This is a genomic window from Paenarthrobacter sp. NPDC089307 (genome assembly GCF_040685055.1).
In the GTDB taxonomy this organism is placed as follows: Bacteria; Actinomycetota; Actinomycetes; order Actinomycetales; family Micrococcaceae; genus Arthrobacter.
The window spans coordinates 165,631-277,745 of the sequence record NZ_JBFBHE010000003.1; the positions used below are offsets into that span (position 1 = coordinate 165,631).

The following is a 112,115-nucleotide window of genomic DNA, read 5'->3' on the forward strand; positions in this document are numbered from 1 at the left end:
AACCTGGTATAGGCCTCCTCCTCGAAGGACCCCACGTTGTTCACGTAAGCGCCTACCCCATCGATGGCCACGAGGATCCGGACGCACGCCGCAAAGGAGTCCTGGGCAGTAAACTCGCCGGCCGCCACGCCGTCATCTATCAGGGCAACCAGGCGGGATCTGTCCAAATATTCCTGGGCTTGGAGCGCCTCCGCCAAGGCCGGCGTAAACCTGCACAGGTGCCGCGCATTCAGCCACAACCTGGACAGCTGCGCGGCACCATCGCCCTCTATGCGGGAAATGAGGTGGGCCATGCGCTCCAGTGGCGTGCCGTCGTCGGGAAACAACTCCTCCCGCTCCTCCGATACTGCCAGCACAAACGCGGCGATCACCAGGTCCTCCGCGGCCGGGTAGTAGTGGCTGATCAAACCGGGACGGACACCCAGGCGGTCAGCGACGGCGCGGAGGGTGATCCGCTCCAGCCCCTCACTGAGGGCGATCGAAGCTGCCTGGGCAAGGATCTCTGCACGGCGCTCATCGGGCAATTTTCGGATCCGCGTTGATTCGGGGCTTGACACCATGCCAAACAGTCTATTGGATTAGTGACCAATAGTACGTTGGTCATCTGACCAATAGCATCAACGGGCCGGCCTCCCAGCGTTGCGAGCCGGTCCTTGCCGAGAGGAACAGCGTTGTCCCAGCCCCCTGCGACCGACCAGGTCACCTACCCCGAGCCACTTGCCCACCCGGAAACGCGAGGCATCGAGCTCATCGACACCTCCGAAAGGCACGGCCGTGCCCGCGACCTCTTTCCTGTGTGGGCAGCACCTAATGTCAGCGTCCTGAACTTCACCGTTGGGGCGTCCCTGATCCTGCTCGGCCTGGAGATCTGGCAAGCCATCCTCGTCATCATCGCCGGCAGCCTCCCTTGGATTCTGACGGGCATCGTCGCCACCAGCGGGCCGGCGGCAGGCACGTCCGGCTCAGTGATTACCCGGGCTATTTACGGAATCCGAGGCAACCGGGTTGTTGTGGCCTTCTTCGGATGGTTCATCTCCGCGGTCTTCCTGGCCCTCAACTGGCTCGCGTCCTCCTTCATGGGCGCTGAGCTCCTGGCGCAGCTTGGCTTCACGGATCCCGTGGTCGGTCCGGTACTCGTCACGATCGTCGTCGCGGCGGTTACCGTGCTGGTGGCGGTGTTTGGCCACAGCCTGATCCTGCGAAGCTACCCCGTGGTCGCCTCGGTGCTGCTGGCCGTCTTCCTGCTCGTCACCGCATTCGTCCTGCCTCACGTGCAATGGGGTTATGCGGCCCCGGCGCCTCTGGAGGGCGGTGCGTTGTGGTCTGCCATGAGCATCGGATTCGCCATTCTGGCTTCCACTCCCCTGTCCTACACCAACAGCCCGGACCTTGCCCGCTATCTCCCCGCGACCACAAAAAGGTCATCCATCATCGCGGCCACGGCTTTCGGCGGTGCGCTGCCCTGCATCTTCTTCACGACCGTGGGTGCCTTGCTGGCCACCGGCATCAGCGCAGCGGCCATGGACCTTGGCATCGAATCGGCAATCCTGTCCCTGTTGCCGGCCTGGCTCGGACCCATCTTCGTGGTGGGCGTCATCATCAACACCATCGCCCTCAACGGCATGACCACCTACACCGCGAGCATGGCGTTCCAGTCCATTGGCGTGCCGATCCGCCGCATCCCGTCCGCAGTGGTAGTCGGCGCGATCGGCACGGCACTGACCATCTACCTCGTCATGTCCACCAGCCTCCTGGACGCAGTCAACCTGATGCTGCAGTTGCTGGTCCTCATTTCCGGACCCACCATGGCCGTCTTCGCTACCGATGTGATACTTCGCAAGAACGACTACGACGGCGAGGACCTCTTCGACGAGAAACCCGGCAGCCGGTTCTGGTACAGCGGCGGCTGGCACATCCCCGGCTTGCTCGCAGTTGTCCTGGGGGCGGCCGTGGCATCGCTCTTCCTCACCAACCCGGCGTGGACCGGCCCCGTCTCAGCAGCCATGGGCTTCCTGGATCTTTCCGTGCCCGTGTCCATCATCATCGCCGCCGGGGCCTACATTGCGCTGAGCCCGGCTTTGCGCCGCAGCCCCGGCAAAACACCCGCCACACAAGGAGTCCCCGCGTGACCAGCCCCACCGGCCCACATCCCGCCCGATATCCCGGCGCCCCCAGCCAACCAAGCCTGGACACATGGCAGGTGGGACCACACAACCGTTGGACGTTCGCGCACTTGGGCGAAATAGTCCCGACGGCGGCCATCACCCGGCGCTTTCCCGCCGCCCCTGCCGGGCCCACCGTGCGGCTGGACACCCTGGGCCTGCCGGAGCTGGCACAGCGCCTCGAGGAGACGTACACCGATGCCTTCCTTGTCCTGCACCGAAACGAGGTGATCGCCGAGTACTACCGTTCCGGCTTCGCCCCGGATGACCTCCACCTGGTCATGAGCATTTCGAAGTCGATGTGCGGCCTGGTGATCGGGGCTTTGATTGATTCCGGAGAAATCGTCCCTTCCGCGGGGGTGGTTGACTACGTTCCAGAGCTCGCCGGCTCCGCCTATGACGGGCCAACCATCCAGCACGTGCTGGACATGGCGATCCACCTCAATTACAGCGAAGACTATGGGGACCCGACCTCCGAGGTTCAAACCCACGACCGCTCCGCCGGCTGGCGGACCCGGCGGGACGGCGACCCTGAGTACACTTACGCCTTCCTGGGCACCCTCACGGGCAACGGCACAGTGGGTATGTTCCAGTACTGCTCGGCCAACACCGACGTCCTCGCCTGGGTCATCGAGCGAGTTACCGGTCTCCGCTACGCAGAGGCACTCTCCAAGTACCTCTGGTCCAAGCTCGATGCCGACCGGAACGCCACCATCACGGTAGATTCAGCGGGCTTCGGGTTCGCGAATGGCGGGGTCTCATGCACCGCCCGCGACCTCGCCCGGGTGGGCCGGTTAATGCTCGACGGCGGCATGGGGCCAGGCGGGAGGGTGGTGTCCGGGGAGTGGGTCGACAGCATCCTGGCCGGCGGCGACCAGAAGGCCATGAAGGATTCCTCCTTCACCGCCCTCCACCCCAGCGGCTCTTACACCAAGCAGTGGTGGTGTACGGGAAACGAGCGTGGCAACGTCACCGGTATCGGCATCCACGGCCAGTACCTCTGGCTCGATCCCGTCACCGATACCGTGATTGTGAAGTTGTCCACCTGGCCGGAACCGGAAAGTGTTCACCTGCACACGCTTCAGAACCAGTTGCTCCTCGATGTCAGCAGAGCCCTGGACCACGATGCCCTGAACGACGCAAGCACCACAGGAACAGAAAGCAAGGAAAACGCCGCGTGACCACCCAGCTCTACATCAACGCCCGCATCTTCACCTCCGATACCCGCCGCTGGGCAGAAGCCCTCCTGGTCCAGGATGAACGTGTCCTCTACGTTGGGGACGTCGCCACAGCGGAACGTCTCAGCCCCGGCGCAGAGCGGATCGACTTGGACGGCAGGCTGGTCCTGCCCGGATTCGTCGACGGCCACGCCCACGTGATCGGCACGGGAGAGGCCCTGGGCCAGGTAAGCCTTTGGGGAGCCAAGTCCGTGGAGGAGATCCAACACCGGATCAAGGAACGGCACGCCACGCGCCCGGACGATGACCGGCTCCTGGCCACCGGCTGGCTCCACGGCGCAATTCCGGGCGGCGTGCCGGACGCCGGAATGCTGGACGCCGTCCTCCCGGACAAGCCCGTGTACGCCTTCGCCTACGATTTCCACTCCGTGTGGGTCAACACGGCGGCCCTGGCTGAGCTCGGAGTCACGGACACCACGAAGAACCCGCTCGGAGGCACCATCAAGCGCGATTCCCGAGGCCACGCCACCGGCTATATCGACGAAAACGCCTTCTACGACATCGTGCTGCCCTTCCTTGACGCGCAGGTCAGCGGGAGCCAACACGGAGAGAGCATCGAAGCTGTCCAGCAGGCGTACCGTGAAACCGGGGTGACCACGGCCTGCGACATGGGCTTCAACGAAACCGACCTTGAAGCCTTCAGCCGGGCAGACAAGGACGGCACATTGACCAGCCGGCTGATCGCATACTGGCGGGTCAACAACACTGGGTCCGCCGGGGAGAACATCGCCCAGGTGCAGCGGGCGGCTGCGCTCGCCGTCGGGAATCAAACGCCTTTCCTGCGCGTGGTGGGGATCAAGGTGATTGTGGACGGAACCATCGACGGCTGCACCGCCGCGCTAGGACTGCCCTACGCCGATGGTTCCAACGCCGAGCCCATCTGGAGCCTTGAGGAACTGGCCCCTGTAGTTGCTGCGGCTGATGCTGCGGGCTTGAAGGTTGCCATGCACGCCATTGGGGATGAGGCCGTGCGGATTGCCATCGCAGCCGTTGAACACGCCGTTGCCGTGAATGGCCCCCGCGAGCGTCGTCACCGGATAGAACACCTCGAGTTGGTGGACAAGGCCGACGTCCACCGTCTCGCGTCGCTGGGAATCACGGCCAGCATGCAACCGGTGCACGCCGATCCCGCAATCAGCGGAAACTGGTGCGCAAAGCTGGGAGACGAACGCACGGAGCGCGGATTCGCGTGGCCATGGATGACGGATGCGGGTGCACGGCTGGCGTTCGGCACGGACTCCCCCACCTCGCCGCACGCCCCGCTGCCCAACATGTATGTGGCAAGCACGCGTGCTTCAGCGCTGGATTCCTCGGCGGGGACGAACGTTCCAGACTTTGCCCTTCCCCTTGCGGAGTCCATTGAACACGCCACCAGGGATTCGGCGTGGACGTGCGGCATGGAGCACGACATCGGACGGTTGGCTGCCGGGTTGTACGCGGACTTCGTAGTCCTGGATACGGACGTCCTGGCTGCGGAGGATCCTGCAATGCTCCTGCATGCGAAGGTCGTCCGAACCGTGGTTGGGGGACGGACCGTCTACCAGGCCCCGCGGCACTGACTGCACATGGCTCCCGACGTCGGGAAAACAACTCCTCCCGCCGTCGGCCGTTTCCGTACGTGACGCAAGGAACAGCGGCCTGGCGGGCCGCAAGGCACAATGGAAGGCATGACCCTCACAACTTTCGCCCTCGTCCGCCACGGCCAGACCGATTGGAACGCGGAGCGCCGGTTGCAGGGGTCCACGGACATTCCCTTGAACGACGTCGGACGCGGCCAAGCGCGCGACGCCGTCGCCTTCCTTGCCGGTCAGCAGTGGGACGCGGTGGTGTCCTCGCCGCTGAGCCGGGCCGCAGAGACTGCCGGGATCATCGCCGACGGCTTGGGCCTCTCCGTGGAACGCCTCGTCCCGGACCTCACTGAGCGCAGCTTCGGGCCGGCCGAGGGCTTGCAGGCCGGTCCGGAACTGGAGGCCCTGCGCATTCCCGGCGGCTTCCGCGGTGGCGAGAGCGACGACGACGCAGCTGCCCGCGGCATGGCCGCGCTGGAGGAACTGGCGCGGGAATTCACGGGCAAGCGGGTTCTGGTGGTGGCGCACGGCACGCTGATCCGGCTAACCCTCAGCCGCGCGATTGGCCGCACACTGGACAGCGTCCAGAACGCGGTGTTGAACCTCGCCCACCATCACCCGACTGACGGCTGGCAGCTTGAGTACTTCAACGGCGAGCGCATCACCGCAGACGTTCAGGCCTGAACACGGCCCACCGGGACGAGCCTCCCGGCTTCCTTAAGCAGGCCCGCCAGCCAATTATCCCTGGTTCCTGGCTTGGAGCCTGGCCTTCAGCTGCTCCGTGTAGTCCGTGTACGCGGCAGCAATTTCCTCCAGGTCCACGGTCTGCGGGAAGTCGATGACTGGTTGGTGTTCAGCGAGATAGCCCGTGGTTTCCTCAACAACCAGCTGCTCCTCGAAGCCGTCAAGTCCGGCCTCCGCCAGGAACTCCGGATTGGTGTGGACCAGGGACTCCCCGGACTGCCCTTCAGAGGCCCACCGCACCAGGTACTCGTTCTGATTTACCAACTCGACCTCGAATGTCTGCTCCATGGCAGCAGCCTACGCCGTTGCGGGTGGGGGCCCGACCGTCACGGCCGTGAGGTAAGAAAGCGCACGACGGCGGAAGGTCGCCGTCGTGCGCTTTTTTCGTTGGCCGCGGCTGCTAGACCTCCGGGCGCCGCTCGACGACAGTGTGCGGGTCGCCCCGCCGTTCCACCACCGTGCGGCGGGTCCTGTTGGACATGGCAATCGAGACGATCAGGCCGATAATGCCCACCGCTATCAGGATGTAGCCAACCAGGACCTGGTCAAGGAAGGGGATGATTCCGGGGGCGAGCGCGAAAGCCAGAATAGCTCCGATGGCGATCAGGGCAATGGAAGAACCGATTCTCATAACGTGCTCCTCATGTTTCTCCGGCTTATAGCCGGATGCGTGTCATCAGGATACTTATGATTAATCACTTCTGCCAGCCATGCGGGGGGTGTCGAAGCTAGTGGCCGTACCGCGCGGCAACCCGGCCGATGGCATCCTCCGGGGTAGGGACGGGTCCGAATACCTCCTCCTGGCGGGCAGTGTCGGCAACATACTTCCCGGTCTCGAACCAGGCAACCATACTGGCCATGTCCCCCACCAAGGGAAGGACCTTGGAAGTGACCTTGCCGAGCCCGGCAATCGCACCTGCAGGCACGGACATCACCTTGACCGGCTTCCCGGCCCGCCTGCCCGCAAGCTCGGCCGCTTCCTGCATGGTCACTGGCCGCGTCCATCCGATGTCAATGCGCTCGCCGTCCACAACGTCGGCATCAACAGCGGCCGCCAGGTATGCGGCGAGGTCGCTCGCCAGGACAAACGTCAGCCGCGCTTCCTTCGAACCCAGCCATACGAACCGGCCCTTCGCGAAAGGATCGCCACCCATCCCCACGGCTTGGTCAAAAAAGGCGCCGGGCCTCAGGGCGACGAACGGGACACCGAGTTCCTCGAATTTGTCCTCAGCCAGCTTCTTGTTCCAAAAATGCGGTATCTGGGGTGTCTGGTCGCATGTGAGGATGCTGATCAGCACGAAACGCGGGACGGCAGCGTACTTGGCGGCAACGGCAAGGTTGCTGTTGCCGTAACTGTCGATCATCTTGGCGTTCTTGTCATTGCGGGTATAGCCGGCCGCCGTCGAGATGGCTGCGGAAACGCCCGTCATGGCCGCGATAAGCGAGGCCGTGTCCAACATGTCCCCTCGGGCGATCTCCACGCCCTTGGCCTCAAGCTTGGCCGCCTTTGAACCCGGCCGGACCAGCGCACGGACTTTCTTGCCACGGCTTATGAGCTCATCAACCACTTGGCCGCCCAGGAAACCGGTAGCGCCAACAACAAGGACAGGCAGGTCTTCGGCCACAACTTCTCCTCAGGGGTTTGTTCCTACGTCAGTGGTAGCACGCTGCGGAGAGCGAGGCCAGACCTGGGCCGTCTTCCCGGGGACGCAGACTAGGATCTGTTCCATGGCCAGGATCGAGGACTACGCAATCATTGGGGACCTGAACACTGCGGCACTGGTCGGGCTGAGCGGGTCCATAGACTGGATGTGCCTGCCGAGGTTCGACTCGCCGGCGTGCTTCGCGGCGTTGCTGCACAAGCCCGATGCAGGGCGGTGGCTCCTGGCACCCGCCGGCACTCCCGACGGCGGCAACTGCACCCGCCGCCAGTACCGCGAAGACACCCTCATCCTGGAAACCGTGTGGGAAGTGGACGGCGGCTCAGTGAAGGTGATCGACTTCATGCCGGTCCGCGACGACGCCGTGGACCTTGTGCGGATCGTCGAGGGCGTGTCCGGTGAAGTGGACATGCACATGGAACTGGTCCTGCGCTTCGACTACGGCAGCGTGGTGCCGTGGGTGCGGCACAGCAAGCATGGCATCAGCGCGGTGGCCGGTCCTGATTCCGCCTACGTCACCACCCATGCCCCGCTCGTGGGACGGGACAACCGGACCTACAGTGACTTCACGGTCCGCGCAGGAGACCGCGTCCCCTTCGTCCTGCGCTGGGCTCCGAGCCATGAGCGGGAACCCCGGCGCATCGACCCCCTGCGGGCACTCAATGCCACTGAGTCGTATTGGCTCGAGTGGATTGGCCGCAGCAAGATTACCGGGAAGTACAAGGAGCCGGTGGAGAGGTCACTAATCACCCTCAAGGCCCTCACGTATGAGCCCACGGGAGGCATCGTGGCCGCCGCCACAACGTCGCTGCCCGAGCAGATCGGCGGCCCCAGGAACTGGGATTACCGGTTCTGCTGGCTGCGGGACGCCACGCTGACCCTGCAATCACTTCTCGCTGCCGGATACACGGAAGAGGCTTCGGCCTGGCGGGACTGGCTGCTCCGGGCCATCGCCGGCGACCCCTCGCAACTTCAGATCGTCTACGGACTCGACGGCGCCCGCAGGCTTCCTGAGGCAAGCATCCCCTGGTTGTCAGGTTACGAAGGGTCCGCGCCCGTCCGCACTGGAAACGCAGCCGCGCCGCAACTGCAGCTGGACGTCTGGGGTGAAGTCCTGGACGGACTTTCGCTGACCCGGGCAGCCGCCCCCGACGGCACCGTGGACAATTCCTGGGACATCCAGGTGGCGTTGATGGAGTACCTCGAGGGGGCCTGGAACCAGCCTGACAACGGACTGTGGGAGATGCGCGGACCGCGCCGGCACTTTACCCATTCCAAGGTCATGGCCTGGGTCGCTGCCGACCGCATGGTCAAGGCCGTGCAGACTTCCGGGCTTCCCGGCCCCCATGACCGCTGGGCGGCACTCCGCGCGGAAATCCACAACGACGTAATGACCAAGGGCTACGACGAAGACCTCAACAGCTTTGTGCAGTCCTACGGCAGCAAGGAACTGGACGCGAGCCTGCTGCTCATTCCCCGCGTCGGCTTCCTGCCGCACCGGCATCCGCGCGTTGCCGGGACAGTAGAGGCCATCCAGAAGGGCCTTACTGACGACGGCCTGGTTCTCAGGTACCGGACCCAGTCCGGCCACGACGGGCTGCCCGGCGACGAAGGCGTCTTCCTGGCCTGTTCCTTCTGGCTGGTAGACGCTTTGCTGGGCCTCGGACGCACCAACGAAGCTACGGAACTCTTCGAGCGGCTGCTCAGCCTGCGCAACGACGTAGGCCTGCTAAGCGAGGAGTGGGATCCACGCATGCAGCGGCAACTGGGGAACACGCCCCAGGCATTCAGCCATTTTCCGCTCATCCACAGTGCTTTACAGCTGCATCATGGGGAAGCCCGCAAGAGCGACACTCCCTTCGGCAGCGCCGGCCCCTCGGGTGGCCCTACCCTTCGGAATGATCCCCGTCTTCAGTAGCTTCGCCCTTGTGGCGCGCTTCCTCCAGATGAATGTCCAGCTTGCGTTCGGCTTCGCGCCTGCGTTGCCCGACGGTCCGCATCTGTTGGGTGGTTGGTGCTCCCGCATCCTCTGACGCAACGCCTGCCGGCTCAGCGGGCTGATGGTTCTCTTGTTCGCCCATATGGAAATCGTCCCATCGTCGCTGACTTTGCGATAGCGGCAATTGCTTGGCGGGCGGCGGGTCAATGGCGGCTTGCGGGGTTTGCCGGGCGGCGGCTTGCTGCCGGGCGGGGGCTTGCTGCCGGGCGGCGGTTCCAGCGCGCGCCGGTGGGTTGGCGTCCGACGGCGACCTGCCGCCGTCGGACGCCAACCGCACCTGATGCGGGTCAGCGACGGGTCTGGTCCGTGCCGGTGCCTTCCGTCTCGATGTGCTCCTTGCGTACCTCGTCCTCTACTCGGACGTCGTCCCTGACCGTCTCCTTTTCGAGGCGTACGCGCTCGACCGGGACGGTCTCCTTCTCCACTACCGGACGTTCCTCGTGAAGGGTGACTTCGTGCTCGCTCTCGGTGAGGTCCGGACCGGACATGGCGTCGCCCGCGTTCGCATCAGTGATGGGTTCGCGCTCCAGGCGGACTTCCTCGCGCTCCACGGGGACAGTGGTCGTGACGTTTTCCGTGGTGATGTATTTGCGCAGGCGTGCCCGGCCGGTGGCCTGCTTCTCCGTGCCCACGTTCAGCCGCTCTTCCGAGCGGGTCATGGCCGCGTCATCCCGGTCAGTGCCCGTGGTGGCTGCCGTGCCGGTGGTGCCGGTGGTGCCGGTGGTGCCACTGGTTCCGGCGGTGCCGCTGTAGTCCGTGCCGCTGTAGTCCGTGCCGCGGGAGTAGCCGTCCTGGCCGCTGTCGCCGTAGCCGCCTTCCAGCCCGTAGTGGTTGTAGAGGCGGCTTTCCTCGCCGGGATCAAGGTGGCCGTCCTCGGCAACGCGCGGGGCATCCTTGATGTGGTCCTTGCTGAAGGGGACAACCACGTCGTCGCCCTCCACAGAGGCTTCCCTCAGCGGAATGAACGATTCCGAGCTGCCGAAAAGCCCTGTCTTGACAGTGACCCAAGTGGGTTCACCAGTCTCGTCATCGGTGTAGAACGTGCCGATGGAACCAACCTTGTCACCTTCTGTGGTGCGGACGTTTCCGTTCAGGTTCATCAAACGGTCGATGTTTTCCCTCGCGAGCATGTCTGTCTCCTTGGAATGCGGTTCTCTTCTGTGGATCGCCAAGCGGGCTGCATCACCAGGCATGGTTTCCGGTCGCTGCAACGGGGAAACTTCAACCCGCCAGCTCTAAGGAACACCAATACCATAAGCATGCTTAGTGTTTATTTGGCAAGCCCTCTTCAGAAAAGATCCCTGCCCTTGCCACGGCCCGTCTTGGCCCATAGGCTCGAATACGGAGAAATTACTTGTGCCAAAAGGTATTCATTCTCCCTTTGACACAGGATCAACCATGACTGTGCACCCAACCCACCCCCGCACGGCGACCGCAACCGACGTCGCACATGTCCTTCCCCGGTCCATAAACCCGCCAGGCCCCGCGCAATCGGGGACACAACATCTCCATTGCGGTGCTCCCATGCACACAGGCGCCGGCAGGCAACACATGCGGCTGGCTGGTTCCAACGGCCGGCCCGTGGACGCCGATCTGGAGGCCTACCTCAACACAAGGGTGCTGCACTGCGATCAATGCGGGTTCCAGATGGAGATTCCGGAGCAGCTTCCGGGCGGGTAGCGTGAGGCGGAGACGAGTTGCCCCACCGCGAGCGAACGAAGCCAAGGAGCTGGCCCATGAGCAGATCCCACCGCACGTCCCACCACGAACCGGACACCGCCGTCGAACTCAATCCCCTGTTCAGCAGGCCCGGAGAATCCACCATTTTTCCGCGGTTCACCCTTCCGGACGGCGAATCCCTCCCGGCCACGGCCTACCAAGTTGTCCACGACGAAGCGATGCTGGACGGCAACTCCAGGCTCAACCTGGCGACCTTCGTTGGGACGTGGATGGAAACGGAAGCATCCACGCTGTACGCCGAGACTTTCGACAAGAACATGATCGACAAGGACGAGTACCCCCAAACAGCACTCATCGAAACACGCTGCTGGCGGATGCTCGCCGACTTGTGGAACTCGCCCGATCCCGCGAAAAGCATCGGCACGTCCACCATCGGATCCTCCGAAGCGTGCATGCTGGGTGGCTTGGCATTGAAGCGTCGATGGCAACACGCCCGCCGCGAGGCCGGCAAGCCAACGGACAAACCCAACCTCGTCCTGAGCTCAGCGGTTCAGGTGTGCTGGGAAAAGTTCTGCAATTACTGGGAAGTTGAGCCCCGCTTCGTTCCGGTTTCTGCCGAACATCCCACACTGGACGGCCACGACCTGGACCAGTACGTCGACGAAAACACGATCGGCGTCGTCGCCATCCTCGGCGTCACCTACACCGGGAGCTACGAGCCTGTACAGCTCATCTCGGAGGCGTTGGATGAGATCCAGGTTCGCCGCGGCCTGGACATCCCCATCCATGTTGACGGCGCTTCGGGCGCGATGGTGGCCCCGTTCCTGCAGCCCGAAACGGTATGGGATTTCAGGCTTCCCCGCGTCGCCTCGATCAACACTTCCGGACACAAATACGGCCTCGTTTACCCCGGCCTGGGCTGGGTGGTGTGGCGTGACGCAGACGCGCTCCCGGAGGACCTGATCTTCCACGTCAGCTACCTGGGTGGAGACATGCCCACGTTCGCCCTGAACTTTTCCCGGCCCGGCGCCCAGGTACTCCTGCAGTACTACCTTTTCCTGCGACTCGGCTTTGCCGGGTACAGGGCCGTTCAGGCAACCTCACGCGATGTGGCGCTGTACCTCTCCAGCGAGATCGGAGCCATGGAGGCTTTCACTCTCTGGAGCGACGGTTCCGACATTCCCGTTTTCGCCTGGCAACTCACGGAGGGTTACACCGACCACTGGAACCTCCACCACCTTTCCGAACGCCTGCGCATGAACGGTTGGCTGGTGCCTGCCTACCCCTTGCCCGATGGACTGGGTGGGGTCACCGTCCAGAGAATCGTTGTCCGGAACGGATTCACCCGCGACCTCGCTTCCAGCTTCCTGGCCGACCTCACCAAGGCGGTGGACTACTTGGACAGCCTCACATCGCCGATGCCCACGGACAAGCAGGCTGAAGGCTTCCACCACTGACAAGCCTGACAAGGAGGCTTTCCCATGTGCCGTCTTTTCGGGCTGCATGCCGGTGCCCAACCCGTGCGGGCAACATTCTGGCTTTTGAACGCTCCGGACAGCCTTTCGGTCCAAAGCCGGCGGGAGCCCGACGGGGCAGGAATCGGGACGTTTGATACAGCGGGCAAGCCACACGTGGCTAAACAGCCTTTGGCAGCATGGGAGGACCATGCCTTCGCCCGCGAAGCCCGCGACCTGAAGAGCACCACCTTCCTGGCGCACGTTCGGTACGCCAGCACGGGCGCCCTCACCATGGTCAATACGCACCCCTTCGAGCAGGACGGCCGGCTCTTTGCCCACAACGGGGTACTCCGCGGCCTGGAGAAACTTGATCGACGCCTCGTTGAGCTGAACGCCATGGACCTGGTGCTTGGGCAGTCGGACAGCGAGCGTCTCTTCGCCCTCATCACAGCTGAGACACGGGCTGCGGACGGGAACGTACATGCGGGCATTGTGGCCGCCGTCAGCTGGATCGCCGAGCACCTGCCGGTGTTCAGCCTCAATTTCATACTGACGACGGCAACCCACATGTGGGCGCTCAGGTACCCGGCGACGCACGATCTGTACATGCTCGAACGGCGTCCGGTCACCGAACCCAGCCCACTGGACGCCCGAAGCGCGCGCATCCGCTCCCGCAGCGCCGAGCTCTCCAGGTCCCCGCACGTACTCTTCGCCACCGAGCCCATGGACCAGAACCCCGACTGGCGGCCCATGGCGTCCGGTGAGCCGGTGCATGTCGGACCGGACCTGGTGGTGACCTCGACGGTTACCTTTCCGGATGGCCCCGCCTACCCGCTCACCCTCGCCGACCTCAAACCGGCAGCAGCGGCCTCGCAGGCGTCGTAACCACCTCTACCCCCATACGCGCCGTACGCAAGCGACGCCCGACGGCGACCTGCCGCCGTCGTGGGTTGGGGCTGCGGTTCCATGGGGCTCAGGCGGGCAGGCAGGCAGGCGGCAGGCGGGCAGGCGGGCAGGCGGGCAGCCGACGGTTCCATGGGGCTTAGGGCGGCGGCGCGGCAGGGGGCGGTTATCCACATTCGTCAGGTTGTCCACATACGGTGATTCCGGGCTTATCGCCTTTTTGCCCCCGTGACAGGGTTGATTCATGGATGGAGCTGGGCAACTCATGGAACCGGGAACGGTGTTTCCTGGAGGAGCGCTGAGGTCGGGCCGGCTTGATGGCCGGGCGCCAAGTAGGGCTCTGCTGGGCGGCTCACGCATACCGCCCGGTCACCCTGACCCAAATGCCTATGTCGTCGCCGAAACGGTTCCCGGCTCCGTCTTTGAGGTGGGTTCCGTCTTTGAGGTGGGTTCTTTTCTTGATGATGCTCTCGAAGCCTTGGCCGGGCTACGGGATTCGGCCGCGGCCGATGCCCGGTTGTTCGGGTTCGCGGAGGCCGCGGAGGCCGCGGACTTCGCCGGCAGGGTCGAGGAGATTTCCCGGTGCGTGGAATACGTCCAGATCGTCGCAGCCCAAGCGGTGGAACGGACCCGGACCGAGGCGCATACCCGGCAAGCAAGGCCCTCGGGCGCGCAGGAGTGGCGAACAGGGTGGACCGAACCTGCTGGAACCCAGGCTGCTGCGGAAGCCGCAGCCTCAACAGACCCCGCCAGGACGGAGCGGGCCCACACGGATGCAGTCCAGACGGAAGACGCCGCTGGCAGTGTCTTGGATGATGGGTACCGGAACGCGGCGGAGTTCCTGCGGGCCCGGTTGCGTATCGGTATCGGTGAAGCCCGGCGCAGGCTCGCCCTCGCCCCCGTCCTGCTCACCAGCACTGGACCCACCGGGCAGGACATCCCCGCACGACGCGAAGAACTCGCCACCGCAGTCCACACCGGGCAGGTCTCGTCCCGCTCCGCCACGATCATCAGCACTGCCCTGGACAAAGCCCAGCACTTCACCGACCAGGACACCCTCACCGGCATGGAACACGCCCTGACCACCACCGCCGCACAGTCCGACCCCGACTTCCTCACCACCATGGCCCGACGCTGGACCGACTACATCGACCACGACGGCCCCGAACCCACCGAAGAAGCCCTCCGCCACGTCCAAGGCGCGTTCCTCCGCCGCCGACGCCGCCACGGACTGCACCACCTGGAAATCTTCGCCACCGCTGAACAATACGAAATCCTCGCCACCGCCATGAACGTCGCCACCAACCCCCGCCTCACCACCACCCCAGGCACCAGCACCCCAGGCACCTTTGGGACCGACGCCCCAGGCACCCAAACCGGTTCCACAGGCGCGGCCGTCACGGTTCAGGGCACTGCAACCGAACCGGCAACGGATGCAGGGAACTCGACCGGTCCGGAGCCGGAGCTGGACCGGCGCTGCCGGGCCCAGAAACTCCTCGACGGACTCGTCGGAGCCTGCACCCTGGCCATGACCACCGGGAAACTACCCACCAACGGCGGACTCCGACCCCAACTCACCATCACCATCGCCCACCACGAACTCTTCCAACAACTCACCGGCACCAGCACCAGCACAGGCGCGGGTACCAGCACCGGGACAGCGACCTTCACCGGGCCCATGCACCCGAACACCATCCGCAAAATAGCCTGCGACGCCGAGATCCTCCCCGTCCTGCTCGGCACCGACTCCCAAATACTCGACATCGGCCGCAGCACCCGGATCTTCCCACCCCACATCCGCAAAGCCCTCACCGCCCGCGACGGCGGCTGCGCCTTCCCCGACTGCACCATGCCCGCACCCTGGTGCGAAGCCCACCACATCACCTACTGGACACACGGCGGCACCACAGGAACCAACAACGGCGTCCTCCTCTGCTCACACCACCACCACCTCATCCACAAAGAACAATGGCGCATCACCATCCAAACCGGCGTCCCCTGGTTCACACCCCCACCCCACATCGACCCCCACCAAACACCACGACGCAACCACCACCACACACCACTCAGAACATAGAAAAGCATCCCGGACCGAAGATGGAACCGGTGATGACAGGGAGGCAAAAGAACGCTCGCGAGGCAGCCGAACGGGCGCGCCAGGCACTACGACGGGGCCGCGCGGCGCGCGGCAGCACAACGTTCGGCGCATGGCGATAAACCATGTCCAACGCGGGGCACAACTCACTGACCGGTGGAGGCCCCCTTTGCTCCAAAGCATCCCCAGCCGGGGGAGCCTAACGCCGCCCCTCCAGAATCAACGCGAGGTTGGCCAGCCCGTGTACGACTCCGCCAGGTACGCCTTCGCATGCTCGGACGTGACCACTGAGTGCAGCTCGCCGAGTTGGCGGGCGCGGTCGAAGTCGTCGGCTCCCGGCACAGTGTGCAGCATGGACGTCATCCAGTAGGAAAAGTGCTGGGCCTTCCAGACGCGGTCCAAAGCACGATCACTGTAGGAGTCCAAGAGCGCCGTGGAGCCGTTGGAATAGAAGGAGTCCAGCCCCTCGAAAAGTACCTTGACGTCGTGGATGGCCAGGTTGAGGCCCTTCGCCCCTGTCGGCGGGACCGTGTGCGCTGCGTCGCCGGCGAGGAAGAGGTTGCCGTGGCGCATAGGTGTGTGAACAAAGCTGCGGAAGGGCAAGACCATCTTTTCCAGGACCGGGCCTTCCTTGAGCTCAAAGCCGTTGCCGTTGACGCGCTTGCGGAACTCGGACCAGATACGTTCGTCATCCCAGTCGGCCACGTTCTCTTTGGGGTCGCACTGGAAGTACATGCGTTGAACCGTCTCGGTGCGCTGGCTGATCAGGGCGAAGCCATCTTTGGAGTTGGCGTAGATCAGCTCATCCGCGCTGCGCGGCGCTTCGGCCAGGATGCCGAACCAAGCGAAGGGGTACTCGTGGAAGTACCACTTGCGGTTGGCTTCCGGGATCTGGAAGCGGCAGTGACTGCGCGACCCGTCGGCCCCCACGAGGAAATCGGCCTGGATCTCGAACTCCTGGCCCTCCGAATCCGTGAACCAGACCTTGGGCTTGCCTTCGAGATCATGGACCGTGGTCTCCGAGACGCTGTACCGGACGTCGCCGCCGTCGGCCTCCCGGCGTGCGGCGAGGTCCGTGAAAACGTCGGTCTGCGGGTACAACCACACAGATTCACCAACGAGTTCCTTGAAGTTGATGCGGTGGCTTTCGCCGTTGAAGCGCAGTTCGATGCCGTCGTGGCGGTCGCCTTCACGCAGCACGCGGTCGGACACACCCGAGTCGACCAACAGATTCACGGTACCGTGCTCCAGAATCCCCGCACGGACCGTCTCCTGGATGTCCTTGCGGCTGCGGATCTCAACCACCACGGAGTCGATTCCCTGTTTGGCCAACAAGTGGGACAGCATGAGGCCTGCGGGGCCCCCGCCCATAATGGCTACTTGGGTGGTGATGGGTGTGCGTGCCATGTTTCCTCGCTTCGTTGCGGATCCCGGGCTTTGAATGGCCGGGATGAGTCTGGACTCAGTGTGGTCCAGACGGAGTGAGTGGCGTTACATGTCTTCCATTGAACGGAATCCTTGCTTCGTGTCCCCCAGCTGGCGTCCGATACCCCGAGCCGCCGTCTGGAGAGCCGGAACCAGGGCCTGGAGCCGCATCTCGGCCAGAGGAACAACCACGCCGAGTGCCGCCACCGTCCGGCGCTTGCTGTCCATCACCGGTACTGCAATCCCCCACGTATCCGGATCCACCACGCCCGCCAGCTGCGCGTACCCTTGCTGGGCGGCTTCGGCAAGGAGGTGACGGACGACGTCGGCGGTTACTTTTCCCGCCGGGTCCCGGAACTGCTTGAGGTACTGCGCCTGCAGCTCGCGGGGCTGGTTCGACATGAGGGCAAGCCCGGCGGAAGAAATATGGACGGGCATCCGCCCTGCGACCCTGGCCCGGTTGGCCACCGAACCGCGCCGGGAAAGACGCTCGACGAACAACGCTTCCCAGCCTTCGAGCACAGCCAAATTCACGTTCTGGTTCAGGACCTGCTGGATGTCCTCCATGAACGGCATCGCGGCTTGGCGCAGGGCCAACGTCGGTGAATTGCGGTTGACCAGTTCCCATAAACGCAGCCCAAGACGCACCGTCCCGCCCGCGCCAAGGTCCAGCAGCCCTTGCTCCGAAAGCTGCCGGACCAGCCGGTGGGCGGAGGACAGGGGAAGGCCGGCCCTCTCAGCGAGCTCGGTCAACTGCAGCGAGCTCACGCCCTCAGGGAACGCGGCGATGACCCGGACTACCCGTTCCACCACGGAGTCGCCGGATGCGGAGTTGGCCACGGGGTTCACCACTTTCGGGAAGACGCGCCATGAGGACGCGTGAGATAGAGATACAGCAACAGGACCGCCTGCGTGATGACCTCAGATTCCATTCAATGGTAGAACGTGTGCCACGTTACAAGGAGCGGTGATACAACTCTCGTAACTGACCGGTCGTTCATGTGACCGGCACCTAGCAACGAGGACGCTATGCCAACGATGTCATCTGCCCGCCGCTCCCAATGGCCCGTGTGGCTTTGTTGGCTGGCCATGGTCCTGGACGGTTTCGACCTGGTGGTCCTCGGGACCGTCATACCAACACTGATCAAGACCGGAGAACTCGGCTTTGACGCCGTAGGCGCCACCTTCGCTGCCACCATCTCGCTGGTAGGTGTCGGACTGGGTGCACTCTTCATTGCGCCGCTTTCGGACAAGTTCGGCCGCCGCAAGCTCCTCATCGCCTGCGTGGCAGGCTTCTCGCTCTTCACCATCGGAGTGGCCTCCGCGCCCAACGTGGCGGTGTTCTCGGTGTTGCGCCTCCTGGCCGGCCTCGGCCTGGGCGCGTGCTTGCCGGCAGCTCTGGCATACATGAACGACTACGCACCGGCAGGCACGGCGGGAAAGTCCACCACCCGGACCATGACCGGATACCACGTTGGCGCAGTTGCCACGGCGCTGCTGGCCATCATCATCGTGCCGAATTGGCGCCTCATGTTCATCATTGGTGGCCTTGCCGGGCTGGTGCTCCTGCCATTCCTGTGGGCGAAGCTGCCGGAGTCGCTGCCCGAAGCAGCCACTTCCCAGCCGGGCGGGGCACCCAAGCCGGCCACCGCCGTCGGGCGTTCCACCAACGTCACCTCCGATACCGCCCGCGGCACCACCGCCAAGACCGGCTTCCGCGACCTGCTCCAAAAGCCGTATCCGGTGGTGGCACTGGGAATCGGCGTGGCGTCATTCATGGGATTGCTCCTGGTTTATGGCCTCAACACGTGGCTCCCCCAGCTGATGGCGGCCGCCGGATACCCGGTCAGCACTGGCCTGACGCTGCTTCTTGTCCTGAACCTTGGGGCTGTTGCTGGGCTGTTCCTGGCTGGAGTCCTGGCCGACAAGCACGGGACCAAGAAGATCGTCCTGATGTGGTTCGGGTTGTCGGCGGTGTTCCTGGCAATCCTGAGCGTCAAGATCCAAAACGAGTTCCTGCTCAATGCCGCCGTGTTCGTGACGGGCATTTTTGTCTTCAGCTCACAGGTCCTTGTGTACGCGTGGGTGAGCCAACTGTTCCCGTCGCGGCTCCGTGGAACTGCCCTTGGATTCGCCGCCGGCGTGGGCCGGTTGGGCGCAATCGTCGGACCTGCGGTGACAGGAACATTGGTCGCAGCCAATATCGCATATCCGGCGGGCTTCTACGTCTTTGCCGCCGCCGGTGTCTTGGCTGTCGCGGCCCTGTTCCTGGTCCCGCAAAAGGTCAGGAACGCCGAAGAATCCGTGATGGCTGACCGCTAGCCAGTCTTTGGGTTGCGGGGACTTTGGCAGAGGGATTCCCTGGCCGTTCCCAGCAGTTGCGGCCCCGCGGCGAAGCAGCGATCAGTGGACTTCCTCAATTCCGGAAGTGCCTCAACCGCAGAGTCGAAGTGGTCTTCCCGGATCATCATCTCGATGGCCCGGCACTGCGATTCCGTTTCCACTGCACCCACCATGGCCGAGGAGATTTTGAGGCTTAGCACAGCGTCCATGCTGGCGTCGAGGTCGTGGCGGCAAAGGCCGTTGGAAATCCTGAGGAACCGTCCGGGCAACATGGTCAGGTAGGTAGAGAGAAAACGCAGCGCCGGCTGGGAGTCTCCCAACTCCTCGGCCAGCGCCTGCAGCTTGCACGGTTCCAGCGGACTTGACTCCGGGTGGGGTGCCGCCCGGTCACTCACCGCTTGCTGCCAGGGTCTGTGCAGCGCCTTCAGGGGCCGACTTGCTGGGGTTTTTGGTCCAGATGGAGGCGAGCATTCCGATCACCAGGATGGCCGGAGCGCCGTACATCAGGGTGTTCAGAACCATCGGTTCGCGGAGTGCCCGGATCGCGTTGCCCATCTGGGGAATGGTCATAACCTGCTTGTCCACCGTTTTGCCTTGAAGAGTGGCGATCCAGGGATCGATGCCGTTGTTCGCGTCGCCCTTGGTCTGCACGGCCACGCCGCCGTCTGCCGTGGTGGTGATTTCGACGATGCGGTGGGTTTCCACCCGCTGGTCCTCCACGGGGATGTGATAGGTGATGATGTCGCCCACTTTGACGTCCTCGATCGGCGTCGGAACGGTCACCACCACGTCACCCGGGTTGATCAGCGGCGACATGGAACCGGTCAGCATGGTGGAGGTCTGGTAGCCCAGGACGCGCGGTCCGACCGCCAGGAACAGGAACACCAAGGCGCCCAGAACCAGCAGGCCCACAGCAATCACTTTTGCGACCACGCCGGCAATTCGATGGAAAGCGCTTTTGGGGGCTGCGGCTTCGCTTCGGGTTTCGACGGCGGTGGTCACCACGGCGTCGTTGTCGACGACGGCGTCGTTCACGACGGCGGTGGCGGCGGTCAGGACAGCGTCGGCGCTGGTGATCGTTGCGTCCACGGACGTGGTGATCCCTTTCGTGGGGATGGTCTCGGAGGCCGCGGTGTTCGCAGCGGAACGCCGGCCATGGAGTGCTGTTCCGTTGAGGGCCTCGATGGTGCTCATGTCCTGGCGTTCCTTTCAATCAGTGGGGAGATCAGTCAGTGGGGAAAACAGTCAGTGGTTGCTGTACCGGCGGACCTGATCGGGCAGGGGGGCGCCCGACCAGGCCCGGCGGGGTTGGGGTGGTCTTACTTGGTGGTTTCGGTGCGTTGGGTGCCGGTGAAGGCGAAGGCGATGGTGGAGGTTGCGCCTTGGAAGGTGTTGTCCGCGGTGGTGGGGAACGCGGTGGTGACTTTGAGGTTGTCGGTCTTGGCGGAGGTCACGGAGGTGAGGTTGTTCAGGACCTTGTTCGCTGCGATGACCGGGGCTGAGGCCAGGACGGTGGTCTTGGTTCCGCCGCAGGTGTAGGGCGCTGCGGCGCCGGTCCAGGCCACGGAGCAGTTTTCGATGGTCAGCTGCAGGCCGTTGGTGGCGTCGGTGGTGAGCAGGGAGGCGGTGGCCCCGGCGGAGGTGGTGAGGGTGACGTTGTTCAGGTCCGAGTTGCCCGTGTTGGCCAGGGTGACGAGCTTTTCAACCTTGTCACCGGGGAGCAGTCCTGCGATGGGGACGTTGAGGGTGTTGGCCGGTCCGGGGGCGCCCAGGGCGATGGTGACGGTGCCTGCGGTGACTGCTTGTGAGGCGGAGGTGGAGGAGGTGAACGCGCCGTAGGTTCCCATGCCGGCGACGGCGGCTGCGGTGCCGACCAGTGCGACGGAGGCGAGGATTTTGCCGGAGGTGGTCTTGAGGCTGATGGCCATGGGGATCAGTGTCCTTTCGTGTGGCCACCGTAAGACCGGCCGGCCTGTTGTTCCAGCCTTCCTGGCTGACAGGAATTACTTTGCCGGGCCTGGATCAAGAACAAATCCTGCAAACCCACAACACTTCCTCAGGAAAACCTCAAGATCACCTCAGCACCACAGGCACCATGTGAAACACTCGTTCCAACATCCTTCTGGCGCGCGCCGGCGCCAAGCATCGCAAGCGCTCCAGCGGACCCCAGCCCTCGGAAAAGGACTCACCCGGCAGCGGCACGGCCATTGCGGTAGGCGCACTCATTGACGGCATCCCCGAATCGGTGGTGCTCGGCGTCGGACTCTTGGCGGACGGAGCCGTCAGCCCGGCCATGCTCGCCGCCGTTTTCATCTCCAACGTTCCGGAAGGTCTTTCCAGCACGGCCGGAATGAAGAAATCAGGTCGCAGCCCGGCCTACGTCTTTGGCACGTGGGTGGGAATTGCGGTTTTCAGCGGTGTTGCGGCATTCGTCGGCTTCACGGCCTTGGAAAACGCGCCGGAATCTATCATCGCCTTCATCACCGCCAGTGCCGCCGGAGGCATCCTGGCCATGCTCGCCGACACCATGATCCCGGAGGCCTTCGAAGAGCACCACAACCTCACCGGCCTGACTGCCGCCGTCGGCTTCCTCAGCGCCTTCACCATCCACCACATCGGAGGTTAGTGGTTCAGTAGCCCAAGCACGGGGAGGGCAATCGCCGTCGAAAGTGCCATGGCGGCGGTATTGCCGATCACGGGGTGGAAGCCGGCCGGCAGCCGCGTGGAGATGGCGCGGGCCAGGGGTGGCGCCAAGACGGCTCCCAGCACTGCCCCGCCGATGATCCCCGTCCAGGAACCTCCCGACGCGAGGACGGCAGCGGGCGCGACCGAAACCACGGATGCGTACGTGGCCGCCCATCCTTCCTCGCGGTACCAACGCCGCCAGAGCACGACTCCAACAGCTGATGTCAGGGCCTGCGCAAACAGGATGTGCGGAAGCAGGGCCGAACCGTACGCCGGCCACCCGGGATTCATCACAAACGCCACCGACACGCCGAGGATCAGGCCCAAGCTGGCCAGTTCGTTGGCGAAGAAGTGCGTTTCTGTGAAGTCCTTGAGCACCCGGCGCGCGGCCCGGACAGCGTCATTGAGGACGGTCTGATGAGCGCCCGACGCCGGGAAGTTGCCTCCCGTGGTCGGGTCCGCCTTCCGCAGGACAAGCCATGGCAGGTGCCGGGCAATCGAGAAAGTGGCAGCAGATCCAAGTGCCATTGCCAGGACACTGCCCACCACCGGCGGCAGGCCCATCGGGGAAGACACCACAGCGATGAAAAGCAATGCCAACGGTGTCACGGTGGCTGCTCCCAGGACGGCCCCTGTGACGCAGGTTCGCCAGCCTGCGCCGTAGAGGAAGACCATTGCGGGGGCGGCACAAACGAAAGGCACGAACGTCGGCTGCCAGCCGTCGTCGAGCATCCATCCGAACGCCAGGTTGGACAGCAGCAGGCTCAGCGACGCGGACGCCAGCACCCACGGCCAAAGACCGGTACCGTAAGCAAGCGATCCTGCCCACCTCTTGCCGCCGCGCCCAAGCTGCCAGGCCGCTGCGGCACCGGTGAGCAATCCCAGCGCGGCCAGATCCGCCTTGTAGAACAAGGGCTCCGTCATGTCGCCGAGGAACCACCGGAGGCCGGACAGTGGAGAGTCATTGGCGTCGCCGGGCCAGTCGTCGAAGGCCGGTCCAAGCCCGGGCCCACGCTGCGCAAGGGCGTGCAGCAGCAAGGACAGCAGGCCCACCGCTGCCGCCATCCCAAATGCCCCCAAGGCCGTACCCGTGGCGCTGTACACCGGTGCACCTTGGGGCGGCGCGGCGGTGGCGGACGTGGTAGCTGAAGAGTGCGTCATTGGTTGCCCTTGGCATACGGTGTGTGGTGGCTTCGAGCAGCGTAGCGGAACCGTCCATCCCGTCCGCAGTCGCCGCTGTACGGGCAAATTGTGACCGCAAAGCCCACCCCTCAACGCAAAAAAGGCCCCGACCCCGTGGCGATATCCACGGGGTCGGGGCCTTCAGGGAGCCTAGGCCTTCTTGCGGGTCAGCAGTCCCCAGATGATGAGGACCAGCAGGGCGCCGCCGATGGCAAGGAGCCACGTGGAAATCGACCAGAACTCGTTGATGCCGACGTTGAACAGCGCGCTGCCGATCCAACCGCCCAGGATGGCGCCTACGATGCCGAGCAGCAGTGTGGCGATCCAGCCGCCACCCTGCCGGCCGGGCTTAATGGCCTTGGCGATGGCTCCTGCGATCAAGCCCAAAACGATCCAACCGATGATGCCCATTTTTCATTCTCTCTTTCGTAAGGAGGTCCCAGTTCGGCATAAGGACGCATGCCGCTATCGACCTGATTGTTGGCTACCAGCTGAGTCGTCGGAACATTCCGACGACTTGGCTGGCAGACGGCCTGCCGGCAGGGTTGGGGTCTGTCATGGCATGGAGCACCATGGACCAGCGCCGCCGGACCGTGCCGGGAATTCGGGGTTCACCCAGAGTCCTTGCAACCATGGACTCGAGGGGAGGGCCAGGGAATGCTTTCGTTCCGGTCAGGCACTCCAAGGCGACCAGACCGAGCGAATAGACATCGCTGGCAGCTGTGGACATTCCGCCCTGCACTTCTTCGGGGCTGAGGTAATGCGGAGTGCCCGAAGACGAGGTCGCCGTGGAAGGACCGCCGGTGAAGGCAATGCCGAAGTCGGTCAACTGCGCGACGCCGGTACCGTCCGGGTCCGCTGCCAGCTTGACCAGGATGTTGCCGGGCTTGATGTCGTTGTGGACAATCCCCTTGCGGTGGATGTACGCCAATGCCCGGGCAATGCCGCCCATCCACTCGGCTGTTTGACGAGGCGAAGCCGGCTGCTGGTGGAGGATGGTTCGCAGGTCCTTTCCTTCCACCAGGTCCATTACCAGGAAATTGCGGTTTGCCATGCCGGCTTCATGTCCCGTGACTCCGGAGCCCAGGACCCGGACAATGTTCTTGTGCCGCAGGCGGCCATGGATGCCAATCTCCCGGCGAAACGGGACATCATTGGCGGGGTCGGGGTTCCTGAAAATCTTGACGGCGACCACCGAACCGGTGTGGAGGTCGACGGCCTCTTTTACATAAGCTTCCGAGCCGCCACCCAACGCTCCCGCCAGGCGGTACCGGCCCGCGATCACCGGGGCCTGGTCCTTGAGGTCCTGACCCGCGTCCTGGTCCGCGGTCTGGTTCACGACCTGGTCCAGGACGTCCGGGCGGGCAACATTCCGGGGAACGACGCTTGTCATAGCAGCTCCGCGATCAGCGCAGACGGCCGCAAGATGGAGCGTTGTCACCCGAGCAGGGTTTCGATCTCGGCTGCAGGCACGCCCGCTACCTCCGCAAGGGCGAGGGCGTTGACTCCGGCGTCAACAGCCTTTTTGAAGGCCAGCGCGAGGGTGTTCTGTGAAATGGCCAGTTCGTGCTGAAGGCTCTGCCTGCGGAGGGCGGCGATCCATACGGCGCTCACAGGATCCAAGGCGTCAATGTCCATCCGGAACCCGCAGCCGCAGGCCCATTCCGGCCAGATCGGCTCCACGGAAACCCACTTCATGGCGTCGAACGCGGGCCCGGCGGAGATGGCCATGTGGGACCCGCAGTGCGTGGGGCCCATGGGAATCACCTGTTCCGTGAGAAGTTCCACGGTATTTTCAGCCACTGGTGTGGAGCTTGGTTCACGCAGTGCGACTGTCATCGTTCTCCCACACATTCCCTAGTAAGTAGCTTGGCTATCTAGTTATATGTGTACTTATGAATTATGTCCAGTCGGAGGGCTGCAGGATTCCGGATTCACGTGGCGGCGATCAGGACGTCGCGATGCCGTCGATGGCCTTTCGCATGCGCCTAAGGAACTCCACCACCACCGCAGAATCCTCGCTGCTCAGCGTTTCGGCGGCCTCCATCATGCGCGAGTGCATGTCCCCGAGCGTGCCGCGCACTTCTTGGTCCGAGCCAGGGGTGGGGCGCAGGATCAGCGCACGACGATCAGTGGGGTGCGGTTCCCTGGTCACATAGCCAGACCGCACCAAACGGTCGACAAGTGACGTCATGGACGCCGACGTCACGCCGAGGCGGACGGCCAGCTCCTTTGGCCCGACGTCGCGGCCCGCGCGTTCGGCTTCAAGCAAATACCGCAATGCCAGCAAATCGGTTTCGCCCATGCCCATGGAGGCGCGGGTCCGGCGTCGCATATCCGCTTCGGCGGTCCGGTAGTCCCTGAGCGCGTTCAACACGTCCACGGCACCCATCTGCTTGCGACTCTCCAGCCCGTACCAATAGCCCTGACGTTCACTTTTGTCGCTCATCACCAGTCCTTTGGTAGACATGTATCTCGCTTGTCTAACCAATTGATACTAGGCGATATCCCGCTTCTTTGCTGACAAGACGGTCAGGACAGCAATCTCAGGCCGTCTGCCGCAGCGCCCGCGCACGGCGCCAGAGAGCCGGAGCGACCACTACCGCGACGCCGACGGCGGCACCAATGACCGTCTCGATGATGCGGTCCCGCAGCAACAACCCAGGATCGACGGGCGCGGCAAGGAGTGTGGCAATCAGCGCCAGCGGCGTCACGAACACCTGCGCAACGAGGTACTGCCGGGCAATGAACATCTCAGCACCAAACTGGCACGCCGCGATCACCAGGACCATGGCCCACGGCGCCGGATTCAGCCACAGGATGCCCGCCAGCAGCACCAGCCCCAGCACCGTTCCCGCGATTCTTTGGATGCCGCGGCTGACCCGGTGGCGAGTTGAGTGCCCAACCAAAGGAACCACCGCGGCCACCATCGCCCAGTATGTGTGCCCGAAGCCAAGCCGCTCCCCCACCAGCGTGGCTATGGTTCCGGCCAGGCCGGCGGCCACCAAATAGCCGCCGCCCTCCAGCCAGATGGCCTGCCGTTCTGCAGGGGTGTGCCGGATGCGCGGAGGACGTTTCCATGGGGTTCGATGGCTCTTGACCACGCGGGCCGACATGCCAATCAAAAGGCAGAAAATCGTGGTGCCCACAGCCACCAGAAGCGCCTCCCACAGCGGCGGCTGGGCTGCGATGGAAGCGATGGCAGCGAAGGCGAAAATGTGAAAGAGAGAGCCGCCCGGACGCAACCGCCACGCAGCAACCACCACCGAGCAAACGCCGGCCACTACGGTGGTGGCACCGGTCAGCAGCCACGAATATGCGGCACCTTCAATGCCCCACGCATGTGCCACACGCGCCACCAGCGTGGCCAGGAGAATGATGAAAAGCATGAAGCCGCCGGCACGCAACTGGCTGAAGAACCTGGCGCCATGGGGTTCATTTCGCCCATAGATACCCGTGAAAGCCCCGAACGAAGCAAACACTGCCAGGTCCAGCCGGCCGATCAGCGTCAATGTGATCAGAGGAACAAACACACCTACTGCGCAGCGGAGGGCGGGATGGTGGTCCTTGTTGCCAGGACCCATCGTGAACATTTCCGCTACAGCCTTCAAGGGGCGGCTCGCCTTTCGTCGCAGGATCAAACGTACGACGGCGGCACTGGCGTCCGCTCCCAAGGTTACGCTCCGGTTGCTGGGCTACTCCGGAATCGGGTGCAGATAGTGCCCCTCATCACCTAGAAGCTGGACGGCGTACCCGAGACCGGGCTGGTACCGAGAGGGTTAGCTGCCACGTCGGTCAGTCCACCGACCGGGGTGTAAGTCGCCGCGAACGGGTTGCGGTTCGCATTGCTCGGAGTTCCCGTCACTGTTGTTCCCAGGGTGATGGTCAGCGTCTTGCTCGTTGAGTTCCACACCAGACTCGAGGTGCCAGAGTATGTCAAGGCCGTGGAGCCGTTGTTATACGAGGCTCCAAGTGCCACGCTGCCGACCGCTGAGGACGGGCACCCCGGAGTTGAGACTGTAAGCACGCTCCCTGTCGAGATGCTGACCGCGACCTGACTATCACCGCTCAGGGTCTGATCGGTGTTGCTGGTCCACGCGCTGCAGATGGTGCTGGCCTTGAGCGGTTCGGAGAACGTGATGGTCACCGTATCGCCCTTGTCAATCTTGCCCACCGTGCCGGTTCCGTTGCCAAGCCGGACATTCGTCACCGTCGGAGCCGTTGCGTCCTTGGAGGACGTCGCCGTTCCAGCAGCACTGACGTTACCGGCTGCGTCCGTGGCCTTGGCGGAGTAGGAGATGGTGCCATCGGCGAAGTTCCTGACATCTACTGGGAGCGCAGTCCAACTTCCCGAACCGTCCACCCCTATCGTCTGGGATATCGGCTGTGCACCCGCCCCTGACACAGTGAGGGATACAGACGAGTTGGCTTCAGCCGTACCGCTTACCGGGACCTTGTCCGCAATGGCGGCGTTGATCAAGGCAAGGGCGCTTATCACCGGCGGGTTGGGTGGCGTAGTATCCGTGACCGGGGTGGTCCCGGTGCTGCGGCTGCTTTCGGCGCCCTGCCAGAGAGACAACTGGGGCGTCACTGTGTAGTACCAGGTCCCGGCCGGAACGTTGGCCTCAGCACACGAAAGAGCGGCAATCGTGCCTTGGCACGTGCCGGTGGCGGCCACACGCGTACCTCCGGTGGCCGAACTGTAGCGGGCTATGCTGTAGCCGCTCACCGACCGGCCCGCCGCCGTCGTACTGGCCGTCCAGTTAAGTGTCACGGTGGTTCCGGCCACGCTGGTGGCAGGCTTCGCCCCTTGGGCGACGGAGTCTGCCTTCGCGGCCCCAAAGCCGCTGCTGACAGAACCCCAGAACGCGTTGGCGGCGGGTCCTGCGCAGGAAATGAGGAAGATACCCAACGCGATGACGATGATTCGGTTCCAACGCCTCATGCTGATGCGCGAAGCCTGACGGTCCTGGCTCACTTCCGTACCTCCAGCGTCACGGGGATGGCGAATTGGGCGCCTTGGCAGGCAGAGACTGAAGAAGCACCCATGCTGGCTGCTCCTTGGAGCGTCACCAGAATGGAGCTGTTTGCCCCGATGACGATCGGCGTGGCAAGTGGTGCGGGAGGGGGCGTAAAGGTCACGCCGGTGGTGGTGCAGGCGGCATGGGAGGCGTCGGCGGTAGCAGCTCCGTTGGCTGTGAATCCGTAGATGGTGACGGCGTGGGGGTTGGGGTTGGTAGCCCGGACCAGGACGTCGGCAGTTCCACCGGGAACCAAACTGGTTTGCAGGGTGTCGCCCGGCACGAGCGCGCCCACCGTAACGGCCTGCATGGTGCCGTTCACGGATGAGCCGCTCCCGAGGCCGGTGGCGCTCCAGTATGCGTACGCCGATCCCACACCGCCCAGCACGCACAGGGCTACTGTGGCTGCCGCGGTTCGCGCGAGCCGCCCCGTTGTCGGGATGCGGGGTGTCCGGGCTGTCGTCTTCATGTCAGTTGCCTTGTCCCGTGCCTGAGTACGTGAGCTGGATGGTGGCGCCCTTGCAACCATCCTGGAGTTGGGGCGTATCCTGCATCGTTATCCGTGGCCAGCGCGACTCCGGTACGCCAAGGGCCGACAATTTTCGGACGCCGGGTTCAACCGTCAACGGATACGCGCCCGAGTACTGGGTGAGCTTGTAGTCAGCGGCGGTGCATGGAAGGTTCGCCGCAATGGCCGCCGGTGTCCGGACCACCTGGCTGATGGAGACGGAAAGATTGGTCACGGCGATGCTCTTGTTTTCCGGGTTGGAGATCTGCAATTCCAGCGACCTCGACACTCCCGGCGCAAGCATGCCATTCACGGACCCGGTTACCCCGAAATTCCGCTTGACTTCCAGGACCTGCAACTGGCCCGGCGCCGTGTTGGAAACTACCGTTCCGCTGCCCGCTTTGACCGTGAAATCGGTCTTTGCCGCCGGCGTCGTGGTGGCGGTTCCTACCGTCAGGGTCGCCTGGACCGTGCCTCCCGACGTCAGGTTTGACGACGACGGCGCGAAGCTCGCGTTCGCGCCGGCCGGCAGTCCGCTGGTCGAGAACGTCACGGGTCCCGTGAAACCACCTGTCGACGTCGCCGACACCGTGAAGGTGGTGGACTGGCCTTGGTCGACCGTCCGGCTCGATGGAGACAACGCCACCGTGATTCCAGAGGGTGCTTTTGCGGCACTGCCTTGGCCGTTGTTGGCTGCAAGTGCTGCGGCTGGCAAAATCGCCACCAACAAGGCCAGCAGCAACGCACGCAGTACTTCACCTCGGCGGGACGGTGCGATGCGCTCTGGGCGGTGGTCCATGGAAGCTCTTTTCGGACGTCGGCTTGATGCGTTGGCGAAACTGCTGGAACGGGCATGCCGGGGTCCGCCGTTAGAGGCGGGCCCCGGCGTCGAGGTTTTACACGCTGCCGACGGTGACCGTGACGGTCGCAGCCTTGCAGGCATCCTGGTTGACGGTGGTGCTGTCGTTGAACTTCAGCGTGCCGGAGCCGACAGACGTGCCGGTGCTGTTGGCGGCAACGGAGCTGTTCGTGGTGACTGCGGTGACCTCGAACCACGCAGGCAGACATCCAGCCACGTCAGTGCTCACGGAAGCGGTGAGTGCGCCCACCACCGTGCCGGACGTGGTGGAGTTGTCCGCCGTGTAGCTCACGGGCACCGAGTTGCCTGGAGCAAGGCCGCCGGCGAAGGTGGCGTGGAGGGTGACCGTACCTCCGCCGGACGAGTTTGCCGCAGATCCGCTGCCTGAACCCGTGGTGGTCCAGTAGGCGTAGGCGGCCCCGCCACCCACTGCTACCAGTGCGACGCCAGCGACTGCGGCGGTGATCCGGCTCTTCTTCGAAAGCTTGCGCATGATGTGACTCCTTGGTTGATCTGGTCCGGGGAGCCGCAGTGCAACCCCCAGCATCCGGCCTTTGCTGGCGGATGGAGCGATGGACCCAATGTTTCAACCACGGCAAGCCCTGTGGCTACGATTCGGAATACCTCACTTTTTATTCGAACAGAGGCCGGGAAATACCCACATGCGGCGTGCAGGTACTCTGCTTCTCCGCTCGAATTACTTGGTCGGCCCGCCGGCAACGCAGCCGTGACGGGAACATAGGTACTCGCGTTCTGGTGCGCTGTCCAAGGAGTGGACACGGCCACAGCGTCGGCAAATGACGGTCTTCCGGCGTTGGTGCGCCAACATTGTGCGCATCTTGAGCAAAAACTGCGCTGGTGTTCGATGCTTTTGGCATCAAGGATTAACGCCCGACGGCGGCCTGGCCGCCTTCATAAGGCGACCAGACCGCCGTCGTACAACTGTTCTTGGCTAGGAAGCCCGGGGCGCCGGGGCAGGGAATTGCTGCTGAAGAGCTGGATGCCGGCGGGACCTTTGGTAGGTTGTTCAGCCGCGAGCTAGTCAGCTGTGGGCTGTTCAGGCGCGGGCTGTTCAGGCGCGGGCTGGTCAGGCGCGGGCGGCGAGGATGGTGGAGGCTTCCTGCCGGGTGGTGCCGGAGGACTCGATGTGGGCAAGGGCTTCGGGGATGTCCCAGCCTTTCTTGCGCATCGCGGTGGCCCAGAGCCGTCCGGCCCGGTAGGAGGAGCGGACCAAGGGCCCGGACATGACGCCGAGGAAGCCGATTTCCTCGGCTTCGTGCTGGAGGTCCACGAATTCCTGCGGCCTGACCCACCGGTCCACGGGCAGGTGCCGTTCGGAGGGGCGCAGGTACTGGGTGATCGTGATCAGGTCACAGCCGGCGGCGTGCAGGTCCCGGAGGGCTTCGGAGATTTCCTCGCGGGTCTCGCCCATGCCCAGGATCAGGTTGGACTTGGTCACCATGCCCAAATCCCGGCCCTGGGTGATGACATCCAGGGAGCGTTCGTACCGGAACGCCGGGCGGATCCGCTTGAAGATCCGGGGCACTGTCTCGACGTTGTGCGCGAACACCTCGGGCTTGGACTCACAGATCGCGGCGATGTGTTCGGGTTTGCCGGAGAAGTCCGGGATCAGCAACTCCACCCCGGTGCCGGGATTCAGTTCATGGATCTTCCGGACCGTTTCGGCGTACAACCAGACACCCTCGTCTTCGAGGTCGTCACGGGCCACCCCGGTCACGGTGGCGTAGCGCAGCTGCATGGCCTGCACGGACCGGGCGACCTTGGTGGGTTCGAACATGTCCACCGGGGAGGGTTTGCCGGTATCGATCTGGCAGAAATCACAGCGGCGCGTGCATTCGGACCCGCCGATCAGGAACGTCGCTTCCTTGTCTTCCCAGCACTCGAAGATGTTCGGGCACCCGGCCTCTTCGCAGACCGTGTGCAGGCCCTCTTTCTTGACCAGGTTCTTGAGCTGGACAAACTCCGGACCCATCTGGACCTTGGCCTTGATCCACTCAGGCTTACGTTCAACCGGGACCGCCGAGTTACGCTGCTCAACGCGCAGCAACTTACGGCCTTCAGGTGCGAGTGTCATGCGGTTTCCTTAGTGTTGATTTTCAGCATTCGACGACGTTGACGGCGAGGCCGCCCATCGCGGTTTCCTTGTACTTGTGGGACATGTCCTTGCCGGTTTCACGCATCGTGACGATCACTTCATCCAACGAGACCCGGTGCGTGCCATCACCCCACAACGCCATCTTCGCGGCGTTGATCGCCTTCGCCGCAGCAATCGCGTTCCGCTCAATACACGGAATCTGCACCAACCCACCAATCGGATCACACGTCAACCCCAGATTGTGCTCCATCGCGATCTCCGCCGCGTTCTCCACCTGACCCGGAGAACCACCCATCACCTCAGCAAGACCGGCAGCAGCCATCGACGACGCCGACCCCACCTCACCCTGGCACCCCACCTCAGCACCGGAAATGGACGCCTGCTCCTTATACAACACACCCACCGCACCGGCAGCGAGCAGGAACCGCACCACCACATCGTCCTTATCCTTTTGGGTGGCCTTGTCCATCCCCGGAGCATAATTCAACGCGTAATACAGCACCGCCGGAATAATCCCCGCCGCACCATTCGTCGGAGCAGTCACCACCCGGCCACCCGAAGCGTTCTCCTCATTCACGGCCAACGCGATCAGGTTCACCCACTCCTGCCAATACTTCGGATCGTTGCGGTCCTTGTCCTCCTTCAACAACCGCTCCAACCAATCAGGAGCCCGACGCTTCACCCGCAACCCACCCGGCAACACACCCTCACGCTTCAAGGACGTCTCAACACACGCCTCCATCACCGACCAGATATGCAGCAAACCCTCACGGATCTCCTCCTCGGACCGGGACGCCCGCTCATTGATGAACATGATGTCGCTGATCCCCAAGCCCTTCGAGGCGCACCGGCCCAACAACTCCGCCGCGGTCCGGAACGGCAACGGCAACTCCGCCTTCGTCTCCTCCAGCTCCTGCTGCGCCGCGTTCTCCTCACCCTCCCGGACAATGAACCCACCACCCACCGAGAAAAACGTCGCCTCCTTCAGCACATTCCCCCCGGCATCGGAAACAGCAAACTTCATCCCGTTCGTGTGCCGCGGCAACACCGTCAACGGATGCAACACCATATCCTCCACCGCATACGGCAACTCCACTCCCCCACCCGAAGCACCCGCCAGGTTCAACACACCCGTCTCCGCGATCGACGCAAGCCGCTCCTCCACCTCATCCGGCAGGATCAACTCAGGTTCATAGCCCTCGAGACCCAGCAGCGTCGCGGTGAACGTGCCGTGGCCCTTGCCCGTCGCAGCCAAGGACCCATACAAATCAACCCGCAACGACGCCACGGCAGGCAGCACGCCGGATTCACGCAGTTCCCGGGCAAACACCGCACCAGCCCGCATCGGCCCCACCGTGTGCGAACTCGACGGGCCAATACCAACGGAAAACAGATCGAAAACACCAACAGCCATAGCCGGGGATCCCTTTCAGGGAGGAGTGAAGAACAAACAAAAAGGTGGGGCCGGACCAAATCCCGAGCCAAGGCGGCCCGGCCCCGGGGGTCCCAGTGCGGACCCCAGCCCGGTGTTGACGTGCGGCATTCGTTCCCAGCAAATGCCGCACCCGGGAGATCAATGTGGGCCACCGCCGCCTGTCGGGGCCCGCGTCCTCTGCGGCCTCGGTCGCAGTTGCACCCGCTGAGCGGATGCGATGCTCCCTTAGACGGCCGCTGCCGGACCCCGCCCCCAAATAGGCCGCTTCGAACCAGCCCCGATTCGGGGGTTCGCTGCGGAGTGTGCCGTGTGCACCGCACACTCCGCAGCTAGCCCACGAATCGGATGTGAGGCCTTAACCCAAGTTGGGAACTCCGGGGTAGAGCGGGTGCGCCTCAGCCAGGGCCTCAACCCGGTGACGCAACCCGGAAAGGTCCGCGTCGGCGTCGGCGATCAATGCTTCGGCGATGATGTCCGCAACCTCGCGGAAGGCTGCTTCGCCAAACCCGCGCGTTGCCAGCGCCGGCGTGCCGATCCGCAGGCCCGAGGTGACCATGGGCGGCCGGGGGTCGAAGGGGACGGCGTTGCGGTTGACGGTGATGTCGATTGCCGCGAGACGGTCTTCGGCTTGCTGGCCGTCGAGCTCACAGTTGCGCAGGTCAACCAGGACCAAGTGGACGTCCGTTCCGCCGGAAACCACGGAGATCCCCTTGGCTGCGACGTCGGGCTGGACCAAGCGCTCGGCGAGAATACGCGAGCCTGCCAGTACGCGCGACTGGCGCTCCCGGAACTCTTCGGAAGCTGCGATCTTGAATGCCACGGCCTTGCCGGCGATCACGTGCTCCAGCGGTCCACCCTGCTGCCCCGGGAACACGGCCGAGTTGATCTTCTTGGCGATGTCGGCGTCGTTGGAGAGGATGATTCCGCCGCGCGGACCGGCGAGGGTCTTGTGCGTCGTTGAGGTGGTGACGTGGGCGTGCGGGACCGGAGAGGGGTGCAATCCTGCAGCCACCAGTCCGGCGAAGTGTGCCATGTCCACCATCAGGTAGGCACCCACGGAGTCGGCGATCCGGCGGAACTCGGCGAAGTCCAACTGCCGCGCGTAAGCGGACCAGCCAGCCACGATGAGTGCCGGCTTGTGCTCCTGCGCAAGGCGCCCAACCTCGACCATGTCCACCGTGTGGGTGTCCTCGCGGACGCCGTAGGGCACCACGTTGTAGAGCTTGCCGGAGAAGTTGATCCGCATGCCGTGCGTGAGGTGACCGCCGTGGGCCAGGTTGAGGCCCATGATGGTGTCGCCGGGCTTGATCAGCGCGTGCATCACGGAGGCGTTTGCCTGCGCACCGGAGTGCGGCTGGACGTTCGCGTACTCGGCCCCGAACAGGGACTTGATCCGGTCGATGGCGAGCTGCTCGATCACGTCCACGTGCTCGCAACCACCGTAGTAGCGCTTGCCGGGGTAGCCTTCGGCGTACTTGTTGGTCAGCACCGAACCCTGTGCCTGCATCACGGCAACGGCGGTGTGGTTCTCGGATGCGATCATTTCCAGGCCGTCGCGCTGGCGGCCGAGTTCGTCGTCGATCTTCGCGGCGATCTCGGGGTCCAGCTCGGAGAGCTGGGCGTCCAACGACGGCGATACGACCTGTTCGAATTCAGTCACGGATACCGGGTTCACAGTTCGCCTCCGTTGGCTGCCGCGTACTCTTCGGCCGACATGAGGGGCCCTTCTTCCGTGGCGGCCACCTTGAACAGCCAGCCTGCGCCGTAGGGGTCGGTGTTGATGAGGGCGGGATCTCCGACTACGGCGTCGTTGATCTCGGTCACCTCACCGGTCACGGGCGAGTAGAGGTCGGAGACGGACTTGGTGGATTCCACCTCGCCGCAGGTCTCCCCGGCGGTCACTGTGGAACCGACCTCGGGCAGGTCCACATACACGATGTCACCCAAGGCGTCGGCGGCCACGGCGGAGATGCCAATCCCCACAGGCCCACCTCCATCGGCAGCCACCCATTCATGCTCGGCCGAGTACTTCAGTTCAGCAACTACTTTGCTCATTCCAATTCCTATCTCTCGTGGAGTTTTCGTACAGCTGATGCCCTTAAGAGGGCCTTTTAAGCGCGTTATGTGTACAAAAACTCGCTACTTTTGGCGCTTGTAGAACGGCAGCGGCACAACTTCGAACGGTTCGGCCTTACCGCGGAGGTCGACGTCAACGATCGTGCCCGGCTCTGAATGCTCGACGTCGACATACGCCAGGGCGACCGGGTAACCGAGCGTCGGGCTCGGCTGCCCCGAGGTCACCTCGCCGATCAGGGAACCGTCCTTGAGGACCGAGTAGTGCCCACGGGCCGCGCGACGTCCGGCGCCTTTGAGTCCCACCAGTTTCTGCCCGATCGTGGAACCAACACCGGCGGCTTTGATCGCGGCGAGTGCTTCCTTGCCAACAAAGTCGCCCTCCTTGGACAACGCCACCACGGGACCGAGCCCGGCTGCGTAGGCGTTCACGTGGCGGGAGAGCTCGTTGCCGTAGAGGGGCATGCCCGCTTCGAGGCGCAGGGAGTCGCGGGCTGCGAGGCCTGCGGGGATGAGGCCGTGGCCCTCGCCTGCTTCGAGTAGCGCTTCCCACAGACCCGGAGCGTCGACGTTCGGGATGTAAATCTCGAAGCCGTCCTCCCCGGTGTACCCGGTGCGGGCCACCAGCAGGTCTTGGGTACCGCCGTCGGAAATCAACGGGATCTCAACCGCGGCGTAGTACTTCAGCTCGGTGACCAGGGAGTGCTGCTCCGCGGGCACCAAGGTCAGCAGGATCGCCTCGGCGTTCGGTCCCTGTACGGCGATCAGGGAGGTCTCGGCGGAGGCGTCCTCAACAACAACGTCGAAACCGGCCGCACGCTCCTTCAAGGCCGCCGCCACAACCGCAGCGTTGCCCGCATTCGGAACCACGAGGAACTTATCCGCTGCGCGGCGGTACGTGATGAGATCGTCGATGATGCCGCCGTCGGCGTTGCAGATCAGCGAGTACTTCGCCTTTCCAACCGCAATCGCGGACAACTTGCCCACCAGTGCGTAGTCCAGGAACGCTGCGGCATGGGGACCGGTGACCCAGACTTCGCCCATGTGGGAGAGGTCGAACAGGCCCGCCGCGTTGCGGACGGCGTGGTGCTCGGCGAGTTCGGACTCGTATTTAAGGGGCATCTGCCAGCCGCCGAAGTCCGTGAAGGACGCGCCGGCCTTTTTGTGTTGCTCGTAAAGAGCTGTGTAGTTCTCAGACATCTCAGGATCCTTTAGTTCTCAAAGTCTTCGAGGGGAGGGCAGGAGCACACAAGGTTCCGGTCGCCTGCCGCGCCGTCAATGCGGCCAACCGGCGGGAAGTACTTGTCCTGCTTGAGGTGGTGGACCGGGAAGGCGGCCTGCTCACGGGGGTAGTCGCGGTCCCAGTCGGAACTGACGACGGCGGCAGCCGTGTGCGGCGCGTTGCGCAGCGGCGACTTCTCAACAGTGAAGTCCCCGCTGGCTACCTGCTCGATCTCGCCACGGATGGTGATCATGGCTTCGATGAAGCGATCGATTTCGGCCAGGTCTTCGGATTCCGTGGGTTCCACCATGAGCGTGCCGGCAACCGGGAACGCCAGCGTGGGGGCGTGGAAGCCGAAATCGATCAGGCGCTTGGCAACGTCTTCAGCCGTGACACCCGTGCGGACCGTGAGCTCGCGGAGGTCCAGGATGCATTCGTGCGCCACGAGTCCGCCTTCGCCCGTGTACAGGACCGGGAAGTGCTCATCCAGGCGGGAGGCTACGTAGTTCGCGGCCAGCAAGGCAGACTTGGTCGCCTCGGTGAGCCCTTCGCCGCCCATGAGCTTCACGTAAGCCCAGGAAATCGGCAGCACACCGGCGGAACCGAAGCGGGAAGCCGAAATGGCAACGCCACCTTCGGAAGAAGCGTTGTTTGCATCCCCCGGCATGAACGGAGCCAGGTGGGCCTTCGCAGCGACCGGGCCAACGCCCGGACCGCCGCCACCGTGCGGAATGCAGAAGGTCTTGTGCAGGTTCAGGTGCGAGACGTCGCCGCCGAACTTGCCCGGCTGGGCCAGGCCAACCAGCGCATTGAGGTTGGCGCCATCCACGTACACCTGGCCGCCGGCCTCGTGCACCGCATCGCACACCTCGCGGACGTCAGCGTCGTACACACCGTGCGTGGACGGGTAGGTGATCATGATGCAGGAGAGCAGGTCCCTGTTGGCCTCGATTTTGGCCTTGAGATCATCGTGGTCGATGGTGCCGTCGGATGCCGTGGCCACAACAACAACCTTCATGCCGGCCAGCACGGCCGAGGCAGCGTTGGTGCCGTGTGCCGAAGCCGGGATCAGGCAGACGGTGCGCTGCTGGTCTCCACGGGAGTGGTGGTAGCCACGGATCGCGAGCAAGCCGGCAAGCTCTCCCTGGGAACCGGCGTTGGGCTGGATGGAAACTTGGTCGTAGCCCGTGATCTCGGTCAGGTCAGCTTCCAAACCGGAAATCAGCTCACGCCAGCCAGCCGTCTGGTGGTCCGGAGCGAACGGGTGGATCGAAGCGAACTCCGGCCAGGAGATGGCCTCCATCTCCGCCGTGGCGTTGAGCTTCATGGTGCACGAACCCAGCGGGATCATGGTGCGGTCCAGTGCGAGGTCCCGGTCGGACAGCTTGCGGATATAGCGCAACAGCTGCGTCTCGGAACGGTGCGTGTTGAACACCGGGTGCTGCAGGAAATCGGAGGTGCGGATTACGTCGGAAGCCAACTCGAACCCGGCCGCCTCCCCTACCGGACCGGCACCAAAGGCGACGGCAACCGCGGAGAGGACCTCCGGCGTCGTGGTTTCATCAACTGAAACGCCAACCGTGTCTGCGTCGACGTAGCGAAGGTTGATGCCGCGTGCTTCGGCCGCGGAGATGACCTTGTCGGCCTTGCCGGGGACGCGGACGGTGAGCGTGTCGAAGAAGGACCCGGACACAAGTTCGCGGCCCGCCTTCTGCAACGCGGTGGCCAGGACACGGGCGTGACCGTGGACGGTTTCGGCGATCGCCTTCAGGCCTTCGGGACCGTGGTAAACGGCGTACATCGACGCCACGATCGCGAGCAAAGCCTGGGCCGTGCAGATGTTGGACGTGGCCTTTTCGCGGCGGATGTGCTGCTCGCGGGTCTGGAGCGCCAAGCGGTACGCCGGAACGCCGGCGTTGTCCTTGGAAACGCCGACGATGCGGCCCGGGAGCGTGCGCTCCATGCCTTCGCGCACGGCCATGTAAGCGGCGTGAGGGCCACCGAAGAACAGCGGAACACCGAAACGCTGCGCGGTTCCGACGGCGATATCCGCGCCTTGCTCGCCCGGGGGCGTGATGAGCGTGAGTGCCAGCAGATCGGCTGCGACTGTGACCAAGGCACCGCGCTCCTTCGCTGCAGCGATCACGGGAGCGTGGTTAAAGACCCGGCCCGAAACGCCGGGTTGCTGCAGGACGATACCGTTGATGTCGCCGTCGGGCAGTCCGGCCGAAAGGTCGGCGACCAGAACCTCGAAGCCGAGTGCCTCGGCGCGGCCCCGCACAATGGCGATGGTCTGCGGGAGGAGGTCCGCGTCCAGGACAGTCTTGCCGTCTTTGGCAGTCTTGTTCTTATTGGCCCTGCGCATCAGGAGCACGGCCTCGGCCACAGCGGTGGCTTCATCCAGCAACGAGGCGTTGGCTACGGGCAGGCCAGTGAGGTCCTGCACCATGGTCTGGAAGTTGAGCAGCGCTTCGAGGCGGCCCTGGGAAATTTCGGGCTGGTACGGCGTGTAGGCCGTGTACCAGGCCGGAGCTTCAAGGATGTTGCGGCGGATGACCGGCGGGGTGACGGTGTCGTAGTAGCCCTGGCCGATCATCTGGACAGCGGTCTTGTTCTTCGAGGCCAGCTTGCGCAGCTCGGTAAGGACCTGGGTCTCGCTCAGCGCCGCCGAAAGGGTCAGCGGCGAGGACTGGCGGATGGAATCGGGGACGGCTACGTCCACCAGGCCGTCGACAGAGTCGTAGCCGATGGCCTTGAGCATGGTGTCAACATCGGCCTGGCGCCGGGCGCCGATGTGCCGGTCCGCGAAAGCGGTGGGGGTTGATTGAACAGTCAAGAGGAACTCCATGATTCAGGCGCCCAGTGAGCGCCACGATGATGTGGTGTTCCTCCCCGCTCTGTATTGGACCTGAGAGATTCCGCAGGAATGGTTGCCTGCTTGCACCGTCGGTGAGCCCGGTTACCCGGGCTGCTTTCCAGAGTTGCCTAACCGCGGCGGTACATGGGCCTGAGAGATTCCTGGGGAGGATTTGCTCCTACGGCGCCTGACTGGATGTACCGGCAGGACTCTCCCGCCGCAGATCAAAAGCGTTGCGCCACCTCAGTGACACGCTTCACACCATAGCGGGTAGTTTCGAAAAAGCGCAAGCAAGGCAGGGCTACTGATGCATCGCCTCATGGATTTGGAGCGCGAACCACAACTGCGCCACCGTGGACGTCTCGCCCATGTCCAGGCCCGTCAATTCACCGATTTTCCGCATCCTGTAGATGATTGTTTGCCGGTGCGCGAACAGGGCAGCGGCTGTCTTTTGCCAGGACCGCTGGGAGTCCAGGTAGGTCCTCAACGTGACCAAGAGATCTCCGTCCTGGCTTTGCTCGTAATCGAAAATCGGACCCAAAAGACGCCGGACCAACGCCGTTCCTTCCTCGAAGCCGGTCAGTCCGAGCCACGATGGGCCTTGGGCGTAACGTGCCAGCCGCAGCTTGTTAGCGCGAGCAGATCCTAGCGCCCAGAGGGACTCCTGGAGGGCCCTTTGGATACTGGCAACAGCACCCACCGCGCTGATTCCGATCACGGCATCCGGACCCGCGCAATGCACCAGGACATCATCAGGCACGTCGGCCGGAACCACCACGTGGAGCCTGTTGTTCCGCTTCAAGGACGCCGACGCAACCCCGTGCCTCCACAGTTCGACGTGGACGTTCGCCAGCCGGTCGCCGTCGGTTGCTGCCTGGGAACCATCCCCGGACATGGTGACCAGCAGGAAATCCTGGGCCGCAATTCCAAAGCCGGACAGCCGGCTCTCCATCTCCGCCACGCCCAAGCGGCCGTCCATCGCCTGCAGCAGGAACTCGCCGGCCAACCTGTGACGGCTTTCGAGCGACAGCACTATCCGTGAAAGCTGCAGTCCCAGCACGGTTGCGGCGTGAAGGAGCACGACGGCGTCCGGGTGCGGTTCGCTGTTGGGCAGCACAACCATGAGCGCGCTGGCGTGGGTGGGTATGTCCATGGTCAGCACGTGCCTGCCCCTGATCCGATGCCATTGGAAATTCTTCCCGGCAGGAGTTGCGTGGCCGGACAACGGAGCCCAGGCATCGGTGAGGAACTGCGGCAGGGCCTCCCCGTCCGGATGCCAAGGATGGAGGCAGCGGCGGTCCACAACGAACAGTTGCGCATCAAGCTCCGTGGCGAGCCGCTGGACCAGGCTCTGCCAGTGGTCCTCCGAGGCGCCGGCCGTCCTCAGCAGGTCATAGACCCGCGCGGTTTGGCGCAATCGTCGTGATTCTTCGAGCAGGGAGGACTCCGCTACCGAGCGCGCAATGGCGATGAACGGCAGCGGATACGGGATGTTGATCAGGGGCAGCGGCAGCTGCTCGCATGCCGCCAGGAACTCCGGCGTGAGGGGCGGCGCGTGCATCTTCTCCCCGATCGCCAGGGCGCTGGCTCCGCTGTCCATGAGGGCCTCGGCGAGCGCCACCTGGCCTTCCGGGTCGGCGGGAACGGACAGGCCATTGGTCATCATGAGCTCCCCGCCGGTCACCCATTCCCAGAGCCGGGGCAGGTCCGAGGTGTGGGCCCAGGTGATGCGATTGTCCAGGCCGGCCTGCCCTGCCAGGAGGGTGAGTCCGAGCTGCGGTTCGGCTACGAGTTCGGCCACCGTGATCGCCATGGGATGCTCCGTTTTCTGCGTGTTTCCGGGCTGGTTAGACATTCGTCTAAATGGCTCGGCCATTTGTAGTCAATGTAGCGCTTTCGGGAGTGATGCGCGTCACCAACAATGGAATTACTTAGTTCCCGCTCAACGGCGAGCACCCCTCACCCCAAGGACTCTTCAATGACAACGCACAAGCCCATCGGCCCTGTGGACGCAACCAAGGTCCCCCGGTATGCAGGCCTGGGCACCTTCGCCCGCCTCCCCCAGATCGACCGCGTTCCGGACTACGACATCGCCATCGTCGGCGTACCGTTCGACGGCGGGACCTCCTTCCGTCCCGGGGCCCGTTTTGGTCCTGCCGCCGTTCGTGAAGCCTCGCGGCTCCTGCGCCCCGGCTACCACCCGGAGCTCGACGTCGAGCCTGTGTACGAAGCCCAGGTTGTGGATGCCGGCGACATCGCCTGCACTCCTTACGACATCACCCGGGCGGTCCGCGAGATCGAGGAGCAGGCGTTGCCCCTCATCAGTGAGGACAAGCGGCTCATTTCCATCGGCGGCGACCATACGATTGCCTTGCCCATGCTCCGGGCGTTGAACAAGGTCCATGGCCCGGTGGCATTGCTCCACTTCGATGCCCACTTGGATACTTGGGATACCTACTTCGACCAGCCCATCACGCACGGAACCATTTTCCGCCGCGCCTTCGAGGAGGGCCTCCTTGTGGAGGACAAGTCGATGCACGTGGGAATCCGGGGCCCGGTCTATGACCGCAACGATTTCCTCCGCGACCACGAGTTCGGGTTCCAGATCATCCGCTGCTCGGACCTGGACGTCATCGGCGTCCCGACGGCCATCCAGCGCGTGAAGGACAGGCTGGGCGACACCCCGGTCTATGTGTCCATCGACATCGATGTCCTGGACCCGGCCTTCGCGCCCGGCACCGGCACCCCGGAGATGGGCGGGCTCCACTCCCGCGAACTCCTGGCGCTGCTCCGCGGACTGGACGGCATCGACATCGTGGGCGCCGACGTCGTGGAAGTCGCTCCCGCCTACGACCATGCCGACATCACCACCGTTGCGGCGGCCACGTTGGTCTTCGATCTCCTGGGGCTGATGGTCAACCGCAGCAAGGCCACTGAAGTCCGTGAACTCGAGACGGCTTCCCGGAGTGCATCATGAGCACGCCGGCAGCATCAACCGAGGTTCCTCGGCTTGAAGACAAGACCATCCAGCCCATCCCGTTGAATGAACGCCACGGCAAGGCCCGCGACCTGTTCACCATTTGGTTCGGCTCCAACATCATGATCATGACAATCGTGACCGGCGGCTTGGCCACCACGGTGTTCGGCCTGGGTTTTGTCCCGGCACTGGTGGGCATCATCATCGGCAACGTGGTGGGCGGCATCTTCATGGCGCTGCACTCGGCCCAAGGCCCCCAACTGGGTGTGGCGCAAATGATCCAGACCCGGGGACAGTTCGGTTCCTTCGGAGCATTGCTGATCGTGGTCATCGTGGTGGTCATGTACGTGGGCTTCTTTGCCGCCAACCTGGTGTTCGGCGGGGAAGCCATGGCCGCAGTGAGCCCGGGGATCAGCGTTGACGCGGGCATCATCATCATTGGCGTGGTCAGCGTTATCGCCACAATTTTCGGTTACCGGCTGATCCACGCCTACGCCCGCGTCTTGAGTGTCGCGGCCGGCCTGGCGCTGCTGCTTGCCTTTGGCTGGATCCTGGTGGTCCACGGTTTGCCCGCCAGCTTCCTTGAACAGGGCAACTTCAACTGGGTCGGCTTCATGGGGACCATCTCCGTCTCCGCCCTGTGGCAGCTGGCCTACGCGCCCTACGTTTCGGATTACTCCCGCTACATGCCGCAAGGCACCGGCTCAGCACCGGCATTCTGGGCTTCCTACTCGGGCTGCGTCCTGGGAACCCTCTTCCCCATGATCCTTGGCGCCCTGGTGGGCACGCTCGCCATGACCATGAGCGCCGACAACGTCGAGATCGTTGGCAGCCTGGGCGCATTGTTGCAGCCATGGACGCTGATCATCGTGGGCATCTTCTGCCTGGGCGTCGCGGCGTCGAACGCCATGAACCTCTACTGCGGCGTCCTCTGCACGCTGACCATCGGGCAGACGTTCAAGCCAAGCTGGTTGCCCCGCGCCAAGACCCGCAGCATCGCCGCCGTCATCCTTTTTGTCCTCGCGGTCTCCATCGCACTTTTTGCCCGCGACAATTTCATCCTCTTCTACACCAACTTCCTGTCCTTCCTGATGTACGTCCTGGTCCCGTGGACAGCCATCAACCTGGTGGACTACTACCTTCTACGGCACGGCGACTACCGGGTTGAAGACTTCTTCAAGCGCGACGGCGGCGTCTACGGGCGGTTCAATTGGGTCGCCATCGGCTCGTACGTAGCAGGCGCACTGATCCAGGTTCCGTTCTCGGCAACCGCCATCTACACAGGCCCGATGGCCGCCGCACTTGGGGGCGTGGATATTTCCTGGATCGTCGGCCTGGTTGTTGTAGCCCCGCTCTACTACGTGGCGGCACGTGTCTTCCGCCCGAAGACGGAAGCCGCCCCCTTTCCCTCCCCTGCACTCAGCGCAGACCTCATCTGAAAGCGAACCATCATGACCACCCAGACTGAACTGTTCACCGTCCGCCGCTCCAACGCCCCGGCCAGTGCCTCGGCCAGTGCTCTGCCTCTGCCTCTGCCTCCGGCGGGCCATTTCATCAACGGCTCCTTCGTCCCGGGCTCCACAGGCCTGCTGATCGACGTCGTGAATCCGGCCACCGAGGTGGTCATCGCTTCAGTGGAGGCCGGCACGGCCGATGACGTCGACGTCGCTGTTGCCGCCGCCGTCGAGGCCCAAAAGAGCTGGGGTAACACCACTCCGAAGGAACGCGCGGACGTCCTGAACCTCATTGCCACCATCATCGAGGAGAACCGGGAAGATTTTGAGGCCATTGAATCCGCCAACACCGGCAAGCCGAAGGCAGTGGCCGAGGATGACGTGTCCAGCACCATCGACACCTTCCGTTTCATGGCTGGAGCTTCCCGCACCCTGACCTCCATGGCCGGCGGCGACTACGCCACCGACCACACCTCCGTGATCCTCCGCGAGCCTGTTGGCGTGGTGGGCGTCATTACTCCGTGGAACTACCCCCTGTTGATGGCCGCCTGGAAGATCGCGCCCATCCTGGCAGCCGGCAACAGCATCGTCATCAAGCCCTCCGAGCAAACGCCGCTTTCCACGCTGAAGTTGGCCGAAGTCCTGGCCGGACGAATTCCGGACGGCGTCCTCAACGTGGTCACGGGACGCGGCCGGACCGTCGGCCAGCGGCTGTCCGAACACCCTTCAATTGCACTGGTAGCCCTGACCGGCAGCGTCGCCAGCGGCCAGGCGGTTGCGGCAACCGCAGCCAAATCCGTCAAACGAGTCCACTTGGAGCTCGGTGGCAAGGCCCCTGTTGTGGTCTTCCCCGACGCCGATCTCCGCGCGGCCGCTGCCGGTGTCCGGAACGCCGGGTTCTGGAACGCCGGCCAGGACTGTGGCGCCGCTTGCCGCGTCCTTGTCCACGAGTCGGTGGCCGAAGAGTTCACCCGGCACCTGGTGCGGGAAGCCGGCACCTTGGTTCTTGGCTCGCCGGACGCAGGGGACGACGTCGAAATCGGCCCCATGATCTCCCTGCCGCACTTCGAACGGGTCAAGGAGGCGCTGGCCGACGCCCGCGCCGCCGGACTGAACATCGCAATTGGCGGATCCGCGCTTGAAGGTCCCGGGTATTTCATCGAGCCCACCGTGATCACCAACGTTCCCGCGGGTGCGCAGATCGCAACCCACGAAATCTTCGGGCCCGTGGTCACCGTGGAAACCTTCACCACCACCGAAGAAGCAGTCACCCGCGCCAATGAGAGCCCGTACGGGTTGTCCGCCTCCGTGTGGACGCGGGACTCCAGCTTGTCCCTCCGGATCCCCAAGCAGTTGGACTTTGGCACGGTCTGGGTCAATGCGCACCTTGTGCTGGCGTGCGAGGTACCGTGGGGCGGATTCAAAGGGTCCGGCTACGGTCGCGACCTCTCGCTCTACGCCCTGGATGACTACTCGCGCACCAAGCACGTCATGATCAACCACGGCGCCTAGCGTTCAAACAAGCAACGGAGCTTCTGTGATGACCACTCATGTTTCCCGCGGACCGGGCGCACCGGCCGCCGCCACCCCCACGGCCCCCTTCGACACCGACGCCACGTGGACCAACTGGGGTGGTAACCAAAGTGCCACCCCCGCCTTCACCGTTCGGCCCAGGAACGAACAGGAAGCGCTCGACGCCGTCCGTTTCGCCATCCGGGAAGGCTTGCCTGTACGGGCGGTCGGCTCGGGGCATTCGTCCTCGCCCCTGGTTCAGACGGGCGGAGTACTGTTGGACATGTCCGGCCTTTCGGCCATCACCGGTACCGATAAGGCTGGGCGTCGCGCCCGGGCACTGGCCGGAACCACCATCAACGCCTTCGGGGACGCCTTGTGGGAGCGGGGCCTGGCCTTGAGCAACCAGGGCGACATCGACAAGCAGCAGATCGCCGGCGCCCTGGCCACCAGCACCCATGGCTCGGGGAAGGACCTGGGGAGCTTCTCCTCCAAACTGCGCTGGGTGAAGCTGATCAACGGCTATGGCGAGATCGTGGAAATCGGTGAGGACCAACTTCGCGAACTCCGGGCTGCACAGGTTGCGCTGGGCACTCTGGGCATCTTCCTGGAAGTGGAACTGGCTGTTGAGGACAAGTACTACCTGCAGGAGCAGATCACCTATCCCACCTGGGCCGAAACTGTTTCGACGTGGCAGGAAGATATTGATTCCAACAGGCACTACTCCTTCCTTTGGTGCCCGGAGGACGACTCCTGCGAGCTCCTGGACCTCCCCGGATCACCGGACCACGCCATGGGCGGCCGCAGTTACACCAAGCGGTACAACATTGTGGATGTCCAGGACGAACGCGAGATCTCCACGGCTGAAGGAGCCCGGCTGGATCGCTCGTACCGGATCTACCCGGGCGGCTTCACCACCCAGTTCCACGAGCTCGAGTATTTTGTCCGCAGCGAGGACGGCCTTGTGGCTGTCGAGGCCATCCAGGACCTGATTCGCAGCAAGTATCCCGAGCAGAAATACCCTGTGGAAGTCCGCTGGGTGAAGTCGGACGACGCCTACATGTCCCAGTTCCAGGGCCGGGATAGCACTGTGATCACCCTGACCACCGAGCCGGGAACCGACTACTGGCAGTTCTTCCGGGATGCCGACGCCGTGCTGCAGGAATTCGAGCCGCGTGCCCACTGGGGGAAGATCCACTTCATGACCCGGAGCCGGCTTGAGCGCCTCTACCCCGGGCTGAACACGTTCATCCAGATCCGCCGCGAGTTCGACCCCCGCGGCATGTTCCTCAACGACCACACCAGGTCCCTGCTGGCGTGATGTGAGCGAGGATCGCTGAAAATGCGCTGGGATGTGAGCGAGGGTCCACCAGAACAAACCCTCACTCACATCCCACGCCCTTCCCCCAAACCCTCGCTCACATCCCTGTGACACCGGCCGGAAACCCCGGAGTGGTAGTTTGAACTCTGCTCGAGCCATACGCCCCATACCGACCAGAGGACACTGCATGTTTAAGGGATTCAAAGACTTCATCCTTCGCGGCAACGTGATCGAACTGGCCATCGCTGTCGTAATCGGCAGTGCCTTCACCGCACTCGTTGCTGCTTTCACCAACAACATCATCAATCCCGTGATCGCTGCGGCCGGTGGCATGAACGCCGACGGGCTGGGATTCCGGATCTGGCATGACAACCCGGCCACGTTTATCAACTTCGGCGCCGTACTTACGGCCTTGGTGACCTTCCTGATCACTGCTGCCGTGGTGTACTTCATCTTCGTTGCGCCCATGAACAAGATCAATTCGCTGGTCAAGAACCGTCTCGCAACCGAAGAGCCTGAAGAAGAGCCGCTCCCCGCAGACACCGCGCTGCTGGCCGAGATCCGCGACCTCCTGAAGGATGCTGCCGCCCACCGTAACGCCGGCCGGGACCTCGATTCCGACCCCCTCCGCTAGGAAGAACGCAGCACTTTAACCGGTCCGACCCCGCGACGTGACGCAGGGGCAACCGGTTCGAAACAGGCGCAGGGCAGCATGAAATCATGAAGCCCAAGGCGAGCACCCCCGGTACCGCGGACCTGCTGTGCGACGTATGCGGCCAGTTGCCCGAACCGCCCAAAGCCAGGCTGACCTTGGCCAACATCGCGGTCATGCTTCCCATTGAACTCCTGGTTCATGCGGCAGTGGTGGAAACGCATCTTCCCTACGTGGCCAAGGTCCTGCTGCTTACCGTCACGGCGACGATCCTGGTCATATGGGTTGCCGAGCCCTCGGCCGCCAAGGTCCTGCGGCGGTGGCTGCACGCGCCCGCCCTTCACCAGCGCAGGCAGTTGCAGCTTGCACCGGCGTTGTGGCGGGCCCGGACCGTGCTTCAGGACCAGCCGGGATCGCTGCAAAGGGTCACGGAGTCCTTGGCCAGGCTCGGCACCAATATCCTCAGTCTTCACGTCCATCCCATGGCGGGAGCCCGGCCGGACAGCGGCCGGGCCCTGGAAACCGTGACCGATGAGTTCGTCCTCTCCGCTCCGGGCCACGTCACCGAACAGCAACTGCTGAAAGCACTTGACGACGGCGGCGGGCATGGATCCCATGTATGGCCCACCACCGCTCTGGCCATGGCCGACGGCCAAACCAAGGCCCTCAGCCTCGCCGCCCGCATCGCAGGGAACCCCCAGGAACTTCCGATGGCCGTGGCCGAGCTTCTGTCGGCCAAAGTAGTCCCCCTCGATCCCGAAGGCCCCACACCCGAGGTGGCTCCCGGCGTCGGGCAATCACCGGACATCCTCAAGATTCCTACCGCATGGCAGGGGCCCCTGGTCTTTTCCCGTCCGGGAGAGCCATTCACGCCTGCGGAATCGGCTCGTGCCCACAGGCTTGCCGAACTCGCCGAAATCCTGGCCCACGGCTGGGTTGTTCCCACCAACCCCAAGCCCTGACGGTATCCCAAGGCGCGCATCCTCCCCCGGAACGGCACCACAGTCACATTCAATTTCTCCTTTGGGTATACCAAAACCCTTGACAGTGCCTTGGGTCACATCTATCTTTGTTTTTGGGATCCCAAAACGGGATCCCAAAGGAATCCATCACCGGCTGCGGCTTCTCCCCACCACCAGGCAGGGGCCGCAACAGTTGCCGCCGGCAAGGAGTCCGGCTGCAGCGGTATCCCGCCCGGCTCATCCCCCCAAAAAGACATCCCACCCCGTTGACTCCTATGAAGGAGAAGCTGTGTCTCTCCAAAACACCCAACAGGCAGCGCAGGAAACCGAGCCCACCTCCGGCAAGGACGGCGTGCAGCGACGCACGAACGTCCGCTGGAAGTTGTTCATCCTGCTTCTGGTCCTCGTCTCGGTCAACTACATCGACCGCGGCTCAATCTCCGTTGCCCTGCCCATCATCCAGAAGGAATTCAACCTGCCGCCGGAGCTTGTTGGGCTCCTGCTGTCGGCATTCTTCTGGACCTATGCCCTCATGCAGATTCCCGTCGGCTGGCTGATCGACAAGTTCGGTCCCCGCAAGATGGTCACTGCCTCCTGTATCGGCTGGGGCGCGGCAACTGCCGCATCCGGTTTCGCAGGAGGATTCGTCAGCATGTTCATCGCACGCCTGGGCATCGGCGTCACCGAAGCCGGCGTCATGCCCGCCGGTGGCAAGCTCAATGCGATCTGGATGCACAAGAAGGAACGTGGCCGTGGTGCCACCATCCTCGACGCCGGTGCTCCGCTCGGCGCGGGCCTGGGCGGCATCCTCATCACCTGGCTGATCGCGTCCACGGGCAGCTGGCGGATGTCCTTCATCATCGCCGGCGCCCTCACGATCCTCATGGGCCTCGCAGTCTGGTGGTACATCCGCGACAACCCCCGGCAGCACAAGGGCGTCAACGAGGCCGAAGCAGCCTACATCGAGGCTTCCCACGCCGAAGACGACGCCGAGGCCGCCAAGGAAGGCGCGCAGGGGAAGCGTGCGCTCCTGCCCTACCTGAAATTCCGCTCTTTCTGGGCCATGTGCTTCGGATGGCTCGGCTTCAACGGTGTCTTCTACGGCCTGCTGACCTGGGGCCCGCTCTACCTGGCGCAGGCCAAGGGCTTCGACCTGAAGACCATCGGCTGGTCCACGTTCGTCATCTTCGGCGCAGGCTTCGTCGGCGAAATCCTGGGTGGCATCATCGCCGACAAGTGGCGGGTATCCGGCGCTTCGACGAACCGCGTGATGCGTACCCTGCTGGGCTTCTCCAGCGTCGTCGTGGTGGGAGGCCTGGTGGGTGTCACCGTAGTCGCCGACCCGATCACTGCCGTCGTGCTTCTTTCGGTAGTCCTGTTCTTCCTCCGCTGGGTTGGCCTGTTCTGGTCCATCCCCTCCATCCTCGGAGGCCGCACCAACGCCGGCGTCCTGGGCGGTGCCATGAACTTCAGCGGCAATATTGCGGGATTCGTAACCCCGATTGTGGTAGGCCTGATTGTCGGAGCCACCGGCTCCTACACCTGGGCACTGCTGTACTTTGTTGGCTCGGCCGTGGTGATGGGCGTCTCCGTCCTGGCCCTCGACTACAACAAGCGACTCCCGGTCTAACTCGCATCGACCGGTCCGGCCGGACGGTCCTGAACCGCCGGATGGCCGGATGCCCGCCGGGTCGCCGAGCGCACTGCCTCACACATCACGAAATGGAGCTGGAAATGCTAGCCGCAGAAGACACGAACAACACCGACCGCCCCCTCCGGGAGTCAGTGCGTGACACGCTCCGCTCGCGGATTTTTGAGGGGCACTACGCGCCCGGCGCCCGGTTGGTGGAGCGCGACCTCGCCGCCGAATTCAATGTCTCCCGCCTGCCCATCCGCGAAGCCCTCCGCATGCTGCGCCAGGAAGGCCTGATCCGGGACCGTGCCGGGCGTGGCTCCGAGGTGAGCGGCCTGAGCCCCAAGGACGTGGAGGATCTTTTCGACGTTCGCCAATCCTTGGAAGTCCTCGCCTGCCGACTGGCCTCCAAACGGGCCACCGCGGAAGACCTCCACCAACTCCAAGGCCTCCTGGACGAGGCCGACCGTTGCCTGGCCAAGGGCTCCATCCTGGAAGCCCACCGCGCCAACAGCGAATTCCACGATGCCATCACGCGCATCGCCAACAACGACTTTCTACGCTCCGCGCTGGAACCCCTGCAGGGCCGCATGCATTGGCTTTTCCGCCATGTCAGCGACCTCCCTGAACTCATCCAGGAACACCGCGACCTCTACGCCGCCATCGCCAGCGGCGACCCGGACCGCGCTGCCGAGCAATCGGCGTCGCACATCGGCAAGTACCGCGAGCAGTTCCCGCAGGAGCCCAGCGTCGCCGAGCCCAAGCTGCATCGGAAGAAACCATGAAACTCCTGGTCATCAACCCCAACATCAGTGACGAGGTCACTGCCCTGATCCAAGCCGAGGCCCAGCGGTCGGCGGCGCCGGACACCGAGCTCATCGTGCGGACCGCCGGCCACGGCGTCGAATACATTGAAACCCGCTTCGAGTCGCTCATCGCCGCCGGCGCTGTTGCCGAGTTGATCGCCGAATACGCGCACGACGGCGGTACTCGCGGCGGAGGTTCAGGTACCGCCGGTTCAACTACCGCAGGTTCAACTACCGCCGCCGCGGTGGACGGCATTGTGGTGGCAGCCTTCGGGGATCCCGGAATGCCGGCCCTGAAAGAGCTGGTCGACGTGCCGGTCATTGGCATCACCGAAGCAGCCCTCTGCGCCGCCGCACTACAAGGCCAGCGCTTCTCCATCATCGCCATTTCCGACCGCATCCAGGCCTGGTACCTCGATTGCGTGGAGCGGTTCGGCTTCGGTGGGCGCCTCGCGTCCATCCGCTCCATCAACCAGAGCCTCAATTCCATCGGTTCCGTGCAGGCCGACTTCAAGGAAACCCTCCTGGCACTCAGCCGACAGGCCGTCACCGAGGACGGCGCCGACGTCGTAATCCTGGCAGGTGCCCCGCTGGCCGGACTCGCCCGGGAACTGGAGGGCCAGATCCCGGTCCCGGTGGTGGATGGCATCTCCGCCGGCATCCGCATGACCGAGGCCGTGGTTTCGCTGAAGTCCGGCGTACACCGTGGCGGCTCGCTCGCTGCCCCACCGGTGAAGGCGCGGCGCGGCCTCTCGGAAAACCTCGACGCCGCCCTGGCAGCAGCGCAGTCCGCCCAGCTTTCCGCAACAGCTTAGAACCCTTCAGAAACAGGAGGACAACGATGTCCCAACTTCCAGACCTCGTCATCGCCCATGGCACCGTGGTCAACAGCTTCGGCCGACAGGAGGCCCATGTTGTGGTCGACGGCGGCCGGGTCACCCAGCTGATCGACGCCGCGGAATCCGTACCTTCCGCAACCCGGACGGTGGACGCCCGCGGCCTGCTGGTCATTCCAGGCGGCATCGACGGCCACTGCCACGTCGCCCAGGTAACCGGGCGCTTCCGCACACTGGATGACTATGCAGTAACCTCCAAAGCTGCGCTCTGGGGTGGCACCACCACGATCATCGACTTCGGCATCCCCCGGGACGCCCAGGAAACGCCCCTCGATGCCGTCCTGAACAAGAAGAGGCTCGCCGTCGAGTCCCGCTGCGACGTGGCCCTGCACGGGTCAGTGGTCACCTGGGATGAGACCGTGCCGTGGCAACTGGAGCAGCTGGCCGCCGAGGGCGTCCGCTCGGTGAAGATGTACACCACCAACCGCGGGTCCACCATGGCCGATGGCGACACCATCGTGAAGGTCATGCGGGAAATGGTGCGCTTGGATGGACTCACTTACATTCACGCCGAACACGACGCGATCATTACCGACTGTACCGAGCAGCACGCCTCGGACGGCAGGATCGGGATCGAGCACCTGCACCGCACGCGGCCCGAACTCGCCGAAGAAATATCGGTCAAGGAGACCCTCGCCCTGGCCGATTACACCGGCGCGCCCGTCTACTTCGTGCACCAGTCGACGCCGGGCGCCGTGGACCTGGTGACGGAGGCGCGTGAACGGGGACAGGAAGCCTACTCCGAAACGTGCCCGCACTACCTGACCCTGGACGAGACTGTCTACGGTTCCACGTTCCCGGAGTGGTACGCCTGCTGCCCACCCATGCGGTGCCCCGAAACCGTCGCGGCCCTCAAAGACCGGCTGGCCGCGGGCGCCATCCACACAGTTTCCTCGGACCACTCCTGCTACGACCTCTCCCAGAAACGCGAGCGCACCGACGACGTCCGCTTCATGCCGCATGGCCTTCCCGGCGTCGAGACGCGCATGCCCGTCACGTTCACGGCGCTCGTCTCCGACGCCGGCGGTTCCGTGGAGGAGTTCGTCGAGGTGTTCTCCGCCGGCCCCGCAAGGATCAACGCCGTGCCGCGGAAGGGTGCCATCGTTGAAGGTTTCGACGCCGACCTCGTGATTTTCGATCCGGCCGCACAGCGAACCGTCGACGGCGGGGCGCTGCACATGGGGACTGACTTCTCGCCTTTCGAAGGGAAGACGCTGAACGGTTGGCCCGCCGTCGTGGTTTCCGCCGGTCGTGTTGTCCTGGACGGCGACGGCTTCCACGATCCCGGGCCCGTTGGCCGCTTTGTGCCGCGGAACGGGTTCACCGAGCACCGTGATGCCCTCTCCGATTCCTTCCCCCTGTCCCAGCCCGCCTAGGAGCCACCCATGCCTTCACTGAACCGACCGACGCGAATCGGCATGATCGTGCCGTCGTCCAACACATGCCTCGAGCCGCAGAGCTACCGGATTCTTGGCGACCGCCAGGATGTCAGCATCCACTCAGCCCGCATCCCTGTCACCCGGATTGCCCTGGATGACTCCTCTGACCAGCAGTTTGATGCGTCGGTGATGCGAGCTGCCGCTGAACTGCTGGCCACCGCGAACGTGGACGTTATTGCGTGGAACGGGACCTCCGGATCCTGGCTCGGGGCAGCCCACGACCACGCCATCGTCCGCGAAATCACCGAAGCCACCGGCATACCGGCAACGACCTCCACGTTGGCCTATCTCGAAGCGTTTGCCGCCTTCGGAACCGAGCGCATCGGGCTGTTCACGCCGTACACGTCCGACGTGAACGAGGCAGTCATCGCTTCCTATGCCCGGGAGGGAATCAAAACGGTTGACCACAGGCACCTGGACCTCAGCGACAACGAGTCCTTTGCGCGCGTTACCGATGAGGAAATGCTCCCGGGTTCGCTGGAGTTGGCCGCATCCCACCCGGACGCTTTGGTGTACCTGTGCACCAACCTTTATGGCGCGAACATCACGGCAGAGGTGGAAGCCGCTACCGGGGTTCCGGTGCTGGACTCCGTTGCTGTGACTTTGTGGCACGCCCTGAAGCTGGCGGGAGCGCCCCTGCTGGATCCCAGGTGGGGCAGGCTGCTCGGCTAGATGGAGCCGGCCTTGGCCGTGTCGCACGACACAACAGGGCTTCCCGCGTGCGAATATTTGTCCACCACTCGCATCTTTCCCATGGGGGACCCTTGTCTGAAAACACTCACTCCGGCACGCCCGAAACTGCCGGTCCCAACAACAGCATTCCAGAACCGAAATTCGGCGTTCCGCTTCCCGACGGGACCGGCCCGGACGTACCGGCTTGGCACCCGGAAGCGCAAGCCAATCCCGGAAACAACGTGCCGGCAACCCCAGTAATTCCACGCGAAGATGTGGGACGCGGCACCGTTTTTGCCTTGGCCGCCCTGCCCATCGGTGTCATCTTGTGGATGGTCATCTGGGGATTCGGCTGGATGTCCTCGCTGGTCACTTTTGCGTCCGCAGTGATGGCCGCCAGGTTTTACGTTGCGGGCGCAGGAGCCCTCAGCCGGAAAGGGGTGTGGATCGTCGTCGGCGTGACTGTAGTTACGGCCCTGTTGTCGTTCCTCGGGGGCGTCTGGCTCGACGCCGTCCAGTTCCTGGGCCGCGAGCCCTTGGCCATGGTGCTCGATTCCGAGCCGTGGTCCCTCCTGGCTGACAACTTCGCCTACAACCCGGACTTCGTCGGCGGATACATGAAGGACTTCCTCCTCGCACTGCTGTTCGGCGCCCTTGGGTGCTTCTTCACGCTGCGCCAGCTGTTTGCCGCAACGAAGAATTCATAGAACAGCGCTGTTCAGTCCTCGTCCATCTTCTCCAGCAGTTTCCCCAAGGCATCACGGATGTCGTCGTAGTCGTATTGCCCGGCACGGCTTTCCGCAGAAATCACCGCGCACCGGTGGAGCTTCTTGAAATCGCCGACAGGGAACTTGTAGTGGCCCTTTTGATCATCGGGGTGTTCGTCGTCCACGCCGAGGAACCACTTTGAGTACTCGGCGTGTCCGTGCTTGTCCAGGAACGCGTTCTCGTCATCGGTGGAAGGAGCGTGCTCGCTCCAGTCATCCCGGGTGTCCTTGACAGTCTTGCCGTCGCGGATCAGGTGCTTGGCGTTCTCGAATGCCTTCTTGTTGAGTTTCACGGCCATGGCCCAACCTCGTTTCGGAGTGCGATCGAAAAGGACAGGGTACTTCTTTCCGTACACCTTAGGCCGTGGCCGGCCGTCGGGAAAGCCCGGAGGCCACCCGGAAAGCGGAGGTCCGTACTAGGTGAGGCGCCGTACCCTGACGCCTGTGCCTCGTTCCTTGATCACCATGCGGCGTCCTATGGCTCCCTTCTGGCGGAGCCATAGGACGCTGCCGTCAAATGTCACCGCATCTACGATGCCCTCGTCCACGACCTCCTTGCCGTGCAGGACTTGAACAGTCTGGCCGGCGAGGATCCTCCAATCGGACACCCGCTTGCCCCCTGTTTGATCAAAGCGGACACCGAACAGCGAATCTTTCGCACCCTCTTGCACCAATGACTCCTAGCGTCCTCTACAAAAACCCTGTACAGGAGGTGTGCCGTGACTGCTCAGTCCATGACGCGATTCCTTGATCGATTTAATTCGCGCTCACAACTTAATGGGCTACAGGGCCTTTTATTGGGCTACAGCGCCTTCACCGCGCCCAGCACCTTGGTCAGGGAGTCCTTGGCATCGCCGAACAACAACGTGGTTTGGGGTTCATAAAGGAGTTCGTTCTCGATCCCGGCGAATCCCGGACGCATGGAGCGTTTGAGGAACACCACTTGGCGGGCATCGGCCACTTCCAGGATGGGCATCCCGTAGATAGGTGAACCGGAGGTGGTCTTGGCTGCGGGGTTCACGACGTCGTTAGCGCCCACCACCAGCGCAACATCCGCGGTTTTGAATTCGGAATTGACGTCGCTCATTTCCTTGAGGGACTCGTAGGGCACATTGGCCTCGGCGAGCAGGACGTTCATGTGTCCTGGCATGCGACCCGCAACCGGGTGGATGGCAAAGTCCACTTCGATTCCCCGTGACTCCAAGGCCAGGGCCAACTCGGCCGCTGTGTGCTGCCCCTGCGCCACAGCAAGTCCGTATCCCGGGACGATGATCACCCGTTGCGCATAGCCGAGCAGGACCGCCACATCCTCGGCACTGGACGAACGTACGGGCCGCTCGCTCACAGCAGTGGAGCCGGCAGTGGACCCGCCCTTGAAGGCCCCGAACATGATGCCGGCAACACTGCGGCCCATCGCGGCCGCCATTGCCCGCGTGAGGATGGTTCCGGATGCTCCGACCAAGGTTCCAGCCACCAGCAACAGCACGTTCCCCAGCACCAGTCCCGACGCAGCCACGGCCAAGCCGGTAAAGGCGTTCAACAGCGAAATAACGATCGGAACATCGGCCCCACCGACCGGGAGGACCAGCAGGACGCCCGCAGCAAGGCCCAGGACCACAAGGATCAACGCCAGCACCGTGGAACCGTTCAGGATCACCACAACTCCCGCGCTGATGGCGGCGAGCAGTACCAGTGCCATCAGTATGGGCAGGCCGGGAAACGTCACGGGCCGGGTGGTCATGAGCCCTTGAAGTTTGGCAAAGGTGACGCCGGATCCGGCAAACGAGACCGCGCCCACCAGCAAGGTAAACACAATCGCCAAGCGAACCCAGGAATCGCCTGTGTGCGGTAGCTCCAACAAGGCAACCAGGGCCGCAGCACCACCGCCAACGCCATTGAACAGGGCCACCAGCTGCGGCATTTGCGTCATCTGAACCCTGCGGGCAACCGGCGCAGCCACTCCCGCGCCGACGGCAACAGCCCCAAGAATCCAGGGAACGTTATCCAGCTTCACCGAAACAAACACAGTCACCACGGCCAACAGAGCCCCAACAGCCCCGATAAGGTTGCCGCGCCGGGCCGTGCGCGGCGAGTTCAGGCCCTTGAGGGCAAGGATGAAACACGCCGCAGCGGCCAGGTACAGGAGTGCCGTCCAGGTCGGATTGAGCAGCGTCACCGGAGCCGCTCCTCAACTGTCCCCGCTGCGGGTTCAGCTTTCGACGGCGGCCGCTGCCTTCCCCGGAACATCTCCAGCATGCGGTCGGTCACCACGAACCCGCCCACGAGGTTGGCCGTAGCCAGCACGACCGCCAGCAAAGCGACCACTAAGACCCACGGATCGGAGGCTTGGCCGGCCACGATAATCGCTCCCACCAGGATGATGCCGTGGATCGCATTCGCCCCGGACATCAGGGGCGTGTGCAGGGTGCTGGAGACCTTGGAAACAACTTCAAAGCCCACAAACACAGCCAGCACGGTGATTGTCAGCAGGCTCATGCCGTCCATCAGCGGACTCCTTCCGTTCCGGGGTGGCTGCTTCCAGCCGGTGCGGCCTCGCCGGCGAGCGCAGCCAAAGCCTCCGCCGTGGGCCCGTGGCGGACCGCGCCGTCGTGGGTCAGGCAGGTCCCCGCCACCACTTCGTCCGCAAAGTCGGGGTAAACCACACCATCCCGCGTCATCAGCGCCAGCAGGTTGGCCACGTTCTTGGCGTACAGGCGGGAGGCGTCGGCGGGCATGGCAGAGGCGACGTCCTTCATTCCCACGAGAATCACTGTGCCTTGGCCATCGCCCGTAGGGATGGGGATGTCCTGCCCGGGGATGCTTCCCTCCACGTTGCCACCCGATTCAGCGGCAAGATCTACCACCACGGATCCGGGCCTCATGCCCTGCACCATCTCGCGGCTCACCAACAAGGGCGCCCTCCTGCCCGGAACCGCTGCGGTAGTAATCAGCACATCCGCCTGCGCCACGTGGGGCGCAAGAAGTGCCCTTTGCAGCGCTCCCCTGTCAGCGCTGAGCTCCCGGGCGTAACCGCCGGAAGCCTCGGCTGTCTCGAGGTCCAGCTTGATGAACGTGCCGCCCATGGACGCGACTTCGTCCGCCGACGCGGGGCGGATGTCGTTGGCGGACACCCGCGCCCCGAGCCTCTTGGCCGTACCGATCGCCTGCAGGCCAGCGACACCAGCCCCCAACACCAATACCCGGGCAGGCGGAATGGTTCCCGCCGCTGTCATGTAGAGCGGGAAGAACCGCGGCAGCCGCATGGCGGCTTCCAGCACACACCGGTATCCCGCCACCAGCGCTTGCGAGGTCAGGGCGTCCATGGATTGGGCGCGTGAGATGCGCGGAACCAACTCCAGGGCAAAGGCGGTGATTCCACCCGCGGCGAGCGCCCGGACGGTGGGCAACTCCGACGACGGCGACCCCAAGCCTACGGTGACGGCACCCCGCCGCAGGGCTCCCGCCGTCGTCGGGTCCATGGGGCGCACGTGGCAGTAGACATCCAACGATCCGAGGTCCAAGGACCCCACTACGGACGCGCCTGCTTCCCGGTAAGCGTCGTCGCTGTGGCCGGAGGCCAGCCCGGCGCCGGATTCCACCTCCACCGCCAGTCCCAAACCCAGCAACTGCTTGACTGTTTCCGGCGTGGCGGCCACCCGTCGCTCGCCGTCGAGTGCCTCGCGTGCAATGCCTGCTTTCACCCGCCACCCCTCTCCTGGAACTGTCCTGAACCCGGTTGGCATGAGTCTATGACCGCAAGGGGCCGGGCGGGAGTAGGGGGCTGCGCTATGTGCACAAGTCCACTAGGGTCGATTGAGGCGGGTCAACCCGCCACCACACCGTCGACGAGCCGGTTCCGGCCGTGCCGTCGGAAAGGAACGCCGCTATGGACACTTTCAAAATCGGTTATTTCGTTGGAAGCCTGGCAAGTAATTCGATCAACCGGGTCCTCTCCAAAGCGCTGATCAGCGTGGCACCCCCGGAACTCGAGTTCCATGAAATCGCCATCAAGGATCTTCCCCTCTACAGCTCCGACTACGATGCCGACTTCCCACCGGCGGGCCGCGAACTGAAGGACGCCATCGCAGCGGCGGACGGGATCCTCTTCATCTCCCCCGAGTACAACCGCTCCATTCCTGGCGCCCTGAAGAATGCCATCGACTGGGGTTCACGCCCTTGGGGCACCAACTCCTTCGCCCGCAAGCCAACGGGAATCATCGGAGCCTCGCCTGGCGGCATCGGCACCGCCGTGATGCAGTCCTCCATGCGCAGCGTCCTGAGCTTCCTGGATGCGCCGCAGTTGAACGCGCCGGAGGCCTATATCCGCTTTGTGGCAGACGCTTACGACGACGACGGTTCAGTCAAGGACGAAGGCACCGCTGCGCTGCTGCGCCACTACATGGAGGAATACAGCGCGTTCGTCCAGCGCGTGCTCGCCGCGAACGCTCCGGGCCACATCGGCGACCAGGAACCGGATGCGGACAAGCTGAACCGATAGTCCGGCCCGGCTGCGCCCCCTTCCTGCGGGCGCAGCCGCCCGGGAACATCCACGGCGACGATTTAGTCAGTATGCTTACGAGTACGAGGATTCACGAACACGCCCCCTACTCAGGAGATACCGATGCTTCGTAAATTAGCCATGACAGCAGCCGCTTTGGCCCTTTTCACCGGGTCCATGGCGTCCACCGCCGTCGCAGCCAATGCCGCGCCCCCGGCAACCGCAGTCCACGCCCAAGGCAGCGTAGCTGCCACCACCGCTACTCCGACGCCGGAACCCAGCAACCCCTCCGGACCGTCAACGCAGAAGCCCACCAACCCCGGACCGTCCTCGGGAGGGGAGAGCACGTCCAACCCCGCGGGCAGCGGCCCTGCCAACCCGGGAACCGGCGAATCCGATCCCCAGGAGCAGTCCCGCACCAATGCCGTGCCCTGGGTGCTGGCGGGCGTTGCGGCACTCATCATCATCGCCTTGATCATCTGGACCCTGCGCAACCGTCGCGGCCGGGACAAGGGAATCAGCGACGAACGCTAAAGCAGCTTTCCGATGAGGCTGCCCTCAAGGTTTTCCAGCAGGTGCCGCGGATTGTCATAGACTTCCGCGGCACCGGCGTCGCGCAATTCGGCTTCGCTGATTCCGCCGCAGGTCAGGGCGATCACCGGAACACCAATGGCCGAGCCCGCCTTTACATCCCACACCGCGTCGCCCACGAAGACAACGTCCCCGGAGCCCAGGTGGAGCTTCTCCAGGCAGGCCTCCAGGATGTCGGGAGCCGGCTTGCTTTCCTTGGCATCGTTGGAGCTTGTCCAGGCATCGATGGAGGATCCGGCGTCGAGGAGCCTGCGGCTGACCTCAAGGTCACGGTCCTGCGCCGACGACGCCAAGCCGACAGCAAGGCCCGCCTCCGAGCATGCCGCCAGGAGGTCGCGGGCGGATTCGAAGGTCCGCAAAGAGGGCCAAAATGTTGAGAAAACGGCACTGTGCGAGGACTTCAGGGCTTCCTGCAGGTCCTCGGAGGAGTCCGGGACGAGGCTCTGAATCAAGCGGTCGCCGCCCATGCCCACGCATCGATGGATGGCGGACATCTCGACATCCAGTCCTTCGCGACGGAACGCCTGCCACCAGGCCATCGCGTGGAAGTAGCTCGAATCGATCAGGGTGCCGTCCACGTCGAACAGGACACCGCGCTTCTTTGGCGTCGCATCAGTTGCCACAGGTGGCCACCTCCTTGCGCGACTCTGTACGCGCCTCCTTGCGCGACTGCGAACCCTGGGACGCAAGCGCTGAATCGATCACGGGTTCTTCCAACATCAGTACCGCGTACCGTTCCGCGGAGCCGGTCTGGAGAAGGCCCGTACCTGCCACTTCCCGAAGTGCCGCCACGCCTTGCACGGCATCATCCACGGATGAAAACCGCTTGGAAAGGCCCATCAGGCAGTCCCCGCCATCCACCATCAAAATCCGATATCCGCCATCAGGCGTTTCAACCAGTTCCAAATGTCCGGCCATTCGCCACCTCCTCGTCATCGATGAAAAAACAGCTTAGTAAGATTACTTAGTATAGGCCCTCCGAAATAATCCGTAACGCGGGAAATAGGCGCCTGCAACTTCTTGTTGGCGTGGATATGACAACAATCGGAATTATCGGTGCAGGACACATTGGCAGCCAGGTCGCACGCAAGGCGGTGGAACTTGGCTACGACGTCGTGATCAGCAACTCACGGGGTCCCGAAACGCTCGGTGACTTGGTAGCGGAACTGGGGCCCCGCGCCCGCGCCGCCACGGCAGCCGAAGCAGCAGCGGCAGGCGATTTCGCCGTCGTGACCGTTCCGCTCAAGAACTATCGCGACATTCCCGCCCAGCAACTCGAAGGCAAAGTGGTCATCGACACCAACAACTACTACTGGGAGCGCGACGGCCGCATCCCGGAGTTGGACAACGGCGAAGCCACGACCTCGGGCCTGCTGCAGAAGCACCTCCCAACCTCAAAGGTAGCCAAGGGCTTCAACCACATCATGGCCAAGGACATCACCACGGATGGCACCCCAGCAGGGACGCCCAATCGCCGCGCACTGGCAACCGCCAGCGATTTCCCGGACGCAGCAGACCTCGTCACCCGGCTCTATGACGAATTTGGCTTTGACACCGTAAACATCGGCCCCCTGGAGGACAGCTGGCGCGTCGAGCGCGACCGTCCTGCGTACGTCGTTCGCCAGAACGCGGAGGAGTTGCGGCAGAACCTCGCCAAGGCGAGCCGCACCATCTAAACAGCGCTCGACGGCGGGCAGGCGGCTTACGGACGACGGTGGAACGCCTTCCAGGGCAGCAGTGGCTGTTCCTGGAAGATTTGCGGGACGAACTGTGTCACGAACCGGACCCGGAGTGCACTTTATGGGTGATGGCCTCCCCGGATACTCGACGCATCGGGCATCCGGGGAGGCAATCGTGCCCTGAAGCGCTTACCCGAGGAGTCCCATGTCCACCAAAATCTCCGCTTGGCCCGCAGCAACGCCCATGTGGGTGGACTTGGGGGTGGACGACCTCGAGGCCGCCACCACCTTCTACTCGGAGTTGTTTGGCTGGACGTTCGCCAGCGGAGGCCCGGAGTCAGGCGGTTATCTCCTGGCGGAACTCCGGGGGCGCGCGGTGGCGGGACTCGGACCCAACCAGGCCCCCGGCACGCCCGCCTCGTGGACTACCTATATTGCCTCCGATGATGTGCAGGAAACGGCCGGGAAGATCGTGGCAGCCGGAGGGAAGCTGCTGGCACCGCCCTTCGATGTGATGGACTCCGGCCGGATGGCTTTGGCCGCGGACAGCGTGGGCTCGGTCTTCGGGGTCTGGCAGGCCGGGAATCATATCGGCGCCGAACGCGTCAACGAACACGGCGCCCTGTGCTGGAACGAGCTCCATGCCCACGACCATGTGGCGGCCAAGTCTTTCTACACGGATGTCTTCGGCGTCAGCTTCCAGGAGATCGGCCAGGACGGCGACGCCTACGCAACCATCCGCAGGCCACCGGACGGGCGGGAAGTCGGCGGAGTCCTCCACACCCCGGATGCCGTCAACGATTCCGGCCACTGGGTGACGTGGTTCGCCAGCGATCACGTCCACAGCACGGCCCTGAGGGCCGTGGAACTGGGTGCCACGCTGATCCGGCCTGTCTCGGAGAGTCCCTTGGGACACACAGCCGTGGTGCGTGCTCCGCAGGGTGAGACGTTTGGCATCATTGACGCGCCGAGAACCGCGGACTAAGCAGAACCAACAACTAAGCACCCGCCAGCTACGCGAGGCACCGGGTCAGGCGACCACGGGGTCCAAAGCCTCCGAGATCACCTCGTGCGCGTGGGCCGCGGCGAGCGGAGCTGCCAGGCGGTGGACTGCCTGGAAGGTCCGCCGGACTGCCGGCCCGTGCCATTCCGGCGGAAGGTAGTCTGCGGGCAGGTTTGGGTCTTTATACGGGAACTTCCGCCACATGGTGAGCATGGGAATGTAGTAACGAAACGCCTCACGCCGCAGTTCTTCCGTGGAGGCAGCCAAGGCAGCCTCGGGATCATTGCCCACACGCTGCGTCCATTGCTGCTCCGCGTCCTCGTACAGCTCCAGGAACTCAGTGAATTGCTGGTCGAGTTCTTTCAGGTCCCACCATTCTGAAATTTTGGGACGCATGGGCCCGTCGAACACGTAGTCGCTTCGGAAAAGGTCCACGAACTCAATCAAGCCACTGCTCGTGAGGCGCTCCTTGGCTTGCTCCAGCTTGTTCGCGGGCGCGATCCACACACCATTGGCCACGGAACCGAAACCCAGCCCCAGCAGTGCGGAGCGCAATTGGTGCCGCCGGTTGCGCATGGACTCGGGCACGGAGAATACCGCCAGCACCCATTTGTCCACTGGCGCGGGTTGCTCGGGCGCGAAGATCCTCCGGTCGCCTTCACGGAACACGTCGCTGACGGATTCTGAAATCTTGTACTTGGCGATGCCGCCTTCACGCACGCTCTTGAGCACACCCTTGGCCTTTAGCCTGGACACGGAAGACCGAACACCCGGAGCGTCGTACCCCAGGGAACCCAGCATGGAGATCAGCGCCGAGACCGGCAAAGCGTCGCCCGCATTCCGGCCGTACAGGCCGAAGATGGTGACGAGCAGTTGCTGGTGGCGCACCGGAGGCGCCGGAACGGCCAACATCGAAGATCCTCATTTCCGCGCCCCCGGTAGAGGCGCCAGTCCACTTCATCATAGGTGTGGGAGTGGCGCGGTTCAGTGAGCACAGGGCTACGAGGTGGCCATGAGGTGGCAACGCTATAGTAAGGATGCTTACCATGGAGGGACACTTGAAGTCCTCATCAGGATCCAAGCAGCCACACCGAGTACTTTCCGCATCGACGATAGGAAGCACATCATGGCAGGAAATCTTGTAGCCCGTTCCATTCACGACCTCACGGCGGCGGCATGGTTCGGGGGCTCCCTCATGGGGGCCATCGGGCTCAACGGTGCCGCAGCAGAGGCCAAGGACCCCACCGAGCGTACCCGCCTTTCCAGCAAGGGCTGGGGCAAGTGGGCTCCGATCCAGACCGCAGCGTTCGCAGGCCACCTCGCCTCCGACCTCGCCATCGCCTGGGAGAACAAGGGCCGCATCGCCAAGCAGGACAACGTGGCCGCCAACACCGTTTACAAGACGGTGGTGACGCTGGCCGGAGCCGCGGTCACCCTGTACGCGGGCGTCGTAGGCAAGAAGGTGGACGAACTCTCCGAAGAGGGCGCCGAAGGAGCCACCGAGCCACGCGCCGGCGCTTCCGATGAGTTGAAGAGCGCCCAAACCCAGTTGAAGGCCCTGCAGTGGGCCATCCCCGCGTTCGCTGCCTGGGTCATCATTCTCGGAGCCAAGCACGGAGAGATGCAGCGTCCCAAGAACATCCTGAAGGGCCTGCGCTGACCACGTAAAACCTCTCGCCGAGATGGCAATTAATAACAATCCTGGAGCTCCACATTTGTATTAATTGCCATCTCGCGGGCAGGCGGGAGGCGTCCTAGCGGGCGCTGACGGCGGCGTCGTCAGGATGGACGTCGACGGCGGTCACCGGCACCTCGGGGCGCGGCTTGGGAATCATCGCGACGGCGGCAGCCGCCAGCACTGCGATACCGGCGAAGATCGCAAAGTTGGCCTCAAAGGGTAGCTTTGAGCCTGCGATCCAGCCACCGATCAGTGGCCCGGAAATAGCACCCAGCCGGGCGAAGCTAAGGGCCCAACCCGTTGCCGTACCGCGGACCTTGGCCGGGTAGTAGTCGGCGATGTAGCCCGTGAGGACCAGCGAAGTGGAGATGGAACCTACTCCGGCGAAGGCCACGAACAGCAGGTTGACCACCATGGTGTTAGGGAAGACCAGGAGCATGATCCCCAGGCCGCCCAGGATGTAGAACACCACCAGGATGAGCTTCTTGCCGTACTTGTCCGCAGCGCGGCCCAGGAGCAGGCCACCAATGGCCGAGGCCAGGCTGAAGACCAGGAGGAACGTCAAGGAGGATCCGAGATCGTACCCGGCCTTCTTCATGATGCTCGGCAGCCAGGTGTTCAATCCATAAACCAGCACCAGGCCGCAGAACAACGAGATCCAGAAGAACACGGTGGAACGCAGGTATTTCCTCGAGAACATGGTGGTGATGGTCTTCCACCATGGATCAGCCGGACCACCATGGGCTATGGGAGCCGCCGGAACCACTGGCCGGTAGTCGGCGATCCGCAATTTGGCAGCCAAAGCCTTGGCGTCGGAACGGCGGCCCTTGGACTCCAGGTATTCCAGGGATTCGGGCAGGAATTTCCAGATGATGGGCAGCAGGACAATCGGTGCGGCACCAATGGCAATCACGGCACGCCAGCCACCCAGGGGCAGCACGAACAGTGCGGCCAATGCGGCAGCCACGATCCCCAAGGAGTAGCCGGAGTACATGAGCCCGTAGTTGTAGGAACGCTTGTTCGGAGCCGAGTATTCGATGGTCAGTGCAGCCGCCACGGGAATGACGCCGCCCATGCCCAGGCCGCCAATGAGCCTGAACAGCCCGAAAAGTTCGGGAGTGGGAGCCCATGCCGCACCGGCCTGCGTGACCGTGAAAATCAGCATGGAGGCAAGGAGCATCCTCTTGCGCCCCACGAGGTCACTGAGCGTGCCGATGAAGAGGGCACCAATAAGCATGCCGATCAAGGCATACGAGCCCAGGCCGCCTAGGGCAAGGGGCGACAGGTTCCATTCCTTGTACTCCGCCAAGGCCGGCAGGACGGCTCCGAGGACGCCAACGTCGTAGCCTTCGGCAAGGATGGCAAGCCAGCAGCAGAACAACACCAGGCCGGTGGTCTTCTTGGGCACGTTCCAGTCGTTGACCGGTGCGGCGGCCATGGCTACTTCACCAAGACCGATGCAGCGGCGGACGCGGGGGTCCAGCGAAGGTGGGTGTTGACCTCCTCGATGTCCGCCTCCTTCAGCAAGGACAGGCGGGGCCGTACTGCGTCGGTGCGCGAGCTCGGCGGCTTGCGTCGACCGGCGCGGAACTGCGGGATCCACTGCGCTCCGGGGCCCTGGTATTCCTGCTCCGCGGCGGCGTGCAAGGTCCACTGGGGATCGTAGAGGTGCGTCCGGCCCAAAGCGATCAGGTCGGCACGGCCGGCCAGGAGGATCGAGTTCACGTCGTCGTAGCTGGAAATGGCACCAACTGCGATCACCGCCACGCCTGCCGGGGCGGCGACTTCCTGACGGATGCGGTCCGCGAACGGAGTCTGATAGCTGCGGCCGAACGCGGGCTTCTCTTCCTTGGCCACCTGGCCGGTGGAAACATCCAGCCCTGCAGCGCCATGCTCTACGAAGGCCTTCGCGATCGCGACGGAATCATCGGAGGTGTTGCCGCCCTCGATCCAGTCGGTAGCGGAGATGCGCACCGTCAAAGGCTTGCCGGCAGGCCAAGCCGCCCGAACAGCGTCGAACACTTCCAGCGGGAACCGCAGCCGGTTCTCCAAGCTGCCACCGTATTCGTCGGTCCGCTGGTTGGAGACCGGCGAAAGGAAGGAGGACAGCAGGTAGCCGTGGGCGGCGTGGATTTCCAGGAGGTCGAAGCCTGCCTCGTCGGCCCGCTTCGTGGCAGCGACGAACTCCGCTTTGACGGCGTCCATACCCGCGCGGTCAAGTTCCACGGGCGTCTGGTTCTCGGGGCTGTACGGCAGTGCGGAAGGCCCGACGGCGGTCCAGTTACCGGAGTCGAGGGGCTGGTCGATGCCCTCCCACATGAGCTTTGTAGAGCCCTTGCGGCCGGAATGGCCCAGCTGCGCACCGATCTTCGCGGTGGAACGGCCGTGCACGAAGTCCACGATCTCCTTCCAGCTGTCCCGCTGCGCATCCGTGTAAAGGCCGCTGCAGCCCGGCGTGATGCGGCCGGTTTCGGAAACGCACACCATTTCGGTCATCACCAGGCCGGCACCGCCAAGGGCCTTGGAACCAAGATGGACCTTGTGGAAGTCGCCCGGGATGCCGTCAACAGCGGAGTACATGTCCATGGGTGAGACCACAATGCGGTTCTTCAGCTCCAGTTCGCCGATGCTTAAGGGCTGGAACATGGCCGGCGCCACGTGGGCCAGGCCCTGGGATTCGGCGAAGTTCCGGTCCACGGCGTCGGCGAACTCCGGATCGCGCAGGCGCAGGTTTTCCTGCGTGATGCGGCGGCTGCGGGTGAGCAGGTTGAACGCGAACTGAGTGGGGTCCTGGTCCTTGTACTGGCCGATACGCTCAAACCATTCCAGCGAAGCCTGGGCTGCGCGCTGCGTGGAAGCGACCACGGGCCGGCGCTCTGCTTCGTAGGCTTCCAGCGCTTCCTCCACCGTGGGGTGCTCGTGCAGGCAGGCGGCCAGGGCCAGCGAGTCCTCCATGGCCAGCTTGGTGCCGGAGCCGATGGAGAAGTGTGCCGTGTGGGCCGCGTCGCCCAGCAGCACCACGTTGTTGTGGCGCCAGCTTTCATTGCGGACCGTGGTGAAGTTGATCCACTTGGAGTTGTTGGACAGGACCTCGTAGCCGTTCAGTTCTTCGGCAAAGATTTCACGGATTTTGGCGATCGCCTTCTCGTCGGAGACGCCGGGAGGGAAGACCTGGTCGGCGGTCTCGTCGAAGCCTGCCGCGTGCCAGACGTCCTGGTGCATTTCCACAATGAACGTGGACCCCTCATCCGAGTAGGGGTAGCCGTGGATCTGCATGACGCCCCATTCGGTCTCCTTGACGAAGAACTTGAAGGCTTCAAAGACCTGGTCAGTGCCAAGCCACATGAACTTGTTGGTGCGCGGATCCAGGTTCGGTTTGAACGACTCTGCGTACTTGGCGCGGATCTGGGAGTTGACGCCATCTGCCGCGAGCACGAGATCGTAGTTGGCTTCAAGTTCCTCCACCGGCGGAGCGAGGGTGCTGAACCGCACGTCAACGTTCAGTTCGATGCAGCGGCGCTGCAGCAGTTCCAGCAGTTCCTTGCGGCTCATGGCAGCGAAACCCTGGCCGCCGACGGTCTTCATTTCGCCCCGGAAATGGATGTCGATATCGGACCAGCGGGCAAAACGGCGGCTCATGTACTCGGCCACCACGGGATCGGCGTTGCCGATGCCGCCCAGCGTCTCATCGGAAAACACGACGCCGAAACCAAAGGTATCGCTGGCAGCGTTGCGTTCCCAGAGGGTGATGTCGTGGGACGGATCCAGCTGCTTCATCAGTGCTGCGAAGTACAGGCCACCCGGGCCGCCTCCGACGATTGCGATTTTCATGGTGTTGCTCCTTTTCAGGCCTGGCTCTGGCCGGCAGGGGTAAGTTGTATGTTCTTGTCCGCGTTCCCGGCGGCGTCCTCTACGAGGAGCCGGTCGCGGAGCTTGAAGTGCTGGAGTTTGCCGCTGGGGTTGCGTGGCAATTCGGTGACGAAGCGGACGTCGCGGGGGTACTTGTACGGGGCAATGGCCTGTTTGACGAAGTCCTGGATTTCCTTGCGTTTTGCGGCATCGCCAATGACGCCCTCTCGCAGGACTATGAAGGCGCAGACGATGCTGCCGCGCTCTTCGTCCGGGATTCCGATGACCGCGTTTTCCACCACGTCCGGGTGCTGGTCAATGGCCGATTCAACCTCGGGCCCGCCGATGTTGTACCCGGAGGAGACGATCATGTTGTCCGAGCGTGCCTGGTAGGTGAAGTATCCGTCGCTGTCCATGGCGAACGTGTCACCGGTGACGTTCCAACCACGCACCACATAGTTGGCCTGGCGTGGGTCGTCCAGGTAGCGGCATCCGGTGGGACCAATGACGGCGAGCCGGCCAATGTTGCCCGGGCCCAGTTCGTTGCCGTCGTTGTCCAGGATGGTTGCCCTGAACCCGGGGACGGCCCGCCCCGTGGTTCCGGGCCGGATGTCATCACCAGCGGCAGAGATGAAGACGTGCAGCATCTCCGTGGCGCCGATTCCATTGACCAGCCGCAGCCCCGTCGCATCCCGGACGGCTTCCCAGGTCTCCTTGGAAAGGTGTTCACCGGCAGAGACTGCAATCCGCAGGCCCCTCAGGAGGTCACCGCGCTTCTCCTTCAGGATGGCCCGGTACGCCGTGGGCGCGGTGAAGAGGATGGTGGCACCGGCTGCGGCGGCATGCTCGGCCAGATCCACGGGACCCGCCTTCTCGGTCAGGAGCGACGACGCCCCGAACCTCAGCGGGAAGACCACCAAGCCGCCCAAGCCGAAGGTGAACGCCAGCGGGGGTGAACCGGCGAACACATCATCCGCCGTGGGCTCAAGGATGTAGCGGGCGAAGGTGTCCGCATTGGCCAGGATGTCCCGGTGGAAGTGCATGGTCACCTTCGGCACACCAGTGGTTCCGGATGTGGGACCCAACAAGGCAACGTCGTCCGAGGACGTATCCACAGCCACGAACTCCCCGCTCTTGCGCCCGCAGCGGGAGGTGAGGTCGTCGCCGTCGTCGGATCCGTAACTGAGGACCGTGACCTTGGGAGCGGTGGCGTCGTCCCCGGCCGCTGCAACGAGCTCCTCCACGAAGCGGTGGTCGGAGATGGCCACAACAGGCTTGGTGAGCTGGATCAGGGTGGCCACCTCGGTGGAGCGGAGCATGGGCATGGTGGTGACCACCACGGCGCCGGCCTTCAGCACGCCGAGCCACGCTGCGACAATCCACGGGTTGTTGGGGCCGCGCAGCAGGACGCGGTTGCCGGGGACCACGCCGAGGTCTTCGCTCAGGACTTGGGCAACCTGGTTCGAGCGTTGCTGGAGCTCGCCGTAGCTCCAGACTTCGCCCGTCGGCGTGCGGAGGGCCGGCCGGTCTGCACCGTACTGGGCGACAGCGTCGTCGATCAGTACAGCGGCAGCGTTCAGCCGGTCCGGATACTGGAGTTCGGGGAGGGTGAATTCGAGCGCCGGCCAGGTATCGGCGGGCGGCAGGTGGTCGCGGGTGAACGTGTCCACGTGGGCCGATGGCAACATGCTCATGGCCGTTCCTTTCAGTGGTGCGTCGGTTGAAGCTGGGGATGGGTTGGGGTTGGTGGGGCGCGCTAGGCGCCGCGGATCATGCCTTCCTGGGCGACTGTCGCGAGGAGCCTTCCGTGCTGGTCGAAGAACCGGCCCATGGCGAGGCCCCTGTTGCTTTGGCCGGAGATGGCCTCCTGGGCGTAAAGGACCCAGTTGTCTGCCCGGCCGTCGCGGTGGAACCACATGGAATGGTCGAGGCTGGCAGTGGCGAGTCCGGGGCTGGACCAATGGAGGCCGTTGACGCGCAGCAGCGGCTCCAAGATTGTGTAATCGCAGACGTAGGCCAGGGCTGTGCGGTGCAGGTCGGCGTCGTCGGGCAGGGCATCGAAGGCTTTGACCCAGATCGCCTGCTGAGGAACCGCGCCACCCTCCAGTTCGATATATACCGGGCCGAGAATGTGCCTCATGTCGAAACTACGCCCCGTTGCCCAGTATTCGGCGGCGGTTCCCTCCTTCCCGTCCAGCGCTTCCGCTGCAGTCCGCAGCGATTCGGGCTCGACGGCGGCAGGCGCGGCGGGCTGGAAGTCCGGTCCGTCCTCGGGCACCTGAAATGAACCCATTGCGGCATATACGGGCTTGCCGTTCTGGAATCCCCGGACGGTCCTGGTGGAGTAGCCGCGGCCATCGCGGAGGCGCTCCACCTCGTAACGGACACTGGAACCAATGTCCACAGGGCGCATGAAATAGCTGTGCATCGAGTGCAGCGTCCTGTCAGCTTCAACGGACCGCATCATCGCGGCCGCAGCCTGTGCCACCATGTCTCCACCATAGGCTTTTGGCCACGGCACGTACTGGGTGGTTGCTTCATACGCTTCGTCGAAGACCTCAGCCTCTACAGGCGTGAGTTCCACGGCCTTCAGGAAGGTCTCCGAGGTCAGGGTTCCAGTGATCATGGCCTACGCCCTGCGGTAATCGGCCAGGGTCTCATCCGGAACGTCTTCCAGGTTGACCACGAGGTTTTCAGGGGTGCGGGCGGTCAGCCAGACGAGGTCTTCGGTGACGGACATGTTGGCCTCCACGTGGGGCATGAACGGGGGCACGAAAACCCAGTCGCCGGCCTTCATGTCCAGGAACTCCGAGTAGTTCTCGCCGAAGTAGATCCGGCCATGGCCGCGGAGCACGTAGCCTCCGGTCTCAGCTTCCCCGTGGTGGTGCGGGAGCGAGCGGTAGCCTGGCGTGTTGGACACCTGGCCGAACCAGATCTTGGTTGCCGGGGTGTGTTGGATGCTGACGCCCGAGACGCGGACGCAGTCTCCGGACTGCATGGTGTTGGTGTCTTCCTCGCCCGCACGGGTAACTACGGGAACAACCTTGCCATCAGGCTGGGCGTAGATGGAGTTGTCGCCTTCGAGGACGTATTCGGTGGTGCTCTGGCTCATTGCTCTCTCCTTTGTAGGGGCGGGTTCAGGCGGATGCGTGTACTGGGGTGTGGATACGGAAACGGTTCTCCAAGCGGCCGATCCCGTCAATTTCGGTGGTGAGGACGTCCCCTTCCTTGAGGAAGCGCGGCGGCGTCATGCCCATGCCAACTCCCCCTGGCGTTCCCGTCAGCACGAGGTCGCCGGGACGCAGGACGGTGAACTGGGAGATGTAGGCCAGCAACTGCGCCGGGCCGAACACCAACGTGCTGGTGTTTCCCTCCTGGACGAGTTCGCCGTTGACGTAGCCGCGGACATCAAAGTGATCTCCGGCCTCATCGGCTGTGACCATGACCGGGCCAACCGGAGTGGTGCGATCCCAGGCTTTGCCTTGGAACCACTGCAGGGTCCGGTTCTGCCAGTCGCGCATGGAGACGTCGTTGGCGACCGTGTACCCGGCGATCGCTTCGCGGGCCTGGTCCTCGTCGGCGCGGTACAGCTCGGAACCCACGACGACGGCCAGCTCGGCTTCCCAGTCGACGCGCTGGCTGCCGTGGACCTCCACGGCATCGTTGGCACCGAGCAGGGTATCTGCGTACTTGGCGAACAAGGTGGGGTATTCCGGGAGTTCCCTGCCCATTTCCTGGATGTGGTCGCCGTAGTTCAGGCCGCAGCAGATGACCTTCCCGGCCTGTGGCAGGAGGGGCGCGAAGTCGGGGTCGGTGATGACGTCCCCGTTGGCTTCTGCCACGATGGCCATCCAGTTGGGTTGGCCCAGGAGTGCGCCAACATCACTGGCCGGGAGCGTGCGGTAAGTGGCGTCGCCCGTGGCGATTGCCGCCGTCGTACCTCCGCTGGCCGTTCGCAAGGTGGCGAGTTTCATTGCGTTTCCCTTCAGGTTTTTGGATGTGTCGACTTTTTTACGATCGTCACATATGCTCAACGTAGCACGGCGGAAATGATCTGCACAGAGGCTTCCCAAAAGTTTTTGCAGTTGCCACAACCGAGGAGGAACAGCATGAGCCACACAACAATCAACCCGGAGTCGCTGGCCAAACCATCTGGCTACGCGCACGGAATCCTGGCCGGCAACACGGTCTTCCTGGGCGGCCAGACGGCCCTGGACAAGAACATGAACATCGTTCCCGGCGGAATCGTGGAGCAGTTCAGGCAGGCGTTCACCAACGTCCTCACCACGCTGCGTGAGGCCGGCGGCGAACCGGAAGACCTGGTGAATGTGACCATCTACCTCACCGACGTGGACGACTACATGGCCAACGGCCGCGAAATCGGGCGCATTTGGCGCGAAATGGCTGGTTCGCAGTACCCCGCGATGGCGGGCATCGGTGTCACACGGCTGTGGCAGAAAGAGGCCCTGATCGAAATCCAGGGCATCGCGGTAATTCCGGAGCGCTAAGAGCTGCGGAAGCTATTTCCGCAGCCGCAGTTCGGTTCCATAATGGCCCTGAGGGTGTCAGAACCCTGTCGCCCTCAAGCTGGCGAACAAAAGGAACCATCATGCTAAAGGATCTGGAGATCATGTCCGTCCTCGCCGCGAAGGACATCAACCGGGCGAAGGACTTCTATCGGGACAAGCTGGGACTTGAGCCTTCCGACACCATGGAGGATGACAGCCTGTTCTACCGATGCGGCAAGGGTACCGGCTTTTTGATTTATCAGACTGAGAACGCCGGTTCGGCCAAGAACACCCAGATGGGCTGGGAAACCGACAACCTGGAAGGGGAGATGGAGGAGCTGCGTGGCCGCGGCGTGGTCTTTGAGGACTACGATTTCCCGGGGCTGAAGACGGAGAACGGCGTGGCGAGCAACGAGTGGGGAAAGTCCGCTTGGTTCCTGGACAGTGAGGGCAACATCCTCAATCTCTCGCAGCGCGCGTAGCATTCCGGCGCGTTCAACGGCGGCGGCCCTGTACACAAACTCCCGGCTGGTGGCGCACCATATCCCTATGGGAACCGTCACCGAATACTTGGAGAGCGTCACAGGGCCGAACCGCGGAGCACTGGAACGAATCGTTGAAATTGCCCGTGAGCTTGCCCCGGACGCAGAAGAAGGCACCAGCTATGGCATGCCCGCCCTGCTGGTCGACGGCAAGGGCCTGGTGAGCGTGCTCGAAACGAAGAAACACTTGGCCCTGTATCCGTTCAGCGGCCAGATCCTGCCCGAGATGTCGGAGGAGCTTGGCGGATACTCATGGTCTCCGGGGACTTTGAGGTTTTCGGTGGACAATCCCGTGCCGGACTCGCTCGTGCGCCGGATCCTCGAGACCCGGCTGGCGGCGATCCGGAAATAGCTCCGCGCCCTGTCCGGGTCATTGCTTGTCCGGATCAGTACCTGTCCACGTCAGTGCTTGGCGGAGACGTCCTGGGAGATCGCGTTTGCTGTTGCCATCACAGCTTCCCGCACTGAGTCAAGGTAGCCTTCCGGCTGCGCCGCTACCGCCTGCGCCTGCAGGGACACGTTGATAGCCGCCACGTTGTCGCCGTTGTTGTGGTTCCATACCGGGGCCGCGATGGACATCAGGCCGATCTCCAGTTCCTGGTCCAGCAGGCACCAACCTTGCGCACGGACACGCTCGACGGCGGCCCTCAACTCGGGAACGCTGGCGACGGTTCGCGGCGTGAGCGCCTTGAGTTCCGCCGTCGAGAGATAAGACTCAAGCTTGGCCTGCGGCAACCCTGCGAGCAGGACCCGGCCCATCGACGTCGCATAGGCCGGGAAGCGGGTGCCTACCGTGATCCCGACGTTCATGATGCGCTTGGTGGCGACACGGGCCACGTAGAAGATGTCCTGCCCGTCGAGGACAGCCGCTGACGTGGACTCCCCCAGCTTCAGGCTGAGCTGCTCCAAGTGCGGCTGGGCGAGCTGGGGCAGGGAGAGTGCGGACAGGTAGGAGTACCCCAGCTGCAGCACCTTGGCCGTGAGCGCGAAGGTCTTGCCGTCGGTGCGGACATAGCCGAGCTCAACCAGCGTATGCAGGAACCTCCGGGCGGTGGCCCTTGTCAGGTCCGTGCGGGCGGCCACTTCGCTGAGGGTCATGACCGGGTTGTTCGCGTCGAACGCCCGGATCACAGCCAGCCCCCGGGCCAACGACTGCACGTACTGGTCGCTGGCCTGCGGGGTAACTGCGGAGTCGGTCATGGTTACCAATCCTAAAGTGCGCTGCCGGGCCTACTCTGCGCGCTTCAGGGGCAAGGGAACGAGCTCCTGGATTTCCTCGAACGTGCACCCGAAGGTTTCCCTGACTGTGACGCCCTCGGGACCAGTGAGGAACACGGCCTTGTCGGTGTAAACACGGGTCACGCAGCCGACGCCGGTCAGGGGGTAGGTGCACTGCTCAACCAGCTTCGACGCACCCTCGCGGGTCAGCAGGGTCATCATCACGAACACGTCCTTGGCGCCGGTGGCCAGGTCCATGGCACCCCCGACGGCGGGGATCGCCTCGGGTGCCCCGGTGTGCCAGTTGGCGAGATCACCTGTGGCAGAGACCTGGAAGGCACCTAGCACGCAGATGTCCAGGTGCCCGCCGCGCATGATCGCGAACGAGTCCGCGTGGTGGAAGTAGGAGGCCCCGGGGAGCTCGGTGACGGGGATCTTGCCCGCGTTGATGAGGTCACCGTCGATCTCGTCGCCTTCTGCGGCGGGTCCCATGCCGAGCATCCCGTTCTCCGTGTGGAGGGTGATGTTCTGGTCCTCGGTGAGGTAGTTGGACACCAGCGTGGGCTGTCCGATGCCCAGGTTCACGAAGGAGCCGGGCGCGATGTCCCGGGCCACCAGCTGGGCGAGTTCGTCGCGCCCGAGGGGCTTTTCGGAGGTTTGGATGCTTGTCTGCGTGCCCATGCTCAGGCCACCTTTCCGTTCTGACCAAGCGCTGCGCCGGCCGCTGAAGCGGAGTCAACCCGGACCACGCTGTTGACGTAAATCCCAGGCGTCACCACGTTCTCCGGATCGAGCGATCCGGTGGGCACGATCTCGGAAACCTGCACGATGGTGTGCTTGGCCGCGGCGGCCATGATGGGTCCGAAGTTCCGGGCGGTTTTCCGGTACACGAGGTTGCCCTTGCCATCGGCCTTCAGTGCTTTGATCAGGGCGACGTCGGCATGGATCGGCGTTTCGAACACCTGCCACTTCCCATCGAGGAAGCGGGTTTCCTTGCCTTCGGCCAGTGTGGTGCCGTAACCGGTGGGCGTAAAGAAGCCACCGATACCGGCACCAGCCGCCCGGATGCGCTCGGCGAGGTTGCCCTGCGGCACGAGCTCCAGCTCGATCTCGCCGGCGTGGTACTTGGCATCGAAGTGCCAGGAATCGGACTGCCGTGGGAAGGAACAGATCATTTTCCGCACCCGGCCCTCCTTGATCAGCAGCGCGAGGCCCTGGTCACCTTGGCCGGCGTTGTTATTCACTACGGTCAGGTCCTTCGCGCCGCAATCCATCAGGGCGTCGATGAGCTCGAACGGCTGCCCGGCGTTGCCGAAACCGCCGATCATCACCGTGGAACCGTCTTTGATCCCGGCCACGGCCTCGCCAACAGTGTCAATGAAATTCAACATGGCCTTAGGCTCCTTCCGAGACACCAGCAGAGACGTTTTCCAGAACAACAGCCAGGCCTTGCCCCACGCCGATGCAGATCGCCGCGACGCCCCAACGCTGCCCGGAAGCCTGCAGGGAACGGGCCAAAGTGCCCAGGATGCGCGTACCGGAAGCACCGAGCGGGTGGCCCATCGCGATCGCACCACCGTGCTGGTTCACGATTCCGGGGTCGATCCCCCACGCGTCGATGCACGCCAGCGATTGCGCGGCGAACGCTTCATTAAGTTCGACGGCGCCAACCTGGTCCCAGCCGATGCCCGCCTTCGCGAGGGCCTTGTGGGCGGCCTCCACCGGGGCGAACCCGAAGAACTGGGGATCGTTGCCGTGCGCGCCCCTGCCGGCGATGCGGGCCAACGGCTCCAGCCCGAGAATCGAAGAAGCAGCCTCGGAACCGATCCACGCAGCCGAAGCACCATCAGACAAAGGCGAGGCGTTCCCGGCGGTGACAGTACCGCCGTCGGGCCCGTCAGCCTCAGGACGGAATACTGTCTTCAACCCGGCAAGCTTCTCCGCCGAAGAACCGGCCCGGATGCCCTCGTCACGGACCAGGTCCGTCCCCGGAACCGCAGTGACCAGGTTGTCGTAGAAGCCTTCGTTCCAAGCGGCATCGGCCAGGTTGTGCGAGTCGGCCGAAAAAGCATCCTGGCGCTCACGGGTGATCCCGTACTTCTCGCGCAGCCGTTCGGTGGCCTCGCCCAGGGAAATGGTCCAGTCCTTGTTCATGGCCGGGTTCACCAGGCGCCAACCGAGCGTGGTGGAAGCCAGGGTCATGTCCCCGGCCGGGTAGGGCTTGGACGTCTTCGGCAGCACCCAGGGCGCGCGGGACATGGACTCGGCGCCGCCCACCAGCATGAGATCGGCGTCTCCGGCGTTGATCTGGCGCGACGCGATGATCGCAGCGTCCAACGACGAACCGCAGAGACGGTTCACAGTGGTTCCCGGGATGGAAACGGGCAGTCCAGCGAGCAGTGTGGCCATGCGGGCAACGTTGCGGTTTTCCTCACCGGCACCGTTCGCGTTGCCGAAGACAACCTCGTCGATTCGCTCAACGTCCAGCCCCGGCGCCCGCTTCACGGATTCCCGGACCACGTGGGCAGCAAGGTCATCCGGGCGGACAGCAGCAAGCCCGGAGCCGAACTTGCCAAAGGGCGTGCGCACGGCGTCGTACACGTATGCCTGATTCATGGGTTTCTCTTTCTGCTTGCCCAACTGGGTCGCACTTGAGGTCGTTTTGAGCGCTGAAAACGACCTGATCTGCGACCTAGTTGGGTTGGTTGGCGTCGATTTCTGCGAAGACCTTCTGGGCCGTCTTGAAAGCCGAGTTGGCCGACGGAACACTGCAATAGATCGCGGTCTGCAGCAGGATTTCCTTGATTTCGTCCCTGCTCAGGCCGTTGTTGAGGGCTGCCCGGACGTGCATGGCGAGCTCCTCCCAGTGGCCCTGCGCCACCAGCGCCGTGAGGGTGACCGCAGAACGCATCTGCCGGCTCAGGCCGGGCCGCGTCCAGATGCCACCCCAGGCGATCCTGGTGATCATGTCCTGGTAGTCCTCGGTAAAGGAATCCTTGTTTGCGTTCGCCCGGTCCACATGCGCGTCACCGAGCACTTCACGGCGGACCACCATGCCGGCGTCGTAAATTTCCTGTGCAGTGGCCTCGGGCTGCACGGCGCCATTGTGTTCCGTACTCACAGTCCGTTCTCCTTCATGAAGTTCCGCATCAAACCAGCCACGACGGCGGGCGCCTCCGCGGGCGCAAGGTGCCCCACGCCGTCGAGCGCTTCCGCCACGGCAAAGGTGCCGCCCGCCCGGACACCCGAGACGATCTCCCCGGCAACCGACGGCGGCGCAACAGTATCCTCGACGCCGGCAATTGCCTGAGTGGGGACGGTGATGCTGCCGAGCTGCTCGCGGACGTCAAAGGCGGCGAGGGCTTCACAGCAGAACGAGTAGCTGAAGCGGTCGGCGTCGCGGAGGGCGTGCAGGAGGCGGCTGCTGATCTCCGGCTGGCGGTCCATGAATCCCTTGGCGAACCAGCGCTCGGCCGAGCCCTGGATCATCACCGGCGTGCCGAGTTTGCGGACAGTTTCCGCGCGCTCCAGCCAGCCTTCGGGGGTGCCGAGCTTCGCGCCGCTGCACTGCACCGACAGGCTCCGGAGCCGGTCGCCGTGCTTGATGCCGAGCTGCAGGCCCGTGGCCCCGCCCAAGGAGACCCCCGCGTAGTGGAACCGGGCCGCTGTACTCCCTGCCGGGACGACAGAATCAACAAGATCGACGACGGCGTCAGCCAGTTCCGCGACATCGAAACCTTCCGTGGCGGCGGGCGAGATGCCGTGGCCCGGGAGGTCCCAGCCGATGACGTCGTACTCGTCGCCAAGGAGGGCAGCAGTCTCGGTCCACAGCACGGTGGAGGTACCCAACGATGGGCCCACCACCAGTAGCGGCCGGACTCCCAATTCACGCTGCGGGGACAGCAACACGGCCTTGACGGTTGGCTTAGCCACGGGGGGCTCCCTTCCTTGAAGAGGTGAATTCCGGGTAGGCGGCGAGGATGCGGCGGCTGATCTCCGCGGCTTCACCGAGGTAGCTCGCGGGATCCAGCAAGGCGTCGAGCTCATCCTCGGACAGCTTGTCCGCCGGGACGGCCTCGCGCAGAAGCTTGCGGTATGTGTCCGCCTGCTGGTCCGCGGGTGCCTTGAGGGTTTCGTCGACGACGGCCTGCAGCTTTTGCTTCCCGTCCCCACGCAGGAGGGGGGCGACGGCGGCCGACACACCTTCGCTGAGGAGCAGCGGCCCCGAGATCCCGAGGTTCCGGCGCATCGCCTCGGGGAGCACCCGCAGGCCTTCGGTGAGCTCCCTGAGTTGGAGGGCGGCACCGAGCGCGAGGGCCAGCAACCGACGCAGGGCCGGCCATTCGGTGTGCCAGGCGCCATCGGGCCGTTCGTCGTTGAAGTTACCGGCGGCCGAGTGGAGCTGGGACGCCAGAGCCGGAGCCTGGAGTGCTGCACTGCGGATGAGCACGGAGAGCACTGGGTTCTGCTTCTGCGGCATGGCCGAGGAAACGCCGCGTCCTGCAGCGAGCGGCTCGCCGAGTTCTCCTACCTCGGGACGACTCAGGAACACGACGTCGGCGGCGATCTTGCCGAACGCATCCAGCAGGGAAGCCAGGGAATCACCAAGGGAAGTGACCGCCAGGCGGTTGGTGTGCCACGGAGCAATTGCCGGCGCAAGGCCCAACTTGGAGGCCAGCGAATCCGCCAAAGTGAACGGCGTGGAAGCAGCGCCCGCAGTCAGCTTGGACCCCGAGGCCAACGTTCCGCTGGCGCCGCCGAACTGCACCGGCAACTCCAGCGCAGCCAGCCTCGACGCCGCCGCGGCCACTCCCTGGAACCATTGCGCAGCCCGCAGGCCAAAGGTGTACGGAAGAGCATGCTGCGTCAGGCTCCTGCCGACGCACAGCGTGTCCGCATGCTGTTCCGCCAAGGTGGCGAGCGCCGTCGTCGTGCCTTCGACCTCAACCAGCAACGCCGAAACGGTGCGGCTGGCCAGCAGCATGAGCGCGGAATCGAGGACGTCCTGGCTGGTGAGCGAGGTGTGGACGGCTTTCCCGGCACCCAGAGCTTCAACGTCCAATTCGCGGACTCGCGAACGGAGGTCTCCCAGCAGCGGAATCACCGGGTTTCCACCGCCCTGGGCACGTTCGGCGATCGAGGCGACGTCGTAGGTGCCGGGGTCGGCGGCTTCGGCCACCACAGCGGCGGATCCGGCCGGAACCAGTTCCGCATCCTCGAGGACAACGGCCCAAGCAGCTTCGACGTCGAGGATGGCCGCGATCACGGCATGGTCGCCTGTCAGCGCGGTCACCACGGACGACGCCGTGACGGGGCTGAGGAGGCCGAAGTCGCCGTCGGTCATGGCGTTGCCGGATCCAGCGAGCCGTCCTGCTGGAAGTCCAGGAACACGGTCTCCTCGCCACCCTGCAGCCGGATGTCCCAGGTGAGGCCGCCGTCGGGATCCCGGCGTGCGATCAGGGTCTTGCGTCGCTCGGGGTCGAGGGAGCTCAACAGCGGATCGTTGGACAGCGCTTCCTCGTTGTCCGGCAGGTACACGCGGGTGAAGAGGCGGTTCATGAGGCCACGGGCGAAGACAGCCACGGAGATAAAGGGTGCGGCTCCCGGCTTGAGCGGGCCGGGGTTGACGGTGGTGAAGGTGTAGACGCCGGAGTTGCCAACAGAGCTGCGGCCCCAGCCGGTGAAGGTGTAGCCGTCGCGGACCAAGGATCCTGTGCGCTGGACGATCTTGCCTTCGGAGTCCGGCTGCCAGATTTCGAGGATGGCGTCCGGGATGGTGTTGCCTGCGCCGTCGTAAACGGTGCCTTGGAGGCGGATGCTGCCGGGGCTGCCCGGGGCAAGGAGCTCGTTGTCTTTGTTGAACGGGAGGGCGTAGCCGTAGAAGGGGCCTACGGTTTGGCCTGGTGTGGGTGCCAGCTTGGTCATGTGCTTACTCCTCGTCCCCGGCGTCGCCGTATGCTTCGTTTTCCGTCCAGGTCCGCTTGGAACCGGTCAGGATGATGTCCCACTTGTAGCCGAGGGCCCATTCGGGGCTCGTGAGTTCGTGGTCGTACTGGGCCACAAGGCGGTCGCGCGCGTCCTGGTCCACGATCGACTGGTAGATGGGATCCAGCGGGAAGAGTTGGTCCCCCGGGAAGTACATCTGGGTGACGATCCGCTGCGTGAACTCCGAGCCGAACATGGAGAAGTGGATGTGGGCCGGCCGCCACGCGTTCAGGTGGTTTTTCCACGGGTACGCGCCGGGCTTGATGGTGGTGAAGGAGTAGGAGCCGTCGGCGCCGGTGATGCAACGCCCGACGCCGGTGAAGTTGGGGTCGAGCGGCGCGGGGTGCTGGTCGCGCTTGTGGATGTAGCGGCCGGAGGCGTTGGCCTGCCAGATTTCCACGAGCTGCCCGGCCACCGGTCGGCCGTCGCCGTCCAGCACGCGGCCCGCGACGATGATGCGTTCGCCCTGCGGCTCACCGTTGTGCTGGATGGTCAGGTCAGACTCCAGCGCGTGCACGTCCTGATGACCGAAGGCGGGCGAGTAGAGCTCGATCGTTTCCGGGTCGGCGTGGTGGAGGCTCTTGGTGGGGTGGCGCAGGATGGAGCTCCGGTATGGCGCGTAGTCCAGGCGGGGCATCGTTTCAGGAGCCTTGCCGTCCTTCAACGCCTGGGCGTACTTGTTGCCGATCGCTTTGATCTCTGCACTGAGGTCCGCCTGCGTCTCAACCTTCTTGGCATCGTGCGCGGCGTGCGGTTCAGCTGGCGGCACGAGTTCCTCGGTTTCGAGAGCTTGCGCGGTGTGGTCTTGCGGCACAGCCGGCTCCTTTCTGTGGGTCCTTTGTCAGCTTCTCTGTCAGGTTTCGGGCGGCTATGCCCGGTGAAGCGAGTCGTATTGAACGGCGTGGCGGACTGGTGCGTTGGGCGCGCCGTAGCCGTCGTAGTTGCCCCGGCGTTCCACCATCTCGAAGAACACACTGCCCACTGTGGCGGTGTAGAAGTGGAGGAATTCGCCGTTGGCGTCCCGGTCGTACAGGAGGTTGAGCTCCTTGAGGGTAGCCAGGAATCCGGGTTCAAGATCGAACCGCGCATCCAGGTCCTCGTAGTGATTGGCCGGAATCTGCAGGAACTCAAGGCCGCGTTCTTTGGCCGCACGGGCCGTTTCGACGAGGTCATCCACGGCGAAGGCGATGTGTTCCTGGTACGTCTTGCGGGCATTTTGTGCCTGCTGGACCGGCGCCAGGTTCAGCACCAGCCTCACTGCGCCGTTGCTGGTTTCCATGACCTGCGAGCGCACCAGGCCGCTGGGGCTCGGGACCTCCGCGAATGGCTGGGGTTCCAGGGCGAGGGCGCTGGTGTAGAAGAGGACGGCTTCGTCGAAGTGCTGCCATGGCTGGGCCAGGTTGACGTGGTCAATCACGGCAGTTTGCTGTGCGCGTGGGTGTTCCAGCCCCTCCCCGAACTCGTGCGTCCAGGCGGCGGTTCCGTCGGGGCTGCCCTGGCACAGGAAAATCTCCGTGGAGTCAGGGGCGGAGATGCCCTGGAATACTTCCTCGTCCGCCTGGACCTTTCGGGCGACCACAGGGGCCTTGAGTTGCTGGGCGCGGGCGGAGGCAATCACTGGAGAGTCGACGTCGAACCCTAACGCGGCGATGGCCGGTTCCGTATGGGAGGCGGCTTGTTCGTTGATGATGACGCGGGCCTGGCCCATGGTCCAGAGCTGGACGTCCTTGGTGCGGTGGCGGCCTTCGAATTCGAAGCCGAGCTGGCCCAGGAGCTTCTCGAGCTGCACGGTGTCGTCGGCTTTGACCTCGGCGAAGTTGAAGCCTGCGGGCTCGTTCACCTTGGGCAGCGTGGCCAGTTCCATGGGATAACGACGGCGGCCGGCGGCTTGGTTGCCCCCGGTTCCTGCGGTGTTGCCCGCCAGCCATTTGGCGCTCTGTTCCTCGAGCCAAATGAGCGAACGCATGGCATCCACGGCCGTCCGCTCCACATCCGACTGCCGGAAGACGTCGTTGAACACCTCAAGCGACACCGGCCCGGTGTAGCCGGCGCGGACAACGTGGCCCATGAACTTTGCCAGCTCGAACTGTCCCTCCCCGGGGAAAACGCGGTAGTGGCGGCTCCAGGAGAGCACGTCCATGGAGAGCTTGGGGGCGTCGGCAACCTGGACGAAGAAGATCTTGTCCGCGTTGATGTCCTCGATCGGCGCGGTGTCCCAGTCGCGGGAGAGGATGTGGAAAGAGTCCAGGCAGGTGCCGAGGTTGGGGTGGTCCACCATCTCCACCAGCCGGTAGGCGTGCTCGTAGTCGTTGACGTACTTGCCCCAGGCGAGGGCCTCGTACGCGACCCTCACGCCGTGGTCCCCTGCCAACTCGGCAAGTTCGGCCAGCTGTTGTGCCCGCAAACCGTCGTCGTCGATGGTTGCCGTGGCCACGTTGGAGCAGACCAGGATGGTGTCCATGCCCAAGCGTGACATGAGCTTGAACTTGGCCTCAGCGCGCTTGAGGTTTGCCTTCAGCAGGTCCGGACTGACGCCGTCGAAATCGCGGAAAGGCTGGTAGAGGTCCAGGCCCAAGCCGAGATCGGCGGCTGTTTTCCGGATGTCCTCGGGGCTCAGCGAGGAAGTGACAAGGTCCTGCTCGAAGATCTCGATGCCGTCGAAGCCCGCGATCGCGCAGGCCTGCATCTTTTCCATCAGGGTGCCGGACAGGCAGACGGTTGCGATTCCGGTGCGCATCAGTGAGCCGCCTTTGCGAGGGTGCCATCGGAGAGTGCGGCTGCCGCGTCCTCCAGGGCGATCAACTCCAGGAAGTGCGCCCGCATGCGGTCGCGGTCGGCGTCCCTTCCGGTGAAGAGCTTGAAAGCGTCGGCCGCCTGGCCTACTGCCATGCGACCGCCGTCGAGGACGTCGCAACCCTTGGCGCGCGCCTCGCGAACCAGTTGCGTCTCGATGGGGCGATAGACGATGTCCGCTACCCAGTGGCGCGGCTCGACCAGCCCGATATCCAGCGGAAGCCCGGGGTGGGCGGCCATGCCGATCGGGGTGCAGTGCACCAGGCCGTCGGCGAGGGGCATGACTTCGCTGAGTTCCGCAGGCGTGCGCGGCGTGACGGTGGCTTCGGGGAAGAGTCCGCCGAGTTCCGCGGCGCGCTCGGCGGCCCGCGCGGCATCCATATCCACGAGGTCCAGGGTTTTGACCCCCGCCTTCAACTGCGCGTATGCGACGGCGGAACCCGCACCACCGGCGCCCAACTGGACCACTCGGTCCAGCTTCGCCTTCGGAAGTCCGTCGCCCAATGCCGAGCCGAAGCCGGAGAAGTCGGTGTTGTGGCCGATGAACCGGCCGTCCTGGATCAGGACCGTATTTACGGCACCCAGGCGAGCGGCGTCGTCGGAAATTTCATCAAGGTGCCCCAGCACCAACTGCTTGCATGGGTGTGTGATGTTCAGGCCGTTGAAGCCCATGCGCCGGGCTGCGGTGAGGAGGTCCCCGACGGCGGTGGCCGGCAGGGCGAGTTCCAGCAGGTCGATGGGGCGGTACAGCAAGCGAAGGCCCTGCACGTCGGCTTCGCGTTCATGCATGGGCGGCGTGAGCGAGGGCATGACGCCTTCGCCAACGAGGCCCACCAGAACGGACTCGGCTCGGTTGCTCATCCTAAAGCTCCTTTGACTTCGGCAAGGCGCGGGGTGTTTCTGGGACTCCGCGTTGCCGGGTGTTAGTTAGGTTACTACAAGTGTTCATATTCCGCACGCTTGTTCTTATCGCGAACAATCACGGACGGGCCGTGCGTTGCGGGGCCTGCTCCGCACCCTTTGCCTTGCGTTTAGCATGCACATCGGGCCTCACAACGGAGCCGGCCGACGAGGTCATCGCTGGGGCAAGCGGGCCGCGAGTTCAGCCGCGGCTTCCTGCAGCGTGGGCACGTGGGCGATGAGTTCCTCCATGGTGAGGCGGAAGACCGGCACGGCTGTGGCAAGTGAGGCGAAAGCGTGGCCCTGGGAATTCAGGACCGGTACAGCGACGGCGCGCATGCCGATCTCGTTTTCCTCATCCATCACGGCGTACCCCTGCCGGCGGACCTGTTCGATTTCCGCGCGGAAGGCATCGCGGTCGGTAATGGAGTGCTCGGTCAGCGGATCCAGGGGTAGATCCTCTACGAGGCGCTTCCGCTCGGCATCCTCCTCGAAAGCAACCAGGGCCTTTCCCACCGACGTCGTATGCAGCGCCCCGAGATGGCCGGGGTCGCTGGTGACGCGGAAAGTCTTGGGGCCATCCACCTTGTTGACCGTGAGGTGGTGGTCGCCGTCGCGGACAGACAGGATCGTGGCCTCATGGGTGCTGTCAGTGACCCGCTGCAGGACCGGCAACGCGGTGGCGGCAAAGCCGTGGTGGTTGGATACCCGCTGCCCCAGCTGGAAGACGCGCAATCCGAGGTGGTAGCGGCGGCCGTCAGGCTCATAGTCAACGAATCCGTCGCGGGTCAGTGAGCCCAGCAGACGGTAGGTGGTGCTGAACGGCAGCCCCGCACTCCGCGCCAGATCAGCCGCACTGGCGCCCTTGGGCTCGTTTCCCAGCAATACCAACAGGCCAAGGGCCTTGCCGACCATGTCGGTCTTTGTGTCCTCTTTCACACTCATAACCCGATGCTCTCACATAGTGAGAGCTATTTCTAGATGGTGGTGATAGCTCTTGACAAGTGACCGCACTCACAGTCATCATTGCTGTATTACGCAAGTAGCTCTCACCATGTGGTTACTTTCCGAGGGATTGACCGGCCGCACCTCGCTTGGGTCTCCCGCTGTAGCTCTATCCGCGACATCGTCGTCACAGAAGGAACACCCAATGAGCCAAACAATGCCGTCAGCGACGCCAGGCATCTCCGAAACCGCAGGGACACCCAAGAAAGCAGCGCTTGCCAGCTTCCTGGGCAGCGCCGTGGAGTATTACGACTTCTTCATCTTCGGCTCCGCCGCGGCCCTGATCTTCCCCCACGTCTTCTTCCCGGACGCCGACACCAACGCGGCCGTCATGTCCTTCGCGACGTTCGGTTTTGCGTACCTCGCCCGCCCCATCGGCGCGGCATTCCTGGGCCACTTCGGGGACAGGATCGGCCGGCAAAAAGTCCTCATGTTCACCTTGGTCCTCATGGGCGCTTCCACTTTCGTGATCGGCTGCCTCCCGGACTTCAAGACCATCGGCTGGGGCGCACCGATCCTTCTGGTGCTCGCCCGTCTTTGCCAGGGCTTGTCAGCTGCCGGTGAGCAAGCAGGCGCATCGTCCATGACGCTGGAGCACGCTCCGGACAACCGCCGTTCCTTCTTCACCTCGTGGACCCTCACGGGAACGCAGGGCGGCCAGATCCTGGCGGCGCTCGTCTTCATTCCCGTGGTGGCACTGCCGGACGAGATCAAGTACGGCATCGGCTGGCGCATTCCGTTCTGGCTCAGCGCTGTGGTGGTGCTCGTGGCTTTCTTCATCCGGCGCACCCTGCACGAGCCGCCGGCCTTCGCCGAAGCACAAAAGAACAACCAGATTGCCAAGCTCCCCATCGCCGACCTGCTCAAGAACCACTGGCAGGACGTCCTCCGGGTGATCTGCTGCGCCTTCATTGCTGCAGTCAGCACGGTTTTCGGCACCTTGGCCATCAAATACGCCCAGGATGTTGCCCACGTGAACAGCACCATCACGCTATGGCTGGTGGTGGTAGCCAACGCGGTGGCCCTCGGCACCCAGCCGTTGTTCGGCAAGCTCGCGGACAAGATCGGCCGGAAGCCCGTGTTCATCTACGGAGCCGTAGCCAGCGCCATCATGACGCCGTTCTTCTTCCTGAGCTTCGAATCCGGTTCCACGCCGCTGATGTTCGCCGCCGCCATCGTGTATTTCTCCTTTGGCTACGCTGCAGCCAACGCGGTTTGGCCGTCGTTCTACGGTGAGATGTTCAGCACCAAGGTCCGCTTCTCCGGCCTCGCCATCGGTACGCAGCTCGGCTTCCTCGCAGCAGGCTTCGCCCCGACCATCGTCACCGCCATCGGCGGCACCAAGCCCGGTGGATGGGTTCCTGTCTCGATCTTTACCGCCGTGGTCTGCCTCATTGCGGTCATCTCAGCCTCCACGGCCCGTGAATCAGCAAAGGTCCCGACGGCGGAACTCGGCCTGCGCTAGCACCTCGCCTTCGCGGCGCTCCAGCCTGGTGCTGGAGCGTCGCGGACTAGCGGGGATCCAGCACCACGGACTGGAAACTTCCCTGGCCCGTACCCGTGTACAGGAAGAGCGCACCGTTTCCGGCAACACCCACCACGGACGGATTGCCCGTTCCGGTGAAAGCAGAGCCAAGAGCCGCGAACGAAGTGAGGTTGTTCCAACCGGACCCCACGGCAACACGCGCCAGGAATCCCCCGCTGCCATTTCCGGGGTAAAGCCACAAGGTCCCGTCAGTTCCCCGGGCCATGATGTCCTCCCGGCCGTCGCCGTTGAAGTCACCGCCCTGAACTACGGAGTCGAAGACGTCCCATCCGGTGCCGATCTGTTTCCACGGAAGGAAACCGCCCGCGCCGTTCCCCGGGTAGAGCCACAAAGAACCGTTGGCGGCGCGTGCCACAAGATCAGCTTTGCCGTCACCGTTGAAGTCGCCCGGTGCGAGCAGCTCATTGAAACCCTGCCAGCCCACGCCGATCTGCTTGCGGGGAAGGAACTGCCCATGGCCATCAGCGGGGTACAACCACAGCACCCCGTCAGCGGACCTCGCCACCAGGTCCGGGTGGCCATCGCCGTCGAAATCACCGGCGCTGAGTACCGAATTGAACACTGACCAGCCGGAGCCGATCTGGACCCTCGGCAGGAAGCCGCCGGAACCGTTCCCCGGATAAAGCCACAACGCGCCGTCAGTACCGCGGGCCAGGATGTCCGCGACAGCATCGCCGTCGAAATCTCCTGCTTCCCAAACCTCGCTGAACTGGTTCCAGCCGGCGCCGATAACCAGGCGATCGGCAAAACCCGAGCCGTTGCCGGGATAGAGGCGCATGGACCCGGCAGACGTCACCGTCAGGACGTCCGACTTCGTGTCACCCGTAAAGTCCTGTCCGCTCACGATGTCGCCCACCGTGTTCCAACCGCTCCCGAGTGCGACGCGCGGCACGAAGGCACCCCATCCATTGCTGGGGTACAGGTAGAGAGTGCCGTCGCTGGTCCGAGCAAGCAGCCCGGCCCCGGCGCCACCAAAGGAGCCATCAGAGGTGATGCTGGTGAAACCGTTCCAGCCCGAGCCGATCTGCGACCATGCACGGAAGCCGCCCTGGCCGTCGCTGGGGTATAGCCAAAGGGTGCCATCCGGCTTGGTCGCCATGACGTCGAGGCGGGCGTCGCCGTCGAAATCTCCCACGCCGATGATGTTCGTGAAGCCCTGCCAGCCGGATCCGATTTGCCGCTTGGCGAGGAAGCCGCCGTTTCCGTCGCCCGGGTACAGCCAGAGGACACCGTCGCTGGTGCGCGCCAGGATGTCGCTTCGTCCGTCACCGTCGAAATCCGCAAGGCCGGTCATGGCATCGAAAATGTTCCATCCAGTGCCAATTCTGCGCGGGTTATCAAGCCTGTTGCCGGGCAGGCCCGCATAGAGCATCAGGGAGCCGTCGGACTCACGGGAGAGGACATCGGCGAGCCCGTCGCCGTCGAAATCACCCGCGGAGAAACGAATCTTGGCTGTAAGGCGCGAATCGGCAGTGATGGTGATGGTGGCCGATGTCGACGACACCGAGTTCATGGTGACCTGCGTGCCGGTGTACGTGGTGAAAGTGCTGCCGGCCTGCCAAGCGTGGTTGCTGGCGTACCAAGGGTCGGAGAACGGCTTGGTGGAGGGCATGAGGATCAAGGAAGAAGCAATGGTGGCTCCACCGCGCTGGGCGATCTTGACGCCCATGTTTCCGGGCTTGCCGGCGGTGCCCAGGTAATTGTCATAGCCGGCCGGTTCCCGGAGTTCCAGGTAATAGACCTCATTGCTGACGGGATCGGTAAATTTGACGGCCCGCTGCGCTTCCGTGCCGCCCCATGGCTTGAGCGTGTAACTCTTGGAGCCTGTCGCGACGCCGACATCCCGGATCTCATCACCGCGGCCAAGTCCCGCATAGTCCCAGAACGTGGAACTGACCACCGGCAACGAATACTGCGCAGCGCCCATGATGTCCGTTGTGTCGCCGTACTCGCGGATATAGCAGGACGGATCCGTGAATTGGCCATTGCTGTTGACCCCGACGTCGGACACCCCGCTCCCGCACTGCAGTGCGTCAGCGTGCATCAGGCCGATGACGTGCCCGAACTCGTGGCTCATCACGTTGTTGGTGAAGTTGCTGATCTGTGGCAGGAGCACGCGACCGCTGTAGCTGCCGCTGCTGTAGCCGGCGCCGAGGGCGTTGCCCGACAATGTGGACGTCGGAATGAAAATCACCAACGCCGTATAGGGGCTGGCGGTCCAGTTCAGCTCACCTGTGATGGTGGAGATGATGGTGCTGTAGCTGTCCGTGGACCGGGCTTTGGATTGGTGCCCGGCAACCTCACTGGCCACTGTCATGGACAGTTTGTTGGCCGTCATGGCTTTCCAGTAGTTGCTGGTGGACACCACGGCCTTCTCGGCGTCCGCCATGGAGACCGGATTGGTGTTGTCCGCCAGCTTCGCAGTGACCAGCTTGATGCTGATGTTGCCGCCCGGACCAACTGCCGCCGCACCGTCACGGAGCAAGGATTCGACGCCGGCCTTGCCCTTGGTGGGTTGCTTGGCGTCCGGAATCGGCGTTTCGAACACATGCTCCGAATGCGGCGTGCCCTCAACGAATTGGACGTTCGGATTATCGGGTCCGGGAAGCGGAACGGCCGTGGCAGGGGCCTGGACAAAAAACAGGCCGGTGGCAAACACCACCAAGCCTGTGGACAGCGCGATCGATCGCCGTAAAACACCCATTGGATCTCCCGGGAGGACGGAGCCTGTGATTGCTGTAGAACTCAGTAACCGAGATCAGGCTACAACCGCTTGGGCATTGGCCTGGGGAAACACGCGCCCCCGCAACGCGCAAATCGAAGAAACGAAACCATCCCGGAATGCTAACCGGACCCTAACCACGCCGAAATACCGTGGCAACAATGCCCCGCCACACTGGAATAGCCGGCAAGTGCAGGCACCAGCTCCAGCCAGGAGGACACAATGCTTAAGGAAGCCACAACAACCCACACAACACGAATACGCGCAATCAGCCAGCTCCACCGCGGAGACGAAATCGAGGCCCGCCTTTCGGTAGGACCCGCCTACGATGACGTGGTGATACGCCGCGGACGCGTCCAGGAAACGGCCCCGGGGATCGGCGTCGTCTGGATCATGGATTATGCCTCCGGGATGAGGAAAGCCATCAATACCGACGAATGCAGTGTTTGGCGCGTCGCCTGAGCATTCTCTCCTTGGACGCTCGCTCCTTGAGACCCAGGCTGGACGCCCAACACCCCTCAGCCGCCGGCTACGGACTGGACGATCAAAACCTCCTGGCCTGCTGCTACTTCCGTATCCAGACCCTTCAAGCGCCGGACCTCATCACCGTTCACGTAAATATTCACGAAACGGCGGAGGGCTCCGGTTTCATCACGCAAACGCCTGGCCAACACCGGATAATCTCCGGTCACCGAGTCCAATAACTGTCCGACGGTCACAGCACCGTCGGCGGACGCAGTCAGATAGGACTGTCCGCCGACCAGGGGCTGCAGGACACCAGGCAACAGGACCGTAAAGTCAGCCACAACGGACCTAACCGGGTACCGGGGCGCTGGCTGCCGCCGACTCCGCGGTCACGCTCCCACTGGGGCTGCCAATCACGACGGCGGCACGCACGCAGAGCACGTCCGGCAGGTGCGAGGCCACTTCGCTAAAGGTCTCGCCCTCGTCGGCGCTGGCGTAAACGGAGCCACCGCGGGTTCCGAAGTACACCCCTACCGGTTCGGCAGTGTCAACGGATGCTGCGTCCCGGAGGACTGCGTTGTATTCGTGATCCGGCAGGCCCGTGTGCAGCTCCTTCCAGGTCGCTCCGGCGTCGTCCGTCCGGTGGACGCTGAGCTTGCTGCCTGGCGGGATGCGTTCACCGTCAGCCTTGAGCGGAATGACCCAGGCCGTCCCTTCGCGGCGCGGATGCGTCAGCATGACGAAACCGAAGTCGGCAGGCAGACCCTCCGCGATGGAGTCCCAGTTCTCGCCGTTATCGTCCGTCCGGTAGACGCCGTGATGGTTCTGTGCGTACAGGCGGCCTTCTACTGCGGCGTCGGCGGCGATCTTGTGGACGCACTGGCCGAACTCGGGGTTGGGATCGGGCATGAAGTAGGCCGAGATGCCCTTGTTGCGTGGCTCCCAGGAGGTTCCGCCGTCGAGTGATCTGTAGACGCCGCCCGTGCTCATGGCGATGTGGACCTTCTCGCCGGACGGATCCACCACAATCGAGTGTGCCGCCGCCCCGCCATAGCCGGCACCCCACTCACTGCGGTGGGGGTGGTCCCACAGTCCGCGGTTAAGCTCGAAGTGCTCGCCGCCGTCCGTGGATTTCCACACCGAAATCGGCTCGCAACCGGCCCACACCACCCCGGGGCGCGAGTCGGCATCAGGATAGATCTGCCAAACACGCTCCAGTGCGGCATCGGTGCCGTCCGGAAATTTGATGGCGCCTTGCTCGGGCTCGGTCCATGTGGCACCGAGGTCGTCTGAATGTGCCACGGTGGGTCCCCAGTGCTCTGACCGTACGCCCACCAGGATCCGTGTTGTGCCGTTCCGCGTATCAATCCCGATGCTGGGTATCTCGCTCATCAGGAAGTGCGGGCCGGAGAGGGACCAGTCTTTTCGGTCGGGGCTGGTGGCCAGCCACAAGCCTTTCTTGGTCCCGATCGCCAGGACATAACTCTCTGCGGTATCTGCGGTTGCCATGAGTCCCATCGAACCATCGCGGGGTGGGCAGGGCAATGGGTTTTAAGGCGCTATGTGGATAACAAGCAGGTGGTCATTGCCGGCGGCGCCATGCGCACCATGCTGCACGAGCGGGTTCTCTCGCTTGAGGACGATTTCCGGGACCGCGTTGTGTGACACTTAGCAGCGGTGGCCGGACCGAGACCACCGGCGGCACCATGTCCCGGCGCCGTGGCTGCGCGAGATGATCCCCTCGATGAGCAGGGCCGGGCCACTCTGGGATTCGTCCACCCCTACACGTCCTAGCGGGTATGCGGTTAAGTAGAGCTAAACCGAAGGAGGCCCCGTGCTCGACATCCGCCGTCTGCAGATCCTGAAGACCCTGGAGCTTGAAGGCACCATGACAGCGGCCGCCACAAAGCTGCACATGACCACTTCCGCCGTCAGCCAGCAATTGGCGGTGCTGGAAAAGGAAGCCGGGCTTGCCTTGCTGGTCCGGGCGGGCCGGAAGGTCCGGCTCACGGAGGCGGGCGCGCTGCTGGTGGAGCACTTCACGCGCATTGCCTCTGAGGTTGAAGCCGCTGAGGCCACGCTGAAGAAGTTCCAAACGGACGTCCGCGGACGCTTGGCCATCAGCGCCTTTCCGAGTTTCTGCAGCACGGTTCTTCCATCCGCGGTGATGTCCCTGCAAGCGGCCTATCCGCGGCTTGACGTGACGATATCTGACCTCGAACCATTCGAGAGCGTATCCCAACTCCGAGCGGGAAACATTGACATCGCCGTGGTGGACGACCTGCACGAGATCCAGGACGAGGGGCTGGTGAAAACCATCCTGGCCCGCGACGAGATCATTCTTGTCCTTCCCCGCGACCGGCCTGTCCCGGAAGCCGGCACACCAGTGGCACTCGCGGACTACGCCCACGAAAGCTGGGTCCTGGACCAGGAAGGCAGTGTCTTTGAACAGTTCGTCCTCCAGACCTGCCGGGACGCAGGCTTCACCCCCAAGGTCATCGCCAATTGCCGGAACCTCATGGCCACCTTGGGCCTGGTCCGCGGCGGGTTGGGCGTTGCCCTGATGAGTGAACTCAATCTGGGCCGCGAAACGGAAGACCTCCTGGTGCGCCGCGTCGATCCCAGCTGCGGCCGCAACATCATCGTCCTGTACCGTGCGGCGAGCCAGGCCGCGCCGGCCATTGCCGCCGTCCTTGAAGAACTCAGGCTGGCCACCGGGAAGCGACCCACCGCGTAATCGTTAAGCGGAGCTTGACAGTCACTTCACTAATTCACGATGGACGCCCGCGCCACCAGACCCCAAAGTTGAAGGGGAACCCAGACACTCCCGCTCACTTGGAGGATCCCATGGCCCTGAGCGCCCTCGACCTTTTCTCAATCGGCATCGGCCCGTCGTCGTCCCACACGGTGGGTCCCATGCGTGCTGCCCACACCTTCATCTCCGCACTGGAGCAGGATCGAAAGCTCGACGCCGTGGATCGCGTTCACGCCGGACTGTTCGGTTCGTTGGGGGCTACTGGAAGGGGACACGGCTCGGACAAGGCTGTGATCCTTGGCTTCATGGGCGAGCTCCCTGAAACAGTGGACCCCATGGCTGCGGACGGCATGGTTGCCGAAGCAACGGAGGCCAGGAAGATCCTTCTGGGCGGGCGGCGCATGGTCTCCTTCAACAGGGCGAAGGACGTTGTGCTGCACATGCGCCAATCCCTGCCTGCACACCCCAACGGCATGCGCTTTCAGGCCTTCGATGGCCAGGGAAACGTTGTGTCCGAGCGGGTGTTCTACTCCGTGGGCGGCGGGTTCGTGGTGGACGAGGACGCCGTGGGCAAGGTTGCGCAGGACAACGTCACCCTGCGCTACCCCTTCAGCAATGCCGAGGAATTGCTCGCCCACTGCGACCGCGAGGGCCTTGCCATCAGCGACATCATGCTCGCCAATGAAAGCGCCTGGCGCAGCAAAGAAGACACCCGCGCCGAACTCCTGCGCATCTGGGAAACCATGAAGGAGTGCGTCTCGCGCGGCTGTAGCCGCACGGACGAGCACCTGCCCGGAAACCTGATGGTCCGCCGTCGTGCTCCCCGGCTGTTTGCGGACCTGCAGACCAAAGACGACACCAGCGATCCTTTGCGCGCCGTGGATTGGGTGAACCTGTTCGCCCTGGCCGTGAACGAGGAGAACGCCACGGGCGGCCGCGTTGTCACCGCGCCCACCAACGGCGCGGCCGGAATCATCCCCGCAGTCCTGCACTACTTCATGAAGTTCACGCAGGGGGCAACGGAAGAACACGTGGTCCGGTTCCTCCTCACGGCCGCGGCGATCGGCGTCCTTTTCAAGACGAACGCTTCCATCTCGGGCGCCGAGGTGGGCTGCCAGGGCGAGGTCGGCTCCGCCTGCTCCATGGCCGCCGGCGCGCTATGCGAAATCCTGGGTGGCACGCCCCAGCAGGTGGAGAACGCGGCGGAAATCGGAATCGAGCACAATCTCGGCCTAACGTGCGACCCTGTCGGCGGCCTGGTGCAGATTCCGTGCATCGAACGCAACGCCATGGCCAGCAACAAAGCCATCAACGCCGCGCGGATCAGCCTCCGCGGTGACGGCATCCACCACGTCTCCCTGGACACCGCCATCAAGACCATGCGCGAAACCGGCGCGGACATGAAGAGCAAGTACAAGGAGACGTCGCGGGGAGGCCTGGCGGTCAACGTTATTGCTTGCTGATTACCTGGTCCGATTGCGAGGACACGTCCAGCCACCTCACGCGGCCGGCGTCGGATCCAGCGGGCCGTCTGCGATGTACGCGCGGTTCCGTCCCGCGGCTTTAGCTTGGTAAAGGGCTGCGTCCGCCGTCTGGATCAGCTGCCCCAGGTTCGGGCCCACCGTTGGGGTGGACGAAATTCCATAGCTGACCGTGGGGAAATCCAGACCGTCCGGTGCCGGAGCAGCCGCCAACCGCCTGCTGATCTCACCGGTAATGGCCTCCGCGGTGACCTCATCCGCGCCGGGCAGCAGGATGACAAATTCCTCCCCGCCATACCTCGCCACCAAGTCTGTTCTCCGCAAGGAGCCTTTGCACGCCACCGCAAATGCGCGGATGGCAGCGTCCCCGGCGGCATGGCCGTGGGTATCGTTCACGGTCTTGAAGTGATCCAGGTCCGCCAGGACTACAGCGGCCGACTGGCCCGATGTTTGCAGCGAAGCCAACTCCCGCTCGGCCGACTCCATGAACGCTTGGCGGTTCAGCAAACCTGTCATGCCATCGCGCATCGCCCGCTCATTGAGCCTCGTGATCAGCTGGTGGTTGTTGAGCGCGGTCATGCTGAACGAGACCAACACCAAAAGCATTATCAGCAGCAGGCAGGTCACCGCCGGCCCGAAGACGGTATGCAGGATTTCGCTGCCGGGCCCCGCCACCGAATAGACAAGGATCCGGCAACCGAAATAGGCAACCAGGACAATGGCCACAACCAGCAGCGGCCTGTGCGCTTGGGAAGCCTTTGACTTCAGCAAGGCGAGTTCCCTGGCGGCGAGCGCCATCCCGGCCCCCATGAAACTGAAGTAGACCAGCCCACCCGGCCACGCGCCGTCGACGTTTGTTTCCACGAACGCCGCCGCCGCGGTGATGCCTGCGGGAACAAAGAAGAACCACCATGCTGTCTTGAAGCCCCGCAAGGAGCGGAATCCAGCCCACACCCCGTAGGCGCCGGCAACCAACAGTGCATTGCCGAAAGGGTTGGCAGCCCAGCTCCAGTCGGTTTCCTTCAACGAATATGCGCCGTTACCTGCCAACCAGCATCCCAACGCAGCGGACCAGTAGGCACTGTAGAGCGATCGCGTCCTCCGGTAAGACCCCAGGAAAAGCACCCACAACGTCAACGTCACAACAGCAAGAGCCAGTTTCAGGCTCAGTAAATCCAACATCGAATCCCCCCATTCACCGGCCAGCCTAAAGCCCAACCGGTGAACGTTCGGGACACGACGCGGGGAAAGTCAGGCGATGGCCCCGTATTCCTGGTCCGAGACGTGCTCGAGCCAGGTCACAACCTCTCCGTTCTGGTCGGCCTCCTGCATGGCGACGTGTGCCATGAAGCGGTCCGGGGTGGCGCCGTGCCAATGCTCCTCTCCGGGTTCGATGTAGACAACGTCGCCGGGGCGAATCTCCTGTACCCCAGCGCCCCGCGTCGCCACCAGACCTATTCCGTCCGTGACGTACAGGGTCTGGCCATTGGGGTGGTGGTGCCACGCAGTCCGCGCCCCGGGGGCGAAGCGAACGTGGGCACAGCCGACGGCGGATTGCTCGTCCGGGGTCCTGACGTTGTCGATCTGTACAGTTCCGGTAAACCATTCTTTGGGGCCGGCCGCTGTCCGGCCGCCGCTCCTCGTGTATTTCATGCCTGGCTCCTTGGGTTGATACGGGATTGGGGGCTGCTTCAGCCCGCGGTGGCTTTTTCGACGACGTTCTCGGTCGCAGCCCAGGACGCAAGGAGCTTCAAGCCTTCCTCGCTGGCACTCCCGGGCACGGCTGGGTAGACGGTGATGTGGAGGCCGGTGTCCTCGTCGAGTTCCAGTTGCTGATACGTGAGTTCGAGAGACCCCACCACTGAGTGGTGGAAATTCTTCATTCCGGACCGGTGGCGTCGGACATTGTGCGCGGCCCACAGCGTCCGGAACTCCTCACTCCGCATGGAGAGCTCTCCTACGAGTTCGGCGATGGCCTTGTCGTGGGGAAAGCGGCCCGCGTGGCGGCGCAGGATCTCCACGTTGGTGTTCGCAGCGCGGTTCCAGTCCGGGTAGAACTCCCGCCCACGAGCGTCCAGGAAGATGAACCGGGAATGGTTCGCAGGTCCGGCGGAACTGCGGAAGAGATCGAAGTACATGGCGTAGCCCAGTGCATTCGCTGCCACCACGTCCAGGCGGTTGTTGGAGATCAAGGCCGGCGCTCCTGTGATGGAATCCAGGAAGTATTGAAGAGCCGGATCGATCGTGCTGGCGGCTTTCTTCACCCTCACCCGCCCACCTCGGTTGGCGGTCCGGGCAAGATCATAAAGGTGGTCGAGTTCAGCGCGGTCCAGCTGCAACGCCCCGCCGATGGCGTCAAGCACGCTGTCAGAGACCCCGGAGAGATTTCCGCGCTCCAACCGGATGTAGTAGTCAACACTGACGCCGGCAAGACGTGCCACTTCATCGCGGCGAAGGCCGGTGACCCGGCGTCGGATGCCGAATGCTTCGATGCCTGCCTGCTCAGGTGTGATGCGTGCGCGGCGGGACATCAGGAACTCCCGCACTTCCGACCGATTGTCCATGCCCACCACGTTACGGCCCCAGTTGCCCGTGGTGAGAGGTTCTGTTGGAACCCGTATAAATGGGGCCTCCCAGCTGCCTGCCGGGCCGTGGTCCGATGGATTCAAGTTGTTCACCTGAGAGGTCAATCCATGTCAGCAGATACACCCACCGTCACGCATAGCGCACCCAAGGAAGGCGCACGCCCAGAGGGCGCCCACACCGTCAGCCGCTGGGGAGGCGTGTTCGCCATGTCCTTCGGAGCGTTTGCCGTTGTGGCGTCCGAGTTCATGCCCGTCAGCCTCCTGACTCCCATGGCCCGGGACCTTCAGGTTTCCGAAGGGCTGGTGGGTCAGGGCATCGCGATCTCCGGGCTGTTCGCCGTTCTCACCAGCCTTTCGGTTTCCACGGTGGTCGGCAGAATGAACCGGCGCACGCTCCTCATCGCGCTGACTGCGTTGATGGGTGCTTCAGGGGCCCTGATTGCGCTGGCTCCGGGGTACCTGCCGTTCATGGTGGGCAGGGCATCCATCGGCATTGTCATCGGCGGTTTCTGGTCCATGTCCGCAGCTACCGCCATACGGCTGGTGGCGCCGTCGAGGGTCCCGCGCGCCTTGGCGATAGTCAACGGCGGCAACGCCCTGGCCACCGTTCTGGCCGCACCCCTTGGCAGTTACCTGGGCTCGTTTATCGGGTGGCGGGGCGCATTCCTCTGCCTTGTGCCCATCTCAGCGCTGTGCGTGGTGTGGCTCTGGATTTCCTTGCCGTCGCTGGCGGCCCCGGCGGTTGGGAACAGGACCAAGGCCCGTGACATCCTCACCATCTTCACGGCCTTCAAAGATAGAACTGTGGCGTGGGGCATGGCTGCCTGCGGGACGTTCTTCATGGGCCAGTTCATCCTCTTCACCTACGTGCGGCCCTTCCTGGAAACCGTGGCCCACGTGGAAGCGACGGTCGTGTCGCTGGTTCTGCTGGTCATGGGCGTATCCGGGTTCGCGGGGACCATCCTGATCGGCCGGTTCCTGGGACCCGGCCTCTACCGGACCCTCATGGTGATCCCCGCGGTCATGGCCCTCGTTGCACTTGCGCTGATACCGTTCGGTGCCGTGTTCGCCGTCGTCGTTGTTCTTCTGGCCCTGTGGGGCCTGCTGGGCACCTCCGCGCCCGTGGGCTGGTGGAGCTGGGTGGCGCAAGCGATGCCCCACAACGCCGAACAGGGCGGCGGGCTCATGGTGGCTGTCGTCCAAACATGCATTGCCCTGGGATCCACTGTTGGCGGAGTCTTGTTCGACTCGATGGGCTTTGAAAGCACGTTCTTGGCCAGCGCCGTGGTTCTTGTGGTGGCGGCGTTCCTGGCGTTCCAGACGAGGCAACAGGCGCGGACGGTGTAGCCGCATCATGGCACCCTGAACGGCGCATGCTGTAAATTTGTGGTGAACGTAGGCAGACGCAATCCATTCGGTGGGCCTGCTCGCAGCGGTCAACATATCGCGAACCCCACCGAGCCTGATGCGGCCGCGCAATATTCTCCAAAGGCGGCCCGCAGAATATTGCGAAAGGTGCCGCCCGTGCGTACAAATCCCGTTCCCCCTTCCGAGCTGCTCGAGCAGGAAATCACCGCCAAGCTGGCGCGCTTGGACCTCGAAGCCAAAGTGCGCCTGTTGTCCGGCAAGGATCACTGGAGCACCTACGCCGACGAATCGATCGGGCTGCGCCCCCTGATTCTCTCCGACGGCACCGTCGGAATCCGCGGCGTGCGGTGGACCGAAACGGATACCTCCATCAACATCCCATCGACGACGGCGGTAGCAGCCACGTTCGACCCCCAGGTGGCGGTCTCCATGGGCAGCGTCATCGGCGCCGAAGCGCGCCGCAAGGGTGTCGACGTCGTACTGGGTCCAGTGGTCAACCTGCAGCGCACTCCCTACGGCGGACGCCACTTCGAAGCGTTCAGCGAGGACCCCTACCTCACGGCCGTCATGGGGGCGTCCATGGTCCAGGGAATCCAGGCTGAAGGGCCCGCAACCACGGCCAAGCATTTCATCGCCAACGAGGCCGAAACCGACCGGATCAATTCCAACTCGGTGGTGCCGGAGCATGTGCTCCGCGAGGTTTACCTGGCTCCGTTCGAGGCGATCGTCAAGGCCGGCGGCCTGGGCGTCATGTCCTCGTACAACCGGGTCAACGGGACTCCGGCGGTGGAGTCGGACCTCGTGACGGACGTACTTGAGCGCGAATGGGGCTTCGACGGTTTGGTGGTCTCTGATTGGGGAGCCATCCGGACAGTGGAATCAACGGCACGGGGCGGTACCGATCTGGCAATGCCCGGCCCCAGGACGGCGTGGGCCGACGGTCTTCTGGACGCCGTCCGCCAAGGACGGGTCCCCGAAGCCGCCGTCGACCGGAAGGTTCTCCGCTTGCTGCGACTGGCCGGCCGGGTCGGGGCCTTGGACGGCATCGCGCCCCTGGTGGACCGCGAGGCACTTCCCACCCCACCGGCGGCAGAATCACCGGAGGTGCGTCGCCTCTTGCGGGACACCGGGGCCAAGGGGATGGTCCTGCTGCGAAACCAGGCGCAAGCCCTGCCGTTGACGACGGCGGCGCGCAAGATCGCCGTCGTCGGTCCTTCCGCGGTACTGCCGCGAACCAACGGTGGGGGCAGCGCTGCGGTCATCGCGCCGCGGGCGGTGCCGCCGCTGGAGGCACTGCGGGCGGCCTTGCCGGATACCGTGTTCCATTACTCCGAAGGGGTCCGCCCCAACACCTTGGTGAAGACCCTGTCCGCTTCGAACGGCAGCGCGCCCGGACGCCTGGGAGTGGTCCTCGTTGAATTCCTGGACCAGGACGGGCGGACGCTGGGCAGCGAACCCCGGGACCGTTGCGACACCCTCACCTACGGGATGGGTTATCCGGATGGCGTTGCCGAGGAAGCCGTCAAGGCCATTCGGGCAAGCACCCGCCTCACAGTCGACGCGCCTGGCGATTACGAGTTCGCTGCCGCTGGCGTGGGGCATGCGCACGTGACGATCGACGGCGCCACCCGGTTCGATGGTCAGCTCATCCCCATCAACGCGGACGCCGTGGTGGGCATGTCCCTGCCGCCCCAAACCGTGGTGGAACTGTCCATGACGCCGGAACAAGCCGTGGACGTCATCTTCACCTACACGCCAGCGCCCCGGACCGTGGCATCTTTGCGTCTTGGCTTTGACTCGGTGGCTCCGGACGCCGATCGGCTCATCGCGGAGGCGGTGGAGTCCGCCCGGGACGCGGACTGCGCAGTGGTCTTCGTGGGGACGGGCCCGGAAGACGAGGCTGAAGGTTTTGACCGGTCCACCCTCGCCTTGCCGGGCCGGCAGGATGAACTGGTGGCTGCAGTGGCCGCTGTGAGCGCGAAGACCATCGTGGTGGTGAACTCCGGAGCCCCGGTGCTCCTGCCGTGGCGTGGTGACGTCGATGCCATCCTCCTCACCTGGTTCGGTGGCCAGGAAATGGGCTGGACTGTGGCGGACGTACTGACGGGCTCGTCAGAGCCCGGCGGCAGGTTGCCGGTTACCTTCCCCTCCAGCGAAGAGGGGCTGCCTTCGCCACAGCCGCAGAATGGCGACGTGGTTTACGGCGAGGGACTGGATATCGGATACCGGGCAGGAGCGGCTACCCAAGCCGCGTATGCATTCGGACATGGCCTGGGCTACGGACAATGGAGCCTCTCGGACCTGGAAGCGGAGGCGCAGGAAGACGGGGTTGCAGTCACTGTCCGCATCACGAACCACTCCAACCGGGCCTCGCGGGAAGTGGTTCAGGTGTATCTCTCCCGCAGCCAAAGCCGCGTGGACAGGCCCGGGCTCTGGTACGCGGGGGCTGCCGTTTCCGAGCTTCCGGCCGGTGTCGGGGAGACGATTTCCATCACGATCCCCCGGCGCTTGTTCGAGCACTGGGATACGGCTTCCGGCTCATGGTCCCTTGAGCCCGGCATTTTCCGCCTCCACGCAGGAACGTCCAGTGCCGAGCTGCCTCTGGGTATGGACATCGCGGTGGGCTCTTGAAGTCCCTGTTTGACCGTTGTGTTTGCCTACGGCAGATGCCTTGCGTCTAGGCTGAACCTGGCACCAACTCCCTACCGAGGATGACGGAGAAAACCATGACCGAAACACCCACGAGTACACGCGCGGAACAACTGAAAGCCCTGCACGAAGCTCCCGAGATCCTGAGTGTGGTCAACGTTTGGGATGCAGTGAGTGCCACCGCGGTGGCCGCACTCCCCCAGACCAAGGCCATTGCCACCGCCGGGCACTCCATCGCTGCGGCTCTTGGCTACAAGGACGGAACCATGCCGTTGGACGTGGCACTCAGCGGCGTGGAGAGGATCGTCAAGGCTGTAGACCTGCCGGTCACCGCAGACCTCGACGACGGATATGAGGACCCTGCCGAAACGATCCGTCGTGCGATTGGCATCGGAGTTGTGGGCGCCAACGTTGAGGACCGCTTGCGGCCGTTCGAGGAAGCAGTCGCCCGCGTCAAGGCGATCATTGAGGCTGCCAACGCGGAAGGTATTCCGTTCCAGCTGAACGCACGCACTGACGCCATAGTCCGCGGCGGTGATCGTCCCATCAAGGACAGCATCGACGACGCCATCGCGCGGGGCCGCGCATTCCTCGACGCCGGTGCCGCGCTGGTTTTCGTGCCCGGCGCACTGAACCGCGAGACCATCGAGCCACTGGTTGAGGGTCTCGGCCACGGCAAGCTCTCCATAATCGGCGCTCCCGGAGCGCTGCCTGCTGCGGAGCTCCAGGAACTCGGCGTGGCCCGCGTTTCCTACGGTCCATTCACCCAGCGGGTGGCCCTCCGTGCCCTCCAGGATCTGGCCTCTGACCTGTACGGATCAGGCGTCATCCCGGCGGACACCCCGGCGCTGAACTAGCTCTCAGCCGTCCCGGTCCGCCCTGGCGGGTGGACCGGGGCCGGGCCTGGACTGCGTTGCCGACGAGCTCTTTCAGGGAGTGGACCGGGTGTCGAAGGCGGCCGCCGATTCCCGCAGGAGACGGGCCACCGTGTCCAAGGGAAGGCTTGTTGGCCGCCGTCGGTCGAACCGGCGAAGGGCAATGTGCCTTGTCCCCAATCCCGGGACGTCAAGGATATCCACCTGGTCCTGGACTACGCCCGTCAATGCCAAGGTGGGCACAATGGCAACGCCTTCGCCGGCAGCTACCAATGCCAGGGCAGTGAGCGTGTCCTGGTACTGGTGAATCGTCTCGATATGGGCACCCGTCGAATGGCGGAGGCGCCCGAGCACGGCAACGTTGGCTGCGGAAGGTTCAACCCCCAGCCACGGCAACGGCAAGCGGCTCAAATCAAGGTTGTCCGTAGTGAGCAGGGATCCCGCGGGCACCACCAGTTTCCATGGTTCGTCCAACAGGGGCTCTTCCACCATTCCGGCTGCAAGAGGGCGTTGCCCGGACGTGGTCGAATCGTGTTCAACCACCACCGCGTCCAGCTGGCGCTGGCGGAAAAGCCGCATCAACGCCGGGAAGCTGTCCTCGACCAGCTGGATCTGCAACTGGGGGTACTGAGTCCGCCACTCAGGAAGACGCGGGATCATCACAGTTCGCATGAAGCTGGTGAATCCGCCCACCCGCACAACACCGGCCACCTCAGCCTGCCCCTGCATCCTGGAGCGCGCCACATTGAGGGCCCTCTCGATTTCCTCCCCGGCCTCCGCCATGGCCAAACCGGCCGGCGTCAGAACGGAACCTTTGGGGGTCCGGAGGAGCAACGCCTGGCCCGCTTCGTTCTCCAACTTGGTGAGTTGTTGGGACACTGCCGACGGCGTGATGCGCAGTTCGTCGGCAGCCGCGAGGACCCCGCCAGTACGGGCAACGGCGAGGAGCACAAGCAGGCGACGAGGGTCCATCTCCATGTTCAGAGATTCTAAATACGGGCTTCAGAATAATGCAATTGAACTAAAGACATCCATCCTCCAGAATTTAGTTCATAGCCGCAGTCTGCGGCCGGAAAACCCCTCAACGCCACGCGCGCTGGCCTTGCGCCCAAACCCTGGAAGGACGTGCAATGGAACTGCTTTGGGAAATTGTTGGATGGACAGGTGCCGCTGCGATGCTTGGCGCCTTCACGGCAGTATCCATGGGTTGGCTGAAGCCGGGAATCAGTTTCCAAGCCGTCAATCTCTTCGGCGCGTGCGCTTTCATCATCAACGGCTTGCTTCACGGCGCGTGGCCTTCCGTTGTCACCAACATTGCATGGTTCCTCATCTCCACATTGGCCATCCTGCGCATGCGGTCCAAGCAGCGGGAGTCGGTTGTTGTTGAGATGAAGACCTACCCAACAACGGACACGGGCACCCAGATAGTGGTGCCCGCCGCCAACTGCGCCTAGTCCGTCCACGCCAGTCGCTATGTACGGAGTGTTCAACCGGTCATTCCAGGAGAACGAGCGCTTCACTGAGGTGGCCTGGGGATTGAGCGAGATCCGCACCTTATGCAGCTACATTTGCACCCAAAAAAAGTTGGGGCGGGCAAGGAGTGCGTGATGCTCTCGACTTGCCCGCCCCATGTTACGGGTAATGCACTGGCCGTCTCAAGCTGTCGACAACCAGGTACTGCTGGTGATGCGCTGGCCGTCTCAAGCTGTCGACAACCAGGTACTACTGGTACTGCACTGTCCGTCCCCTACTGCTTGACGGCCCGGTACTACTGGTACTGCACTGGCCGTCTCAAGCTGTCGACAACCAGGTACTGCTGGTACTGCTCTGTCCGTCTCCTACTGCTTGACGGCCCGGTACAACTGCAACGGTGCTTCCCCCGAAACAGGCAACTACAGCTACTTTGAACCCGGGGGAACTTCCGTTCACTTTTTGTTGCGAGAAAAAATATAGTCAGGCACCGGAATCTCGTCAAGTGGCCTTGAACGCTCTGAATCAGGTCCTCCCTGCGTGGGCTCGACACCTCCCTGGCAGGACACCAAACACCACCGCTGGCCAGCGTTCCATATGGGACACACCCCAGCTGCGCGTGACACGGAATTGGCGCAATCCCTGTCCTGGGCTGCATCGAACAGCGGCGTCCCATCACACAAAGTAACCTCCCGCCGTCGTCGTCAGACCCACCGCATAGGGTGAGCGATAAGCGCCGAGCGACAGAGACCGACAGAGAAGGAAGCCATGCCCACCCCAGACCGCCCGCTTCGCAAACTTGGATTCCTGACCATCGGCCTGTTCGATCCCGTGGACCCGGCCGCAGGGCACCGCTCAACCTTGGAGATCATTGAGCTCGGCGAACGGTTGGGGTTCGACAGTGCCTGGTTGCGCCACCGGCACCTGCAGTTTGGAATCTCATCTCCGGTTGCGGTGATGGCCGCGGCTAGCCAGCGGACGTCGAGGATCGAGCTTGGCACGGCGGTCACGCCGCTGGGTTGGGAGAATCCCCTGCGCCTGGCTGAAGACCTGGCCACGGTGGACCTGCTCAGCGGGGGTCGCATCAATCCGGGAGTCAGCGTCGGTGAACCCATGCATTACGACACCGTGAAGCATGAGCTTTACCCGGATTCAGGCGACACCGAGGACTTCAGCTACGCCCGCGCGGAACGGTTTGCCCGGCTGGTCGCAGGGGAAAAGGTCCGGGAGTTTTCCGGTAAGCAAGGCGTGGTGGAGGAGTTCTCCAACCGGGTGGAACCCCACTCTGCGGGCCTGCGGGAACGCCTCTGGTACGGAGCGGCCAGCCTGAAGTCAGCCACGTGGGCCGGCGGGAACGGCTTCAACCTGCTCACCAGCAGCGTGATGTTCCCTGGACCTGACGAGGAACCGGACTTTGCCGCAGTCCAGCAACGGCAGATCCGGGCTTTCCGTGAGGCGGCCGCCGCCAAGGGCCACAGCACAGCACGCGTCTCACAAGGCCTGGTGGTAATTCCCACGGACTCCGCAACGAACGTCCAGCGGGAAAAGTACCAGCGCTACGTCGATGAACGCACTCCCCGCACCAGTGCACCCCAAGGACCAAAGCGCATGATGTTCGCGCGGGACCTCATCGGCACCAGCGACCAGATCGCAGAGCAACTCTACGCACACAAGGGCTTCCAGGAAGTGGACGAGGTAGCCTTTGCGTTGCCGTTCAGCTTCGAGCATGAGGACTACGTGCAGATCCTCACGGACATCGCGGAGAAGCTGGGGCCAGCGCTGGGCTGGACACCCGCTTAGGGCCTCAATCCACGAACTCGGACTGCGTCTGGATGAAGTCCCAATCGGCCGTGGTCAGCACGCCGCTGACCTTGTCCGGATGGGGACCGCCGGCCTCGGCGATGTGCTGCAGGACCTGCAGGGGAAGTTCATCCACGCGCAGGTTCTCGCGCAGCCATTCCTTGCTGTCCATGTGCAAATCCAACCACCACATGTAAATTTCCACCGCAGGACCACCTTCCGTCGATTAACGGTAGGCCGCGTCAGTTGCAGCTTCAAGGGTTGTACCCGAAACCCCTTGTGAGGTAGCCGGAGTAGGGCCAATCTGTACGTAGGAACCACAAGGGACCCGCGATGGACTGTGACATCGAGCTGGAAATCGACTCCGGCTCTGCACGCGGTGAATATACGGTGCACGTGGTCCGTGCGCCGGCGGGCGGCCACGCGTCGGGCGCTTTCACGCTGGACGTCGACGGCATTCAGGACCGCTTGCCCCAACTCGAAGCGACTGTCCTGGCTTCCGCCGTTGCCGCCCGCCGGACCTTGCCCATCGCCGAGGCGGCCGTCCGGGAAGTAGGGCAGGAACTCTTCCAGGCGCTCTTCACCCGCGAGGTGTACGGGACCTACCGGGCCAGCCTCGGCGCGACTCAGCATTCGGGCCAGCAACTCCGCGTTGTTCTTCGGCTCGCGGCTCCCGAGCTGGCCATGATGCCGTGGGAGACCCTGTTCGACCCGGGAACTGAGACCTACCTCTGCCAAACTGAACCGCTCATCCGCCACATTCCTGCACCTGACTACAACCAGAACCCGCTGGATGTCGCGCCTCCGCTGCGGATTATGGGCATCGTCGCCTCCCCACGCGACCTTCCTGCCCTCGACGTCGAGACCGAGAAGGAACACCTCAGCAGGGCCTTGGCCGGACCCATCAGCGAGGGCCGCGTGGAACTGGTGTGGTCCAAAACCGGGACCTGGGACGATATCCAGTCGATGCTCCTCGCCGGACCCTGGCATGTGGTGCATTTTGTTGGCCACGGCGATTACGACCCCCGCACCGATGAAGGCCGGATTGCCTTGGTCGGGCAGGACGGGCGCGCGGCAATGGTCCGCGCTGTCCGCTTGATGGCGCTGCTCAGCGTCGCTTCCCCGAGGCCACGGTTGGTGGTGCTGAACTCCTGTTCCTCGGGCGAAATGGGCCAGACAGACCTCTTCTCCGGCACGGCCGCCGCGCTGGTCAGGAGCGGGATCGGCGCTGTTGCCGCCATGCAGTTCGCCATCAGCGACAACGCCGCCATCTCCTTCTCCCATGGCTTCTACGCCGCGATCGCCAACGGCCGGACGGTAGACGAAGCCGCGCGCGTCGGCCGTATCTCGGTCATGGCCAGCCCCGACGGCACCCTCGAATGGGTCACCCCCGCCCTCTACGTCCGGGGCGGCTCCACCCAGCTTTTCACCCTCACAGGCCCACCGCGCGCGCCCTCCCCAGCGGAAACAACGACGCCGGTACGCACCGTGGCAGGCCTTGGAACCTTCCGCGCGGAGGACCCGACGCCGGTGGCCGGCTCAGTCGGTTCAGGCACCTCCCGCGTGGATGGCCACGCGCCTACCATGCGCCACGCCCAGCTCCGTGCTTTATACGTCCAGGCCTCCGCCGAGTTGCGGGCACGGCGGTTCGAGCAGGCCGTTGAGCTGTTCAACGACCTCCTCACGTTGGAACCGGGCTACCGCGACGCCGCGAACCTCAGGGATTCTGCGGCTAAGCGGCTGGAACTGTCCCGGATCTACCGTGATGCCTTGGCCGCGGAGGAGGCCGGTGACTGGTTGGGCGCCGCAGATGGGTTTGCCGCCGTCCAGGACGACCCCAGCTATCCGGACGCCGCAGCCCGGAAGCAGGATTGCGAGCGAAAGCAGCGCATCTCCGATCTGCAGGGCGAGCTGCGTTACCACTCTTCGCTGGGTTCGTGGGAGACAGTGCTGGATGTCTCAAGGGAGTTGGCAACGCTGGATTCCGCCGCCGCCGATCCCGATGGACTGGCTACCGCAGCCCGCGCGGAGATGGAGCGGGCCGAAAGGGAAAAGGTAAAGCCAGTTGGAACCGCCGAAGAACGGCAGGCTCCGCGCGGCTCGTACACGGCCTTCGACCCTCCGGAACTCCCCCGGCCACGCCAGCATCAGGCCCCGCAGGCGGCACCGCCACAACAAGCACCCGCACAATCAGCACGCCCACAAGTGGTGACCCCGGCGCAAAGCCACACCAGCCCACCCGGGCAAGCACCGCCGTCGAGCCCTGCACCCCACCCGCCGGAAGCGGCCGTGGCGTGGAAGCCGCTCATGTGGGGAGGAGCCGCCTTGGCGGTCGCCGGCGGCGTCGGAGCGGCATTCATGGTGTTCTTCCTGTGGTTCGACGAGAACTCCTGGCAGGACAACGGCGGCGACATCGTGCTCAGGATCCTTTACGGCCTGGTGGCTCCGCTCGGGTACTTGCTCATCCTGGTGGCGGGCGTGCCGGACCAGTCATCCCAAGCCCGCCTGGCGATGAGCGGCGTGGTGATTTCGCAGGCCGTGTTCGGTTTGGCCGGGCTGAACTACACGGTGGAAGTCACTGCCGTTGTGGCCAGCTTTGTCCTGGCCGTCTTTGGGCTGTGGGCGGGGATTCTTGCGTTCCGCGCCTGGGGCCAGTCGGGAGTGCCCTGGCTGCTGCTGTTGCCCACGGCGCTCCAGCCCATCATTTGGTTCCAAGGCAAAGGGGTTTTCATGGAGATCTGGTACATGTCGCAGGCGCTTCCCCTGCTGTTTCACCTGCTGCTTATGTGCGCTGCAGGCATTGCCTTCGCGGTGACGGCCCGTAAATTCCGACCCGCCGCAGTGGGAACCACGCCATGACGCGCCTGGTGGAGTTCGCGACGGACGACGGCGGCACGGTGGTTGTGGAGGTGGCGAGCACGGCCGGGAGTCTGGTGACGCGGGGTGGTGACCACTCGGCCGATCATTCCGGGGTTTTCGCCCGCGCCCAGCAGACGTTCCAACGTGCGCTGGAGCATGTGCGGCCAGCCGTCCAAGGTGTCATTGACGAGTTGCTCAGCCTGGAAAACCGGCCCGACGAACTCAGCGTGGAGTTCGGCATAGACCTTCATGCGGAGGCGGGTGCGTTCATTGCCTCAGCCAGCACGGCGTCGAACTTCAAGGTCCGGCTGACCTGGAACAAGCCTGTTCAACAGCCCCACACGGCGCAACAATAAGGGTATGGCTGACGAGGATTTCAGCGGCCCCATCCCTTTGGTGGTGGGCGTCCTGCCGGACCAGCACGTGGAAGTGCTGCAAACTGCCCGGACCTTGGCCGAGCAACTCGGCGTGCCGCTGGTGTGCGCCTACGTGGACGAGGCGAGTTACCTTGTTGAGTGGGACCCGTCCCGGGAGACGCACCGGATGTCGCTGCACCCGGAGAAGGACGACGCGGAGGTGGAAGCCGTCCGCGGAGATCTTGGGAAGGTCATTGCGGAGGCCATGGACGGCGGCTCTGCCGATTGGACCTTGCGGCTGTTGGCCGGGGATCCCGCCAGGGCTTTGGGGCGGCTGGCGGCAGACATCAACGCGTCCATGATCATTGTCGGTTCGCCGGAGCCTGGTTTGGGCCACCGCATATCCGAGGCCCTTAACGGTTCGGTGGCTGCGTGGTTGAGCCATCACCAGCGCCGGCCGGTCCTGATCGTGCCCCAGAAAAAGCGACACGAAGCGGCCCAGAGAAACTAAAGCGAAAGTACTTATTCGAGGTGGTGGCAATGGCGTCCCATGCCACGTAGAGTGATGAGTGCAGGAAACGAAAGCCCCTGCTCAAAGACCGCTCCGGAGTGCGTATCCCCCAATAACGCACTCCGGAGCTCTTTGTTTTAACATCCGTGGCGGCACCCGGCTTGGGTGCCGGAAGGTCACCTGACGAAGGTGTACAGCAACGCCGCCATTCCGAATCCCACGATGGACAGCACGGTTTCCAGGACAGTCCAGGTCTTCAGGGTGTCCTTGACGGACATGTTGAAGTACTTGGAGATGATCCAGAATCCGCCGTCGTTCACGTGGCTGGCGATGATGGAGCCGGAAGAAATCGCTACCACGATCAACGCGAGCTGCGGCTGGGAGTACCCGGTGGCCAGGCTCGGAGCGAGGATGCCGCCGGTGGTCACGATGGCCACGGTTGCCGAGCCCTGGGCGATGCGCATGCCCGCACTGATCACGAACGCGGACAGGATGATGGGCAGTCCGGCCTGGGACAGTGAGTCCGCGACAGCCTTGCCCACGCCAGTAGCGGAAAGCACGGCACCGAAGAACGCACCAGCGCCAACCACCAGCAGGATCATGCCAACGGGACGCAGCGAAGAGCCGGTGATTTCGCTGAGTTCCGCGGAAGTCATGCCGCGGCGAATGCCCAGCAGCCACATGGCCAGGAGTACGGCCACGGTCAGCGCGATGGCCGGATTGCCGAAGAACTGGAGAATATCGCGGAAGACGCCGGCGGGAGCAAAGATGTTGCCGAACGTGCCACCAAGGATGAGGATCATGGGCAAGCCGATGGCAAGCAGCACCAGGCCGATGGAGGGTTCGTGTCCGCGGGCGGTGTCCGATTCAGCCACGATCCGGTCTTCCGGAACGGACACCATGACGCGCTTGCCGATGTACGTGCCCCACAAAATACCGGAGGCGAACCACGCGGGGATGCCACAGATGAGGCCCATGAGAATGATCCAGCCGAGGTCGACGTGGAACAGGCCCGCAGCGGCTACGGGGCCGGGGTGCGGAGGAAGGAACGCGTGGGTCACGGACAAACCGGCCAGCAGCGGGAGTGCATACAGTGCCAGTGACTTACCGCCACGGATGGCAGCGACATAAACCAGCGGTGCCAGGACGAAGATGCCGATATCGAAGAACACGGGGATACCCAGCACGAAGCCGGTGATGCCCATGGCCAGCGGGGTGCCCTTCTCGCCGAAGATCTTCACCAGCCTGCCCAGCAGCACTTCCGCGCCACCGGACCGCTCAAGAATGGCACCCAGCACGGTGCCGAGGCCGATGATCACAGTGATGTGGCCGAGGATCCCGGCGAAGCCCTTCTCAATGAGGGCGTCGCTGCTCTTGGTGGCCGAACCGACCAGGGCCTCCACGGAGATTCCACCGACAAGGGCCACGATCACACCGGTTCCCACCAGGGCGATGAACGGTTCGAGCTTGACCTTGATGATCAGGAACAACAGCAGCGCGATGCCCGCGCCTGCCAGGAGGAGCAGGCCGGCGGTGTCGTGCCGCAGCCATTCAAGAAATTCATTCATGGGCGTTTCTTTCTGGGTGAGTCCTACTTGAGGGTGCTGGTGAAGGCTGCGGCGCGTGCCGCGATGTCTGCCCAATCGCCTGCAGCGACTGCCGCGGGCGGGACCACGCTGGTGCCGCAGCAGACTGCGGCAGCACCGGCGTCGAGGTAGCTCTTGGCGTTGGAGGCGTCGATACCTCCGGAAGGCAGCAGCCGGACGCCCGGATACGGGCCCCGCAGGTCCTTCAGGTACGCCGGGCCGAGCTGCCGGGCTGGGAAAATCTTGACGACCTCGGACCCGAGGTCCAGGGCTTGGGCCACCTCCGTGGGGGTCATGGCGCCAAGGCTGAACGGGATGCCAGCGGCCGCTGCGACGGCGGCGACCTCCGGCCTGAGGCCCGGCGTCACCAGGAACTGCGCCCCGGCGTCGATCGCTGCACGGGCCTGGTCGCCGGTCATCACCGTTCCAATTCCGACGGCGGCGCCGTGCTGGGCCGCGGTCTCCGCCGCGCGCTGGACGTGCCTCAGCGCATCCGGCGTGGTGAACGTCAACTCCACGCTGCGGATGCCGCCGTCGGCCAGGGCCTTGCAGAGGTCGGCGGCGTCGGTGATGGACGGTGCCCGGACCACGGCGAGCGTGCGGTCCGTTTCGAGTTGCTGGACGAATTCTTCGGGGGTCATGGGGTGCTGCTTCCTACTCGGGTGAGGCCATCGCTGTGTCGGCGGAGGGCACGTCCGGCGCGCGCGCCGGTGGGTTGGCCGCCGTCGATCGCTGCCGTGCCGTTGACGAACACGAACCGGATGCCGCTGGCGGCCTGGCGGGGGTTTTCGAACGTGGCGGTATCGCGGATGGTTTCGGGATCGAAAAGTACGACGTCGGCGGCGAACCCTTCGCGGACCAGTCCCCTGCCGTGGAGCTTGAGTCGTGCGGCAGGCCGGCCCGTGAGGTGGTGGACCATTTCTTCGAGGCTGAGCAGCCCGAGGTCGCGGGAGTAGTGGCCGAGGTAGCGCGGGAACGTTCCCCAGGCGCGGGGGTGGGGCTTGGCTCCGACCAACAATCCGTCGCTGCCGCCAGTGTGCGTGCGGTGCTTCATGATGGCCTGCACGTTTTCCTCGTGGCCCACGTGCTGGAGGATGCCGGTGCCGAGGCGGTCTTCGGTGAGGATCCGGACGAAGACGTCGAAGGGCTCCTGCTGCGTTTCCGCTGCAATGTCCTTAATGGTCTTGCCCACGAAGCCTGCGAGCGCCGGGTTCTGGACGCCGCTGATTTCCAGGGTCTCCCATTCGGCAACGACGCCGTGGCAACCGTCGGAACCGTAGATCTCCACGGCTTCCCGGATCCGCGCGCACGTTTCCGGATCGGCGAGGCGGGCCAGCGTGGCGTCCGTTCCGCCGGATGAGGCCCAACTTGGGAGGATCGCGGAGAGCGTGGTGGCCCCCGGGAGGTAGGGGTAGGTATCCAGGGTGATGTCCACGCCGTGGTCCAGCGCTTCATCGATCAGGTCCAGGAGTTCCCCGGCACGGCCCTTGTTTTCGGCGAAGTTCATGGTGGCGTGGGACAAATGCAGTGCGCACCCTGTGTCCCTGCTGAGGGAGATCATCTCCGCGTAGGCACCGAGGGCGCCCTTGCCGTAGGAACGATGATGCGGGGCATAGAAACCGCCGAGCTCTCCCACTGTGCGGCAGAGTCCGGCGAGCTCTTCGGTCTGCGCGTACATGCCCGGTGTGTAGGTCAGCCCGGAGCTCATGCCCACGGCGCCTTCCTGCATTGCCGCGCGGATGACGTCCTGCATCTGTTGCTGTTGTTCCGGTGTGGGGTCACCTTCGGCGAAGCCCATCACCATGGCGCGGACGGTGCCTTGGGGGACGAGGTAGGCGGCATTGGTGGCGATTCTGCCGCCTTCTGCAGGGCCTTCCAGCTCCTCAAGGCTGTCCAGGCGGTCAAGGTACTCCCCCACGGTCCGCCAGTTCCAGTCAAAGTCCACCGGGTTGTCGTTCCACCCAGCGATCTTTTCCCGGACGGCCGCCAAGGTGGCGTCGTCCACCGGCGCGTAGGACAGTCCGTCCTGGCCCAGCAACTCCGTGGTGACGCCTTGGCTGAGCTTGGCGTAGTGGTCCCGGTTTACCAGCAACTGCAGGTCCGAGTGTGCGTGCATGTCAATGAATCCGGGGCTCAGGACCAGGCCGGACGCGTCAATCACCCGGTCCGCGTCCACCGCGGTGAGGCTTCCGGCGTCGACGACGGCGGCGATCACCGCGCCGTCCAGCAGGACGTCCGCCGTGCGGCGGTCCGCTCCGGTGCCATCCACCAGGATGGCGTTGCTGATGAGGGTCTTCATGGCCGGTCCTAGAAGAAGGTGTGGATGAGGTCGACGACGGATTGGTCACCGTTGGTGTCGGACAAGACCGGAATGACGGTCCATTTGTCGAACGCCGTGCACGGGTGGGACAAGCCCAGCCGGACCACGTCGCCGGGGCGGACGGAGGTGGTTTCGGGGTTGAAGGTCATGAAGGAGTGCTGGTCGTTGACGGAGGTGATCTGCGCGCCGGCCAG

107 protein-coding genes, 1 pseudogene and 1 riboswitch (2 of these 109 only partly in view) are annotated in these 112,115 nt (G+C 64.1%); of the genes and pseudogenes, 43 read left to right on the top strand and 65 right to left on the bottom strand.

Annotated elements, in window-relative coordinates; all coding sequences use genetic code 11:
• A protein-coding gene (locus tag AB0N72_RS08310; protein WP_363934423.1) for a TetR family transcriptional regulator crosses the window boundary here: on the bottom strand, positions 1-560 show its 5' portion. It extends 82 nt beyond the left edge of the window; only the first 560 of its 642 coding nucleotides appear in the window; the start codon lies at positions 558-560; the stop codon falls past the left edge of the window.
• Positions 561-671: 111 nt separating this feature from the next.
• Here AB0N72_RS08310 and AB0N72_RS08315 point away from each other — a divergent pair, with 111 nt between their 5' ends.
• The 4 genes from AB0N72_RS08315 (at position 672) to AB0N72_RS08330 (ending at position 5,652) form a co-directional block, all read left to right on the top strand.
• The gene (locus AB0N72_RS08315) at positions 672-2,129 is read left to right on the top strand and encodes a cytosine permease (RefSeq protein ID WP_363934425.1); all 1,458 of its coding nucleotides are present in this window, start codon (positions 672-674) and stop codon (positions 2,127-2,129) included.
• On the top strand, positions 2,126-3,343 hold the full coding sequence (locus tag AB0N72_RS08320; RefSeq protein WP_363934426.1) for a serine hydrolase: 1,218 nt from the start codon (positions 2,126-2,128) through the stop codon (positions 3,341-3,343). Before AB0N72_RS08315 ends, AB0N72_RS08320 begins: the two co-directional genes overlap by 4 nt.
• Positions 3,340-4,959: an amidohydrolase gene (locus tag AB0N72_RS08325; RefSeq protein WP_363934428.1), complete on the top strand. Its 1,620-nt coding sequence runs from the start codon at positions 3,340-3,342 to the stop codon at positions 4,957-4,959. Before AB0N72_RS08320 ends, AB0N72_RS08325 begins: the two co-directional genes overlap by 4 nt.
• 99 nt (positions 4,960-5,058) lie before the next feature.
• Positions 5,059-5,652: a histidine phosphatase family protein gene (locus AB0N72_RS08330; protein WP_363934430.1), complete on the top strand. Its 594-nt coding sequence runs from the start codon at positions 5,059-5,061 to the stop codon at positions 5,650-5,652.
• A 54-nt stretch (positions 5,653-5,706) separates the two neighbouring features.
• On the opposite strand, the gene AB0N72_RS08335 is transcribed toward AB0N72_RS08330, so the two are convergent.
• The 3 genes from AB0N72_RS08335 to AB0N72_RS08345 form a co-directional block, all read right to left on the bottom strand.
• Entirely contained in the window at positions 5,707-6,000 is a 294-nt protein-coding gene (locus AB0N72_RS08335) for a hypothetical protein (RefSeq protein WP_363934432.1), read from the bottom strand.
• A gap of 112 nt (positions 6,001-6,112) precedes the next feature.
• Positions 6,113-6,343, bottom strand: coding sequence for a DUF6458 family protein (locus AB0N72_RS08340; RefSeq protein WP_363934433.1), 231 nt, complete (start codon positions 6,341-6,343; stop codon positions 6,113-6,115).
• 97 nt (positions 6,344-6,440) lie between these two features.
• Positions 6,441-7,337 carry an SDR family oxidoreductase gene (locus AB0N72_RS08345; protein WP_363934435.1) on the bottom strand — a complete coding sequence of 299 codons (897 nt, stop codon included), beginning with the start codon at positions 7,335-7,337 and terminating at the stop codon, positions 6,441-6,443.
• A 103-nt stretch (positions 7,338-7,440) separates the two neighbouring features.
• Here AB0N72_RS08345 and AB0N72_RS08350 point away from each other — a divergent pair, with 103 nt between their 5' ends.
• Positions 7,441-9,291, top strand: coding sequence for a glycoside hydrolase family 15 protein (locus AB0N72_RS08350; protein ID WP_363934436.1), 1,851 nt, complete (start codon positions 7,441-7,443; stop codon positions 9,289-9,291).
• 368 nt (positions 9,292-9,659) lie between these two features.
• On the opposite strand, the gene AB0N72_RS08355 is transcribed toward AB0N72_RS08350, so the two are convergent.
• Positions 9,660-10,502, bottom strand: coding sequence for a PRC and DUF2382 domain-containing protein (locus tag AB0N72_RS08355; protein WP_363934438.1), 843 nt, complete (start codon positions 10,500-10,502; stop codon positions 9,660-9,662).
• 268 nt (positions 10,503-10,770) lie between these two features.
• Between AB0N72_RS08355 and AB0N72_RS08360 the strand changes: the two genes are divergently transcribed.
• From AB0N72_RS08360 to AB0N72_RS08375, 4 genes are all read left to right on the top strand, one after another.
• Positions 10,771-11,052, top strand: coding sequence for a hypothetical protein (locus AB0N72_RS08360; RefSeq protein WP_363934439.1), 282 nt, complete (start codon positions 10,771-10,773; stop codon positions 11,050-11,052).
• Between the two features lie 56 nt (positions 11,053-11,108).
• On the top strand, positions 11,109-12,509 hold the full coding sequence (locus AB0N72_RS08365; RefSeq protein ID WP_363934441.1) for a glutamate decarboxylase: 1,401 nt from the start codon (positions 11,109-11,111) through the stop codon (positions 12,507-12,509).
• A 24-nt stretch (positions 12,510-12,533) separates the two neighbouring features.
• Complete coding sequence (locus AB0N72_RS08370) at positions 12,534-13,394, top strand: class II glutamine amidotransferase (protein WP_363934443.1); 861 nt, start codon at positions 12,534-12,536, stop codon at positions 13,392-13,394.
• A 262-nt stretch (positions 13,395-13,656) separates the two neighbouring features.
• Positions 13,657-15,489, top strand: coding sequence for a DUF222 domain-containing protein (locus tag AB0N72_RS08375; protein ID WP_364081243.1), 1,833 nt, complete (start codon positions 13,657-13,659; stop codon positions 15,487-15,489).
• Positions 15,490-15,726: 237 nt separating this feature from the next.
• Here AB0N72_RS08375 and AB0N72_RS08380 read toward each other — a convergent pair whose 3' ends face one another.
• Together AB0N72_RS08380 and AB0N72_RS08385 are read right to left on the bottom strand one after the other, a co-directional pair.
• The gene (locus tag AB0N72_RS08380) at positions 15,727-16,914 is read right to left on the bottom strand and encodes a 4-hydroxybenzoate 3-monooxygenase (protein WP_363934872.1); all 1,188 of its coding nucleotides are present in this window, start codon (positions 16,912-16,914) and stop codon (positions 15,727-15,729) included.
• Positions 16,915-16,998: 84 nt separating this feature from the next.
• The gene (locus AB0N72_RS08385) at positions 16,999-17,772 is read right to left on the bottom strand and encodes an IclR family transcriptional regulator (protein WP_363934874.1); all 774 of its coding nucleotides are present in this window, start codon (positions 17,770-17,772) and stop codon (positions 16,999-17,001) included.
• A gap of 198 nt (positions 17,773-17,970) precedes the next feature.
• Here AB0N72_RS08385 and AB0N72_RS08390 point away from each other — a divergent pair, with 198 nt between their 5' ends.
• Complete coding sequence (locus AB0N72_RS08390; RefSeq protein WP_363934878.1) at positions 17,971-19,254, top strand: aromatic acid/H+ symport family MFS transporter; 1,284 nt, start codon at positions 17,971-17,973, stop codon at positions 19,252-19,254.
• On the opposite strand, the gene AB0N72_RS08395 is transcribed toward AB0N72_RS08390, so the two are convergent.
• From AB0N72_RS08395 to AB0N72_RS08405, 3 genes are all read right to left on the bottom strand, one after another.
• On the bottom strand, positions 19,251-19,670 hold the full coding sequence (locus AB0N72_RS08395; RefSeq protein WP_363934875.1) for an Hpt domain-containing protein: 420 nt from the start codon (positions 19,668-19,670) through the stop codon (positions 19,251-19,253). The two genes, AB0N72_RS08390 and AB0N72_RS08395, sit on opposite strands and share 4 nt — an antisense overlap.
• Positions 19,663-20,469 (bottom strand): signal peptidase I, encoded by an 807-nt coding sequence (locus tag AB0N72_RS08400; RefSeq protein ID WP_363934877.1) that lies wholly within the window; start codon positions 20,467-20,469, stop codon positions 19,663-19,665. The genes AB0N72_RS08395 and AB0N72_RS08400 overlap by 8 nt, the downstream gene beginning before the upstream one ends.
• 125 nt (positions 20,470-20,594) lie before the next feature.
• Entirely contained in the window at positions 20,595-21,203 is a 609-nt protein-coding gene (locus tag AB0N72_RS08405; protein WP_363931008.1) for a TasA family protein, read from the bottom strand.
• Between the two features lie 182 nt (positions 21,204-21,385).
• Between AB0N72_RS08405 and AB0N72_RS08410 the strand changes: the two are divergent.
• Positions 21,386-21,901: pseudogene (locus AB0N72_RS08410) on the top strand (ZIP family zinc transporter); the annotation flags it as partial.
• Here AB0N72_RS08410 and AB0N72_RS08415 read toward each other — a convergent pair.
• The 17 genes from AB0N72_RS08415 to AB0N72_RS08495 all read right to left on the bottom strand — a co-directional run bounded on the left by AB0N72_RS08415 (position 21,898) and on the right by AB0N72_RS08495 (position 41,046).
• Positions 21,898-23,121, bottom strand: coding sequence for a hypothetical protein (locus tag AB0N72_RS08415; RefSeq protein WP_363934853.1), 1,224 nt, complete (start codon positions 23,119-23,121; stop codon positions 21,898-21,900). The pseudogene AB0N72_RS08410 and the gene AB0N72_RS08415 overlap by 4 nt on opposite strands.
• 171 nt (positions 23,122-23,292) lie before the next feature.
• The gene (locus AB0N72_RS08420; protein ID WP_363934855.1) at positions 23,293-23,553 is read right to left on the bottom strand and encodes a GlsB/YeaQ/YmgE family stress response membrane protein; all 261 of its coding nucleotides are present in this window, start codon (positions 23,551-23,553) and stop codon (positions 23,293-23,295) included.
• 73 nt (positions 23,554-23,626) lie between these two features.
• A complete protein-coding gene (locus AB0N72_RS08425) occupies positions 23,627-24,535 on the bottom strand; it encodes a serine/threonine-protein kinase (protein ID WP_363934856.1) in 909 nt (302 codons plus the stop codon).
• 44 nt (positions 24,536-24,579) lie between these two features.
• Positions 24,580-24,981, bottom strand: a complete 402-nt coding sequence (locus tag AB0N72_RS08430) for a hypothetical protein (protein ID WP_363934858.1) — start codon at positions 24,979-24,981, stop codon at positions 24,580-24,582.
• A 109-nt stretch (positions 24,982-25,090) separates the two neighbouring features.
• Positions 25,091-25,591: a MarR family transcriptional regulator gene (locus AB0N72_RS08435; RefSeq protein ID WP_363934860.1), complete on the bottom strand. Its 501-nt coding sequence runs from the start codon at positions 25,589-25,591 to the stop codon at positions 25,091-25,093.
• A 97-nt stretch (positions 25,592-25,688) separates the two neighbouring features.
• On the bottom strand, positions 25,689-26,753 hold the full coding sequence (locus tag AB0N72_RS08440) for an FUSC family protein (RefSeq protein ID WP_363934870.1): 1,065 nt from the start codon (positions 26,751-26,753) through the stop codon (positions 25,689-25,691).
• A gap of 122 nt (positions 26,754-26,875) precedes the next feature.
• Positions 26,876-28,120 (bottom strand): hypothetical protein, encoded by a 1,245-nt coding sequence (locus AB0N72_RS08445; RefSeq protein ID WP_363934861.1) that lies wholly within the window; start codon positions 28,118-28,120, stop codon positions 26,876-26,878.
• On the bottom strand, positions 28,117-28,632 hold the full coding sequence (locus AB0N72_RS08450) for a hypothetical protein (protein WP_363934862.1): 516 nt from the start codon (positions 28,630-28,632) through the stop codon (positions 28,117-28,119). The genes AB0N72_RS08445 and AB0N72_RS08450 overlap by 4 nt, the downstream gene beginning before the upstream one ends.
• 1 nt (position 28,633) lies before the next feature.
• Positions 28,634-29,470, bottom strand: a complete 837-nt coding sequence (locus AB0N72_RS08455) for a hypothetical protein (RefSeq protein ID WP_363934864.1) — start codon at positions 29,468-29,470, stop codon at positions 28,634-28,636.
• A gap of 97 nt (positions 29,471-29,567) precedes the next feature.
• Positions 29,568-30,023, bottom strand: coding sequence for a hypothetical protein (locus AB0N72_RS08460; RefSeq protein WP_363934865.1), 456 nt, complete (start codon positions 30,021-30,023; stop codon positions 29,568-29,570).
• A gap of 594 nt (positions 30,024-30,617) precedes the next feature.
• Entirely contained in the window at positions 30,618-31,625 is a 1,008-nt protein-coding gene (gene lipA, locus AB0N72_RS08465; RefSeq protein WP_363934867.1) for a lipoyl synthase, read from the bottom strand.
• A gap of 22 nt (positions 31,626-31,647) precedes the next feature.
• Positions 31,648-33,060 (bottom strand): L-serine ammonia-lyase, encoded by a 1,413-nt coding sequence (locus tag AB0N72_RS08470; protein WP_364081246.1) that lies wholly within the window; start codon positions 33,058-33,060, stop codon positions 31,648-31,650.
• A gap of 376 nt (positions 33,061-33,436) precedes the next feature.
• Positions 33,437-34,756 carry a serine hydroxymethyltransferase gene (gene glyA / locus AB0N72_RS08475; protein WP_363932098.1) on the bottom strand — a complete coding sequence of 440 codons (1,320 nt, stop codon included), beginning with the start codon at positions 34,754-34,756 and terminating at the stop codon, positions 33,437-33,439.
• Positions 34,753-35,136 (bottom strand): glycine cleavage system protein GcvH, encoded by a 384-nt coding sequence (gene gcvH / locus AB0N72_RS08480; protein WP_363932099.1) that lies wholly within the window; start codon positions 35,134-35,136, stop codon positions 34,753-34,755. The genes glyA and gcvH overlap by 4 nt, the downstream gene beginning before the upstream one ends.
• Positions 35,137-35,220: 84 nt before the next feature.
• Positions 35,221-36,354, bottom strand: coding sequence for a glycine cleavage system aminomethyltransferase GcvT (gcvT, locus tag AB0N72_RS08485; RefSeq protein ID WP_363932100.1), 1,134 nt, complete (start codon positions 36,352-36,354; stop codon positions 35,221-35,223).
• Positions 36,355-36,365: 11 nt separating this feature from the next.
• Positions 36,366-39,212, bottom strand: a complete 2,847-nt coding sequence (gene gcvP / locus AB0N72_RS08490) for an aminomethyl-transferring glycine dehydrogenase (RefSeq protein WP_363932101.1) — start codon at positions 39,210-39,212, stop codon at positions 36,366-36,368.
• 149 nt (positions 39,213-39,361) lie between these two features.
• Positions 39,362-39,460: riboswitch (glycine riboswitch) on the bottom strand.
• 74 nt (positions 39,461-39,534) lie between these two features.
• On the bottom strand, positions 39,535-41,046 hold the full coding sequence (locus AB0N72_RS08495) for a PucR family transcriptional regulator ligand-binding domain-containing protein (protein ID WP_363932102.1): 1,512 nt from the start codon (positions 41,044-41,046) through the stop codon (positions 39,535-39,537).
• A 165-nt stretch (positions 41,047-41,211) separates the two neighbouring features.
• Here AB0N72_RS08495 and speB point away from each other — a divergent pair, with 165 nt between their 5' ends.
• The 12 genes from speB (at position 41,212) to AB0N72_RS08555 (ending at position 54,264) form a co-directional block, all read left to right on the top strand.
• Positions 41,212-42,210 (top strand): agmatinase, encoded by a 999-nt coding sequence (gene speB, locus AB0N72_RS08500; protein WP_363932103.1) that lies wholly within the window; start codon positions 41,212-41,214, stop codon positions 42,208-42,210.
• The gene (locus tag AB0N72_RS08505) at positions 42,207-43,649 is read left to right on the top strand and encodes a cytosine permease (RefSeq protein ID WP_363932104.1); all 1,443 of its coding nucleotides are present in this window, start codon (positions 42,207-42,209) and stop codon (positions 43,647-43,649) included. Before speB ends, AB0N72_RS08505 begins: the two co-directional genes overlap by 4 nt.
• A gap of 12 nt (positions 43,650-43,661) precedes the next feature.
• Entirely contained in the window at positions 43,662-45,176 is a 1,515-nt protein-coding gene (locus AB0N72_RS08510) for an aminobutyraldehyde dehydrogenase (RefSeq protein WP_363932105.1), read from the top strand.
• Between the two features lie 28 nt (positions 45,177-45,204).
• Entirely contained in the window at positions 45,205-46,497 is a 1,293-nt protein-coding gene (locus tag AB0N72_RS08515) for a D-arabinono-1,4-lactone oxidase (RefSeq protein ID WP_363932106.1), read from the top strand.
• A 187-nt stretch (positions 46,498-46,684) separates the two neighbouring features.
• Positions 46,685-47,131, top strand: a complete 447-nt coding sequence (mscL, locus tag AB0N72_RS08520; protein ID WP_363932107.1) for a large conductance mechanosensitive channel protein MscL — start codon at positions 46,685-46,687, stop codon at positions 47,129-47,131.
• An 86-nt stretch (positions 47,132-47,217) separates the two neighbouring features.
• On the top strand, positions 47,218-48,111 hold the full coding sequence (locus tag AB0N72_RS08525) for an amino acid-binding protein (RefSeq protein WP_363932109.1): 894 nt from the start codon (positions 47,218-47,220) through the stop codon (positions 48,109-48,111).
• 289 nt (positions 48,112-48,400) lie between these two features.
• The gene (locus tag AB0N72_RS08530; protein ID WP_363932110.1) at positions 48,401-49,741 is read left to right on the top strand and encodes an MFS transporter; all 1,341 of its coding nucleotides are present in this window, start codon (positions 48,401-48,403) and stop codon (positions 49,739-49,741) included.
• A 104-nt stretch (positions 49,742-49,845) separates the two neighbouring features.
• Positions 49,846-50,529 carry a GntR family transcriptional regulator gene (locus tag AB0N72_RS08535; RefSeq protein WP_363932112.1) on the top strand — a complete coding sequence of 228 codons (684 nt, stop codon included), beginning with the start codon at positions 49,846-49,848 and terminating at the stop codon, positions 50,527-50,529.
• Positions 50,526-51,365 carry an aspartate/glutamate racemase family protein gene (locus AB0N72_RS08540; RefSeq protein ID WP_363932114.1) on the top strand — a complete coding sequence of 280 codons (840 nt, stop codon included), beginning with the start codon at positions 50,526-50,528 and terminating at the stop codon, positions 51,363-51,365. Before AB0N72_RS08535 ends, AB0N72_RS08540 begins: the two co-directional genes overlap by 4 nt.
• 26 nt (positions 51,366-51,391) lie before the next feature.
• Positions 51,392-52,822, top strand: coding sequence for an amidohydrolase family protein (locus tag AB0N72_RS08545; protein ID WP_363932115.1), 1,431 nt, complete (start codon positions 51,392-51,394; stop codon positions 52,820-52,822).
• A gap of 9 nt (positions 52,823-52,831) precedes the next feature.
• Positions 52,832-53,557, top strand: a complete 726-nt coding sequence (locus AB0N72_RS08550; protein ID WP_363932116.1) for an aspartate/glutamate racemase family protein — start codon at positions 52,832-52,834, stop codon at positions 53,555-53,557.
• Positions 53,558-53,649: 92 nt separating this feature from the next.
• Positions 53,650-54,264, top strand: coding sequence for a hypothetical protein (locus tag AB0N72_RS08555; protein WP_363932117.1), 615 nt, complete (start codon positions 53,650-53,652; stop codon positions 54,262-54,264).
• Between the two features lie 11 nt (positions 54,265-54,275).
• On the opposite strand, the gene AB0N72_RS08560 is transcribed toward AB0N72_RS08555, so the two are convergent.
• The 5 genes from AB0N72_RS08560 to AB0N72_RS08580 form a co-directional block, all read right to left on the bottom strand.
• A complete protein-coding gene (locus tag AB0N72_RS08560) occupies positions 54,276-54,623 on the bottom strand; it encodes a hypothetical protein (protein ID WP_363932119.1) in 348 nt (115 codons plus the stop codon).
• Positions 54,624-54,740: 117 nt separating this feature from the next.
• Entirely contained in the window at positions 54,741-54,932 is a 192-nt protein-coding gene (locus AB0N72_RS08565) for a hypothetical protein (protein WP_363932120.1), read from the bottom strand.
• Between the two features lie 194 nt (positions 54,933-55,126).
• Complete coding sequence (locus tag AB0N72_RS08570; RefSeq protein WP_363932121.1) at positions 55,127-56,500, bottom strand: NAD(P)(+) transhydrogenase (Re/Si-specific) subunit beta; 1,374 nt, start codon at positions 56,498-56,500, stop codon at positions 55,127-55,129.
• Positions 56,497-56,829, bottom strand: coding sequence for an NAD(P) transhydrogenase subunit alpha (locus AB0N72_RS08575; protein ID WP_363932122.1), 333 nt, complete (start codon positions 56,827-56,829; stop codon positions 56,497-56,499). Before AB0N72_RS08575 ends, AB0N72_RS08570 begins: the two co-directional genes overlap by 4 nt.
• The gene (locus AB0N72_RS08580) at positions 56,829-58,025 is read right to left on the bottom strand and encodes a Re/Si-specific NAD(P)(+) transhydrogenase subunit alpha (protein WP_363932123.1); all 1,197 of its coding nucleotides are present in this window, start codon (positions 58,023-58,025) and stop codon (positions 56,829-56,831) included. The genes AB0N72_RS08575 and AB0N72_RS08580 overlap by 1 nt, the downstream gene beginning before the upstream one ends.
• A gap of 185 nt (positions 58,026-58,210) precedes the next feature.
• Here AB0N72_RS08580 and AB0N72_RS08585 point away from each other — a divergent pair, with 185 nt between their 5' ends.
• Together AB0N72_RS08585 and AB0N72_RS08590 are read left to right on the top strand one after the other, a co-directional pair.
• Positions 58,211-58,822 (top strand): NADPH-dependent FMN reductase, encoded by a 612-nt coding sequence (locus AB0N72_RS08585; RefSeq protein WP_363932124.1) that lies wholly within the window; start codon positions 58,211-58,213, stop codon positions 58,820-58,822.
• Between the two features lie 123 nt (positions 58,823-58,945).
• A complete protein-coding gene (locus AB0N72_RS08590) occupies positions 58,946-59,356 on the top strand; it encodes a hypothetical protein (protein ID WP_363932125.1) in 411 nt (136 codons plus the stop codon).
• Here AB0N72_RS08590 and AB0N72_RS08595 read toward each other — a convergent pair.
• Positions 59,353-60,036, bottom strand: a complete 684-nt coding sequence (locus AB0N72_RS08595) for an HAD family hydrolase (protein WP_363932126.1) — start codon at positions 60,034-60,036, stop codon at positions 59,353-59,355. The genes AB0N72_RS08590 and AB0N72_RS08595 overlap by 4 nt on opposite strands.
• Entirely contained in the window at positions 60,026-60,331 is a 306-nt protein-coding gene (locus tag AB0N72_RS08600) for a hypothetical protein (protein WP_363932127.1), read from the bottom strand. The genes AB0N72_RS08595 and AB0N72_RS08600 overlap by 11 nt, the downstream gene beginning before the upstream one ends.
• Positions 60,332-60,447: 116 nt before the next feature.
• Between AB0N72_RS08600 and AB0N72_RS08605 the strand changes: the two genes are divergently transcribed.
• Both AB0N72_RS08605 and AB0N72_RS08610 read left to right on the top strand, forming a co-directional pair.
• The gene (locus tag AB0N72_RS08605) at positions 60,448-61,089 is read left to right on the top strand and encodes an NAD(P)-binding domain-containing protein (protein WP_363932128.1); all 642 of its coding nucleotides are present in this window, start codon (positions 60,448-60,450) and stop codon (positions 61,087-61,089) included.
• Between the two features lie 208 nt (positions 61,090-61,297).
• A complete protein-coding gene (locus tag AB0N72_RS08610) occupies positions 61,298-62,077 on the top strand; it encodes a VOC family protein (protein ID WP_363932129.1) in 780 nt (259 codons plus the stop codon).
• Between the two features lie 45 nt (positions 62,078-62,122).
• Here the strand turns inward: AB0N72_RS08610 and AB0N72_RS08615 are convergent, their stop codons facing one another.
• Complete coding sequence (locus tag AB0N72_RS08615) at positions 62,123-63,007, bottom strand: PaaX family transcriptional regulator C-terminal domain-containing protein (protein ID WP_363932130.1); 885 nt, start codon at positions 63,005-63,007, stop codon at positions 62,123-62,125.
• A gap of 214 nt (positions 63,008-63,221) precedes the next feature.
• Here AB0N72_RS08615 and AB0N72_RS08620 point away from each other — a divergent pair, with 214 nt between their 5' ends.
• Positions 63,222-63,755, top strand: a complete 534-nt coding sequence (locus AB0N72_RS08620) for a hypothetical protein (protein WP_363932131.1) — start codon at positions 63,222-63,224, stop codon at positions 63,753-63,755.
• Positions 63,756-63,849: 94 nt separating this feature from the next.
• Here the strand turns inward: AB0N72_RS08620 and AB0N72_RS08625 are convergent, their stop codons facing one another.
• From AB0N72_RS08625 to AB0N72_RS08650, 6 genes are all read right to left on the bottom strand, one after another.
• The gene (locus AB0N72_RS08625) at positions 63,850-65,211 is read right to left on the bottom strand and encodes an aromatic acid/H+ symport family MFS transporter (RefSeq protein WP_363932132.1); all 1,362 of its coding nucleotides are present in this window, start codon (positions 65,209-65,211) and stop codon (positions 63,850-63,852) included.
• 2 nt (positions 65,212-65,213) lie between these two features.
• A complete protein-coding gene (locus tag AB0N72_RS08630) occupies positions 65,214-67,604 on the bottom strand; it encodes a bifunctional salicylyl-CoA 5-hydroxylase/oxidoreductase (protein WP_363932133.1) in 2,391 nt (796 codons plus the stop codon).
• A gap of 14 nt (positions 67,605-67,618) precedes the next feature.
• Positions 67,619-69,316, bottom strand: coding sequence for an AMP-binding protein (locus AB0N72_RS08635; protein ID WP_363932134.1), 1,698 nt, complete (start codon positions 69,314-69,316; stop codon positions 67,619-67,621).
• Positions 69,317-69,378: 62 nt separating this feature from the next.
• The gene (locus tag AB0N72_RS08640) at positions 69,379-70,248 is read right to left on the bottom strand and encodes an acyl-CoA thioesterase domain-containing protein (protein ID WP_363932135.1); all 870 of its coding nucleotides are present in this window, start codon (positions 70,246-70,248) and stop codon (positions 69,379-69,381) included.
• Between the two features lie 3 nt (positions 70,249-70,251).
• Entirely contained in the window at positions 70,252-70,734 is a 483-nt protein-coding gene (locus AB0N72_RS08645; RefSeq protein WP_363932136.1) for a cupin domain-containing protein, read from the bottom strand.
• Between the two features lie 25 nt (positions 70,735-70,759).
• Entirely contained in the window at positions 70,760-71,596 is an 837-nt protein-coding gene (locus tag AB0N72_RS08650) for a fumarylacetoacetate hydrolase family protein (RefSeq protein ID WP_363932137.1), read from the bottom strand.
• Between the two features lie 135 nt (positions 71,597-71,731).
• Here AB0N72_RS08650 and AB0N72_RS08655 point away from each other — a divergent pair, with 135 nt between their 5' ends.
• From AB0N72_RS08655 to AB0N72_RS08665, 3 genes are all read left to right on the top strand, one after another.
• A complete protein-coding gene (locus tag AB0N72_RS08655) occupies positions 71,732-72,130 on the top strand; it encodes a RidA family protein (protein ID WP_363932138.1) in 399 nt (132 codons plus the stop codon).
• Between the two features lie 101 nt (positions 72,131-72,231).
• Positions 72,232-72,612 (top strand): VOC family protein, encoded by a 381-nt coding sequence (locus AB0N72_RS08660; RefSeq protein ID WP_363932139.1) that lies wholly within the window; start codon positions 72,232-72,234, stop codon positions 72,610-72,612.
• Positions 72,613-72,679: 67 nt separating this feature from the next.
• Positions 72,680-73,024: a DUF1801 domain-containing protein gene (locus tag AB0N72_RS08665; RefSeq protein ID WP_363932140.1), complete on the top strand. Its 345-nt coding sequence runs from the start codon at positions 72,680-72,682 to the stop codon at positions 73,022-73,024.
• A gap of 50 nt (positions 73,025-73,074) precedes the next feature.
• Here AB0N72_RS08665 and AB0N72_RS08670 read toward each other — a convergent pair whose 3' ends face one another.
• From AB0N72_RS08670 to AB0N72_RS08725, 12 genes are all read right to left on the bottom strand, one after another.
• Positions 73,075-73,872, bottom strand: a complete 798-nt coding sequence (locus AB0N72_RS08670) for an IclR family transcriptional regulator C-terminal domain-containing protein (RefSeq protein WP_363932141.1) — start codon at positions 73,870-73,872, stop codon at positions 73,075-73,077.
• A 30-nt stretch (positions 73,873-73,902) separates the two neighbouring features.
• Positions 73,903-74,571, bottom strand: coding sequence for a 3-oxoacid CoA-transferase subunit B (locus AB0N72_RS08675; protein WP_363932142.1), 669 nt, complete (start codon positions 74,569-74,571; stop codon positions 73,903-73,905).
• A gap of 2 nt (positions 74,572-74,573) precedes the next feature.
• Positions 74,574-75,281, bottom strand: coding sequence for a 3-oxoacid CoA-transferase subunit A (locus tag AB0N72_RS08680; protein ID WP_363932143.1), 708 nt, complete (start codon positions 75,279-75,281; stop codon positions 74,574-74,576).
• A 4-nt stretch (positions 75,282-75,285) separates the two neighbouring features.
• Positions 75,286-76,506 (bottom strand): thiolase family protein, encoded by a 1,221-nt coding sequence (locus AB0N72_RS08685; protein ID WP_363932144.1) that lies wholly within the window; start codon positions 76,504-76,506, stop codon positions 75,286-75,288.
• A 76-nt stretch (positions 76,507-76,582) separates the two neighbouring features.
• Positions 76,583-77,011: a 4-carboxymuconolactone decarboxylase gene (gene pcaC, locus AB0N72_RS08690; RefSeq protein ID WP_363932146.1), complete on the bottom strand. Its 429-nt coding sequence runs from the start codon at positions 77,009-77,011 to the stop codon at positions 76,583-76,585.
• Positions 77,008-77,823 carry an alpha/beta fold hydrolase gene (locus AB0N72_RS08695; RefSeq protein WP_363932147.1) on the bottom strand — a complete coding sequence of 272 codons (816 nt, stop codon included), beginning with the start codon at positions 77,821-77,823 and terminating at the stop codon, positions 77,008-77,010. Before AB0N72_RS08695 ends, pcaC begins: the two co-directional genes overlap by 4 nt.
• Positions 77,816-79,234 (bottom strand): lyase family protein, encoded by a 1,419-nt coding sequence (locus AB0N72_RS08700; RefSeq protein ID WP_363932148.1) that lies wholly within the window; start codon positions 79,232-79,234, stop codon positions 77,816-77,818. The genes AB0N72_RS08695 and AB0N72_RS08700 overlap by 8 nt, the downstream gene beginning before the upstream one ends.
• Positions 79,231-79,815, bottom strand: a complete 585-nt coding sequence (gene pcaG, locus AB0N72_RS08705) for a protocatechuate 3,4-dioxygenase subunit alpha (RefSeq protein ID WP_363932149.1) — start codon at positions 79,813-79,815, stop codon at positions 79,231-79,233. The genes AB0N72_RS08700 and pcaG overlap by 4 nt, the downstream gene beginning before the upstream one ends.
• A gap of 4 nt (positions 79,816-79,819) precedes the next feature.
• Positions 79,820-80,689 (bottom strand): protocatechuate 3,4-dioxygenase subunit beta, encoded by an 870-nt coding sequence (gene pcaH / locus AB0N72_RS08710; RefSeq protein WP_363932150.1) that lies wholly within the window; start codon positions 80,687-80,689, stop codon positions 79,820-79,822.
• A gap of 54 nt (positions 80,690-80,743) precedes the next feature.
• The gene (locus tag AB0N72_RS08715) at positions 80,744-82,612 is read right to left on the bottom strand and encodes a TIM barrel protein (protein WP_363932151.1); all 1,869 of its coding nucleotides are present in this window, start codon (positions 82,610-82,612) and stop codon (positions 80,744-80,746) included.
• Positions 82,612-83,529: a shikimate dehydrogenase gene (locus AB0N72_RS08720; protein WP_363932152.1), complete on the bottom strand. Its 918-nt coding sequence runs from the start codon at positions 83,527-83,529 to the stop codon at positions 82,612-82,614. Before AB0N72_RS08720 ends, AB0N72_RS08715 begins: the two co-directional genes overlap by 1 nt.
• Before the next feature lie 213 nt (positions 83,530-83,742).
• Positions 83,743-84,513 (bottom strand): IclR family transcriptional regulator, encoded by a 771-nt coding sequence (locus tag AB0N72_RS08725; protein WP_363932153.1) that lies wholly within the window; start codon positions 84,511-84,513, stop codon positions 83,743-83,745.
• Between the two features lie 205 nt (positions 84,514-84,718).
• Between AB0N72_RS08725 and AB0N72_RS08730 the strand changes: the two genes are divergently transcribed.
• A complete protein-coding gene (locus AB0N72_RS08730) occupies positions 84,719-86,038 on the top strand; it encodes an MFS transporter (protein ID WP_363932154.1) in 1,320 nt (439 codons plus the stop codon).
• A 46-nt stretch (positions 86,039-86,084) separates the two neighbouring features.
• Here AB0N72_RS08730 and AB0N72_RS08735 read toward each other — a convergent pair whose 3' ends face one another.
• Positions 86,085-88,823: a VCBS repeat-containing protein gene (locus AB0N72_RS08735; protein WP_363932155.1), complete on the bottom strand. Its 2,739-nt coding sequence runs from the start codon at positions 88,821-88,823 to the stop codon at positions 86,085-86,087.
• A gap of 240 nt (positions 88,824-89,063) precedes the next feature.
• Between AB0N72_RS08735 and AB0N72_RS08740 the strand changes: the two genes are divergently transcribed.
• Positions 89,064-89,303, top strand: coding sequence for a hypothetical protein (locus AB0N72_RS08740; protein ID WP_363932156.1), 240 nt, complete (start codon positions 89,064-89,066; stop codon positions 89,301-89,303).
• 56 nt (positions 89,304-89,359) lie between these two features.
• On the opposite strand, the gene AB0N72_RS08745 is transcribed toward AB0N72_RS08740, so the two are convergent.
• Complete coding sequence (locus AB0N72_RS08745; RefSeq protein WP_159707990.1) at positions 89,360-89,647, bottom strand: MoaD/ThiS family protein; 288 nt, start codon at positions 89,645-89,647, stop codon at positions 89,360-89,362.
• 7 nt (positions 89,648-89,654) lie between these two features.
• Positions 89,655-90,824, bottom strand: a complete 1,170-nt coding sequence (locus tag AB0N72_RS08750) for an exo-alpha-sialidase (RefSeq protein WP_363932157.1) — start codon at positions 90,822-90,824, stop codon at positions 89,655-89,657.
• A gap of 316 nt (positions 90,825-91,140) precedes the next feature.
• Here AB0N72_RS08750 and AB0N72_RS08755 point away from each other — a divergent pair, with 316 nt between their 5' ends.
• Positions 91,141-92,043, top strand: a complete 903-nt coding sequence (locus tag AB0N72_RS08755) for a LysR substrate-binding domain-containing protein (protein WP_363932158.1) — start codon at positions 91,141-91,143, stop codon at positions 92,041-92,043.
• A gap of 110 nt (positions 92,044-92,153) precedes the next feature.
• Entirely contained in the window at positions 92,154-93,524 is a 1,371-nt protein-coding gene (locus tag AB0N72_RS08760) for an L-serine ammonia-lyase (protein WP_363932159.1), read from the top strand.
• Between the two features lie 36 nt (positions 93,525-93,560).
• Here AB0N72_RS08760 and AB0N72_RS08765 read toward each other — a convergent pair whose 3' ends face one another.
• From AB0N72_RS08765 to AB0N72_RS08775, 3 genes are all read right to left on the bottom strand, one after another.
• Positions 93,561-94,724, bottom strand: coding sequence for a GGDEF domain-containing protein (locus AB0N72_RS08765; RefSeq protein WP_363932160.1), 1,164 nt, complete (start codon positions 94,722-94,724; stop codon positions 93,561-93,563).
• A 69-nt stretch (positions 94,725-94,793) separates the two neighbouring features.
• A complete protein-coding gene (locus tag AB0N72_RS08770) occupies positions 94,794-95,195 on the bottom strand; it encodes a cupin domain-containing protein (protein ID WP_363932161.1) in 402 nt (133 codons plus the stop codon).
• Positions 95,196-95,233: 38 nt separating this feature from the next.
• Positions 95,234-96,106: a helix-turn-helix transcriptional regulator gene (locus tag AB0N72_RS08775; protein WP_363932162.1), complete on the bottom strand. Its 873-nt coding sequence runs from the start codon at positions 96,104-96,106 to the stop codon at positions 95,234-95,236.
• Between the two features lie 129 nt (positions 96,107-96,235).
• On the opposite strand from AB0N72_RS08775, the gene AB0N72_RS08780 reads away from it, so the two are divergent.
• The 3 genes from AB0N72_RS08780 to AB0N72_RS08790 all read left to right on the top strand — a co-directional run bounded on the left by AB0N72_RS08780 (position 96,236) and on the right by AB0N72_RS08790 (position 101,001).
• On the top strand, positions 96,236-97,474 hold the full coding sequence (locus AB0N72_RS08780) for an MFS transporter (protein ID WP_363932164.1): 1,239 nt from the start codon (positions 96,236-96,238) through the stop codon (positions 97,472-97,474).
• Positions 97,475-97,651: 177 nt separating this feature from the next.
• Positions 97,652-100,126 carry a glycoside hydrolase family 3 C-terminal domain-containing protein gene (locus tag AB0N72_RS08785; protein WP_363932165.1) on the top strand — a complete coding sequence of 825 codons (2,475 nt, stop codon included), beginning with the start codon at positions 97,652-97,654 and terminating at the stop codon, positions 100,124-100,126.
• A 95-nt stretch (positions 100,127-100,221) separates the two neighbouring features.
• Complete coding sequence (locus AB0N72_RS08790; protein WP_363932166.1) at positions 100,222-101,001, top strand: isocitrate lyase/phosphoenolpyruvate mutase family protein; 780 nt, start codon at positions 100,222-100,224, stop codon at positions 100,999-101,001.
• 72 nt (positions 101,002-101,073) lie between these two features.
• Here AB0N72_RS08790 and AB0N72_RS08795 read toward each other — a convergent pair whose 3' ends face one another.
• A complete protein-coding gene (locus AB0N72_RS08795; protein ID WP_363932167.1) occupies positions 101,074-101,997 on the bottom strand; it encodes a LysR family transcriptional regulator in 924 nt (307 codons plus the stop codon).
• A 152-nt stretch (positions 101,998-102,149) separates the two neighbouring features.
• On the opposite strand from AB0N72_RS08795, the gene AB0N72_RS08800 reads away from it, so the two are divergent.
• Together AB0N72_RS08800 and AB0N72_RS08805 are read left to right on the top strand one after the other, a co-directional pair.
• Positions 102,150-102,473, top strand: coding sequence for a hypothetical protein (locus tag AB0N72_RS08800; RefSeq protein ID WP_363932168.1), 324 nt, complete (start codon positions 102,150-102,152; stop codon positions 102,471-102,473).
• Between the two features lie 784 nt (positions 102,474-103,257).
• The gene (locus tag AB0N72_RS08805) at positions 103,258-104,289 is read left to right on the top strand and encodes an LLM class flavin-dependent oxidoreductase (RefSeq protein ID WP_363932169.1); all 1,032 of its coding nucleotides are present in this window, start codon (positions 103,258-103,260) and stop codon (positions 104,287-104,289) included.
• A gap of 4 nt (positions 104,290-104,293) precedes the next feature.
• Here AB0N72_RS08805 and AB0N72_RS08810 read toward each other — a convergent pair whose 3' ends face one another.
• Positions 104,294-104,494: a hypothetical protein gene (locus AB0N72_RS08810; RefSeq protein ID WP_363932170.1), complete on the bottom strand. Its 201-nt coding sequence runs from the start codon at positions 104,492-104,494 to the stop codon at positions 104,294-104,296.
• 128 nt (positions 104,495-104,622) lie between these two features.
• Here AB0N72_RS08810 and AB0N72_RS08815 point away from each other — a divergent pair, with 128 nt between their 5' ends.
• The 3 genes from AB0N72_RS08815 to AB0N72_RS08825 are packed head-to-tail and all read left to right on the top strand — an operon-like array spanning position 104,623 to position 108,015.
• On the top strand, positions 104,623-107,148 hold the full coding sequence (locus AB0N72_RS08815; protein ID WP_363932171.1) for a CHAT domain-containing protein: 2,526 nt from the start codon (positions 104,623-104,625) through the stop codon (positions 107,146-107,148).
• Positions 107,145-107,504, top strand: coding sequence for a CU044_2847 family protein (locus AB0N72_RS08820; protein WP_363932172.1), 360 nt, complete (start codon positions 107,145-107,147; stop codon positions 107,502-107,504). The genes AB0N72_RS08815 and AB0N72_RS08820 overlap by 4 nt, the downstream gene beginning before the upstream one ends.
• A gap of 4 nt (positions 107,505-107,508) precedes the next feature.
• On the top strand, positions 107,509-108,015 hold the full coding sequence (locus tag AB0N72_RS08825; RefSeq protein ID WP_363932173.1) for a universal stress protein: 507 nt from the start codon (positions 107,509-107,511) through the stop codon (positions 108,013-108,015).
• Between the two features lie 176 nt (positions 108,016-108,191).
• On the opposite strand, the gene AB0N72_RS08830 is transcribed toward AB0N72_RS08825, so the two are convergent.
• The 4 genes in view from AB0N72_RS08830 to AB0N72_RS08845 are tightly spaced (at most 23 nt apart) and all read right to left on the bottom strand, a layout consistent with a single transcriptional unit that may run on beyond the window.
• Positions 108,192-109,583 (bottom strand): gluconate:H+ symporter, encoded by a 1,392-nt coding sequence (locus AB0N72_RS08830; protein WP_363932174.1) that lies wholly within the window; start codon positions 109,581-109,583, stop codon positions 108,192-108,194.
• 23 nt (positions 109,584-109,606) lie between these two features.
• Entirely contained in the window at positions 109,607-110,242 is a 636-nt protein-coding gene (locus tag AB0N72_RS08835; protein ID WP_363932175.1) for a bifunctional 4-hydroxy-2-oxoglutarate aldolase/2-dehydro-3-deoxy-phosphogluconate aldolase, read from the bottom strand.
• Positions 110,239-111,900 carry a D-aminoacylase gene (locus AB0N72_RS08840; protein ID WP_363932176.1) on the bottom strand — a complete coding sequence of 554 codons (1,662 nt, stop codon included), beginning with the start codon at positions 111,898-111,900 and terminating at the stop codon, positions 110,239-110,241. Before AB0N72_RS08840 ends, AB0N72_RS08835 begins: the two co-directional genes overlap by 4 nt.
• An 8-nt stretch (positions 111,901-111,908) precedes the next feature.
• Positions 111,909-112,115: the final stretch of an amino acid deaminase gene (locus tag AB0N72_RS08845; protein ID WP_363932177.1), read on the bottom strand. Its footprint extends 1,143 nt past the window's final position; the window shows 207 of its 1,350 coding nt (coding positions 1,144-1,350); the start codon falls outside the window, past its right edge; the stop codon is at positions 111,909-111,911.

What these genes read in the sequence shown, in the direction of transcription:
- AB0N72_RS08355 (WP_363934438.1), bottom strand. Translation starts at nt 10,502, where the DNA reads ATGCTCGCGAGGGAAAACATCGACCGTTTGATGAACCTGAACGGAAAC.
- AB0N72_RS08460 (WP_363934865.1), bottom strand. Translation starts at nt 30,023, where the DNA reads ATGCGCAAGCTTTCGAAGAAGAGCCGGATCACCGCCGCAGTCGCTGGC.
- mscL (WP_363932107.1), top strand. Translation starts at nt 46,685, where the DNA reads ATGTTTAAGGGATTCAAAGACTTCATCCTTCGCGGCAACGTGATCGAA.
- AB0N72_RS08560 (WP_363932119.1), bottom strand. Translation starts at nt 54,623, where the DNA reads ATGGCCGTGAAACTCAACAAGAAGGCATTCGAGAACGCCAAGCACCTG.
- AB0N72_RS08335 (WP_363934432.1), bottom strand. Translation starts at nt 6,000, where the DNA reads ATGGAGCAGACATTCGAGGTCGAGTTGGTAAATCAGAACGAGTACCTG.
- AB0N72_RS08525 (WP_363932109.1), top strand. Translation starts at nt 47,218, where the DNA reads ATGAAGCCCAAGGCGAGCACCCCCGGTACCGCGGACCTGCTGTGCGAC.
- AB0N72_RS08535 (WP_363932112.1), top strand. Translation starts at nt 49,846, where the DNA reads ATGCTAGCCGCAGAAGACACGAACAACACCGACCGCCCCCTCCGGGAG.
- AB0N72_RS08715 (WP_363932151.1), bottom strand. Translation starts at nt 82,612, where the DNA reads ATGCGCACCGGAATCGCAACCGTCTGCCTGTCCGGCACCCTGATGGAA.
- speB (WP_363932103.1), top strand. Translation starts at nt 41,212, where the DNA reads ATGACAACGCACAAGCCCATCGGCCCTGTGGACGCAACCAAGGTCCCC.
- AB0N72_RS08800 (WP_363932168.1), top strand. Translation starts at nt 102,150, where the DNA reads ATGGAACTGCTTTGGGAAATTGTTGGATGGACAGGTGCCGCTGCGATG.
- AB0N72_RS08550 (WP_363932116.1), top strand. Translation starts at nt 52,832, where the DNA reads ATGCCTTCACTGAACCGACCGACGCGAATCGGCATGATCGTGCCGTCG.
- AB0N72_RS08660 (WP_363932139.1), top strand. Translation starts at nt 72,232, where the DNA reads ATGCTAAAGGATCTGGAGATCATGTCCGTCCTCGCCGCGAAGGACATC.
- AB0N72_RS08675 (WP_363932142.1), bottom strand. Translation starts at nt 74,571, where the DNA reads ATGGGCACGCAGACAAGCATCCAAACCTCCGAAAAGCCCCTCGGGCGC.
- AB0N72_RS08510 (WP_363932105.1), top strand. Translation starts at nt 43,662, where the DNA reads ATGACCACCCAGACTGAACTGTTCACCGTCCGCCGCTCCAACGCCCCG.
- AB0N72_RS08390 (WP_363934878.1), top strand. Translation starts at nt 17,971, where the DNA reads ATGTCATCTGCCCGCCGCTCCCAATGGCCCGTGTGGCTTTGTTGGCTG.
- AB0N72_RS08450 (WP_363934862.1), bottom strand. Translation starts at nt 28,632, where the DNA reads ATGAAGACGACAGCCCGGACACCCCGCATCCCGACAACGGGGCGGCTC.
- AB0N72_RS08505 (WP_363932104.1), top strand. Translation starts at nt 42,207, where the DNA reads ATGAGCACGCCGGCAGCATCAACCGAGGTTCCTCGGCTTGAAGACAAG.
- AB0N72_RS08380 (WP_363934872.1), bottom strand. Translation starts at nt 16,914, where the DNA reads ATGGCACGCACACCCATCACCACCCAAGTAGCCATTATGGGCGGGGGC.
- AB0N72_RS08820 (WP_363932172.1), top strand. Translation starts at nt 107,145, where the DNA reads ATGACGCGCCTGGTGGAGTTCGCGACGGACGACGGCGGCACGGTGGTT.
- AB0N72_RS08805 (WP_363932169.1), top strand. Translation starts at nt 103,258, where the DNA reads ATGCCCACCCCAGACCGCCCGCTTCGCAAACTTGGATTCCTGACCATC.
- AB0N72_RS08365 (WP_363934441.1), top strand. Translation starts at nt 11,109, where the DNA reads ATGAGCAGATCCCACCGCACGTCCCACCACGAACCGGACACCGCCGTC.
- AB0N72_RS08775 (WP_363932162.1), bottom strand. Translation starts at nt 96,106, where the DNA reads ATGGACAATCGGTCGGAAGTGCGGGAGTTCCTGATGTCCCGCCGCGCA.
- AB0N72_RS08575 (WP_363932122.1), bottom strand. Translation starts at nt 56,829, where the DNA reads ATGGACGGCATGAGCCTGCTGACAATCACCGTGCTGGCTGTGTTTGTG.
- AB0N72_RS08545 (WP_363932115.1), top strand. Translation starts at nt 51,392, where the DNA reads ATGTCCCAACTTCCAGACCTCGTCATCGCCCATGGCACCGTGGTCAAC.
- AB0N72_RS08730 (WP_363932154.1), top strand. Translation starts at nt 84,719, where the DNA reads ATGAGCCAAACAATGCCGTCAGCGACGCCAGGCATCTCCGAAACCGCA.
- AB0N72_RS08795 (WP_363932167.1), bottom strand. Translation starts at nt 101,997, where the DNA reads ATGGAGATGGACCCTCGTCGCCTGCTTGTGCTCCTCGCCGTTGCCCGT.
- AB0N72_RS08615 (WP_363932130.1), bottom strand. Translation starts at nt 63,007, where the DNA reads ATGTTGGCCGTTCCGGCGCCTCCGGTGCGCCACCAGCAACTGCTCGTC.
- AB0N72_RS08425 (WP_363934856.1), bottom strand. Translation starts at nt 24,535, where the DNA reads ATGACAAGCGTCGTTCCCCGGAATGTTGCCCGCCCGGACGTCCTGGAC.
- AB0N72_RS08770 (WP_363932161.1), bottom strand. Translation starts at nt 95,195, where the DNA reads ATGAAATACACGAGGAGCGGCGGCCGGACAGCGGCCGGCCCCAAAGAA.
- AB0N72_RS08700 (WP_363932148.1), bottom strand. Translation starts at nt 79,234, where the DNA reads ATGACCGACGGCGACTTCGGCCTCCTCAGCCCCGTCACGGCGTCGTCC.
- AB0N72_RS08585 (WP_363932124.1), top strand. Translation starts at nt 58,211, where the DNA reads ATGGACACTTTCAAAATCGGTTATTTCGTTGGAAGCCTGGCAAGTAAT.
- AB0N72_RS08825 (WP_363932173.1), top strand. Translation starts at nt 107,509, where the DNA reads ATGGCTGACGAGGATTTCAGCGGCCCCATCCCTTTGGTGGTGGGCGTC.
- AB0N72_RS08350 (WP_363934436.1), top strand. Translation starts at nt 7,441, where the DNA reads ATGGCCAGGATCGAGGACTACGCAATCATTGGGGACCTGAACACTGCG.
- AB0N72_RS08600 (WP_363932127.1), bottom strand. Translation starts at nt 60,331, where the DNA reads ATGGCCGGACATTTGGAACTGGTTGAAACGCCTGATGGCGGATATCGG.
- AB0N72_RS08635 (WP_363932134.1), bottom strand. Translation starts at nt 69,316, where the DNA reads ATGAGCATGTTGCCATCGGCCCACGTGGACACGTTCACCCGCGACCAC.
- AB0N72_RS08760 (WP_363932159.1), top strand. Translation starts at nt 92,154, where the DNA reads ATGGCCCTGAGCGCCCTCGACCTTTTCTCAATCGGCATCGGCCCGTCG.
- AB0N72_RS08330 (WP_363934430.1), top strand. Translation starts at nt 5,059, where the DNA reads ATGGAAGGCATGACCCTCACAACTTTCGCCCTCGTCCGCCACGGCCAG.
- AB0N72_RS08650 (WP_363932137.1), bottom strand. Translation starts at nt 71,596, where the DNA reads ATGAAACTCGCCACCTTGCGAACGGCCAGCGGAGGTACGACGGCGGCA.
- AB0N72_RS08630 (WP_363932133.1), bottom strand. Translation starts at nt 67,604, where the DNA reads ATGAAAATCGCAATCGTCGGAGGCGGCCCGGGTGGCCTGTACTTCGCA.
- AB0N72_RS08430 (WP_363934858.1), bottom strand. Translation starts at nt 24,981, where the DNA reads ATGACAGTCGCACTGCGTGAACCAAGCTCCACACCAGTGGCTGAAAAT.
- AB0N72_RS08420 (WP_363934855.1), bottom strand. Translation starts at nt 23,553, where the DNA reads ATGGGCATCATCGGTTGGATCGTTTTGGGCTTGATCGCAGGAGCCATC.
- AB0N72_RS08620 (WP_363932131.1), top strand. Translation starts at nt 63,222, where the DNA reads ATGGCAGGAAATCTTGTAGCCCGTTCCATTCACGACCTCACGGCGGCG.
- AB0N72_RS08680 (WP_363932143.1), bottom strand. Translation starts at nt 75,281, where the DNA reads ATGTTGAATTTCATTGACACTGTTGGCGAGGCCGTGGCCGGGATCAAA.
- AB0N72_RS08515 (WP_363932106.1), top strand. Translation starts at nt 45,205, where the DNA reads ATGACCACTCATGTTTCCCGCGGACCGGGCGCACCGGCCGCCGCCACC.
- AB0N72_RS08605 (WP_363932128.1), top strand. Translation starts at nt 60,448, where the DNA reads ATGACAACAATCGGAATTATCGGTGCAGGACACATTGGCAGCCAGGTC.
- AB0N72_RS08670 (WP_363932141.1), bottom strand. Translation starts at nt 73,872, where the DNA reads ATGACCGACTCCGCAGTTACCCCGCAGGCCAGCGACCAGTACGTGCAG.
- AB0N72_RS08765 (WP_363932160.1), bottom strand. Translation starts at nt 94,724, where the DNA reads ATGTTGGATTTACTGAGCCTGAAACTGGCTCTTGCTGTTGTGACGTTG.
- AB0N72_RS08830 (WP_363932174.1), bottom strand. Translation starts at nt 109,583, where the DNA reads ATGAATGAATTTCTTGAATGGCTGCGGCACGACACCGCCGGCCTGCTC.
- gcvH (WP_363932099.1), bottom strand. Translation starts at nt 35,136, where the DNA reads ATGAGCAAAGTAGTTGCTGAACTGAAGTACTCGGCCGAGCATGAATGG.
- AB0N72_RS08750 (WP_363932157.1), bottom strand. Translation starts at nt 90,824, where the DNA reads ATGGGACTCATGGCAACCGCAGATACCGCAGAGAGTTATGTCCTGGCG.
- AB0N72_RS08400 (WP_363934877.1), bottom strand. Translation starts at nt 20,469, where the DNA reads ATGAGCACCATCGAGGCCCTCAACGGAACAGCACTCCATGGCCGGCGT.
- AB0N72_RS08590 (WP_363932125.1), top strand. Translation starts at nt 58,946, where the DNA reads ATGCTTCGTAAATTAGCCATGACAGCAGCCGCTTTGGCCCTTTTCACC.
- AB0N72_RS08470 (WP_364081246.1), bottom strand. Translation starts at nt 33,060, where the DNA reads ATGGCTGTTGGTGTTTTCGATCTGTTTTCCGTTGGTATTGGCCCGTCG.
- AB0N72_RS08835 (WP_363932175.1), bottom strand. Translation starts at nt 110,242, where the DNA reads ATGACCCCCGAAGAATTCGTCCAGCAACTCGAAACGGACCGCACGCTC.
- AB0N72_RS08495 (WP_363932102.1), bottom strand. Translation starts at nt 41,046, where the DNA reads ATGGCGATCACGGTGGCCGAACTCGTAGCCGAACCGCAGCTCGGACTC.
- AB0N72_RS08655 (WP_363932138.1), top strand. Translation starts at nt 71,732, where the DNA reads ATGAGCCACACAACAATCAACCCGGAGTCGCTGGCCAAACCATCTGGC.
- AB0N72_RS08665 (WP_363932140.1), top strand. Translation starts at nt 72,680, where the DNA reads ATGGGAACCGTCACCGAATACTTGGAGAGCGTCACAGGGCCGAACCGC.
- AB0N72_RS08840 (WP_363932176.1), bottom strand. Translation starts at nt 111,900, where the DNA reads ATGAAGACCCTCATCAGCAACGCCATCCTGGTGGATGGCACCGGAGCG.
- pcaG (WP_363932149.1), bottom strand. Translation starts at nt 79,815, where the DNA reads ATGACCAAGCTGGCACCCACACCAGGCCAAACCGTAGGCCCCTTCTAC.
- AB0N72_RS08645 (WP_363932136.1), bottom strand. Translation starts at nt 70,734, where the DNA reads ATGAGCCAGAGCACCACCGAATACGTCCTCGAAGGCGACAACTCCATC.
- AB0N72_RS08735 (WP_363932155.1), bottom strand. Translation starts at nt 88,823, where the DNA reads ATGGGTGTTTTACGGCGATCGATCGCGCTGTCCACAGGCTTGGTGGTG.
- lipA (WP_363934867.1), bottom strand. Translation starts at nt 31,625, where the DNA reads ATGACACTCGCACCTGAAGGCCGTAAGTTGCTGCGCGTTGAGCAGCGT.
- AB0N72_RS08815 (WP_363932171.1), top strand. Translation starts at nt 104,623, where the DNA reads ATGGACTGTGACATCGAGCTGGAAATCGACTCCGGCTCTGCACGCGGT.
- AB0N72_RS08360 (WP_363934439.1), top strand. Translation starts at nt 10,771, where the DNA reads ATGACTGTGCACCCAACCCACCCCCGCACGGCGACCGCAACCGACGTC.
- AB0N72_RS08415 (WP_363934853.1), bottom strand. Translation starts at nt 23,121, where the DNA reads ATGACGCACTCTTCAGCTACCACGTCCGCCACCGCCGCGCCGCCCCAA.
- AB0N72_RS08370 (WP_363934443.1), top strand. Translation starts at nt 12,534, where the DNA reads ATGTGCCGTCTTTTCGGGCTGCATGCCGGTGCCCAACCCGTGCGGGCA.
- AB0N72_RS08725 (WP_363932153.1), bottom strand. Translation starts at nt 84,513, where the DNA reads ATGAGTGTGAAAGAGGACACAAAGACCGACATGGTCGGCAAGGCCCTT.
- AB0N72_RS08640 (WP_363932135.1), bottom strand. Translation starts at nt 70,248, where the DNA reads ATGATCACTGGAACCCTGACCTCGGAGACCTTCCTGAAGGCCGTGGAA.
- AB0N72_RS08790 (WP_363932166.1), top strand. Translation starts at nt 100,222, where the DNA reads ATGACCGAAACACCCACGAGTACACGCGCGGAACAACTGAAAGCCCTG.
- AB0N72_RS08740 (WP_363932156.1), top strand. Translation starts at nt 89,064, where the DNA reads ATGCTTAAGGAAGCCACAACAACCCACACAACACGAATACGCGCAATC.
- AB0N72_RS08780 (WP_363932164.1), top strand. Translation starts at nt 96,236, where the DNA reads ATGTCAGCAGATACACCCACCGTCACGCATAGCGCACCCAAGGAAGGC.
- AB0N72_RS08610 (WP_363932129.1), top strand. Translation starts at nt 61,298, where the DNA reads ATGTCCACCAAAATCTCCGCTTGGCCCGCAGCAACGCCCATGTGGGTG.
- AB0N72_RS08405 (WP_363931008.1), bottom strand. Translation starts at nt 21,203, where the DNA reads ATGGCCATCAGCCTCAAGACCACCTCCGGCAAAATCCTCGCCTCCGTC.
- AB0N72_RS08720 (WP_363932152.1), bottom strand. Translation starts at nt 83,529, where the DNA reads ATGAGCAACCGAGCCGAGTCCGTTCTGGTGGGCCTCGTTGGCGAAGGC.
- AB0N72_RS08455 (WP_363934864.1), bottom strand. Translation starts at nt 29,470, where the DNA reads ATGGACCACCGCCCAGAGCGCATCGCACCGTCCCGCCGAGGTGAAGTA.
- AB0N72_RS08540 (WP_363932114.1), top strand. Translation starts at nt 50,526, where the DNA reads ATGAAACTCCTGGTCATCAACCCCAACATCAGTGACGAGGTCACTGCC.
- AB0N72_RS08435 (WP_363934860.1), bottom strand. Translation starts at nt 25,591, where the DNA reads ATGAGCGACAAAAGTGAACGTCAGGGCTATTGGTACGGGCTGGAGAGT.
- gcvT (WP_363932100.1), bottom strand. Translation starts at nt 36,354, where the DNA reads ATGTCTGAGAACTACACAGCTCTTTACGAGCAACACAAAAAGGCCGGC.
- AB0N72_RS08375 (WP_364081243.1), top strand. Translation starts at nt 13,657, where the DNA reads ATGGATGGAGCTGGGCAACTCATGGAACCGGGAACGGTGTTTCCTGGA.
- AB0N72_RS08625 (WP_363932132.1), bottom strand. Translation starts at nt 65,211, where the DNA reads ATGGCCGCCGCACCGGTCAACGACTGGAACGTGCCCAAGAAGACCACC.
- AB0N72_RS08685 (WP_363932144.1), bottom strand. Translation starts at nt 76,506, where the DNA reads ATGAATCAGGCATACGTGTACGACGCCGTGCGCACGCCCTTTGGCAAG.
- AB0N72_RS08340 (WP_363934433.1), bottom strand. Translation starts at nt 6,343, where the DNA reads ATGAGAATCGGTTCTTCCATTGCCCTGATCGCCATCGGAGCTATTCTG.